Below are 115,001 nucleotides of genomic sequence, written 5' to 3' on the forward strand. Positions count from 1 at the left end.
CCGGCCCTGACCGCTCATGCGGTGTTCGTTTGTCGCCTGAGCGGGGTCCTGCGTGGTTACGCTTCGCTGCCGCCTCCGGCCCTGACCGCTCATGCGGTGTTCGTTTGTCGCCTGAGCGGGGTCCTGCGTGGTTACGCTTCGCTGCCGCCTCCGGCCCTGACCGCTCATGCGTTGACCGTCCGCTCGACCTTGTCATTGGACCCGATCCGGCCGTCGCGCAGCGTGATCACCCGGTCGCAGTAGCTCACCGCGCCCATGTCGTGGGTCACCATCACCACCGAACTGCCGGCTGCGGCGATCTCCCCGAGCAATTCGAGGATGGCGGCGCCGGTCTTGGAGTCGAGGTTGCCGGTGGGCTCGTCGGCCAGGATCAGCGGCGGGTCCATGATCAGCGCCCGCGCCACCGCCACTCGCTGCATCTGCCCGCCGGACAATTCGGCGGGGCGGTGTTCGGCCCGCTCGGCGAGCCCGACCCGGTCGAGCAATTCCAGAGCGCGCGGCTTGGCCTTACGCAAACCCGTGCCGTCCAGCAATTTCGGTATCGCCACGTTCTCCCACGCCGAGAGCGTGGGCAGCAAATTGAAGAACTGGAACACGAAACCGACCTGGTGGCGCCGGAATGCCGACTGCTGTTCCTCGTCCAGCGCGCCGATCTCCTCGCCCCGGAACCGGATCGAGCCCGCGTCGGGACTGTCCAGCGCGCCGAGCAAATGCAACAGCGTGCTCTTGCCGGAACCGGAGGGCCCGATGATCGAGGTGAATTCCCCCGTCTCGATACGCAATCCGACGTCGTCGAGCGCACGGACCGCCTGGCCGCCGACCCGATACTCCTTCGTCACTCCCGATAGTTCCAGCATCGCCGGTTCCGGCATCGTTGTCCCCCGCTCCGTACGGTCGATCAATTCTTCGTTCCTCATCGCGCGTTACCGCGCCATGGCCTCCGACGCGAGTTTGCGGCGACGATACTGCGCGTCGAGCACCGCGCGCAGCACCGGCTGCTCGGCCGACAGTTCCAGGTAGGCCTCCATCGCCGTCAGCCCTTGGTCTAGTTTCGCGGCGAAATGCAGGTTCCACCGGTAGCGCAGCGTGAGCAGGAGCCCCTCCGCGCCACCGAACAGCCGATCCAGGTCATCGAACCCCTCGAACAGGTCGGGATCGGCCGGATCGAGCGCCGCGCGGGTGAGCACGGTGTGCACGATGTCGGTTCGAGCGTGCTGATCCGTCCAGGACATGGCCATCGCCTTCCTCTGTGAACTCTCGCCCACGCTACGGACGCGACGGTCTTGTTGTCGTCGTGCCAGGGACCCGAATGCGTCTCCGCCCACGGTAGGAGCGTCGGCCCGTTCGCGGGACGATGTACCGGCCCGGATGCGGCGGCTAGCCTTACAGAATGGGTTCGACCGGCGTAGCCGAAGCACCGCCCGGTACGCCTCGCGCGGGCCGCGTGCGGGCCTCGATGCGGCGTGGCCGGGAGCGGTGCGCCGAGTTCGCGCGCGATCCGATCGCGGCGTTCCGGCGCAGCGTCGAGGAGCTGCCCTACGACTATCCGCCGTCGGTCATCGTCAGCGTCGATATCGCGGTCTTCGCCGTGGCGGTCGCGGCGGCGGTGCAGCGGCACAGCTACTTCCCGACCCCGCTCCCGATCATCGCGGTCCTGTTGACCTGTGCCTTCGGTCCGTTGCACGCGTTGCTCGGCGTGCTGCCGCGCCCGCTGCTGCTCGGCGGGCTGGCCATGGCGGCCGAGGCGCTGTTCCTCGCCCAACCGGTCGCGGCCGACTTCGCTCCGTTCGTCCTGGTGGCCGCCGCGGGGGAGATCGCGGCGATCGCGCCGAAACGGGTGAGCATCCCGGTCACGGTCGCGATGATGCTGCAACTGGTCGCCTTCGATGCGATCGGCCACGTCCCGGAGGGGTTGCCCACCTACCTGGTCGGCATCGCGTTCGGCTGGATGGCCGGGCTGATGCTGCAATATCAGCGCCGCTTCCTCTACCAGGAACGCGGCTACCAGGACATCCGCGCGGTGCAGGCCGCCGACGAGGAGCGCCACCGGATCGCCAGGGAAGTGCACGACGTGATCGCGCACTCGCTCAGCGTCACGCTGCTGCATCTCACCGCAGCCCGGCACGCGTTGCAGACCGACCGCGACGTGGACGAAGCCGTGGAAGCGCTGACCGATGCCGAGCGGCTCGGGCGGCAGGCGATGGCCGACATCCGCCGCACCGTGGGCCTGCTCGACGCGCGACCTTGGAAGCAGGTCCCGGAGCCGGGCGTGGAGGACATCGTGGACTTGGTCGGCGATTTCGTGCGGGCGGGCCTGGACGTGCGTTACGACCGCGACGGCGATGTGGGCGCGGTGTCACCCGCGGTCGGGCTCGCGCTGTACCGGATCTGCCAGGAGTCGCTGGCGAACGTCGTCAAGCACGCGCACGGCGCGTCCGCCAGGGTCCTGCTCGCGGTGGACGCGACGATGGTGACCCTCACGGTGGACAACACGGTGCCCGGCGGACTACCCGCCCACCGCGGCGCGGGCATGGGGCTTTCCGGCATGCGCCAGCGCGCCGAACTGCTCGGCGGCCGCATGACCGCCGGCCCGTCGGACCGCGGCTGGTCGGTGCGCGCCGGTATTCCGCTCGCGCCCGGCCGGGGCGGCCCGTCGTGTCCGGTGCTGCCCGGGTCCACGACGAACGGACGGGAGGGTTCGTGAGCGAGCGTCAGCGAGTGGTCCGGGAATACGGCGTGTCGTCGTCGCCAACGACAGAGCCGGGCTTCGGTGCGGTGGTTGTGAGTGAGCGTCGGCGGGTGAGCCGAGGATGCGGTGTGCCGTCGCGCAGGGCGGAGCCGGGCGTCGGCGAGGTCCGGCCGTGAGCCTGACCTCGGCCGCGAGTGGCGAAGAAGCCGTGACGGTGCTGGTGGTGGACGACCAGGAACTCGTGCGCGGCGGGCTGCGGCGAATCCTGCGCAGGCGGGACGGATTCGTGGTCAGCGAGTGCGCCGACGGCGACGAGGTCCCGGCCGCCGTGGCGCAGGCCCGCCCCGACGTGGTGCTGATGGACCTGCGGATGAAACGGGTCGGCGGCATCGACGCGACCAGGATGCTGCGGGCGCGCGACGGTGCTCCGCCGGTTCTCGTGCTCACCACCTTCGACGACGATCAGCTGCTGTCCGGGGCGCTGCGCGCGGGCGCGGCCGGATTCATCCTGAAGGACTCGCCCGCCGAGGACCTCATCCGCGCGGTGCGGATGGTCGCGGGCGGCGGAGCCTGGCTCGACCCCGCGGTGACCGGCCGCGTGCTGTCGGCCTATCGCACGGTGCGCCCGGTGCGCACCGACACCGATGCCCGCCTGTCCGACCTGACCGCCCGCGAGTACGAGGTGCTCGAACTGATCGGGCGCGGCCGGGTGAACGCGGAGATCGCTCGCGAGCTCGGCATCTCGGAAGTGACCGTGAAAAGTCATGTGGGACATATCTTCGGTAAGCTCGAACTCCGGGATCGCGCCGCGGCGATCGTGTTCGCGTTTGACCACGGGGTGGTGACACCCGGAGAATCCACTCTGTGACGGGTGGGCTCCGGTCGCGTACCGCGTGATCTCGGTGTGCGATCCCCGCCCGGGATGCGGAGGATGACGGGTGCAGGAACCTGGGCCGAGAACCGGCACGCGTTTCGGGCCGTACGAACTGCGGTCGCTGCTGGGCAAGGGGGGAATGGGGGAGGTCTACGAGGCATACGACACGGTCAAGGAGCGCGCGGTCGCGGTCAAGCTGCTGTCGGAAGAACTCGCCAAAGACCCGATGTACCAGTTGCGATTCCGGCGCGAATCGCAGGCCGCCGCCCGGCTGGCCGAACCGCATGTCATCCCGATCCACGACTGGGGCGTGATCGACGGCGTGCTGTTCATCGACATGCGGCTGGTCCGGGGCGCCGACCTGCGCACCATGTTGCGCGGTCAGGGCGCGCTGAGCCCCGCCCGCGCGGTCGGCATCATCGAGCAGATCGCCTCCGCCCTGGATGCCGCGCACGCGAGCAATCTGGTGCACCGCGACGTGAAACCGGCGAACATTCTGGTCACCGACGCGGATTTCGCGTATCTCGCCGATTTCGGCATCGCGCACACCGAGGGCGACAGCGCGGTGACCTTGGTCGGCATGGCGGTCGGCTCCTATATCTACATGGCCCCGGAACGCTTCGACGTCGGACCGGTGACCGGCCGCGCCGACGTCTACTCGCTGGCCTGCGTGCTGCACGAATGCCTGACCGGAGCGACGCCGTTCCCGTCGGCCAGCATGAACGTGCTGATCAAGGCGCACATGTCCGATCCGCCGCCGCGGCCGAGCGCACAGGCCGCCGGTATTCCCGCCGCGTTGGACGGGGTGGTGAGCCGCGGTATGGCCAAGGACCCGGCCGACCGCTTCCCGACCGCGACCGCGTTGGCCAGGGCGGCGCGCGCCGCGCTCACCTCGGCGCCTGCCACCGGGCCGATGCTGGTGGTGCGGGCACCCGACCGGTCCCAGCGCCCCGGTGCGGCGGCCGCGCCGGAATCGACGGGCGAACTCTCGCTTCCCGCGGTGATCCATCCGAGCGCGCCGACGGTGATCCGGCCGGCGGAATTCCAGTTCACGCCGCTTCCGCCTGCGGAAACGACTCCACCCTCCCCGGGGCCGCGAGCGCCGTCGACGCCGGAGGTGGAATTGCCTCCGATGCGACCCTTCCCGGACGCGCACCTTTACCCGGAAACCCAGGCATATCTGGAATCCGCGGGATTCCCGCAGGCACCCGAGCATCCGGCCCCGCCGACGCAGGTGTATCCGCAGAATTTCGCCGATCCGGCCGCACAGGACTACTTCGATCCCGGGCAGGCCTACCCGGGACAGCCGGACGGCTTCGCGCAGGCCGATCCCGACGCCACGCGAAGCTATGCGGAACCGACTGGCGATCGGGCGTATTCCGCTGTGCGCCCGCAGCCGTACGCGGGACAGGCGGGCGACGCGCAGGCCGAGTTCGACGCCACACGGAGATTCGCGGAACCGACTGCGATTCGGGCGCATTCCGATGTGCCGCCGCAGCCGTACGCGGCACAGGCGGGCGACGCGCAGGCCGACCTAGATGCCACGCGCAGCTATGCGGAGCCGACCGAGGTTCGGGCGTATTCCGATATGCCGCCGCAGGCCTACTCCCAGTCGCCTAATTACGCCTTCGCCGATGGGCCGCATCCGGGAGTCGAGAACTACCCGGAGACGGCGCCCTACCCGGATCGAGGACCCGGCTCGGTCGCCCCGCAGGGCACGTCCGGTTACCTTCCCGCACCGGACGCGGCGCCGACCCAGTATCTGGAAACGGCAGGCTACGCGGCGCGTACCGACTATCCACCGCGCGGTGACTACCCCGCGCGCACCGGCTATCCGGTGGGCCGCGACGAGCCGGAGTACGGCTACGACGATTACGACGAGTCCGATTACTCCTCGTCGCGTGCGGGTCGCTCGATAGCGCTGCCCATCATGGTGGCCGTCTTCGCCATCGTCGCGCTGACCGTCGGCGGCGCGATCGCCTGGCAGTCGTTCGGCTCCGGCGAGGTCGAGCCGACCTCCGCCGCCGCCCTTTCCGAGGCGCCCGCGCCAGCCGCGCGGCCCAGCGCCCAGGCGCCGACCCGCACGTCGTCCTCGCCCGCGACGTCCACCTCGGCGAAGACGACTCCGGTGACGCTGCCCCCGGGCGCGAAACCGTGCGGCCAGGGGCAAGCCGCCTCCGGGACGTTCACCCAGTCGGCGACGGGTACCCCGGTGACCAGTTGCGCGTTCGCGGAAGCGGTGCGCAGCGCCTATGCCGCGAACGGCGCGGCGCAGAACGCGACTCGCGACGCACCGCGCACGGTCGTCGCGACCAGCCCGGTCACCGGCCGGTCCTACACCATGAACTGCCTGACCGAGGGGCCGCTCGTCACTTGCAGCGGCGGTGAGAACGCGGTCGTCTACGTCTACTGACGGCTGCCCGAATGATGCCCGCGTCGCCCGGAATGGGGACCGGCTAGGGCACGGCCGGGGTTCCGCCCGCGACCACCGGCAGGCCCGCCGCCTTCCACGCGCGGAAACCGCCCACGAGGTCGGTCACCCGCCGCAGCCCGAGGCGCAACCCGTCGGCCGCCGCGAGACTCGAGGCGTAGCCCTCGTTGCACACGATCACCACGGGAGTGTCCGAGGTGAGGCTCGGTAGCCGGTGATCGCCGTTCGGATCCAAGCGCCACTCCAGGACGATCCGTTCGACCACCACCGCGCCGGGTATCTCGCCCTCGGCGATCCGGTTCGCGTGCGGCCGGATGTCCACGATCAGTCCACCTCGGGACTGCACCGCGGCGGCCTGCTCCGGTGTCACCCGCTCCAGTCGCGCCCTGGCGCGCGCGACCATGTCCTCGGCGCCTGTATTCATCGTGCTCCCACTCCGCTCACCGACGTTCCTGCGAAGTCCGCCAGCGTACGGTATTCGCGGACCGGCCGGAGCGGCGGCGAGTACGCGTGGACCGACGCGGCCGGCCACAGCTTGTCGTTGCGCAGCTGGTGCGCTCGATCGGGGCCGAAGCCGACCGTGTCGCCCGCTCGCCGTTCCGCCTTCCGGATCGAACCGCCGAGATGCAGATACTCCTCGCTGAGTTCCCCCACGGTCATGGTGAACGCCCCGGAGGCGCCGCCGTGGTCGTGCGGTTCGGTGCCCTGTCCCGGCGCCCAGGACAGCAGCCACAACTCGACGCCCATGGTCAAGGCCAGGCGGGTCCACCAGCGCTGATCGGCATCGAATCGCACGATGTCCAGCAGCGGCGTCGCCAATTCTTCGGCCACCAGGCTGGTCAGCCGGTGTAGTTCCGCAGCCGACCACAGCGCCCGCTCCGGGTGGATGGCGTCTCGAACCAGCGGCACGTCGATGTCGGGATGGATGTCGCGCGCGTGCTTGAGGTTCACCGGAAGGGAAGTGGTCACATGTGCTCCTGACGGGATCGGTCGGATGAGCGCTTCGCGGCTGCCGCGTGGATTCTGCGCCGTCGCGGCGCGTTTGGCACCAATCACGATCAGCGCGAACAAAATTCGATCGATCGCGGTCGGAGCGTGGTCGTACGGCCCTTGGGCGGCCGCCGCGGCGCCCGGCGAGCGCGGTTCGTTACCCGAACGTGGGCATCGGCGGGGATTCGGGGAACACGACGGGCAACGACACGAGGGCCCGGTGGAACGGACCCGGTCGCCAGGTCAGCTCCTCTGCCGGGACCGCGAGCCGTATCTCGGGCAGCGCGTCGAGGAGCTGGTCGATGGCGTCCTGCGCGATCAGGTAGGCCATCGATCGGGCGGGGCAGGCGTGCGGCCCGGCTCCCCAGGCGAGGTGTGCACGACTGTCGGTGTACTCGCCGGTGTGGATCGCCGGGTCGTGGTTGCAACCGGCCATGCTGATCACGACCGGCTGGTGCGCGGGCAACCAGACGTCGTCGATCAGGATCGGCTGCTTCGGGTAGCTGAAGCAGTAGTTGGCCCCCGGCGGGTCGTCGAACAGCACCTCGTCGAGCGCGTCGCGGGTGGAAAGACTGCCGCCGAATATCCCGCCCGCGAACCGGCGGTCGGTGAGCATCAATCGCAACGTGTTGGCGATCAGGTTCTGCTGGGGTTCGATGCCCGCCCCGTACAGTGTGACCAGCTGGTGGATCATCTCCATGTCGTCGAGCCCGGCGGGGTGGCGCAGCAGTCGCGAGGTGATGTCGTCGGCCGGACTGCTCCGCTTCATCTGCACCAGGTCGTACAGCGCGTCGGCGAGCATCGCGTTGCCCTTGTCCGCGTTGACGCCTTCGAAGATGGCGGCCATGCCCGTCGCGACTTGCTGCCCGATCTCCGGCGGGCAGCCGAGCGCCGAGTTGAGCACCGCGAACGTCAGCGGAAACGAGTACTGGCTGATCAGGTCCGCAGCGCCGTCCTGGCAGAAGGCATTGATCAGCGGGCCCGCGATCTGCTCGGTCGTCGAATGCAACGCGTGCAGATCCACTTCGCCGATACTCGCGACATTCACCTGCCGGTAGCGCTGGTGCTCGAAACCGGTGCTGCGCAACGCGTTCGGTCGCCACTCCATCATCGGCAGGATCGGGCAACCCGCGGGAATGCCCTGCTGCCAAGTCCGCGGGTCCGCGGGAAAATGCACGGGGTCGTTGAGGATTCGCAACGCCGTGTAATAGCCGATCACCAACGTGGCGGGCACGTTCGGCGCCAGTTCGATCGGCACGAGCGAGCCGTATCGGTGGCGCATCTCTCGGTAGGCGCGATGGGGATCGGCGGCGAATGCCTCCGTATACAGCGGGAACCGGGGCCCGTCGGAGTCGAGTGGCGAACCGTGCTGTACGGGACAGCTTTTCGTGCTCTCGGAGGCGGATTGTGGGGACTGTGGCGTGGACAAAGGGCGTGACTCCAGGGGGAAGGCGCTTCACCGACGCGTGCTGTCACGCGGGTCGGCTACGCGCCGAGCAGGTGCATGTTTCGCGATGTGCTACGGGATCGTAAGCAGTTCCCACCCGGTGGCGGGGTCGTTTGAGCCGCTCGATCCGTGAATGCGGAGCTATCCGCTGGGCACGCGGCGCGATGATCGAGCCGCGGCTGCCGAATCCGGCCAGGGCGCGCCCACCGGATCGCTTTGCCGAGAATGCCCCGGGCCGCGCGAATCTCCGTTCGTCCGAGACGGAATCGCGGGCCGGTGACAGCGGGTTCGCAGTTGGAGGTTCAGGCGGTGGGCCTGCTCATTCGCGGAGGTCCGCGCATCGTCCGGCCGTGACACCGGCCGGGAACCAAACGGCATTTCGCTCAGGTCGCTGATCGCACGCCACACCTTCTCCGGGGGCCGGCCTGCGTTCGAACCGTGCGGCTGTGATCAGGGCTGCGGCCACGACCGCAGGGCGATGTCCACGGTGCGGCGCAGATGAGTCGGCTTCGCGCCCGCGGCCGCCTGGACGGCGATTCCGTCGGAGATCGTAAGGAGATAGCGGGCGAGATCGGCCGGTTTGCTGTCCCGTGGCAGGTCGCCGTCGGCGCGTGCCCGCTCCAAGCGCCGTCGCAGCGCTGCCTCGCCCGCGAGCCGGACCGCGATCGCGGCCTTACGGCTGTGCTCCGCCTCCGGCCCGCATGCTTGCACGCTGCGCACCGAAAGGCAGCCGGGGCTGTCATGCCCGGTGGTGAGCCCGATCGCGCCTTGGAGGAAAGCGGTGGCGACCGCTCGAGCGGTCGGACGTGCGAGGGCTTCGGCGACGTAGTGCCCGGGACCGTCGGCGTAGCGTTGGAGGACGCGGTCGAACAGCTCGGCTTTGCTGCCGAAAGCGGCATAGAGGCTCGGACGGTTGATGCCCATCGCCGCGGTGAGATCCGACAGCGCGGCGCCCTCGTAGCCGTACCTCCAGAACACCTCCAGCGCTCGATCCAACGCGCTGTCGATGTCGAAGCCGCGCGGCCGGCCTCCGGGCATGGACACCTCCCAGTTTCTTACCTGCCGGTACTGTACTGGGTGCCGCCGTGGAGTCTCCGCGGTTGCCGGGGGCGGCAGGCGGCTCGCGCCACGGTCCCGCTTCGATGACGCGGACTCACAGCATTGTGACCTGCTGACGCAAGCCGGTTTCCGCCGCCGCGGTGACGGCGTCGAGCAGGCGGCGCTGGCGCAGGCCGACGGTGAAGTCGGGGCGGGCGGACCTGCCTTCGACGATGGCGGTGGCGGTCTCGCGGTAGACGCCCGCCACGTGCGCGATCGGGCCCGCGGGCAGTGTGGAGGGCAGTGGGCGGTAGTGATCAGGGATCTGGAGGTCGCTGACCGCTCCGTCGTTGCCGCGAAGTTCGACGCGCCAATCCGCCCAGTGCGGATACATCCCGGACTGGACCGGAGTGATGGTCAGGGTTCCCCGCGTGCCGCGGATGTAGAGCGCGAATCCGTGCGGTGCGTCCGCGTGTCCGCCGTGCACGGTCACCGCGACGACGGCGCCGCCTGCCAGGCGGCCGACCACGGCCAATTGCCCGGGCTGCCGATTCGGGACCGTGCGGCCGGTCCCCAGCACGGTCAGCTCGTCGTGCAGTGTGGCGAGGACGGCGGATACTTCGGTGAGTTCACCGGCCAGGTGTTCGAGCACGCCGAGCACATGTCCGGCCATGATGGTCAGCAGGCCACTGCCCTTGCCGGGATCGGTGGTCCAGGCGAGTTCGGGCCGAATCGAGCTGCCGCCGAACGGATCTCCGGCGGCGATGAGGGTGATCGCGGAAACGGCGCCGATCCGGTCCGCCGCGAGCAGGTCCCTGACGAAGTTCACCGAAGGCGAGTGGTAGCCCTGGAGCACCACGGCGTGCACCACGCCCGCCGCCACCGCCGCGCTGGTCAGTTCGGTGGCCTCGGCGGCACTCGTGCCCATCGGCCACTCGCAGAGGACGTGTTTTCCGGCGGCGAGCGCCGCGCGCACCACATCCCCGTGCCCCGGCGACTTGACCGCCGCCACAACCAGATCCACCTCCGGATGTGCCGCCAGCTGCGCCGCGTCGGTGAACGCGTGCCGTGCGCCGGTGGCCTCGGCCGCCGCGTCGGCCGAGACGCGATTCGTCGTCGCCACCGCCGTGACGCGGAACTCGGGCAGTTGTGCCAGCGCGGGTAGATGAGCTGCGGCTGCCCAGCTACCGGTGGGATTCGCGCCGACGATGCCGACGCCGAGCGGGGCGGTGATGCGAGCGGTCATGCACACTCCTAGTTCTATACCGTTTGGTAATAAACTAGGCGGCGCACGACCTCTTGGGCAATAGGTAAAGTACCGTTCGGTAAGAAACTCGCGGCCGCTGTGAGCGACCGATCCGGCGTGGGTCGGGGTAGCGCAGAGGTTGCTACGCGATTGCGCGTCCGACGGCGTGGAGTTCGGGCGGCATGGTGACAGCACGTCCTCGGACGGTGTCGCCGCCGAGTTGGGCCCGCCCGTCGTCATCGGCGCGATGTCGACCGTCGCCGAAGCCGTTCGAGCGGTGTCGCCGCCGAGCCGGACTCGCCCGTCGTCATCGGCGGTTCGGTGTGTGTCGGCCGAGCGCTCTCGGGTTCGCGGGTGCGTGCCGGTAGTAGCGCGGGCTCGCGGATGGGTCCGAGGCATCTCGTCGTGACCTCCGAACGCGCTCCCCGAAAGTCGGACCATCGAATACCGTGTCGCGGCACCCGATAAATCCTGCGGTAATACTCCGATGCTATTGAGCGGGACCGGCGTGCGGCGCTCGGTCCGGCAGTGCGGGTGGCGGTCAGAGGTTTTCGGCGAACTGGGGCGTAATCAATTCATCTAGTACGTTCTCCGGGATAACGAGAAGCAGTTCTCGGGTGAGGTCGCGGCGAGCAGCGCCGCTGCCGACCCCGGCCGCTCGGCGACATCGGGCGGGTAGGTGGAGGTGTCCATGCTTGTTGACCACGCCGTCGTCACCTGGCGGGGCCACAAGGATCAGCCGACCCGTGGCCGCGCCCCCGCCGTCGCGGCCGACGGCCGGCGAGCCGGGCAAGTACGGTATCGGGACGCTGAACCAGCGGCGCAGCCCGGCGGAGCTCGCGAACAGAATGTGTCGAGAATGTCTATTGATCTATTCCGCAGAACTCGAACCGTCCTGGGTTGTGCGGCGCTTGTCGTATCTCTGGTAGCCGGATGCGGAACCAACCGCGCGGAAGATCCGGCGTCGACCGAACCCAGCATCACCGAGGCCGCGGCGCGTACCGACCAGAAGGGCTTGTCGCTCATCGTGCCGGGCACCCTGGCCGCGAGCTACGCCGAACTGGCGGCGGGTGTGCGCGGGAAGCTCGGCATGGCCATCATGCCGGTCGGCGGCGAGCAGGCGGTCACCTTCGGCGAATGGACCAGCGGCCCTGCCTGGTCGACGATGAAGGTCCCGCTGACCATCGCCGCGCTCCGGCGCTCTTCGAGCAGCTCCAGTTACGCCGCGTCGGCGGCGATCACGCAGTCCGACAACGCCGCCGCCGACGCGCTCTGGCAGTCGCTGGGCACCGCGCAGGAGGCGGCGCAGGCCGTGCAGGCGGTGTTGCGCGAGGGCGGTGACAACAGGACCGTCGTACCCGCGACCCGTGCCCGCGCCGAGCATTCGGCCTTCGGGCAGGCGGAATGGTCGCTGACCGACCAGGTGCGGTTCGCCTCGCGGCTGCCCTGCCTGCCCCAGGCCGAGCGCGTGACCTCGCTGATGGAGCAGGTCATAGCAAGCCAGCGCTGGGGTCTCGGCGAGTTCGGTGGCGCCGAGTTCAAGGGCGGCTGGGGGCCGGACACCTCGGGCGCCTATCTCGTACGCCAGTTCGGGGTCATCGACCTCCCCTCGGGCAAGATCGCGATCGCGATCGCGGTGCAGCCCGAGTCCGGATCGTTCAGCGACGGCATGAACATCCTGGACAAACTGGCCACGGTCGTCTCCGAGCATCTCGACGAGCTGGCAGGGGGGCGCTGCCCGGCCGCATGAGGCCATCCGTCCAGGTCAGTGTTACACGCCGTTCACGGGGGCGGGGCTGCCGAGATCGGACATGAAGGGCAAGATAGCGGCCATGCGCATCGGAGTTCTGACCGGAGGCGGAGACTGCCCAGGACTGAACGCGGTCATCCGCGCCATCGTTCGTACCGCGAACGGCCGCTACGGAGACGCGATCGTCGGCTTCGAGGACGGTTGGCGCGGTCTATTGGAGGATCGCAAGATCCAGATCCGCAATGACGACCGCACCGACCGGATCCTCACCAAGGGCGGCACCATCCTCGGCACCGCTCGCACCAACCCCGACGTGCTGCGCGCAGGCCTGGGCCGGATCAAACAGACCCTGGACGACAACGGCATCGAAGCGCTGATCCCGATCGGCGGCGAGGGCACGCTGACGGCCGCGAGCTGGCTGTCCGACGAGGGCGTGCCGGTGGTCGGCGTGCCGAAGACCATCGACAACGACATCGACTGCACCGACGTCACTTTCGGCCACGACACCGCGCTGAACATCGCGACCGAGGCGATCGACCGGCTGCACACCACCGCCGAGTCGCACCAGCGCGTCATGCTCATCGAGGTGATGGGCCGGCACGCGGGCTGGATCGCGATCGGCGCCGGCATGGCGGCGGGCGCGCACCTGACTCTGGTGCCCGAGGTCCCGTTCGAGGTGGACGAGGTGTGCGCGATGATCAAGCGTCGCTTCCAGCGCGGCGACAAACACTTCATCTGTGTGGTCGCCGAGGGGTCGCACCCGGCGCCGGACTCCGGATTCACCCTGCGCGAGGGCGGTATCGACGAGTTCGGCCACGAGCGGTTCACTGGCGTCGCCCAGCAACTGGGCGTGGAGATCGAGCGGCGCATCGGCAAAGAGGTACGCACCACCGTGCTCGGCCACGTGCAGCGCGGCGGCAGCCCCACGCCCTACGACCGGGTGCTGGCCACCCGCTTCGGCCTGCACGCGGCCGAGGCGGTGCACGCGGGCAAGTTCGGTCAGATGGTCGCGCTGCACGGCACCAGCATCGACCTGGTTCCGCTGTCGGAGGCCACCAAGCAGCTCAAGCGAGTGCCGCCGGAACGCCACCGTGAGGCGGAGGCGTTCTTCGGGTAGGTGCGGTACGCGCGCGGCGAATAGCCGGGGACGGTCCGGATCGTCGGTACTGTGAGTCGCATGCGCAGTGGGCGACTGATCGCGTTGGCTCTGTTGGTCATCGCGGCGTTGGTGGCAGGGTGTTCGGAGTCGAATCCGCCCGAGCCGACCACCGGAGACTGGCACGGCGCCATCGAGGTCCCCGGTCAGCCCCTGCAAGTCGGAGTGAGCTTCCGCGACGACGGTACGGCCACCATCGACATTCCCTTGCAGGGCGTGAGCGGCGCGCAGCTGAAGGACGTCAGCACCGACCGCAACGGCGTGTCGTTCGCGATCCCCGATATCCCGGGCGACCCGGTGTTCCGTGGCGAGTACGAGTCCGGAAGCGACCGGATCGCCGGCGATTTCACCCAGGCGGGTCAGAGCTTCCGGCTCACGCTGAGCCGAGGCAAGGTGACGCCGCCCGCCCGCCCCCAGGAACCGAAGCCGCCGTTCCCGTACAAGGCCGAGGACGTCACCTACCGCGCCGGCGACATCACCATCGCGGGCACACTGACCGAACCGCAGGGGCCGGGCCCGTTCCCCGCCATCCTCATGATCTCCGGAAGCGGCCCCCAGGACCGCAACGAAGACCTCATGGGCCACAAGCCGTTCCTGCTGCTGGCCGACACCTTCACCCGCGCGGGTTACGCCGTGCTGCGCACCGACGACCGGGGCGTCGGCGGCACCGGCGGCAAACTGGACGACGCGAACTACGCCGACCTGGCCGAGGACGCCGCCGCGGGTGTCCGCTTCCTGCGCGCCCGCCCCGAGGTCGATCCGGCCCGGGTCGGGCTCTTCGGGCACAGCGAAGGCGGCTACCTCGCACCGCTGGTCGCCGCGCGCCCCGACAGCGGCGTCGCGTTCGCAATCCTGATGGCCGGGCCCGGTGTCCCCGGCGCGGATGTGCTCATCGAGCAGACCCGCTTGCTCGCCGCCGCGAACGGCACTCCTCCGGACCAGGTGGAGACCCGGGCACGCGACACCACCGAACTGGCCGCCCTGCTGAAAGCGGGTGACCTGGACGGCGCTCGGCAATTGGCCATCCGGCAGAACCAGTCGCTGCCCGCCGACCAGCGCGTGCCCGAGGACCAGGCGGCCGCGCAGATCACGCCGTATCTGGCCGCCCTGGTCGCTTACGATCCGGCGCCCGCCCTGGCCGCCCTGCGCGTTCCGGTGCTCGCGTTCTTCGGCGGCAAGGATCTCCAGGTGCCCCCGGCGCAGAGCGAGCAGCCGATGCGCGACCATCTCGCCGCCGATCCCGATGCGACCGTCCACGTCTTCCCGGGGCTCAACCACCTGATGCAGCCCACCGAGACCGGCCGTCCCAGCGAGTACAGCACCATCGAGACGACCATCGCACCCGAGGTGCTCGACTACGTCACCGGCTGGCTGCGTCAGCGGGTCCCGGTGAAGTAGCGCGCCGCCGCACGACGCGAGAGCCGCTGCGCTGCGGCGGGAGCGTTTACCTAAACTGATGGCCATGAGCGCACCCACGGTCGACCTGATGGATTACTCGGATGTCCTCGCCCGGTTCGAGCCGGTGCTCGGCATGGAGGTCCACGTCGAGCTGAACACCGCGACGAAGATGTTCTGCGGTTGCCCGACCGAGTTCGGCGCCGAGCCGAACACCCAGGTGTGCCCGGTGTGCCTCGGTCTGCCGGGCTCGCTGCCGGTGGTGAACCAGAAGGCCGTCGAGTCCGCGATCCGGATCGGGCTGGCGCTGAACTGTTCGATCACCCCGTGGGGCCGGTTCGCGCGCAAGAACTACTTCTACCCGGATCAGCCCAAGAACTATCAGATCAGCCAGTACGACGAGCCGATCGCCACGAACGGGCACCTGGACGTGCTGCTCGACGACGGCAGCACCTTCCGCGTGGACATCGAGCGCGCGCACATGGAGGAGGACACCGGCAAATCGGTGCACGTGGGCGGCGCGACCGGTCGCATCCACGGCGCCAGCCACTCCCTGCTGGACTACAACCGGGCGGGCGTGCCGTTGATCGAGATCGTCACCAAGCCGATCACCGGCGCGGGGGAGCGGGCGCCGGAGGTGGCGCGGGCCTACGTGACGGCGCTGCGGGATCTGCTGAAGTCGCTCGGCGTCTCCGACGTGAAGATGGAGCAGGGCTCGCTGCGCTGCGACGCGAACGTCTCCCTGATGCCGGTCGGCGCAACCGAATTCGGCACCCGCACCGAGACCAAGAACGTCAACTCGCTGCGCAGCGTCGAGGTCGCGGTGCGCTACGAGATGCGCAGGCAGGCGGCCGTGCTGGCGAGCGGCGGCACGATCGTGCAGGAGACCCGCCACTTCCACGAGACCGACGGCACCACCTCGCCCGGCCGCCGCAAGGAGACCGCCGAGGACTACCGCTACTTCCCCGAGCCAGACCTCGAGCCGGTCGCGCCCGACGCGCAGTGGGTGGAGCGGTTGCGCGACACCATCCCCGAGTACCCCTGGCTGCGCCGCGCGCGCATCCAGTCCGACTGGGGCCTGTCCGACGAGGTGATGCGCGACCTGGTCAACGCGGGTGCGCTGGACCTGATCATCGCCACCGTCGACGCAGGCGCCCCGGCCAACGAGGCGCGCTCCTGGTGGGTCGCCTACCTCACCGAGAAGGCCAAGGAGCGCGAGGTCGCGCTGGACGAGCTGCCGATCACCCCGGCCCAGGTCGCCGAGGTGATCAAGCTGGTCGACGCGAAGACGATCAACAACAAGGTGGCCAAGCAGGTCGTCGACCACGTGCTGGCCGGCGAGGGCGACCCGGCGCAGATCGTCGAAGCCAAGGGCCTCGGCATGGTCAGCGACGACAGCGCCTTGCAGTCGGAGGTGGAGAAGGCCCTGGCCGCCAACCCCGACATCGCCGACAAGATCCGCTCCGGCAAGGTGCAGGCGGCGGGCAAGATCGTCGGCGACGTCATGAAGGCGACCCGGGGGCAGGCCGACGCGGCGCGCGTCCGGGAACTCGTGCTCGCTGCTTGCAGCTGACTCTCTATCGGGGTCGATCGATCCGGATAGAGGTGTAGAGCGTGCTCGAGCTCGGCGGCGCGGTGTAGCGGGCGTTCGGCAGGTAAAGGTGTTCGCCGAACGCGGCCACGGTCGTCGGTACGTCGAAACGCGGGTCGGTGACGCGCCGTTGGATCGTGCCCGTCGTTCCCGCGGGATCGAGCGCGACCACGGCGATCGCGTTGGACCGGTTCTGGACGACGAACAATGTGTTGCCGCACAACAGCAGTCCGTCGCCGTCGGGCAGCGACTCGGCGCCGAGATCGATCCGCCGCGTCGTACCGGTCGCCGGGTCGACACGGAACAGCCGGCCGGTCACCGACTGCATGATGATCAGCCCGGTACCGTCCGGCGTGCGCACGATCCCGTTGGCGTTGATCGCTCCGAGCTGGTAGCGGATGTCGCCGGTCAGCGGGCGACGCACCACCGCCGTGGGTGGCGGCAAGGCAGCGTCGTCGCCGATGGGCAGGTGGTACAGCACGGGTGTCCGCGAGTCGGTGAACCACGCGCCCGCGGGCGTGAGTACCACGTCGTTGACGAACGTGTCCGGCGGCGTCCCCAGCCGGTAGTTCGCCTGCACCGCGCCGGTGCGGGTGTCGATGACGCGGGCGTCGCCTCCGGTGCCTCCGGCGACGAACAGCCGGTCGCGATGGTCGAGCCGCATCCCCAGTGCCGGGGTGCCCGGCCCGGGGCTCAAGATGTCGCCTCGACCGGTCACCAGGTCGGCGCGGTAGATGGAGCCGTCTGTCCGCGAACCGAAGTAGGCCACCGGTCGCGACCCGATCGCGATGCCCTCCGGCTGGAACCCGGCGGGCAGGTCGATCGCGGTGCGGACCGGGCGGTGTGCCGCTGTTCGGTCGGTGGACACCAGCGCGGTAGCGCCGAGGCAGGCCAGTGCGGCCGAGATCACGAGGACTCGCCTCATCCCGTCGTCCCTCCGTCCCCGGGGCCGCCGATCACGGATGACGTCCGGCCGTCCCGGTGTCCGCGCTCAGTAGCCGACAGTGAAATGCCTGTTCTCACCTGGGTTCTCGAGTTCGTCCAGGACGGCCACGGCGAAGTCTTCCACCGAGATCCAGGACGCGCCGTCGGCGCCGGTGATCAGGGTGGTGGTGCCGCGTCGATACTTGCCGGTGCGCTGTCCGGGTTCGAGGAGGGCGGGCGGGCTGAGATAGACCCAGTCGGCCGGATGCGCTCGGCAGGTTTCCCATTGCGTGACGCTGGCGGCGGCGATCGGGCGGATCGCGGGCGGTACGTACTCCGGACTGTCGAGCACCAGCCGATCGGGACGCTCCGGATTCCGGAGCGGGGCGGCGCCGCCGACCACGAGGATGCGGGTCCGGGTGGCCGTGGCCGCGTCCAGCAGGGCGGTCGTCGTCGCCGCGACGGTGTGTTCCTGGCCGGAGCCCGGGCGGGTCGCGGCCACGATCGCATCGGTGCCGTGGAACAGGTCACTCATCCGGGCGGGGTCGTTCGCGTCGCCCTCGACCGCGGTCACCCCGGGAGGCAGGACGGTCGGCGGCTGTTTCCGGAACACGGCGACAACCTCATGGCCCCGGCTCGAGGCTTCGCCGACGACGCGGGAGCCGACCATGCCGTTTGCTCCGATGACGGTGATCTTCATTTCAGTACCCCTTCGGGTGTCGAGACAATGCGGGATGAGCGGCTGGGCGCGGGGAGCTGTCCCGCGACGATCGCGGCCAGCGCGAGCCCGAACCCGGCGAGCTGGATCGGGCCGAGCGTCTGGCCGAGCAGGATCGCGCCGAGAACCGCGGCGACCAGCGGCGATAGCAGGACGAGAACCGCGACCGAGGTGACCGGCAGTGTCCCGATCCCGCGGAACCAGAGGACATAGGCGAGCAGACCGCCGACCAGACCCAGCCAGAGGTAGCCGAGGGCAGCGGGCGGGTCGATCGCGGGAGGAGAACCCTCGACGAGGAACGTGAGGGGCAGCAGGAACACCCCTCCCGCGGTGAGCTGCCAGCCGGCGAAAGCGGTGGGGCTGGCCTCGGCGGGCCGTCCCCACTTCTTCGTCAGCGTCAGGCCCAGCGCCATCGACGCCGCGGCGGCGAGGCCCGCCACGATCCCCGCGAGGTCGAGGGTCGCATGCGGCCCGATCACCACCATGCCGACGCCGACGACGCCTACCGCGCCCCAGACCAGGCGCCACGCCGACGGGCTCTCGTGCAGGACCACCACGGCCAGGACGGCCACGACGAGCGGCTGGGCCGCCGCCAACGTCGCGGCCACCCCGCCCGGTAGGCGTTCGGCGGCGAGGAACAACAGCGGGAACAGCAGCCCGATGTTGAGCACGCCCAGCACCGCGGCTTTGCCCCACCAGGCTCCCCTCGGCAGGGTCCGTGTGAACGCCAGCGCGAGCACACCCGCGGGCAACGCGCGCAGGAGCCCTGCGAAAAGCGGGTGTCCCGGGGGAAGGAGTTCGGTGGTGACGACATATGTCGTGCCCCAGGACACGGGAGCGAGCGCCGTGAGGACGGTGCGAGGGAGACTTCCGTCTCGGCCGGAAACCCTTTGTGCTGCTGAACTTACCACATTCGCAGTCTCGCCCGCCAGGATCAATGAGTCCAACACATGTTTGTCACTTGATCGATCTCGATACACGATTGATCCATGGAGCTTCAGCAGATGCGGTACGTCCTCGCCGTCGCCGAGACGAACAGCTTCACCCGGGCCGCCGAGCGATGCCTGGTCGTCCAGTCCGCGCTGAGTCACCAGATCGCGCGCTTGGAGCGGGAATTGGGCGCGAGACTCTTCGAGCGCACCAGCCGCCGGGTGCGATTGACTCCGGCCGGTGCGGCGTTCCTCCCGGCAGCCCGCCAATGCCTGGACGCCGCCGAGCGCGCGGCCGCCGAGGTCGCCGCGGCGGTCGGCGAGGTACGCGGAAGGCTCGCCGTCGGCCTGATCCCCACCGTCGCGGCGGTCGACATCCCGGAGGCGCTGCGTGATTTCCGGCAGCGGTACCCGCACGTGCGCATCAGCCTGCGGGTGGGCGCGAGCGAGGAACTCATCGAGCGAGTCACGCAGGGAGCCCTCGACGTGGCCTTTCTCGGATTGCCGACCACGGCCCGGCCACGGGGGGTCGCCGCCCACGAACTCGCCCGTGACCGGCTCGTCGCCGTGGTCGCACCCGACCATCCCCTCGCCGGTGCGCCCACGGTCGATCTGCGCAGACTCTCCAACGAGGTTTTCGTCGACCTTCCGGCCGGAACCGCCGGACGCCTCCAATCCGACCAGGCCTTCGCGGCCGCCGGCCTGGACCGCGACGTCGCCTTCGAAGTGACCAGCGCCGACTACATCGCTCGCCTCGTCCGCCCCGGCCTCGCCGTAGCCATGCTGCCGTCGGCCTACGCGCCGCAACTCGAGGGCGTGGTCACCATCGAGGTCTCCGACGCCCCGGCCCGCGTCGAATACATCATCTGGAGCCGCAGCCGCCCACCAGCGGCCACCGCCTTCCTCACCGTCCTCGGCGTCCCGGTAGATCGTGACGAATCGTGAGGATCGCCGAGTAATCGGGCTGCGTCCGATGGCCCGGACCGGCAGCACGGCAGAGTCCCGGGCGAACTGGCGTCACGCCGACGGATACACGGCGAGCCCATGGACACATGCTCCGCACGCGACGCCACCCGGCAACGGTCCGGTTGCGGCCGAACGCGCCGTCGGTGGCGGCCTAGCCCCTGTCCACCCCGGCAAGGCGAGCCGTAGGCCGCGCCATCACCGCCTCACGCGCCCCACCAGCTCAACCACCGAATCCGAGCGAAGCGAGACCGAGCATGCGCCGTTCGCGGCCCGGTTCGAGTCCGAGTGGCCGCCGCGTCCGCGACGAAGTCGCCAGCGGCGGTCGCTCGGACGCGAACCATGAAGGGGCCGCGAACCGGCCGCGCCCGCGCGGCCGATAACTCAGTCCGGTCCGCCGCCGCCGGCCTGCGGTGGCGGGATGCGGACGACGCGGTCGTCGAACGGGCCGGGCTGGCCGTCGGTCTTGTTCACCGTGGTCACCCAGATGGTGCCGTCGGCGCCGACCGCCGCGCCGCCGAGCTGCCCGTACTTGTCCTGCGCCATCAGGGTCGGCGCCGCGGTGACCGCGTGGGTGTTGGGGTCGGCGGCGGCGATGGCGAGGGCCTTCGCGCGGGTCAGCGAGATCGCGACACCGTCGGTCGCCGCGGCGCAGCCCGCGACGCCGGGCCGGTCCGGCCAGGTCCACGTGGTCGTGAGCACGCCGTCGTCGCCGAGCCGTTGCAGCCGGTCCTCGGCGGGGGTGCGGTCGGTGATCCAGATGCTGTCCTTGCTGTCCCGGCACACGTCCCCCGCGGTGCCGATGCCCGAGACGGCGATTTCCGGCGCGGGCGTACGGCCGGGCACCGGAGACTTCACGCGCAGCAGTTTGCCCGCGAGCGAGCCCGCCGAGGCCGCCGCGCCGGGGTTGCCCGCGTCGCCGGTCAGCACCAGCATCTGATCGGGCGCGGCGAAGTCGATCGCGCCGTGATTCCCGGTGGCGCCCTTCGGGATACCGGTGAGGACGTCCTTGGGGGAGCCGCCTTCGGCGATGCGGACCACCCGGTTGTCGCTGCCGGTGGTGATGTAGGCGTACATCAGGCCGTCTTCGTGGTAGGTGGGCGACAGCGCGATGTCGCTGAGGCCGCCGTCGCCGGAGCCGTCCACGTCCAGCTTGGCGATCTCTACCGGCGGCTGCTCCGGAGCCACCTTCATGATCCGCCCGGTCCTGCGCTCGGCCACCAGCGCGCCGTCGGCGAGCGTGACCAGGCCGCCGGTGGTGTCCAGGCAGGTGGCGACCACCGCCGGGTCCGGATCGATGCACGGGCCGCTCGGCCGGGTGGTCGAGGTGGGCGACTGGCTCGGTTTCTTCGGGTCGATGTTGGCTCCGCGCAGGGTCGGTTCCGGGGTGAACGGACTGGACGCCGAATCGTCGAACCGGGCGCACCCGACCAGCAGGACGGAGCCGAGCGCCAAGCTCGCCGCGACGCGGCCCACGACAACCAAACTCATAGCTCAGACGTTACGGAAATACCGTTGCCCGCGCCCCCTCCGGGTGCGTGTTGCGCGCACACTGACACGCCGTGCGGTACTTGCCCGCCGTGGCAGGGTGCGGCATAGGGTATTGGCCGTGACCGACAAGCCGAAAGACACGCCGGAATCCAAGGCCGGGGAGGCCACTGCCGCTACGGCCGAGCAGTCGGCGGTGTCGTCCACCGGTCGAGGGGTGACCAGCCCGTACGACTCGCCGACCGAGCAATTCGCGCGGGTGGATGAGGCCAAGCGTCCGCAGATGTCCAAGGACGTCCCGCGCACCGATGACGAACTCGGGCTCGACCCGGAGGTGCCGACCACCGCCGAGCGCAAAGCCGCCGGGGGCAAGGGGTCCACCTACGAGTACGCCAGCATCCCGCCCGCCCCCACTCCGCCGAACGACACCGGTCGCCTGCGCAGGCGCACCGGCGAGACCAGGCGCGGCACACTCGATCTCGGTTTGTTGCTGTTGCGCTGGGTGGTCGGCGGCACCTTCCTCTACCACGGTCTGCAGAAGCTCACCGGTTGGTTCCACGGTCCCGGCCTGGACGGCACCCGCGACATGATGGAGCGCGGCGGCTGGGATCACCCGAGCGTGTCCGCCATGCTGGTCACGGCGGGCGAGGTGGGCGGCGGCGCGCTGCTGATCCTCGGGCTGGCCACGCCGCTGGCCGCGGGCGCGGTGCTCGCGGTGATCCTGGACGCCTGGGCCTGGAAGCAGGGGATGGCCCCGGGGTTCCAGTACAAAGCCGGGCCGGGCGCTGTGGAGTTGGAAAGCATCCTCGCCGGCGCCGCCGCCGCGATCATCCTGACCGGCCCGGGGCGCTTGTCCTTCGACCGCAACCGGGGTTGGGCCGTTCGCCCCGCCGCAGGGTCCTTCGTCGTCCTTCTCCTCGCCGTAGCGGCCGCGGTCGGCGCCTACTGGTACCTGCACGGCGGCAATCCGCTCACCGGCATCGGCCCCTTCGACTGAGTCCGGACGGACGAAAGGCCCCTCGCCCCGCAATGGGACGAGGGGCCTTCGCGTTCGGTCGGCCGCGAGACGCGGGAGCTACGGCACGTGCCGCACGGCGCCCTTGTCCGCCGAGGTGGCCATGGCGGCGTACGCGCGCAGCGCGGTCGTCACCGGACGATCGCGGTTGACCGGCTGCCAGGGCCGTTCGGAGGCTTCCATCTTCGCGCGGCGCTCGGCGAGGACGGCGTCGTCGACGAGGACCTCGAGCGTGCGGGTGGCCACGTCGATGCGGATCTGGTCGCCGTTCTCCACCAGGCCGATGACACCGCCGCTGGCCGCCTCGGGCGAGATGTGCCCGATCGACAGGCCCGAGGTGCCGCCGGAGAACCGGCCGTCGGTGATCAGCGCGCACTGCTTGCCGAGCCCGGAACCCTTCAGGAACGCGGTCGGGTGCAGCATCTCCTGCATGCCCGGGCCGCCCGCGGGACCTTCGTAGCGGACCACGATCACGTCGCCGGGCTTGATCTTCTTGCCGAGGATGACCGACACGGCCTCCTCCTGCGAGTCCACCACCACCGCGGGGCCCTGGAAGGTGAACAGTTCCTCGTCGATGCCCGCGGTCTTGAGCACCGCGCCGTCGGGCGCGATGTTGCCGCGCAGTACGACGAGGCCGCCTTCGGCGGTGTAGGCGTGCTCGAGGTCGCGGATGCAGCCGCCCTCGGCGTCGGTGTCCAGCGACGACCAGCGGTTGTCGGTGGAGAACGGCTCGGTGGTGCGCACCCCGCCCGGCGCGGCGTGGAAGAGTTCGATGGCTTCCTGGGAAGCCTTGCCGGAACGAATGTCCCAGGTGTCGAGCCACTCGTCGAAGCTCGCGGTGTGCACGGTGGTGACGTCGGTCTCCAGCAGGCCCGCGCGGCGCAATTCGCCGAGGATGGCGGGGATGCCGCCCGCGCGGTGCACGTCCTCCATGTGGTAGTCGGAGTTCGGCGACACCTTCGACAGGGTGGGCACCCGGCGGCTGGTCTCCTCGATGGTGTGCAGATCGAAGTCGATCTCACCTTCCTGCGCGGCGGCCAGGGTGTGCAGCACGGTGTTGGTCGAGCCGCCCATCGCGACGTCCAGCGCCATCGCGTTGCGGAAAGCCTTGGCGTTGGCGACGTTGCGCGGCAGCACGGACGCGTCGTCCTCGCGGTACCAGCGGTTGGCGATGTCGACCACGACGGTGCCGGCCCGCTCGAACAGCGCCCGGCGCGCGGCATGCGTGGCGAGCGTGGAGCCGTTGCCGGGCAGCGCGAGACCGAGCGCCTCGGTGAGGCAGTTCATCGAGTTCGCGGTGAACATGCCCGAGCACGAGCCGCAGGTCGGGCACGCCGACCGCTCCACCTCCGACAGCCCCTCCTCCGACACCGCCTGGTTCGCGCTCGCGGAGATCGCCGTGATCAGGTCGGTGGGAGCCTGCGCGACGCCGCCGACGACCACCGCCTTGCCCGCCTCCATCGGCCCGCCGGAGACGAACACCGCCGGAATGTTCAGCCGCATGGCCGCATTGAGCATGCCCGGGGTGATCTTGTCGCAGTTGGAGATGCAGACCAGCGCGTCGGCGGTGTGCGCGTTCACCATGTACTCGACGGAGTCGGCGATGATCTCGCGCGAGGGCAGCGAGTAGAGCATGCCGCCGTGGCCCATGGCGATGCCGTCGTCGACGGCGATGGTGTGGAATTCGCGCGGCACGCCGCCGGCGGCGCGCACCGCGTCGGCCACGATGTCACCGACGTTCTTCAGGTGCACGTGACCGGGCACGAACTGGGTGTAGGAGTTCGCGATGGCGACGATCGGCTTGCCGAAGTCGGTGTCGGTCATGCCGGTGGCGCGCCAGAGTGCGCGTGCGCCTGCGGCATTGCGGCCGATGGTCGTGGTTCGTGAACGAAGCGGTGGCATGTGGATGGTCCTCGGGTCGCGGGGGCTGACGTGCGACGGCGCAGAGCCTGCTCGGCGGTCCACCACGTTACTCCCGGTGGGCGTGTCCACCGGTCGGTGGTGCGCCGGGCGCGGCGGCCATGACTGTCAGCCGGATCGGGTTTGTCGCTGTGCGTGGTGTCGCAGGCGACGACGGGTCGCCGGAGGTGCCGGACCGTCGAGGGGTGGGGACGAGAAGGAGGATCACTGCTCCGGAGAAATCATCCCATCACTCGGCCGTAACAACCTAACCGCGGTGGATGTTCCGCGCATTGCTCGAGCCGGTCGGGGACGCGACCGACTGCTAGCGCGTGTCTTCGCCGGTGGCGTCCTCGCCCGACTTCGCGACCCCATCGGTCGGCGCGCTGTCCTCGCCGCTCGGGTTCGCGTCGTGCCCGCTCGTTTCGGTGGGGGACTCTTCGGTCGCGGGCTCCGCGAACGGGTCCGGAATCCGTCCGCCGGAGAACGCCGCCAGATCGCGCAGCCGGTCGTAGCTCACCGCGGGCAACTTCACCTCGGTGCCATCGGTCAGGTCGGCGCGCACGTATCCGCGCTTGGGGATCCGTACACCCTTCACCTGCGCCCAATCGAGATGGCGCGAACCGAACAGCGTCCGCAGCTCCAGCCCCGCGTCCGAGACGGCGGTCTGCGTGCGCAGCACCCACGCCAGCACCACGACCGGGATGAGCAGCAGCCACCACAGTCCGGCGGGCCAGCCCACGAACGGGAAGAACACGCACATCAGCAGGATGAACACGCCCAGGAAGGCCAGCCGTGGGATGCGGATCACACGGGCGTCGGAGGCGCTACCCGTATCCGTTGCCGCCGCGGGCGTGTGGGACGATTCAGAAGGTGGCACGGACTGATGCGGTGATGACACACCACCATCCTCGCATCCTGGTGAACGGACACAAGCAACCGCACTGTCCCACATAATGGGACGCACGGGGTCATCTGTTTGACTCTTCGGTTCACACCCGCTTAACGTCGTGCGCGTGAATCGAAACGAGTTGCTCGTAATCGGCCGGCGCGTCCAGCGTTGAGCCTGACACACTGAGTCGAATACGTCAGCTCGCGTTGCGACGCGCCACCCTCGATCAGCCCTGTGCTGTCGGGGGCTTTTTTATGTTCGGACTAACCTCCAGCATGGCGAAGCGCAAGACACCGCTGGCACAAAAATCCGGGGTCAGAACGACAACCAGTAAGGAACGAAGACGGTGAGCGCACCTACCGCACGGCCCGGGCCTTCCGCCCGTAGGCCAGCGCCTTCGGCGAATCAGCAGGCCACGCCCGCTGCCAACGCGATCTCCGCGGCCAACCGCCGTCCGGTCCCGCCCGAGCGGGTCACCGGCGCGCAGTCGGTCGTCCGGTCGCTCGAGGAGCTGGGCGTCGACACCGTATTCGGCATTCCGGGTGGCGCGATTCTCCCGGTGTACGACCCGCTGTTCGATTCCACCAAGGTGCGCCACGTCCTGGTCCGGCACGAGCAGGGGGCCGGTCACGCGGCCACCGGTTACGCGCAAGCGACCGGCAAGGTCGGTGTGTGTATGGCCACATCCGGTCCCGGCGCCACCAACCTGGTGACCCCGATCGCCGACGCGCAGATGGACTCGGTCCCGATCGTGGCCATCACCGGCCAGGTCGGCCGGAGCCTGATCGGCACCGACGCGTTCCAGGAAGCCGACATCTCCGGCATCACCATGCCGATCACCAAGCACAACTTCCTGATCACCGACGGCATCGACATCCCGCGCATCATCGCCGAGGCGTTCTACCTCGCCGCGTCCGGCCGCCCGGGCGCCGTGCTCGTCGACATCCCCAAGGACGTGTTGCAGGCGCAGACCACCTTCAGCTGGCCGCCCGAGATGCGGCTGCCCGGCTACCGTCCGGTCACCAAGCCGCACGGCAAGCAGGTGCGCGAGGCCGCGCGGATGATCATGGAGGCCAAGGCCCCCGTGCTCTACGTCGGCGGCGGTGTGATCAAGGCCGACGCCTCGGCCGAGCTGCTGCAACTGGCCGAGCTGACCGGCATCCCCGTGGTCACCACGCTGATGGCGCGCGGCGCGTTCCCCGACAGCCACACACTGAACATGGGCATGCCCGGCATGCACGGCACCGTGGGCGCCGTCGCCGCGTTGCAGCGCTCGGACCTGCTGATCACGCTCGGCGCGCGGTTCGACGACCGCGTCACCGGCCAGCTGGACTCCTTCGCGCCGGGCGCCAAGGTCATCCACGCCGACATCGACCCTGCCGAGATCGGCAAGAACCGGCACGCCGACGTCCCGATCGTGGGCGACTGCCGCGAGGTGATCGTCGAGCTCATCGAGACGCTGAAGGCGGATCCCGCCGCGGGTGACGCTCTGCCGCTGGCGCTGACCGACTGGTGGACCTACCTCGACGGCGTGCGCGACTCCTACCCGCTGGGCTGGACCCCGCCCGCCGACGGGTCGCTGTCGCCGGAGTTCGTCATCGAGGCGCTCGGCCGTCTGGCCGGGCCGGACGCGATCTACTGCGCGGGCGTCGGCCAGCACCAGATGTGGGCCGCCCAGTTCATCAAGTACGAGAAGCCGCGCACCTGGCTGAACTCCGGTGGTCTCGGCACCATGGGCTACGCCGTCCCGGCGGCCATGGGCGCCAAGATGGGCGCGCCGGACAAAGAGGTGTGGGCGGTCGACGGTGACGGCTGCTTCCAGATGACCAACCAGGAGCTGGCGACCTGCGCCGTCGAGGGCGTCCCGATCAAGGTCGCGCTGATCAACAACGGCAACCTCGGCATGGTGCGCCAGTGGCAGACGCTCTTCTACCAGGAGCGCTATTCCAACACCGACCTGGGCACGCACTCGCTGCGCATCCCCGACTTCGTGAAGCTCGCCGAAGCCCTCGGCTGCCACGGCATCCGGGTGGAGCGCGAGGAGGACGTGGAGGCCGCCATCCGCGAGGCGCAGTCCATCACCGACCGCCCCGTGGTGATCGACTTCATCGTCGGCAAGGACGCCCAGGTGTGGCCGATGGTCGCGGCGGGCACCAGCAACGACGAGATCATGGCCGCGCGCGGCATCCGCCCGCTGTTCGACGAGGACGAGCAGGCCGCCGAGCCGGCGGTCATCCACGCGGCGATGTCGCAGGAACAGAACAGGGTGAACAACGGATGAGTACCACGCATACCCTCAGCGTTCTCGTCGAGGACAAACCGGGCGTGCTGGCCAGGGTCGCGGCGCTGTTCTCCCGCCGCGGCTTCAATATCGAATCCCTGGCGGTCGGCGGCACCGAACTGCCCGAGATCTCGCGCATGACCATCGTGGTCACCGTCGAGGACCTGCCGCTCGAGCAGGTCACCAAGCAGCTCAACAAGCTGGTGAACGTTATCAAGATCGTGGAGCAGGACTCCGACAGCTCGGTGGCCCGCGAACTGATCCTGGTGAAGGTGCGCGCCGACGCCAGTGTGCGGACCCAGGTGATCGAGGCGGTCGGGCTGTTCCGCGCGAAGGTCATCGACGTGTCGCCGGACGCGCTCACCGTCGAGGCGACCGGAACCCGGTCCAAGCTCGACGCGCTGTTGCGGATGCTCGAACCGTATGGCATCCGCGAGATCGTGCAGTCCGGGGTCGTCGCGGTGGGACGTGGACCGAAGTCCATCACCGCCACTCGATGAGGTAGCGAGCGGCACACCGATGGGGCCGACCGGCCGACGGCGGCCACGCGCTAGTCTTTCTGCGATCGACGGTTGGCGTGCCGCCCTCCCCGCCTACGCGGGAATGATCCCCTCCCGCTGCTGCGGGGGTTGATCCGATCCAGAACAACGAAAATCAACACCGGCGCAAGCACGGTGTGCCCCGCCTCGCGCGGGGATGATCCCGGAAGGAACCACAGTGGCAGTCGAGATGTTCTACGACGACGATGCCGACCTGTCGATCATCCAGGGCCGCAAGGTCGCTGTCATCGGCTACGGCAGCCAGGGTCACGCGCACTCGCTGAGCCTGCGCGACTCGGGCGTCGAGGTCCGCGTCGGTCTGGCCGAGGGTTCGAAGTCGCGTCCGAAGGCCGAGGAGGCCGGCCTGACCGTCGGCACGCCCGCGGAGGTCTCGGAGTGGGCGGACCTCATCATGGTGCTGGCGCCGGACACCGCGCAGGCGTCGATCTTCACCAACGACATCGAGCCGAACCTGAAAGACGGCGACGCGCTGTTCTTCGGCCACGGCCTCAACATCCACTTCGGCCTGATCAAGCCGCCCGCCAACGTCACCATCGGCATGGTGGCGCCGAAGGGCCCCGGTCACCTGGTGCGTCGTCAGTTCGTCGACGGCAAGGGCGTTCCGGCTCTGATCGCGATCGACCAGGACCCGAAGGGCGAGGGCCAGGCGCTGGCGCTGTCCTACGCCAAGGGCATCGGCGGCACCCGCGCGGGCGTCATCAAGACCACCTTCAAGGAAGAGACCGAGACCGACCTGTTCGGTGAGCAGGCCGTGCTGTGCGGTGGCACCGAGGAACTGGTCAAGACCGGTTTCGAGGTCATGGTCGAGGCCGGTTACGCGCCGGAGATGGCCTACTTCGAGGTGCTGCACGAGCTGAAGCTGATCGTCGACCTGATGTACGAGGGCGGCATCGCGCGGATGAACTACTCGGTGTCCGACACCGCCGAGTTCGGTGGTTACCTGTCGGGCCCGCGGGTCATCGACGCCGACACCAAGAAGCGCATGCAGGACATCCTCAAGGACATCCAGGACGGCAGCTTCGTCAAGCGTCTGGTCGCCAACGTCGAGGGCGGCAACAAGGAGCTCGAGGCGCTGCGCAAGCAGAACGCCGAGCACCCCATCGAGGTCACCGGCGCCAAGCTGCGCGGCCTGATGAGCTGGGTGGATCGTCCGATCACCGAGACCGCCTGATACTCGGGCTCATTCGCGCGGTGGCCCGCTCCGGACTATCGGAGCGGGCCACCGGCGTCTTTCGCGGAGTTTCTAACTGCTGCCGAATGAGCCTGTGCCCGGACCGAAGTTCTGGCCCCAACCTCCGCCCCAGCCCTGGTCCCAGCCTCCGCCGCCCCAGCCCTGGTCCCAGCCAGGACCGCGGCCATAAGGTGGTGCGCCGTAGTGGGGTTTGTCGACCAAGACGTTGTTGTTGCAACTCCAGCCGGGGAACGGGCCGAAGGCGCACTGGTCGTTGTAAGCCGGAGTGACCCCGGGTGCGCTCGGTGCGGCGGACGCGGGCATCGCCACCGCGGTCAACGGGATCGCGGCGATCGCACCGGCGACGGCCACGCGGAAGATACGGCGTGCGCTGATTGACGAGAACAACGTAAATCCTTTCGCTCTGCGACGAGCGTCTCCGCCCGCCGTCCCCCGTTGGGGTCTGCCCACGGCCTCCCCCCGCAGACAGATCTGGATCTACGGTCACTGCTTCGCGGTCGCGCTTACCGACGGGGCAGCGACTGCACGATTTCACTCTTGCGCACTTGCCGCGAAACGTCACGGGTGTTCTCTCCCTTGCGGACCAAATCGAACCGCGATGTCAGGGGCGCCCTCTATCGGCGTTGCTCATCGATCGCGGAAAGCTGCCGATCACGCCGTCCGGTGTGGTTGCGCGTCGTTACTCGCTCGTACCGACGCCTGGGCTCTATGGTTCTCCCGGACAACGGGGTCAGGTAGCCGAACATTCTCTGCCCGAACGGATGGTGGACCTTGACCAACTCGACCGATAGCGAACCGACCGCGTACGAACCGGCCACGGCCGGTCGGCGCTCCGAGGCGATCCACCGCTTCCTCGTCCAGCCCGCCGACGCGGGCATCGTGGGCTCGGTCGACGGCGGCAAACTCCTCGAATGGATCGACAAAGTCGCCTACGCGGCAGCGGCCCAATGGAGCGGCCGCTACTGCGTCACCGCCTACGTCGGGAACATCCATCTCGATCGGCCGATCGCGGTCGGCGAGCTGGTCGAATTGCACGCCGACCTGGTGCACACCGGGCGCACCAGCATGCACATCCTGGTGACGGTCTATTCCACCGATCCCACGCGGGTGAAGCCGGTGCAGTCGGCGCAGTGCCTGACGATCTTCGTCGCGGTGGACGACGCCAAGCGCAGCGTCGAGGTGCCGCAATGGAATCCGACGACGCTGCTGGAACTGCAGCGGCACCGGCAGGCCCGCGCCCGGATCTCGGTGCGCAAGCAGATCGAGGAGGCGATGGCCGCCCAGCGGTACACCTCCGCGGGTACCGCGCCGAGCGCCACCCTGCGGTTTCTGGCAGCGCCTTCGGACATCAACTGGGGTGGCAAGGTGCACGGCGGTCGGACGATGCGGTGGATCGACGAGGCGGCGTACGTATGCGGCGCGGACTGGGCCGGACAGCGGGTCATCACTTCCTACTTCGGCGGTATCCGTTTCTACCGCCCGATCGTGATCGGCCACGTCGTGGAGGTCACCGCGCGGCTGATCCACACCGGCCCGCGCAGCATGCACGTGAGCGTGCACGTGACGTCCACCGACGCGCACTCCGACGAACCGGCGCTGGCGGCGCACGGCCTGGCCGTGGTCGTCGCGGTCGACGACGAGGGGAAGGCGCGCAACGTGCGGCAATGGCGGCCGGTGTCCGAGGAGGATCTGGCGCTGGACGCGCACGCCCGGCACCTGATCGAACTGCGGTCGCTGGTCGAGCCGTTCACCACGGCGAGCGCAGTGCCCTCGGATGCCGAGCCGAGTCATTTCCGGATCCCGGCCCCGAATTGAGGCCGTCTACACTAGTTACCGATGAGTAAGTTCTTCGCGTCGGTGGACGAGGTGACCGGGCGCCTCAGCGAGGCCGGGTATCTCCCGTCCCTCGATATCGCCACCGCCGTGTTCCTCGCGGGCCACCTCGGCAAGCCGCTGCTGATCGAGGGCCCCGCGGGCGTCGGCAAGACCGAGCTGGCCAAGGCCGTAGCCGCCGCGACCACCTCCGACCTCGTGCGCCTGCAGTGCTACGAGGGCATCGACGAGGCCCGCGCTCTCTACGAGTGGAACCACGCCAAGCAGCTGCTGCGCATCACCGCCACCGACGACGAAGGCTGGGACAGCACCCGCGACCACGTCTTCACCGAAGAATTCCTCCTCGCGCGCCCGTTGCTGGCCGCCATCCGCAACCCGCGCTCGACGGTGCTGCTCATCGATGAACTCGACAAGGCCGACGTGGAGCTGGAAGGACTGCTGCTCGAGGTGCTCGGCGACTACCAGGTGAGCATCCCCGAACTCGGCACCGTCACCGCGGTCCGTAAGCCGTTCGTCATCGTGACCTCCAACGCCAACCGTGAGCTGTCCGAGGCGCTCGAGCGGCGCTGTCTGTATCTGCATATCGATTACCCGACGGCGGAACTGGAGCGGGCGATCGTGCGGATGAAGGTTCCGGAATTGGACGAGACGCTGGCGGAGCCGGTGGTCCAGGTGGTCGGGGCCTTGCGTCAACTCTCGTTGCGCAAGGCTCCATCGATCGCCGAAACCGTCGACTGGGCGAAGACGTTGGTCGCCCTCGGCGTGCGCAATATATCCGGCGGTGTCGTTCGCTCGACACTCGGAGTGCTGTTGAAACACCAATCCGACCACCGCCTGGCGGTAGAGCGGCTCGGGCTCGAGATGGATACCGAGCCAGGAGGGTGAGATGAACTCCGGGCTCCGTCGACTCGCTTCGTACTCACCCGTAGGGCTGCCGCGCAATCCGGCCGCGCATGCGCCCACCGGCTGCTCCGGCGTTGCGAGGCATTCGCTGAGAAGCACCGTCAGGCCGACGCGCCCCCGCACGCCGCCGCTTCCGGCATCCGCCCTCCGACTGCCGTTCGGGCCGGTCACCGTGCCGACTACGAGGCGGAGTCGGGCATGAGTCTCGCCGAAGACCACGCCGGTGAGGCGGGTCGCGACCGCTCCGGCTCGATGACCGATCGGCTGGTGGCATTCGTCGGCCTGCTCCGCGATCACGGCATCAACGCGGGGCCGAGCGAGACCATCGATGCGGCGGAGGCGATGGTTGCCCTCGGAATCGACGATCGCGATCGCCTGCGCTCCGGCATGGCTGCCTGCCTCCTTCGCCGCAATGGTCAACGCTCCGTGTTCGACCAGCTCTTCGATCTGTACTTCCTGACCGCCCGGCAGCCACAGCCGGTCGATCGGTCGACACCCGAGTCCATCGAAGCCTTGCGGGATCGCCTTGTCTCCGCGCTGGCACAAGATGATTCGGAGTCCGTCGCCGAACTCGCCCGCCGGGCGCTCAGCGAACTCGGCGGCTACGGCGGCGCGGGCGCCGGGCAGTCCACGCCGGTCACCACCGCGTCCGGCGCGGGCTGGTCCTCATACCTGACCATGAAAGCCTTACGCCCGGAAGAACTAATCGATCGCATCGTCGCGGGCATGAACGGCGCCTCCCGGCTCGACACCACCGTCCACACCATCGAAGCCAACCGCCGCCTCGCCGCGTTTCGCACCGCCGTCCAGACCGAGGCCCGGCTGCGTTCGGCGCAACTGCGCGGCACCGAATACATCGCCCGCCGCGGCGTCGAATCCAGCACCGACCGGATCGATTTCCTGGGCGCCCGCGAACAAGACCTCGCCGAAATGCGCCGCCTCGTGCACCCTTTGGCCCGCAAACTCGCCACCCGCCTAGCCGTCCGCCGCCGCAAAGCCGTCCGCGGCCAGATCGACCTGCGCCGCACCCTGCGCCGCTCCATGGCCACCGGCGGCGTCCCCATCGACCCGGTCCTGCGCGCCCGCAAACACGGCCGCCCCGACCTGGTCGTCCTCGCCGACATCTCCGGCTCGGTCACCGGCTTCGCCGAATTCACCCTGCACCTCATCCAGGCCCTGCAAGACCAGTTCAGCAGGGTCCGCAGCTTCGGCTTCGTCGACACCTGCGACGAGATCACCCACTTCTTCACCCCCGGCGAACCACCGACCCCCGGCACCGCCGCCCGAATCATCCGCTCCACCAGAGTCGCCCGCTTCGGTAGCTCCAACTACGGCGAAGCGTTCCAAGGATTCCTCGACAACTACGCCGACGCCCTCGGGCCGCGCACATCCGTGCTCATCCTCGGCGACGGGCGAACCAACCGCACGGATCCGAATCTCGCTGCGGTGCAAACCATTGTCGACCGCGCGAAACACACCTACTGGCTGAATCCGGAACCGTCGCGCTCCTGGTCGACGGGGGATTCCGCCGCCCACGTGTACGCGGACTGTGTGACGATGCACGAGTGCCGGAACGTCAAGCAGTTGGCCGAGGTCATCGCGCGGCTGCTGCCGGCCTGACTCGGCCGCCGGAATGGCGCCTCAGCGGGATGCCCGCTCACTGACCGCCGGACGCAACTTGTGGACCACGGCGGCCGTCGCGGTGGCGATGACCTCATCGACCCAGTCCGGAATGGGCGCCGCGCCCGCGATGTACTCGCGAACGAGCCCGTAGGGAATAGCTTTGACGGCAGCCATCGCGATCGCCATGCGATGCTCGTCGGCTTCGCCGAACTCCGTCGCGACGGCAGCGCGTAGCGCGTCGTTCATGCGGTCGTTGACCGCGGCGATGTCGGCGCGCAACTCGGCGGAGCCCACCTCGAGCAGTTCCTCACGCCGGAACATCTTCATCGCACGAGCTTCGGTGGGATGTGCGCGGCAGTATCGCGGCAGGTGCATCGCGGCGGCGAGCAGCGGGTCGGCTCCCGACAGCGCGGCGACGAATCCGGTGTGGAAGCGCTGGATCGAGCGCAGCCACAGTCGTGCGAGCAACTCGTCGCGGGAGGCGAAGCGCACGTAGATCGATCCGGTGTGGACGCCGGAGGCAGCGCTGATCGCGGCGATGGTCGGCCTGGTCGTCGCCGGATCGGCGAGCAAGTCGCGCGCGGCATCCAGGATCTGGTCATCGGTGAATCGCCGGGGTCTTGCCATGGGGGAGAGCTTAGGGCAAAGTTTAGGAATATGGATTCAAAAACTCCGTTCCCGGTGACGGGCAGTCTGCTCGCGTTCATCGGATCGGCGCATACCGCACTCGGCGTCGTCATCTGGGCGACCGGCCGAGAGCAGACCGAACTCGCCTTCTGGTTCACCGCGTTCGGAGTCGCCGCCGTCGGCTTCGGTATCGCCGTGATCGAGACGGAGCGAACGCGCGGCTACGTTCCAGCGCCGATCCTCGCCGCGATCGCTGTGCTCACCGCGTTCGGCCTCGCGTTCGAGCCGGTCTCCGGGTTTCTCACCGTCCTGGTGCCGCTGGCCATCGGCGTCCGCGGATGGTTACGCCATCGCCGCATCGCCGCGGTTCCGGCAGGGTAATTCCGGCCCCGCTCAGCGGAGGTGAGCCGACTCCGTATCCGCCGCCGCGAGCTCGACCGAAATCGCTGTCGCGACCGGCTACAGGTCGACTACGAGCCGACGCCGCCGATGTCGGGTCGACCTCGGCCGAGCACGCCGCGCTGGATTGTGCCGCCCGTGGTCGGAACGCCTCGGTCGTGGACTTCGGTTCCGCTCGGGCGCAGGAAGGTCCCGGCGGCGAGGGCCACCGCAGCGCCGACCGCCGGGTATATGAGGGCATCGGCGTGCCGGTACCAGAAGGTGGCGTAGCGGCTGTCGGTGGTGTCGCACAGGTCATCGATCGACCGGGTATTCGTTGTCTGGTCGACACAGATCCCGACGTAGATCGGTTGCGCGGTGTCGGTGGTCGGCGTAGTCGAGGGGATCCGAGAAGTGGTCGTCACCGGTGGGGTAGTAGTGGTGGTCACCGGCGTAGTCGTGCGAACCGGAGGCTTCGAGGTGGTGGTGTAGACCGTGGTGACGATCGGGCGGGGAGCGGCGGTGCCACCAGCTCCGCACCCACTCGACACAAGGGTCATAGCCACCAGGGCGGGAAGTGTGTACGAGACACGGCGCGACGCCATGACCCGCTTCTGCCGACGATCCCGGCCCGATGTGCCGCTCATGTATCCCCTCCCGGGTCCGTACGAACCACTGTCACGAACCGCCCGATGCTAGCAACGCGCCAGCGCGCGCACCGTCGATCCGCGGTTCGTGAAATGCCAATTGCCAGAATGTTTTTCCCCCTTGATCCCCGATTCGTTCCAATATCGATATACGCGCTGAACAACCGGGAGAACTCGTCAACGCGGAGTGCGTGACGATGCGCGCGTGCTGCATCGCTAATGCAGTTGACCGAGGTCATCGCGCGGTTGCGGCCGACGTAGAGCCGCAGAAACTTCGCACGGTAATTCGCGAATTCCTCTGGCCGGTCTTCACCGCCACCCGCGACCCATGCGGTCAGACGGCTTACTCCTTGTCGGCGATCAGTCGGTTGCGTCGCTCTGAGCTCGCTCGAGACCACGCATCAGCACATCGAATCGCGGGGCCTCGGGCCAGCCCGGCCGCAAGGTGCCGACTCGGTACCACCCCCACCGGCGATAGTTGTCATACGCCCGCTGATTATCCGGGCGGACCAGCAGTGTCGCGCGCTCCTCGGGCCGTCCCGCGAGCAGTTCGTCGTGCAGGGCCCGCGCGATACCCCTCCCGGTGAATTGCTTGCGCACCATGATCTCGCTGAAGGCGAATGTGCGCGAACCGTTCTCGGCGGTGAACGCCGGGTGGTCGCCTTCGTCGAGCCGCAACCCGTCCCACCATGCGGTCTCGGCGGTGAGCGGCCAACCCCACGCCTGCCCACAGAGTTCGCCGTCGAGACGAGCGATCACCAACTCGAACGCGCCGGCGCGGGAGGGGTCGGTGTAGGCATCGAATCGGTGCATGAACGCCTCGGGCGACTCGAATTCCTCACCCGACTCGATCGCATCGACGTAGGAGTCTCGGAAGATAAGCTCGACTTCGTCGCGGAGGTCGCGAGCCTGTGCGGCGGTGTAGTGCTGAAAGCCGATGCCGTCTATCGAGCCGGACTGCTCAGGACTCACGCGGTAACCACCCGTCTTGCCAGTTCATCGCCTCTTTGCCGTGGTGCTGTACGAGCTGATCGTCAGTGCGCGCGGCGTTGCCGGCCCTGATGCGGGCCGGTTGTACGCCGCGCCGATCCTTGATCCGATTATCGAAGGTGTCACGATCGCGCACGAGGTATCACCGTTGGACCTGCTGATACCGGCACTCCTCATCTACCGGGCCCCGCCGGAAGGCAGCGGTCGCGCTGGGCCTGCCGTGGAGGACCACCAGAAACTGCGGTGCGCTGCTGTCGGTGTGACCGCATCGGTGAAAGGACCTGAGACTATGAGAGCTCATCTCTACTCACCGAATACACGCTCTGCGCGGCTGCCGGCTTCCTTGACCGACATCCGGCCGCCTGCGGACAGTACACCGATCACGGTTTCCCTCGCGATCTCTACGAGTTCCTCGTCCAACGCTGCTTCGTCCAGTGCCTCGAAGACGACGAACGGTGCCAAGCGCAGCAGTCGCTTGAGGAAGTCCCGCAATATTTCTCGCTCTGTCAGACCTCGGAGATCCATGCGTCGCCAGACTCGCAGGATCGACTTGATCAAGTGTGGACTGCCACCCAAGGCCGCGCGCCGCGCGTAGATCTGATCGAAAGCCGCTTCACCTAGGACATGCAGCGCCGCATACGGGTCGGAATCGGCCGGGGAATACACCAGATGCGCTCGCCACCACATCCGGCCGAAGACATGACGAGTGAGATCGGAACCGACGACGCGGTCGGCCGGCGGTTTCGGGTAGCGCCAGTGAGCGACGTCGGGGAGAACGATCAAGGCGAAAAAAGCCCAGACGTCGCCGGCGGCAGCTTCTGCCGGGGCGATGCGCATCTCCTTGTGCCACGCAACGGCGAGGTTGAGATCGAAGGAAACCTTCTGGCGCGCGTCAGGTGGCTCCGGAAAGCCGGATTCCTTGGCCAGGTCGATGACCACGTCGCGAAGGAACTGCAATTTGTCACGGTCGACACGGGTACCGCCGGTCGCGACGAACACCGCGGATTCGTCAGCGATGGCCCAACGGTTGTGCAGGTCGAGCGGGCTGAGCTCCTTGTATTCGGCTGCCAGTAGTTTCGCACGGTGGCGCAGCAACCGAGGGTACAGAAGTGTCACGCGACCCCCTCGAAGATTTTCACGGCCGCCTGCAGTTCGGACGCGAACAAGTTCGGGGATTCCTGTGCTGCCAGTCGGATATCCGTGATGGACCGGCCCGGGAAGAGTCGGCCGAACAGTTCCTGCAGCGTGGCACCTAGAGTTTCATCGACGTAGTGCGAGTCGTCATCGAACTCACTCAGGCGCAGGGCGTGGTCCACCATAGTGCGGGCTACGTCCGCGTAGAGCGCCGACAGTGCGATCTTGTCTTCTATACGCGGACTGCTCGCGCGTTGGAGGGCTTCGGTGACGACCGTCTTCTTCTCATTGACGAGCAGGAGGAGAGAGCCCATCGTCGCCGCGTCGAGGTTCGTGCCGATCTCCAAGTGCCACGCCGCGTCACCGGGATAGTCGGTTCGGTCGAAATCGACTATGGCGATCGGGAATTGCGGAGCGTCACCTTGTAAGCGAATCTGCCTTCGATCACTCCACAGGACCGAGCCACCACGACGGGGGGCTACCGGACGACCACTGCCGTGTCGGCGCCGCGCGAGTACCAGGGCGGTGTCCAACAGCACGACACCACCGAGATCCGCACCCGGAAGATCGGCGCGCAATTCGACTTCGCCGCTGCCGGGGACCACCGCGCGCATCACTGTTCCCCTGAGTTTCGATCCCGTCGATGTCCAGATCGCGGCCAGAGTGAGTTCGGCACCCGGGTCCAGTGTCGATTCCGCAAGGGCGCGGCGCAGATCGATCTTGATAGTGCGGCGCAGACTCAGTGTTGTCTGATAGTCCCAATGGGGGTAGGACTCCGGCAGCGGCATTTCGTTGCCGTCGACCGACAACAGCCACTCACCTGCCTGTATGGCGGCTGGCGACGGCTTCTTGTAGGGAAGAACGCGATGGGCCATCAGCCGACCGCCTCGGTGTAGAGCATGATGTCGGTCATAGTGTCGGATGCAGGCTTCACCACGGCCTTCCAGATCTGGCCGTCGCCACCTTCGATGACATACGACGGTACCTGGTGGATCTCGCCGTGCGGATCCTGCCAACCGACGAGGCCAGGCATATCGGCACCGGCGGGGGGATCCATCTCTAGGCCGCCGTCACTGTTCAGGGCAACGGCCAGATCGACGGTGACTCGTTGCGGAATGCCGACCGGCACACGGAAGCGCTGCACCACCACGGCATTCCCCCACAATTCCTCTGGCTCTGGATCCCCGATGTATTCGATCTTCGGGCGTCGCCGTCGCTGTTTGACCGGCTTCACTGCCTCGGCATACGGATCGGTGTCGGTCGAGTTCGTATCCTGCCCATACTCGAGCGATCCGGGAAGCTCGTGCCCCGCTGTGCCCGCAGTGTCGGGAATTTCCACCTCTTCTATTTCATCGATCTCTTGTCGTCGACCACTCGGGCGACGTGCGGGTGTCGGCCGAGCGGGCGGTGCTGTGTCGCCTGGCTTGCCGTAGTCTGTGGCCGCACCGATACCCCACGCGCCGCCCACGAGAGGCGAAAGGCGTTCGCTGGCTGCCCCGAGCGATACTTGTGCAACCTCGACCCCACTGCTGCCACGCGGGCCGAACATCTGCTCGATGGCCTCCTTCATGCGTACGAAGGTCATCTTGACGAAGGAGTAGTCAGGATAGTCCAGCGACTGGTAGTTCCAATTGTCGTGGGTCGGCGGCTCGGCCGCCGCATAAGCTTCGTCCATCGCAGTATCGGCTCGGAAGACACCTGCATACGCGGAGTACTCGCTCGCGGGCTTGGGTCCGGGCCAATACGTCACCACGAGTTCGGCCGGGCGCATCAGGCAGACATGATGCACCATTCCATGTTCGAACCCGGCCATTCGCTCGGCGTCGGTAGGCTCGAACCGCTGCGCCATCGACTGGTGCACGGCAAACCGCCCGAGTAGCTTCTTCGGCCTGCGGCAGTGCAGTTCCTGTGCCTCGCTGCCTACCATTTTGCGGTAGGCAGAGACGAACAAGCGCAGAGACTTCATCTCGGCGGGTTGCGGCACCTTGTATTCGATACCGTCGCAGGTCACGGAGAATCGCATGGGAACAACGCCGTTGCCGTCGGGCATCATCTTCGGCCACAACTGGCATGTGATCGTCTCGGCGAGATATCGGGCTACGGCGGCAGGCTCTGCCCCTTCCAAATCGGGGTCGAGGATGACGATCGTCGTCCCCGTTTCGGTGTCTTCGAACGGTCGCAGCCCGAGTTTCCGCGCCATCGCATCGGCCTCGGCGCCGACGAGCGGCTCGATCACGTCGCCGGAAGTATCTCCCCACCAGTGCCTGCCGGTATAGCGGCGATCGCGGTCGGACTCTCTCGCGTCATAGCTCTTCCACAGCGCCGCCCCCATCAATCGGGTCTCGTAGCGCCCCTCGTACTGGCACCGGGTGTGCACCAGGATCGTTCCCGGTCTCGAGACGAGATAAAGAATGCCTTTGCCGAAACCGTAGGTGCCTCCGCCCAACGCTTGGTCACGTGGTTCACCGATATTGCGAAGGAAAGCAACGAAGTCGCGACGATTCTCGGTGACCGCATCGGCTCGGGTCGGTCCGCCCAGCCCCCGAGTGCCCCGGTCCGAGATCGACAACACCCGGATAGTGGGCTGCACCAATGAGTCGCGGAGGGGAAGAACCTGCTTGGCAGGAGCCCGACGCAGCAGATTGTCCCTCCATGCCGGCGCGTCGGCGGCGCTGACCGTCTGCAGATCGATGCGGTAGTCCACCGAAACGCCGTCACTGCTACGAGCATCCCAGCTGTTCTGCGCCGATTCGCGGACCAGGATGGTCAGATGATCGAGTTCGGGCTTGCCGAGTTGATTTCTTATTCCCTCCGCAGCGCTGGCGCCTTCCGGAGGAAAGGGCTGGGAAACCCAAGCAGGCGCAGTCACACGTGCTCCTCGATCATCATCCGAATATGTCGCTCCACTTGGCTGTCCTCCATCGGGCCTGGCGTGTCTCCCGACAGGTCGATCGTGTAGTCGACCTCGCGCACGTTCGAGGAGATCGCGGCCGCTACCAGGTCGACGGTGGTTAGTCGCGGAAACGCGACATCGACGTTGTACCAGCGTTGTTCGTCGACTGCGTACCGGGCGTGGCGGTAATGGTCGTCGTCGGCTTTGCGGTAGCCGATCGATGCCAGCTTGTTGAGTACGGCCGTCTCGTCGTCGGAAAGCTCGAGTACGCGATCGATAAGGTCGAGGAAGCCGACGCCCTCGCGCACGGTCGGTTCCAGCCGAAGCCAGACCAGCCCCAGTACACCGTTGATCGGCGGCTCCAACTGATCAAGGCCGTGGATGCGAATCCGGCGACCGTTAGGACTTGTCGAGGTTTTCACCTCGAGAGCTCCCGCGTCGGTCGCGAAATCATGACGATAGCCTGACGGCCCTCGCCACAACAGATGAGCGCTGCTGTCCTGCTCGAGTAGCCGCGCCAACACGATCAGTTCACCGAAAAGTCCGGCTCGTTGCTCCGGGCCCAGCGGCGGACCGGGATTTTGAAACAGCGCCTTCCACCGATCGAGTACTCGGTTGAGAACCTTCAGCGGATTTTCGGGGGCTGCTTCGGTTGCGATAAGGACATCAGCGCACAACGTCGTGAAGATATCGCTGAGGTCGGATCGAAGACAGGCCAGATCGGCGTAGTCGTGCCTGGTCCTGTCGTCATCGAGGGTCCGCTTGTTCAACATCAGGACCGGGCCGTTGAGCCCCTTGCGTACATTCTGATGCGCACCGACCGGCACCAGCAGGTGCCGATTCCGCCCGCTGTCGATCGCGACTGCCAGCGATCCATTCGGTGTGGGCACGGGTAGCTCGGAGACGGCAACGACTGACGACATCGACGGTGGACGATGTTCGAGGCGTCGCCAGTGATCGTCCAGGACATCTCTGATCTCTGTCGACATCAGACGTCCTCTGCTTCGAGGGCGCTGAAGTCCTCCTCCTCTATCTCGACGCCGGACAGGTCTGCCGAGATGTAGTTGGCTTCCCATGCGACGGTGCTGTCGTCGTGCTTGGGCTTCGGGAACACCAGACCTACGCCGATGACATGCTCCGGTGCGTTCAGCGGTTGACGCTTGTCTTTCGAAGGCTGGGGCTCCGAAACCTTGTCGATCGGGTACAGCACCAACAGTCCGGCGTCGGCTTGTTGTGCAGCACGAGCCTTCTGGATATCTCCTTCGGTCGTGCTGGTCGTGATGCCCGCGAGGTCCAAACCTGCGTCACGACGGCTCATCAACGTCTTGATGTCGGAATAATCTGATCCAGAGGAGAACTGCGATCGAACGATTGTTCCGACGCGAATCCCTGGCGCGAAGTCGAACTGCTCCGGACTGTTCTCGGCTGGTTTCCCGACCACCGCGACGTTCCAACGCCGCAGTGTCCCCGCATTTCGGATACGCTTCTCGATGTATCCCGCCATCAGTTTAGCGTCGCACTCCTGCGACCGCTCGTGAAACTGGTAATTTCGCAGGAACTCCAGTACGGCATCACTAAGGACATCTCGAATGAGGAAGCGTCCATCTGTAGGGCTTCCCTCGACGCTACCGATCCGGATAGCCTCGTTCACGAGCTTGCGTGCTGCCGATTGATTCTGCCGCAGCCACTCGGATTCCAAACGGAAGTATCTGGTCTGGACGCGTTGTCCACCATAGGACGACGACGCCGACACCGCGTCCTTCATTTTCGCGGCTGCCGTCACGCGCAGCGCGGGGTGTGTTCGAAGGCGTACCGCGAAGTTCATCGGTGTCTTACCTTCGGTCATATAGACATCGATGTCGCGCCGCATCTCGGTCTCGACCGTCGCCAGGTGGCGGAACCAGTCCTCGAGTTCCTTGGTCATCCAGATGCGCGGCAGGTCGGCGTAGCCCTTGCGATAGCCGAACCAGCGGCCCATCTGTAGCAACGTGTCATACGTCGAGACCGAACGCACGAAGTAACTGACAGACAGACCTTCGAGCGTCAGACCGCGCGACAACGTGTTGCCACCCACCGCGATAGCGACCACAGGGCCATTCTCGTAGTCGAGGCGGTCGGTGCTCTCCGAGTTGTCCATCACCACACGGCAATCACGCAGTACGCCGGGCAGTTCTGCCTGGAGTTCCTGGAAGGAGACGAACTCCTCATGGAACTCGGCAGCAGGCACGCGAGAGGTCTCCTCGGCCCAGAGCGCACGCAACTCGCTCTGTAGCGCGATATCCCCCAGGTTGCGGCCGACCTTGGCTCGTAACGACAGCAGGGGGTCCCGGAAACTATTGTGCACGGCGGTGCGAACGCTGGTGTGGATCAGCATCGTGCAGTGCGGATTTCCCCCGCCGCGCACGCGCCGCGCAGCAGTCGTCAGCCAGAAGTACAGCACCGCTCGACGCAGGGTCTCCGTAATAGTCGGGTAGAAGCCTTCGGCGTCCGCCCTCGTCTTCGGTCGAACGAGTTCCACATCGTCGTCGGGCACGGTGCGGATCATGTCGTAACCGTCATCGACGTCGTTGGGATCTTCGCCATCCAACGCGTACCGGCCGAACAGCACCTCCGTACCGAAATGGCCTTGCGGCTGAGGAAGGTTCACAATGAAGTGTTCGGGATACAGATCCTCAGCGGCAGGATTGATCAGCAAGTTGGCGAACGGGGACGCCGTGTAGCCGACATAGGCCGACTTCGGCAGTGTATTGAGGATCTGGCGGATCAACGGGTTGATAGACTTCGTCGCGACAGTCGCTTGGTCGGCCTCGTCATCGATGATCAGCGCCGGGCAATCTGCCAGGTACTCCGAAGCGTCCCCGAGCCACTTCACCAGTTTGCGCAGCACGGTGGCGTTCTTCTTGACGACACAAAGGACGTGGGTCTTATTCGACTTGCCGAAGAAGCTGGCGGGGTTCGCGGTCGGTCGGAAATCATGATCCAGGTCGGTGATCTGGGACCACAGTGTGGGATTCGGCTCTACGAGCTGCTGAACCAAGCGGGTTTGGGTCTGCCTGCGGAGACCGTTGTGAATTCCCGCGAGCACGATGAACAGCTTGTAGCCGCGGTCGGCCGCCTTGGCCATCACGGCCGTGAAGTTGGTGGTTTTGCCGGACTGCACGTAACCGACGACGAGACCACGCGTCGAGAAGGAGCTCTGCCTCGGATGCTGTAGGAGTGAGACGACTCGCGTCGAGGATCCGTCCAAGCTATCGAGGGATGTCTGCGGCCAGCCATCCTTGGCCAGTCCGGCGGTGATGGACGGCCACAGCTTGTCATCGGGGTGAGGCCCGGCGTACCAGGTCTCGTAGTTGTCGATCACGACAGACGGAGGCTCACGCATCTCCTTGATGCGCACCACTTCCCGCTCGTGACGGTCCACAATCCGCTTGATGACGTCATCGGGGGTGGAGAACAGTCGGAGCTTTTTGATCGCCTCGGCCGGCGTGTACGTATCGAGCAACAACCTGAATACATCGAACAGCTCGTCTTGCTCGTCAATCACATCGCTCACCGGCATCTCCCACTGCGTGCTACCCCTACCTCGACGATGGGAGGTTTGGCTCCCCCGCGCTGCGGGTAACAGTATCGGCTCGATCCGATGATTTTTGGGTAAGTGGATGAAGTGTTACCCCGCTGATGTCAGGTATCGGACTCTGACGCGGGTTCGCTACAGGCCCCGGTGGACCCGATGGGTTCGACACAGAAGGTGCGGCGACGACGCCAGGTTCACCTGCGAGGACGGTCAGACGAACAGTTGGCCGACTCGCGCGAAGTGGTCAAGGGGCGCTGAGTCACGCGTGTCGATCCATGGACGATCGACAACCTTTCGCGCATCCTCATGACTCACTTGCTTCCCGAGGGCAGCCGACAGCACGTGCAGAGCCAGTACGGGCGGAATCGCGTTGCCGATCTGCTGGGCGATGTCGTTGCCCGACCATGGATAGTCGAGCGGGAATGTTTGGAGTCGGCCGGCCTCCGCCAGGCTGAACCGCGGACTTTCGATCCCCGCGCCGTCGACGATTTTATTTCGCGACACTTTGCCGGTGATAGTCGCCGACGGTTCTCGAGAACCGCGACGCCCTCGTAGTTTGGGATCGCCACCGGTGCCGTAGTTCGAGATGACGTGGAAGTCGTAGCCGCGATTGAGCGCGCTGCCCATCGTCTCCCAGGGAAGGAGATCGGAATCGCCCACCGCGCGTTCGACGCCCTTGCGATAAGGGCGGTGCGTTGGTGCCGGGAGTTCGCGCGCACCATCGAGGCTGGCGATCAGGATCGCACGGCGACGGGTTTGCGGGACGCCGAACTGTTCGGTACGAAGGATGCCGCAGCGGACGTGATACCCGATCTCCTCTAGGACGGTGCGTATCTCTTGCCAGATAGGCAGAACTGCTGGAACCTGCTCCAGCACAATCACTTTGAAGGGGTCGTCGCGTCGGTGTGCGGCCAACGCCCATCGCAGGGGCTCCAGAACGAGGCCGGTTCGCTCGTCCTTCAGCGTAGCGAGGTCTTCAGAGACGTCCTCGCCCTGACCCATCCGGGCGACGTACCGCAAAACCTCATCGAGGGCCTTGCGGCCGGCTCCCGAACCAGCGACAGTAAACGTCTGGCAGGGCGGCCCACCGGCTAGTATCCAGGCGCTCGGTGCTGTCCCAGGTCCGAAATCACGTACATCGTGCGGGCGATCGTTCAGGCCGGCAGCCGACCTTGTCGCGCATGCGTTCCGGTCCCACTCGAATCCATAGACGCTCAACCCCAACCACCGCGCGGCCACATCGAGCCCACCGGGCCCGGCGAACAGGTCGATCATGTCGACTTGGCGCGGTCGGGGTTGCTCGTGCGGATCGGAGGGCATGACTCGCGATCTTAGCGGCGGGCCACCGCGTCGCTATAGTGCGTTCAACAGCCGGTCAACGCTGCCCGCAGGGCAAGGCCGACCGCGCACGCGGCGGGTGGCGGGGTCGCATTTCCTACCTGGCGATATCGCGCGGTTTTGCGGCCTTCGATACGCCAGTGCGCAGGAAACCCCTGCAATACGGCGACCTGTTCGATGGTGAGTTTCACCATGTGTTCCGGCCCGAGAGCGGGGTTCCACACGAAGTCGACGGCTGGTAGCTCGTCGTTGATCGACCGAGCGTTGACGCCGATTCTCGCCCAAGCTTTGACAGAACCCTTCGGCCCGAGGTCCCCACCGCCGCGGTCCCATGAACCACCGACGATCGTGGGCGCGATCTCGTTGGCCTGTGCCGCCCACTCGTCGGCCTGAGGCCAGCCGCGTGCACCCATGGAAGGCTGCAACACCGTGCCGACTGTCAGGGCCAGGCTGGGCGGCAGAGCCGTCAAGTTCATCTCGAAGCGTGTGATATCGCCGCCGCGCAAGGCGACGAGGATGCCCAGAAGTCGGTGCTGCGGTACCCCGAAGTCGCGCGCATCGATCACCAGCCATCGGTACTCGTAGCCAGCACTATCGAGGTACTTCTCGACCCGGGACCGGCTGTCCCTGTACTCGGGTCGAGTGACCATGTCGGGCACGTTCTCGATCAGCAAGGCACGGGGTCGCAGTTCCGACGCCAACCGGCCTGTGGTCTCGAGCAACTCCAACTCCCAGCCGCTGCCACGTCGTCTCGATGCCGTTGCCGCAGACTTCACTCTCGGGAGGCCTGCGGCTAAGAGATCGATATCGATCGACTGTGGTAGATCCCACCGCGGTTCGAACTTCAGCAGGTCTGTGTTGAGCACATTCCAGTGAGGCCGGTTCGTCCGTAGCGTCGCGCACGCGACGTCGCGATTGTCGAGGAGCAGGATGGGATCGAATCCCGCCTGCTCGAGACCGAGAGCGAGTCCACCGGCACCTGCGCAGAGTTCCACAGAACGCATTCGCCGACCTGTCGGCACCACTCGCCGGTCAGTGTGTTCTGGGCTGGACAATTCCTACCTCCCCACCTGGTAGACGTTCTTATTCATGATAGTGCGCGGCTTTTCACGTATGGCGCTGCTCGTCCAAGGGTCACCTTCCGCTGATTTGGCGGACGACCCAGGTGTCCAACCGACAGCGCGGCCAGGGTGTGTGCGGCACTGCTGACCATCGCTTCGTGATGTGGTTGGGAGCGGACCTCGCCGCCGTGGCTCGGTGGCGATGAGGATGGAATCTCCGCAACGATAGGTTGGTGTTCAGGCCGACGGTGCGTTCAACGCGCAGTACGCAGCCGGACCGTCACCGGTAGATGGTTCACTTCCAGCGTGGCCCGCGCGACCTCGTGCACTCCGGCTCCCGGAGCGAGTTCCAAACGCGCCCGTGCGACGACCGTGGCCAGGATGGTGACCGCTTCGTACCACGCGAATGGCTCGCCGATGCAGTTTCGGTTGCCGATCCCGAATGGCTGATATATCCCGGACCGGGTGACGGTCTTGCGGTATTCGGGCGTCCACCGGTCCGGGTCGAACCGTGCCGGATCGTCGAAGTACTTCGGGTTGTTGTGCAGCGTGTACGGCGAGTAGAAGAGCGTGGTGCCCGGGGGCAGCGTGACTCCGGCGAGGTCGATCTCCTCGATCGTCTCGCGCGTACCGAGCCAGGTGGGAGCGTACCGGCGCAGCGTTTCCGCCATCACTCGCTCGGTGTACTCGAGACGCTGGATGTTGTCGGCGGTGACCGGACCGCCGCGTAACACCTCGGCGACTTCCTCTTCGACGCGCTCCCGCACATCCGCGCGCCGCGCCAACTCGTAGAAGGCGAAAGCCAAGGTATTGGCGGTGGTTGCGAACCCTGCGGCATAGAGCGTCATCACCTCGTCGTGGAGTTCGCGGTCGGTGAGCCCGGTACCGTCGTCGAAGCGCGCCGCGAGCAGCATCGACACCAGGTCGCCGTAATCGGCGTCGCTCGTCCGGTATTCGGCGATGATGCGGTCGATCGCGTCGGAGAGCCTGCGCACCGCGGCGTCGAACGTGCGGTTGCGCAGCGGTATGTGCGCCAGCCAAGGCATCATGGTGCGTTTCGGTAGCTCGTCGACGATGATCGGGAACGAACGCAGCGACTCGGCGACGACCTCTTCGCCGAGTTCACTGGCGAACAACGCCTTTGCGACGATTCGCATGGCCAGCACCCGCAACCGGTCGTCCAGTTGCAATCGGGCGCCGTCGCTCCAACTGTCGACCATGGCATCGGCTTCCTGCTGCATGATTCGCACGTAGCCGGCGATCTTCTCGTAATGAAAGGCTGGTGCCATCAGGCGGCGATGGCGCAAATGCTTGGGTTCGGCCGACACCGACAGACCGTCGCCCAGCAGCACCCGCATGGCTTCGAAGAACGCCCCCTTCTCGACGCTGTGCGCCGCCTTGCCGCGCAGCACCGAATCGATCAGCTCCGGGTCCGTCAGCAGGTATGCGTCTCTACTGCCCAATCGGATCAGCGCCAAGGGTTCCGGCGTCCGGTGCAATTCCGCGAAGCACTCCAGTGGCCTACGGCGGAGGGCTGGTCCGTGACCGACGACCGGCCATGCTCGCTGGACAGGGCGGGCAACAGCCGTATGCGTACTCATGGAGGCCCCTCGTAAGTTCCTGTGCCATTTTCGCTTAGCTGTTCGTGTTTGTCGTGCTCGTCGGCGAATGTCGATCGGCGATATCGGATAGGTTCGGCATCGAGGTGCCAGCCGCTTCTCGGACCGAGAACAAGAAACACGGTTGCGCACCTTGGTTTCGACGATCTCGGCGACTCCTCAGCGTCGAACCTCGGCTATCTCGACAGCCCGGCCCTCCCGCCGCGACAGCTCGCACGCCTCGGCGACATAGAACGCCTCCAGCGCTTCGTCCGGCGTGCAGGGACTGTCGAGCTCTCCCGTGGCGACCTCGACGAACGCCGCCAGTTCATCGGCATACGCCGCACGGAACCGCTCCATGAATCCCGCGTAGGGCGGATAGGGAGAGGGGCTGTGGTCGGGCTCGACGGAAGTCAGGGGCGCGCGGTCGTCCAGTCCGGCGACCGCGTTCCCTTCAGAGCCCAACGCCTCCAACCGCACGTCGTACCCCGCCCCGTTGTAGCGGGTCAGCGACACGGTCGCGAGGGTTCCATCGTCCAGGCGTAGCAGCACCGCCGCGGTGTCGACGTCGCCCGCTTCGGCGAAGAACGACGCGCCCCGGTTCGCCCCGGTCGCGTAGACGGAGGTGATCTCGCGCCCGGTGACCCACCGGATGATGTCGAAATCATGCACTCCGCAGTCGCGGAAGATGCCGCCGGAGCGGGCGATGTATTCGGCGGGCGGGGGAGCCGGGTCGAGGGTCGTCGCGCGCACGGTGTGCAGCCGGCCGAGGCTGCCGGAGCGGATCGCTTCGCGGGCCGCGCGGTAGCCGGCGTCGAAGCGGCGTTGGAAGCCGATCTGGACGGGGACGCGGGAGTGGCGGGTGCGGTCGATGACGGCGAGGGTGCCGGTGATGTCGGCGGCGACGGGCTTTTCGCAGAAGACGGGGATGCGCGCGTCGACGGCGCGGATGATGAGGTCGGGGTGGGAGGCGGTGGTGGTGGCGATGATCAGGCCGTCGAGGTCGGCGGCGAAGAGGGTATCGAGGTCGGGGGCGAATTCGACGCCGAGGTCGGTGGCGGTGGCGCGGGCGCGGGCGGGGTCGGCGTCGGCGACCAGGACGGTGGCCACGTTCGGGAGTTTGCTCAGGATTTCGGCGTGTGCGGTGCCGATGCGGCCGGTTCCGGCGAGGCCCAGGGTGACGGCTCGGTGGGAGGACATCGGCTCTCCTTCGTAAGGAACCGCGACGAGGCTCAGCGCCCCGGTGCGGTCGTGGTCGAGCGGACGACGAGCGTGGGTTCCAACCGGCGGCGGACCGGTCTCGTGCGGCCGTCGCGAAGTCGTTCGGCGATGGCCTCTATCGCGAGGCTGCCCATTCGAATACGCGGTTGATCGATGGTGGTCAGCGCGACGTGACGCAGGGCGGCCAGCGAGGTGTTGTCGTAGCCGATCACCGAGACGTCCTCCGGCACCCGCAATCCCGCTTCCTCGAGCGCGGACATCGCCCCGACGGCGTTGAAGTCGTTGCCGCACACCAGTGCGGTGGGAAAGGCGTCGCGGGAGAAGAGGTTCAGCAGTTTGCGCACCGCGGCCATGCCCGCGGAATCGGTGTGCTCGCTCGGCACGACCATCGGTTCCAGGCCGTGGCGTCGCATGGCGGCCCGGTAGCCCTTGCGTCGCGGCGCGGAGGTGAACGCGCCGCCGCCGTCGAGGTGGACGATGCGCCGGTGCCCGAGCGAGACCAGATGATCGACGGCGAGGGTGGCGCCCGCCTCGCCGTCGTCGTTGACCGTGTCGATGCCTGCGACGGTGGAGGTTCGCGACACCAGCACCAGCGGAGCCTGTTGCGACGCCGCGCGGATGGCGGCGGCGGGCAGGATGGGAGACAGCAGGATGACCCCTCCCGGCCGGAACGAGAGCAGGCTCTCCAACGCGGTGTGTTCACGTGCGGCGCTGCGCCGGCCGGTATTGAGGATCAGTTCGAGGCCGGACTCCTGCGCGGCGGCGTCCATGCCTTCGACGACGTCGGCGAAGAAGGCGTTGCGCAGGTCGGAGACGAGGACACCGACGATGTTGGAGGTCCGGCTGGCCAGCGAGCGGGCGAGGATGTGCGGTTGGTAGCCGAGGTCTTCGGCCGCGTCCAGCACGGCGCGGCGGCGGTGCTCGCTGACCTTCGGGGAGTCGCGCATGACCAGCGAGACGAGGGCGCGGGAAACGCCCGCGCGCGCGGCGACGTCTTCCATGGTCGGTCGTGCCACGGCGCCTCCGTTCCGCGTTCACCAGCCCTGCCGGGACGGACGATACGCGGTGCGCCAGAAGGGATCAATAGAGCGCTCCAATCTGACTTCGGCGCGCAGGAGTCTTCCATGAGAGACCGAATAATCGCTGGTAGAGCCGCTTTGACCGGCACACCGCAAGCCCTTGACACGATATAACCCGCGTTACATAGTTGGAGCGCTCCAACTCCAGCGGCGTCAACTCGATATCGAAGGTCGGAGAAGTGCCGATGCCCGAATCCCTCCACCCGCTGCGCCTCGCGGCCGCGCCGATCTCCTGGGGAGTCTGTGAGGTCCCCGGCTGGGGTCACGTGCTCGGCGTACGCACCGTTCTGTCGGAGATGGCCGCGCTCGGCCTGTCCGCCACCGAACTCGGGCCGCCCGGCTATCTGCCGCGCGACCCGAGCGAACTGCGACGCCTGCTCGCGGCCTTCGACATCACCGCGGTCGGCGGCTTCCTCGCCGTCGTGTTGCATCGCGACCGGCACGCCGCCCTCGCGCGGGCGGAGGAGACCGCCGCGCTGCTGGCCGCCACGGGCGCGGAAGTGCTCGTGCTCGCCGCCGCGACCGGACTCGGCGGATACGACGAGCGCCCGCCGCTCGACGACGCGCACTGGCGCGCCGTGATCGACACCGCTGCCGAGATCCGCGATATCGCCGCCGCGTACGGCCTGCGCACGGTGCTGCATCCGCATGTCGGCACGCAGGTGGAGAGCGAGGCCGAGGTCGAGCGGTTCCTCGCCGATTCCGATCTCGACATCTGCTTGGACACCGGGCATCTGCTCGTCGGCGGCACCGACCCGGTTCGGCTCGCCCGGCGGCACGCCGAGCGGATCGGGCACGTTCATCTCAAGGACGTCCGAGGCTCGCTGGCCGATCAGGTCCGTGGCGGGAAGCTCGAGTACAGCGAGGCGGTGCGCCGTGGGCTGTACGTCCCGCTGGGCGTGGGGGACGTCGACATCGCGGCACTCGTGCACACCATGCGCGGCGCGGGATATCGGGGCTGGTACGTCCTGGAGCAGGACGCCGCGCTGGGACCGTCCGACTCGGCGGAGAAGCCGAGCGGCGACACCGCGCGCAGTCTCCGGTTCCTCAGCGACATCGCGCTCGCCGCGGCCGGAATCTAGGCGATGCGGATGCTTCTGCGAGCACGACGCGGCGCGACCGCGCGGCACCGAACCCGCCTGCTGCCGTGGATCGCCACCGCGGCTCTCCTGGCGGCATGCAGCGGCCCTGGCGCCGACGCGCCCGCTCCCTCACAGGCGCCGACCGAGGTCGGCACGGTGCGATCGGTAGCGGTGGTGACCCACGGCAGCCCCGGTGACGCGTTCTGGAACGTCGTCAAGAACGGCGCGGAGGCCGCGGGCAAGGATTTGGGAATCCGTGTGGAGTACAACGCCTCCGGTGATCCCGGTCAGCAGGCGAAGCTGATCGACAACGCCGTGGCGCAAGGCGTCGACGGCATCGTCGTGTCCATGGCCGATCCCGAGGCGCTTCGGCGCTCGGTCGAAAAGGCTGTCGCCGCGGGCATTCCGGTGGTGACGATCAATTCGGGGGAGTCGGAGAGCGCGCGGTTCGGCGCGTTCGTCCATGTGGGGCAGAGTGAATCGCTGGCCGGGCAGGCCGCGGGCAGACGGCTCGCGGAGGCCGGGCGCGGGAAGATGCTGTGCGTCATCCATGAGGCGGGCAATATCGGCGCGAACGAGCGTTGCGCCGGCGCGACGAAGGCGTTCGGCACCGCGACCACGCTTCAGGTGGACATCAACAATCCGACCGACGCGCAATCGAGGATCAAGGGCGCGCTGCAGGCCGACCGGTCCATCGACGCGGTCCTGACGCTCAACTCCCAGGTCGCCGCACGCGCTGTCGACGCCGTCCAGGAGGCCGGGTCGCCCGCCACCGTCGCGACCTTCGACCTGAATGCCGATGTGGTGGAGGCGATCAGGGCTGGAAAGCTGCTTTTCGCGGTCGATCAGCAACAGTACGAGCAGGGTTATCTTCCGATCGTGTTGCTGAAGCTGTACCGGACGAACCTGAACACCGTCGGAGGCGGCGCGCCGGTGCAGACCGGACCCGGTTTCGTAGACAAGAACAATGTGGACGCCGTCGCCGCGCTCGTCGCGCAGGGCACGCGCTGAGGTGGATGAAATGACCGTTGCCACACAAGCATCCGACTCGACGCAGGACCGTCCGGGACTCTCGCCGCTGCAACGTCTGGCCGTGCGGCCGGAGATCGGCGCTGCGCTCGGCGCGTTGCTGGTGTTCGTGTTCTTCTCGCTGGTCACCGACCGGTTCCTGAGCCCACTCGGTGTCGCGACCTGGCTCGACGACGCCTCCACGCTTGGCATCATGGCGGTGGCCGTGGCGATACTGATGATCGGCGGCGAGTTCGATCTGTCGGCAGGCGTGATGACGGCCTCCACGGCGCTGGTCACCGCGTTGCTGGCGGTGCACGCCGGATGGAACGTCTGGCTCGCGCTGCTGGCATCGCTGGTCTTCGCGCTGGCCGTCGGCGCGTTCAACGGCTGGGTGGTGATGCGCACCGGCCTGCCGAGTTTCATCGTCACGCTGGGCAGCTTCCTCGCCCTACAAGGGTTGAACCTCGGCGTGACGCGCCTGGTGACCGACACGGTGCAGGTGTCGGGCGTGCGGAGCGCGGGCGGCTACCCATCGGCGGGCTGGGTCTTCGCCTCCACCCTCGACATCGGCGAAGCGCACATCCAGGCTTCGGTGGTCTGGTGGATCGTGCTCACCGCCATCGCCGCGACGCTCCTGGTCCGCACGAGGTTCGGCAACTGGATCTTCGCCGTCGGCGGTGCGCTGCCGAGCGCCCGCGCGGTCGGTGTGCCCGCCGACCGCACCAAGATCCTGCTGTTCATGGGCACCGCGTTCGCGGGCTGGGTGGTGGGTTCCTGCAACATACTGCGGTTCGCCAGCGTGCAGGCCAACCAGGGCATCGGGCTCGAATTGCACTACATCATCGCCGCCGTGGTCGGTGGGTGCCTGCTCACCGGCGGCTTCGGCTCGGCGGTCGGCGCCGCCATCGGTGCGCTGATCTTCGGCATGGCACGCCAGGGCATCGTGTTCGCCCGCTGGGACAGCGACTGGTTCATGCTGTTCCTCGGTGTGCTGCTGCTGGCGGCGGTGCTGGTCAACAATAGATTCCAGAAACGAGCCGAAAGGGTGCGCCGGTGACTTCCCTCATCGAGGCGGTCGACCTCGGCAAGAGCTACGGCGGCGTCGTCGCCCTGCGTGAAGTGTCCACGGTGGTGAACGCCGGCGAGGTGACCTGCGTGCTCGGCGACAACGGCGCGGGCAAATCGACGCTGATCAAGATCCTGGCCGGGGTGCACCGGCACGATCGCGGCGAACTGCGTGTGGAGGGCGAAGCGGTCCGGTTCGCCTCGCCGCGGGCGGCGCTCGATCGCGGCATCGCCACCGTCTACCAGGATCTCGCGGTGGTTGGGCTGATGAGCGTGTGGCGCAACTTCGTGCTCGGGTCCGAGCCCACCTTCGGATACGGTCCCTTCCGGCTGCTGGACCGCAAGAAGGGCTGTGAGATCGCGCGGACGGCGTTGGCCGACATGGGTATCGAGATCCGGGATATGGAACAGCCGGTCGGCACGCTGTCGGGCGGCCAGCGGCAGTGCGTCGCTATCGCGCGGGCCGTGCACTACGGCGCTAAAGTGCTGATCCTCGACGAGCCGACCGCGGCGCTGGGCGTCAAACAGGCCGGGGTGGTGCTGAAGTACGTCGTGCAGGCGCGTGAACGCGGGCTCGGCGTCGTGCTCATCACGCACAACCCGCACCACGCCTATCCGGTGGGCGACCGATTCCTGCTGCTGAAGCGGGGCGCGATGCTCGGCGCGTACGAGAAATCGGAGATCGACCTGCCGGAGCTGACCCGCCAGATGGCAGGCGGGGCGGAACTGGAGGCATTGCAGCACGAATTGCAGCGTGTGGTGACGCCGTGAACAAGCGGGCAGGCGAGCTGGAGGCGTTGACGATCGGTCGTGTCGGGGTGGACCTGTATCCCGAACAGAGCGGCGTCGCCCTGGCGCAGGTGCGCAGTTTCGCCAAGTTCCTCGGCGGCACCGCCACCAATGTCGCCGTGGCCGCCGCCCGGCTCGGCCGTCGTTCCGCGGTGCTGACCAAGGTGGGCCCCGACGGCTTCGGCGACTTCGTGCGCACGGCGCTGGAGGACTTCGGCGTCTCATCCCGCTACGTGACGACCGCGCCGTACCTCCAGACACCCGTCGTCTTCTGCGAGTTGACGCCGCCGTCGGATCCGCCGCTGTTGTTCTACCGTGCGCCGATCGCGCCGGACCTCACCCTCACCCCGGACGAAGTGCCCTGGGATGTCGTGGATGCCGTGCCGCTGCTGTGGGTCACGGGCACCGGAGTGAGCGCGGAACCCGGCCGCAGTACCCAGCGGGAGGTTTTGCTGCGCCGCGCACGACGTGGGCACACGGTGCTGGATCTGGATTACCGGCCGATGTTCTGGCCCGACGTGGACACCGCGCGGGCCGAGATCGGGTGGTTGGTCGACCACGTGAACGTGGTGGTCGGCAACCGTTCGGAGGTCGAGGTGGCGGTGGGCACCGCCGATCCGGACGCGGCGGCCGATCGCCTGCTCGCGCGTGGGGTGCGCCTGGCGGTGATCAAACAGGGCGCCGACGGCGTGTTGGTGGCGACCACCGAGGAGCGCTGGACGGTACCTCCGTGCCGCGTAGAAGTGGTGTGCGGGCTGGGCGCGGGTGACGGTTTCGGCGGCGCGCTGATCCACGGCCTGCTCTCGGACTGGGACCCTCGCCGCGTCGCCACCTTCGCCAACGCAGCGGGCGCGCTGGTGGCTTCGCGTCTCGCCTGCGCCGACGCGATGCCGACACGCGCCGAGATCGAGGAATTGCTGTGCCGCTGAATCGACGCGTGCCTCGAGGAATTGCCGTGCGGCTGGGTCGGCGCAGAGGTCGAGGAGCTGGGATGCCGCAGAACGGGCGTGGCGCTGGAGGAGTTGCCGTGCGGTCGAGCCGGGGCGGCGTTCGATGAACTGTTGTGGCGCAGCTGGGCGGAGAGGAGCAGTGGTTCGGACGCACCGGGTGCGGTCTGGCGGAGTCGCTGCGCTGGACCGGGCACTGAGGGGAAGAACCGTTGTGCGGCCGAGCCGTGAGCGTGGAACGGAGGCCCCTGTGTGCATCTGACCGACGAACGCTGGCGCGAGCTGCTGCACGTACGGGCCACGGACTCCGCCGCGGTCGAGCGGGCCTACGCGAAACGGCTGCGCCGTGCCGACCTGCTGGCGGGTAAGCGAACCTTGTTCCTGGTCGCCGCCGATCACCCCGCTCGCGGCGCGCTCGGTGTCGGCGAGGACCGTACCGCCATGGCGGATCGGCGCGCGTTGCTGGAACGGTTGCTGATCGCGCTGGCCGACCCGGACGTCGACGGTGTGCTCGGCTCGCCGGACGTGGTGGAGGAATTGCTGCTGCTGGACGCCCTGGACGACAAGGTCGTGATCGGGTCGATGAACCGGGGCGGATTGGCGGGCGCGGAGTGGGAGATCGACGACCGCTTCACCGGATACGACGCGGACTCTCTGGCGCGGTTCCGGCTCGACGGCGGCAAGATGCTGCTGCGTTTGGTCGATTCCGACGCGGGCACCGTCCCGACGCTGCAAGCCTGCGCGCGGGCGGTCTCGGAGCTGGCGGCGCACGAGCTGATGGCGATGGTCGAACCGTTGCCGTACCACCGGGACGAATCCGGTGCGCTGGTGATGAGTAAGGACGCCGTCTCGCTGTCGCGGGCGATCACGGTGGCCTCCGGGCTCGGCGTCACCTCGGCCTATACCTGGCTGAAGATCCCCGCACCACAGGACATCTCGGTGCTGGACGCCACCACGCTGCCGGTTCTCGTGCTGGGCGGAGCGCCGTCCGGAGACTCGGCGGTGGATCGCGCGCTGTGGGGCGGGGCGCTCGGCCACGACGTGGTCCGCGGTCTCGTCGTCGGGCGCACCCTGCTCTACCCGCCGGATGGCGATGTCGCCCGGGCGGTCGAGAGCGCCGCCCGCCTGTTGAAGGAAGCCCGATGACGCGCGGCAACCCCGTCGGGTACGTCTGGGCGTCGGCGCCTCTGGAACGCCGCGGTCGCCGCTGCGGCTCTGGTGGGCGCCTTCCGCGCACATGGCGGTCGAATTCGTCTACCGACGGAGCGATCGGATCGAAGGTATCCGGGGAATCTGTATCGAGGAGGTGTGATGACCCTGCATCGTCCCGAAGGAACATTGCGCCATGACGGTGACCCGATCCTGCTGACCCCCGAGGACGCCGGATGGACCTACGCGGGCCTGCGGGTGCTGCGGATCGGCGCGGGCGAATCGCGGATCGTTCGGACGGGCGAGTTCGAGGCGTTCGTCCTGCCGCTGGCCGGTGCGTGCACGGTGCGCGTGGACGGCGCGACATTCACGCTGGCCGGGCGGGATTCGGTCTTCACCCGGGTCACGGATTTCGCCTACGTCCCGCGAGACGCCGTGGTGCGGCTGGCGGCCGAGGGTGTCGACCTGGAGGTGGCGCTTCCGATGGCCCGTTGCACGAAACGGCTGGAGCCGCGATACGGCCCCGCCGAGCAGGTGCCGGTCGAAGTCCGCGGGGCTGGACGCGCGACGCGCCAGGTCACCAACTTCGGGATACCCGGCGTCTGGGAGCACGCGGACAAACTCAACGCCTGCGAGTTGATCACCCCGGACGGCAACTGGTCGTCCTACCCGCCGCACAAGCACGACTCGGCCGGTGCCTGCGAAGTCGTCAACGAGGAGATCTACTACTTCCGCATCGCCGGACGGGACGGGATCACGCCATCGCGCGAGGGATTCGGCCTGCATCGCACCTACACGGCCGACGGCACGGTCGACGAGAACGTGGCGGTCCGTGACGGTGACGTCTTCCTGATCCCGCGCGGCTATCACGGCCCGTGCGTCGCGGCGCCCGGTTACCCCATGTACTACCTCAACGTACTGGCCGGTCCCGCGCCGGAGCGATCGATGGCGTTCTGCGACGACCCCGCCCACAGCTGGGTGCGGGCGCGCTGGGACGCCGAGCCGCTCGATCCGCGCTGCCCGGTCACCTCGCACGAAGGACGGACGGGATGCGACTGACCACGGCGCAGGCGCTGGTGGCCTGGCTGATCGCCCAGCGCTCCGAGACGCTCGACGGCCGCGAGGCGCCATTGTTCCCCGCCGCGTTCGCGATCTTCGGCCACGGCAACGTGCTCGGCCTCGGCACCGCGCTACACGAGCGGCGCGCCGAACTCCCGGTCTGGCGCGGGCACACCGAAGAGGGGATGGCGCTCGCGGCCGTCGGCTACGCGAAGGCCGCCCACCGGCGTCAGGTGGGCGTCGTGACCTCATCGATCGGTCCCGGCGCGCTCAACATGGTGACGGCGGCGGGCGTCGCGCACGCGAATCGGCTGCCGGTGCTGCTGCTGCCCGGCGACACCTTCGCCGGTCGGGCGCCGGACCCGGTCTTGCAACAGGTCGAGCACTTCGGCGACCCGACCGTCACGGTGAACGACGCGTTCCGGCCGGTGAGCAGGTACTTCGACCGAATCACCCGCCCGGAGCAGCTGATCTCGACCCTGCCGCAGGCGGTCGGTGTTCTCACCGATCCGGCCGATGCCGGTCCGGTCGTCCTCGCGCTCCCGCAGGACGTCCAGGCCGAGAGCTACGACTTCCCCGACGCGCTCTTCGAGCCGGTGATGCACCGTCTCGCGCGGCCGCGTCCCGATCGGCGAGCGCTCGCCGACGCCGTGGCCGCACTGCGCGCGGCGCGACGTCCGCTGCTGGTGCTCGGTGGCGGCGTCCGTTATTCGGGCGCGGGGCCCACCGTGCTCGAATTCGCCGAGCGCCACGGCCTCCCGGTCGTGGAGACCACCGCGGGCCGCACCCTCGTGCCGCACGAGCATCCGCTGTTCGCGGGACCGCTCGGCATCACCGGCTCGGCGTCGGCGAACGCGATGGCGGCCGAAGCCGACCTGATCGTCGCGGTCGGAACCCGGTTACAGGACTTCACCACCGCGTCCTGGACGGTCTTCGCGCCGGACGTTCGCCTGGTCACGATCAACGTGGCGCGCTTCGACGCGGTCAAGCACGGCGCCCGCGCGGTGGTCGGTGACGCCGAGGCCACCGTGCGCGAGCTGGCCGCGCAGGTGGGGCAATGGCGAGTCGACCCCGACTGGACCGCGCGAGCCGCCGAACTGCGCTGCTCTTGGGACGCGCGCATCGACGAATTGCGCGCACCGACCCCGGGCGCGCCGAGCTATGCGCAGGTGGTGGGCGCGGTGAACGACCTGAGCGAGCCGAGCGATTACGTGATGACGGCCTCCGGCGGCTTGCCCGGTGAACTCGTCGGCGGCTGGCGGGCGACCGGCGGCGCACCGACGATGGACGTGGAGTACGGCTTCTCCTGCATGGGCTACGAGCTCGCGGGCGCGTGGGGCGCGGCCATGGCGCGGGACGAAGGCGTGGTGACGACCCTGCTCGGCGACGGCTCGTATCTGATGCTGAACTCGGAACTGTTCTCCGCGGCGTTCGCCGGGCATCCGTTCGTCGCCGTGGTCTGCGACAACGACGGGTACGCCGTGATCGCCCGGCTGCAAGAGGGGCAAGGCGGCGAGCCGTTCAACAATTTCTACGCCGACTGCCGCACCGCGCACGAACATCCGCCCCGTGTCGATTTCGCCGCCCACGCCGCCGCGCTGGGATGTTCGGTTTTCGCTGCCTCCGGCCTGGACGAATTCCGTGCCGCCTACCCGCGGGTGCGGGCGGCGGCGAGGGCCGAGCGCCGGCCGGCGGTGCTCGTCGTGCGGACGCAGCCGTCGGCGTGGACCGACGCGGGCGCCTGGTGGGAGGTCGGAGTGCCGGAGCATCTGCCCGGCCGCGCCGCATACGAGGAGGCGAAACCGCGCCAGGTGCGCTACCTCCGGCCGTGAACAGAACTTAAAGAACGGTGTGGCCGGTGCGCCCCGGACGTAGGCTGACTTGTCGTAGTCTGCGTCCGGTACACTGAAATCAGTTGTGGCACAACACAATTGGTAGCCAATGTGCATCGGTGCCGAGCCGCGTCGAAGAAGGAGTCCCATGATGCCGGGCGCGGTGGCTCCTCCGCGTGGGGTGTGCTCGACCGGGCGCGACGGCGGACGTTATTCGAGGCGAAGTGCGGGTATCCGCCTGATGGGCCCGGCGAAATCGCACGGACCGGGACCCGACCGAACATGGGAGGTGACAGACCCAGCCCCCTGGGCGAGCGTCGCGCACGACGGAGCCGAGCGTCGTCGTGAGCGTTAGCTCACAGTTGGTGGTGCGGAACGTGAGTAATTCATCGGATCATGGCATCGTTGATCTACGAGGCCAGGGAATCTCATAACACCTCCTGGCTCGTCTACAGAAAGTATGAAATGGCTCAAGGCATTGTGAAGTGGTTCAACAGCGAGAAGGGCTTCGGCTTCATCGCACAGGACGGCGGGGGGCCCGACGTCTTCGTGCATTACTCGGCTGTGAGCGGCTCGGGTTTCCGGTCCCTCGATGAGGGGCAGCGCGTGGAGTTCGAGATCGGCCAGGGACAGAAGGGTCCGCAGGCCCAGGACGTCCGCGTTCTCTGATCGCGACTTTAGCTTCGAAAGGCCCCGCACCGGGATGGGTGCGGGGCCTTTCCCCTGTTCAGGACGTTTTCACGCTGCGGAGCGGGTGAAGGTCACGTGGGTGACGGCGGGGGAGTGCGCCACCGTCGCGACTTCGTACCCCGGCAGCCCGGCGAGCCCGTCGTAGAGGCGCTCGCCCGACCCGAGCAGGATCGGAACGACGGCCAGGTGTAGCTCGTCGACCAGACCCGCGCGCAAGTACTCGCGTACCGTGGCAGCGCCGCCGCCCAGGCGCACGTCCAGCCCGTTCGCCGCTTCGAACGCCCGGCCCAGCACGGCTTCGGGCGTGTCGTCCACGAAGTGGAACGTCGTGCCGCCGTCCATGGAGAACGACGGGCGCGGGTGGTGGGTCAGCACGAAGACCTCGTGGTGGTACGGCGGATTGTCGCCCCACCAGCCCTTCCATTCGTGGTCCCGCCATTCGCCGCGGATCGGGCCGAACATATTGCGGCCCATGATGGTCGCGCCGATGCCGCGATCGCCGGCGGCCAGGTAGTCGTCGTCGACGCCCGGTTCGATGGTCGCCTCCGGGTTGGCGTGAGGCGTCGCGAAGACCCACTCGTGCAGGCGCATGCCGCCTTCGCCCAGCGGGTGGTCCGGCCCCTGGTTCGGGCCGGCGACGTAGCCGTCCAGTGAGATCGCGAGGTTGTGTACGCGCAGCTTCGGCATCGGTTCGCTCATTCCACTAAGTGATTGCAATTCGCAACTGGTTGTGTGCAGCGTACGACTTACCGGTTGTATATTGCAAGCAGTAGTTGTCGGACCGAGAGGAGTGCCGGGTGCGCGAGGACGGACGTTCGGGGTGTCCGATCAACGCGACGATCGAGGTGATCGGCGATCGGTGGACGCTGCTCGTGCTGCGCGACGTGATGTTCGGCGACCGGCGGCACTTCCGCGAGTTGCTGGCCGGCTCGGAGGAGGGCATCGCCTCCAACATCCTGTCCGATCGGCTCAAGCGCCTGGTGGCGGCGGGACTGCTCAGCCGCGCGGACACCCGGCCCGGTCAGAAAGCCGAATACCGGCTCACCGAACCGGCCATCCAATTGGTGCCGATCATGGCGCAGCTCGGCGCGTGGGGATTGCGGCACCGCCCGACCACCCGGACTCTTCGGGTGCGGGCCGAATTGCTCGAGGCGGGCGGTCCGCGGCTGTGGGCGGACTTCATGGACGAGCTACGGGAGAGTCACCTCGGCATCCCGCGCCCGGACCCGGATCGTCCGACCGCGACGCGACGACTCGCCCAGGCCTACGCCGACGCGGTCGCCGAGTCGAACGGAGCCGACGAGCGGAAAGCGGCCTCGTAGACCTCTTCGGGCCGCTCAGCCCGCCAGCGCCTCGGAGCGGAAGAACTCCGCGGTGATCGCGCGGGCCCGCGTGTGGTCGCGGGCCCCGGACCTGCGGAACACTTCGGCGGCGCAGGCGAATTCGGCGGCGATGAACCCGCTGATCGGCGCGGGCACCGTCCTGCTGCCCATCTCCCTGGTCCGCGACTTCAGGTCGGTCAGCTCGGTCACCGCCGCCGTCAGCTCGGCAGGCAGCTCGCACTGCCGCAACAGCGTCGGCAGATGCATCGGCGCCACCGCCGCCGCGGGATGCTCGCGCAGCCACCGCAGCGCCATCGCAGGCCGCAGCGCGTAGAACACCTTCTTCAACGATCCGGTGCGCTCATACAGTGCCCACTGCTTGGCGCCCAGGTGCAGATAGTGCCGCGCGACCTTGTCCCGGTCGGCGACCTCGTCGGCCACCGCGCGCAATCGGGCGCGGAAATCCTCGTCGCCGCGATAGACGATCGGCGACATCAGCCACTCGATGAGCACCGCGTTGCCCTGCACCAGCAGCCGCAGCGCCTTGGCCAGATCCCAGCCGTTCACGTCGAGCAAGTCCGTCAGCGGCGTCTCGACCACGTCGCGGGTGCGCCACGGGGACAGGTAGGTCTCCAGTGTCGCGACATAGACGAACCGGCAGTCGTAGTCCGAATCCGGAGACGGGAATCCCCAAGCGCGACTGCCGCTCTCGATCGCCAACCGGATCGACACCCGGTGCTCCCGCTCGACCCGGTCCAGCTCACGATCGATGGACCCGACCACCGCCGGGTCCATCGAAGCCGGAATCGCGCGCAACGACATGAACGTGATGGTAGGTGCCGAAAAGGGTTGTCGCAGCTGCTTTTCGCCGCCGATCACAGGCGAGGCGCGACGGTCCCCAACGAAGCGACGAGCACGGCGACGACGGCCAGCGCGCCACCCAGCCACAGGGCGGCGGCGAGGCCGATCCCGTCCGCGGCCAGGCCTCCGATCAGCGACCCCAGTGCGATGGCGCCATTGAAAACTCCGGCGAACAGAGCGGACGCACCTTCCCTGTGCTGGGGAGACGCGGCGAAGACCCAGCTCTGTCTGCTCACCGAGACGCCACCGTAGGACAGCCCCCACACGATCATCAGCGCGACGGCCTGCGGCGGCGAGGCGCCCAGCACGGGCAAGGCGATCGCCGCCCCGGCCAGGATCGATCCGATCACGATCAGCGTCTTCCGCGGTGTGCGCGCCGCCGCCGCTCCCGCCGCGAAATTGCCTCCGACTCCGGCGATCCCGTAGACCAGCAGCAGCGTGCCGATCGTCCGCGCGCCGACGCCGGTCACCTCCTCGAGCACCGGCCGCACGTAGGTGTAGGCGGCGAAGTGGCCGGTGACCAGGAACGCGACCACGAGCAGGGCGACGCGCAAGCCCGGCTGCCGGGTCAGCCGCAACACGCCACCCAGCGCCATGGCCTCGATCGCGGGTAACGGCGGGAGCAAGGCCGCCATGGCCACGAGCACCAGCAGCGCCACAGCGGCGGAGGCCACAAACGTGATCCGCCACCCGGCCAGCGCGCCCAGGAACGTTCCCGCGGGGATGCCGAGCACCGAGGCGACCGCGACGCCGGAGAAGACCAGCGACGTCGCGGCGGTGACCGATCGCGCGGGCACCAGCCGCGCCGCCAGGCTCGCCGCGATCGCCCACACACCCCCCATGCCGACGCCGACCAGCACCCGCGCCCCGATCAGCACACCGAACGTGGGTGCCGCCGCCGCACCGAGATTGCCCAGCGCGAGCACCGCCATCAACCCGCACAGCACCAGCTTGCGCTCGAGCCGGCCCAGCGCCGCGGTGACCACGGGCGCCGACACCGCGGCGACCAGGCCGGTCACCGTCAACGCGAGACCGGCGCGGCCCTCGCTCACCCGCAGCGCCGAGCCGATCGGAGTGAGCAGACCGACCGGCAGCATCTCGGAGGTGACCACCGTGAACGTGCCCGCTGTCACCCCGCCGACGCCCAGCCAGCCGCGCAGTACCGAAACCGGCCGCGACGCAACGATTTCCCGAACCTCTGTCATGTCCTCCAGCCAAGGGTTCGCGGCCGGAGGAAACAACGGCGAAGGTCTCATAGTTCTATGAGCGGGACTCATCGACCGTGGAAGGGAGTCCGATGGGCGGGTTGGAGATCCGTGAACTGGAGGCGTTTCTCGCGCTCGCCGAGGAGCTGCATTTCGGGCGGGCCGGTGCGCGGCTGTATGTGTCGCAGAGCCGGGTGAGCCAGCTGCTGCGTGCGCTGGAGCGGCGCGTCGGCGGGGCGCTGGTGGAACGGACCAGCCGCACCGTCCGGTTGACCCCGCTCGGAGCGGACTTTCTCGCCGAGTTGCGGCCTGCCTATGCCGCGTTACGCGCGACAGTCGACGCCGCTCGCGCGGCCGCCCGGGGTATGGACGGGATCCTGCGCATCGGGTTCCAGGGCGCGGGCAACGATCACCTGATGGCCGCGGTCGAGTTCTTTCAGCGGCGGCACCCGGACTGCTCGGTCGAGTTGACCGAGATACCGCTCGCCGATCCGTTCGGCGCGGTGCGACGCTCCGAGGTCGACGCCGCGGTGGTGCTGCTCCCGATGGGTGAGCGTGATCTGGTGCTCGGATCGGTGTTCGCGGGGCAGCCGCAGACGCTCGCGGTGTCCAGTTCCCACCCGTTCGCGGGACGCGCCGAACTGTCGGTCGAGGACATCGCCGAGGTCCCCTTGGTGGGAGTGCGCGACCCCGCGCCGGAGTACTGGCGCAGGGCGCAGACGCTGGATGTGACGCCGGAGGGCCGGACGGTGCGCCCCGGCCCGGAGGTCGGCACGTTGGAGGAGGGCCTCGCCGCGGTGGCGGCCGGGCGCGGCGCGATGCTGCTGTGCCATCCGACCGCGGAATCGCACCGCAGGCGGCCGGTGACCTTCGTGCCGGTGACCGGGATCCCCGAGTCCCGGCTGGGGTTGGTGTGGCACCGCTACCGGGAGACCCCGGGAGTGCGTGCGTTCTCCCGCGCCGTGGCCGCCACAAAGGGGACCGAGGGTGTGCCGTTGGTCACCGTGGACGCTTCCTGACCGACCCCGCGATCGGGATCGCGTCGGTCAACGAATCCCCGTGCCGACGTGGCGCGGCTGATTTTCGGAGCCGCCGAACAGGGATACGGAGAGTTATTCGGAAGCTCTATCGGTCAGCTCGAAAGGCGTGCCGGATAGTTGTTCGTGCACCCCCTATTGCTGGGGTGGCGAAAACTCGTTTCGACTTTGTTTCGAGTTTCGTCTACGCGTCCGTTAGCGAGGGAAATTAGCGGGCAAGATTAAGCTCCCAACCTGGACGTATGACTAGAACAGCAGCTCAAGGCTGGTATCTGGTGTGTCGTAGACCACTATCATACGTATGTGTGGTCTGCATCTCCATATTATCGAAATTTGTAACCGCCACCGAGTCGCCGCCGATGTCTCCCGTGTCAGCCAGTTCGACTGGATAATGTTTCGAGGAAGAGGTATTTCCATGATCCCCGTTATCATCGACACCGGCAGCGCTGCTCTGAACGGTCTTTTCGACACGCTCGGCGCCGCACTGCACGGCCTCGTCGACACCCTGTGGACGGGTTCCTTCGGCGGCCGCTGACCGACGTGACGGTCGAGCAGATCGACCGGGTTCCACGCCGACCCGAGGCGTGACCGAGCGGGCCCCCGCACCGAATGGTGTGGGGGCCCGCCGCTGTGTGGGACCGCTCGCGCGGCGGAACGACTGCCCGGCCCCCGATAACGCAGGCGACCTCGGGCATGCCATCGCGTCGGCGACGCCGTTGCAGTCCGGCCCTCGGTAGCGCAGACGACCTCCGGTGCGGGCCCTGATCAGTGCAGCGTCCCGACGGCGCGGACTCGGTCGATCTCGGCCGCGAGCCGCTCGGGATGGGTCAACTGCGGGTAGTGGCCGGTGTCCGGTATCGCGATCGAGTCGCGTTCGGTCGCGACCGTCAGCGGATCGGCCGAACCGGTGACGATCCGCACCGGCGCCTCGATCCGCGTGAGCAGGGCGCGCAACTCCTCGCGCCGCGCGGGGGCGCTCGCGCGGCGCAGCGCGGCGACGGTGCGGGCGGCGACGCCCGGCCTGCGCAGGTTCGCCGCGGCGCTCGCGAGCGCCGCGCTCTCCGGCACGCCGAGCCGATCGGCGAGGGAACCGGCCGACATCCGGCGCATCGCCACCGCGGCCAATGGTGAGCGCAGCAGCGGGCCGGACCGCGGTTGCAGGAACGCGGGAGCCACCAGCGCCACCCCGGAGACCCGCTCGGGATGCCGCGCCGCGTACCGCAGTACCGGACCGCAGCCGAGCGAATGGCCGACCAGCACGGGACGACTACGGACGGAGGCGAGCAATTTCGGCAACACCGCATCGGTATCGCCGGGCGCCGAGCGCCCCAAGCCCGGCAGGTCGACGACCAGACTCGGCCCGTCCAACTCGGCGCGCACCTCGTTCCACGACTCACCATCGAGCGGAAGGCCGTGCACCAGAACATAGTCCGGACGGCTCCGTTCGCCACTCACCCAGACGCCGTCGACGAATCCGGCGGTCGGATCGTCGGCCACCGCGCCGAACCGGCTGGCCACCAGATGGTCGGCCCACGTCAGCAAGGTCGCCTCGGTCGGAGGCATGGTGAGCCCGGCACGGCGGGCCACGTCCTGCGCCGCCGACGTGTCGTAGCGGTCCTCGGCGATGAACGTCATCGTTTCCGGATCGGCGCCGGTCAGCGCGCGTGGAAGTTTTGCGATGAGGCCGACCGGAATGGACAAGCGCGGCGCGCGGACGCCGAGGTGCCCGGCCAGCAGCCGAATCAGCTTCGGCAGCTCGGGTGTTCGATCATCCAGAACCGTGTAGGAGCGGCCCGCGGTATCCGGCAGGGCGGGCAGGCTGATCAAGAAATCGGTGAAGTAGTCCAGGTCGACGATCGGCACGAAGGTCGCGGGGCCGCCGGGGACGGCAGGGAGCCGCCCGTTCCACAGGTCCTCGACGACGCTCGACAGCCCGACGTACTGACCGGGTCCGATCACGCTGCTCGGATTCGCGATGGTCAGCGCGACGCCGAGCTCCGCCGCCCGGCTGCGCAGCAGCGGGTCCGATTCGAACTTCGAAGCGCCGTAGGCGCCCCGCTCGTAATACTGCTCCTCGGATTCCTCGATGGTGATCCGATATCCGGTGATGTGCACGACGCGTCGAAGCTCGGGCAGCGCGGCGGCCCACTCCAGCACCCGCAGCGCACCGGTGACATTGACCGCGTACGCGTCCTCACGAGCGAGTCCGAAGGCGAAGCGGGCGGCGCAGTTGTACACGTCGCGAATGCCGGAGGGGTCGAATGCCGCGGGCAGGCCGAGGCCGGGGGAGGTGACATCGCACGCGACGATCTCCAGCCCGCTCGCGTCGACGCCTCGGCGGTGCAACCACCCGGTGAGCCGCTCCTCGCTGCCCGGCCGCAAGGCGGCGGTGACGGAATGCCCCTGCTCGAGTAAACGGGCGACCGCGTTGCGGCCGAGGAACCCGGCGGCTCCGAACACGATGCTGTCGGACATGATTTCTCCTTACTAGACCGGTCTACATATTTTGTCGACACGTGGAAAGGCTCAGCGAGACATCCGCCGTCAGATCAGAGTGCGCAGCGTGCGTTCCACCCGTTCCAGGGGTTCACGACTGCGTTGGGCGCGGGCCAGCAACAGCGCGCCCTCGACCATCGCCAGCACCGTGGCGGCCAAATCGTCGGCGTCCGCGCGGCCGTCGGCGCGCAGCCGCAACCGCAGCGCCTGTTCCCATGCGGTGTACGCGGCTGCGCACGCGGTTTGGATCGGGTCGTTCCCGGCCGCGACGTCCAAGGCCACCGTGGCGACCGGGCAGCCCTGTTGCCAGCCGGACGCTTCCAGCCGGTCGCCGAACGCGCGCAGCAGCCTGCTCGCGGCCGCGCCGGCGTCGCCGGGCTCGATCGTGTCGATCAACGCCGTGATCTCCTTGCCCGCCTGGGCGATCGCGGCCGCGACCAGTTCGTCCTTGCCGCCGGGGAAGTGGAAGTACAACGATCCACGCGGTGCGCCGCTGGCCGCCAAGATCTGGTTGAGCCCCGCACCGTAATAGCCGTGCCGCTCCACCAGCGTGCGGGCCGCGTCGACGAGTTTGCTGCGGGTTTCGGTGCCTTTGACGCCCATGCGTCGACTGTAGACCGGTCTTCATATTTTTACCAGGCGGGTGACTGAGGACGCCCGCCTACCAGGTGGTAGCGGGGATGGAAATCGCGCGCACTAAGCTGTTCGGCGGTAATTGCCGACCCCATTCCCCAGGAGTACTCCACGTGAGCCAAGCAGGCCGTCCTGTAGTTCTGATCGCCGACAAGCTCGCCCAGTCGACCGTCGACGCGCTCGGTGACGGTGTCGAGGTCCGGTGGGTCGACGGACCCGACCGCCCGGCCCTGCTGGCCGCGGTGCCCGAGGCCGACGCGCTGCTCGTGCGCTCGGCGACCACGGTCGACGCCGAGGTCCTGGAAGCCGGGAAGAACCTGAAGATCGTCGCCCGCGCGGGCGTCGGCCTGGACAACGTCGACGTGCCCGCCGCCACCGAGCGCGGTGTCATGGTCGTGAACGCGCCCACCTCGAACATCCACACCGCCGCCGAGCACGCGGTCACCCTGCTGCTGGCCGCCGCCCGCCAGGTTCCCGCCGCCGACGCCACCCTGCGCGAGCGCACCTGGCAGCGCAGCAAGTTCAACGGTGTCGAGATCTTCGACAAGACCGTCGGCGTCATCGGTCTGGGCCGCATCGGCCAGCTGTTCGCCGCGCGCCTGGCCGCCTTCGAGACCAAGATCGTCGCCTACGACCCGTACGTGTCGCCCGCGCGCGCCGCGCAGCTCGGCATCGAGCTGCTGACCCTCGACGAGCTGCTCGAGCGCGCCGACCTGATCTCGATCCACCTGCCGAAGACCCCGGAGACCAAGGGTCTCATCGGCAAGGAGGCCATCGCCAAGACCAAGCCGGGCGTGATCATCGTCAACGCCGCCCGCGGTGGCCTGGTCGACGAGGCCGCGCTGGCCGAGGCGATCAAGTCCGGCCACGTGCGCGCCGCCGGCCTGGACGTGTTCGAGACCGAGCCGTGCACCGACAGCCCGCTGTTCGATCTGCCGCAGGTCGTGGTGACCCCGCACCTGGGCGCCTCCACCTCCGAGGCCCAGGACCGCGCGGGCACCGACGTGGCCAAGTCGGTGCTGCTGGCGCTGGCGGGTGAGTTCGTGCCCGGCGCGGTGAACGTCACCGGCGGCACCGTCGGCGAAGAGGTCGCCCCCTGGCTGGACATCGTCCGCAAGCAGGGCGCCCTGCTCGGCGCGCTGTCCAACGAACTGCCGGTCAGCGTGGAGATCCAGGTGCGCGGCGAGCTGGCCGCCCAGGAGGTCGGCGTGCTGGAGCTGTCCGCGCTGCGCGGCATCTTCTCCGCGCTGGTCGAAGACCAGGTCACCTTCGTCAACGCGCCCGCGCTGGCCAAGGACCGCGGGATCACCGCCGAGGTCACCACGGCCTCGGAGAGCCCGAGCCACCGCAGCGTCGTCGACCTGCGCGCCGTGTTCGGCGACGGCAGCACCCTGAACGTGGCGGGCACGCTGACCGAGCCGCAGCTGGTGGAGAAGATCGTCAACATCAACGGCCGCAACTACGACATGCGCGCCGAGGGCCTCAACCTGGCCATCCTGAACTACGAGGACCGGCCGGGCGCGCTGGGCCGGATCGGCACCAAGCTCGGCGAGGCCGAGGTCGACATCCTGGCCGCGCAGCTGACCCAGGACGTCGACAAGGAAGGCGCCACCGTCGTGCTGCGTGTGGCCCGCGAGGTGCCCGCCGACGTGCAGGCCGCGATCGCCGAGTCCGTCGGCGCGGCCAAGGTCGTCCAGGTCGACCTGTCCTGATCCCACCGGGGCGCGATGCCCCGGCCGAAGCGGAATCGGCGCCGCGCGCGAAGCACTCGTGCGCGGCGCCGGTCGCTCGGCCGGCGCGCCATCGGCACGCGGATCGGGGCGAGTTCGCGGTGCACCGCGTCCTCGCGCCCGGTGCTCGGCGATCCGGTCGTGCCGAGTACCGTGACGGTGCTGCGGTCACCCGGCCGGAATGTCGTGCGCACCCGACGGTCGCCTCTGGGCCGCATGATGCGGCGGCCGCGACCGGCAATATCGAACGGAGCATTTGTCATGAAGCTTGCTGTCATCCCGGGTGACGGGATCGGGCCCGAGGTCATCGCCGAGGCGCTCAAGGTGCTCGACGTGGTCGTGCCCGGCGTCGAGAAGACCGAGTACGACCTCGGTGCGCGCCGCTACCACGCGACCGGCGAGATCCTGCCGGACTCGGTGCTGCCCGAACTGAAGCAGCACGACGCCATCCTGCTCGGCGCGATCGGCGACCCGTCGGTGCCCAGCGGCGTGCTCGAACGCGGTCTGCTGCTGCGCACCCGGTTCGCGCTGGACCACCACGTGAACCTGCGGCCGTCCAAGCTGTTCCCCGGCGTGACCAGCCCGCTGGCGGGCAACCCCGACATCGACTTCGTGGTCGTGCGCGAGGGCACCGAGGGGCCCTACACCGGCACCGGCGGCGCGATCCGCGTGGACACCCCGCACGAGGTGGCGACCGAGGTCAGCACCAACACCCGCTTCGGCATCGAGCGCGTGGTGCGCTACGCCTTCGCCAAGGCGCAGGCCCGGCGCAAGCACCTGACGCTGGTGCACAAGAACAACGTGCTCACCTTCGCGGGCTCGCTCTGGCAGCGCACCGTGGACGAGGTCGCGGCCGAATTCCCCGAGGTGACAACGGCTTACCAGCACATCGACGCCGCCACCATCCACATGGTCAACGACCCGAGCCGGTTCGATGTGATCGTCACCGACAACCTCTTCGGCGACATCATCACCGACCTCGCCGCGGCCGTGAGCGGCGGCATCGGGCTGGCCGCCAGCGGCAACATCGACGCGTCCGGGACGAACCCCAGCATGTTCGAGCCGGTGCACGGCAGCGCCCCCGACATCGCGGGCCAGTCCAAGGCCGACCCCACCGCCGCGATCCTCTCGGTCTCCCTGCTGCTCAACCACCTGGGCGACACCGAGGCGGCCACGCGCATCGAGTCGGCGGTCGCCAAGGACCTCGAGTCGCGCTCGGGAGCCGCGTCGACCGTGGAAATCGGCGACCGGATCGCCGCCACCCTCTGACCGTTCCTCAGAAGGTCCCGTTCCCCATCGGAACGGGGCCTTCCTGCATTCGGCCTCTGTACGCACCCGCGCCTCGACCGCCGTCTCGGACATCAGCGTCGCCAGTGTGAGACCGATCGCCGCACGAAGCGGCCCCCGGTCGGGCCACGACATCGCGGGAGTCCGCCTGCTACGTCCTCCGGCGCGGCTCGGCCTTGTCTGCTGTTCGACTTCGGCCGCGCGACGGAGCTCCTGGTAGATCAATGGCGCCGACGTCGAGACCGGAATATGACCGCACTACCGGGAACTTGGGGACTGCTCGTCCGCCCTTGCGGTTCGCCTACTGCTGTGTCGTCGAGTTCCGGCGGATCGGTGGGCCGAGGCCGACGCGCGGTGCGGGCCCTCGACAGGAGAATCCGGCGCGGTTCGGCCAGGCTTGCGGCTCGGTCGCGGCCGGGCCGTCGAGTTCCGGTAGATCGGTGGTGCCGAGGTCGAGAGCGTCTCGTGCCCATGGACGCCCTTCGGCTGCGGCGGGCGAGAGTTCGGGGCGCGGGCCTAGTCGGCGTCTCGCGGGACGAGGGGGACTGCCGCGACAGCCGTGACGGCGGCCAGCAGGAAGGCGGCGGGGAAGCCGCTCGCGGTGATCAGAGCGCCGAACACCGGCGGGACGGCGGCCATGGCCAGGTTCTGGCCGGTGTTCTGGATGCCGAGGCCCCGGCCGCTCCAGTACGGGCCCGCGATCTCGGCGACCGCGGTGAAGGCCAAACCGTTGTCGGAGACGGTGATCACGGACGCGGCGATCAGCAGCGGGATGGCCGCCCACCACCACTCGGTCCACGCGGTCAGCGCCAGCGCGGCCATCGAGAGCACGGCGGCCACGGCGACGGTGCGCAGCGGCCCCATCCGGCTGCCGACCCGATCCGACCACGCACCCGCGCCGATGCGGCCCAGCGCGCCGAGAATCTGGGTGACCGTCACCAGCGCGCCGGCGGCGGCCAGGGACCAGCCGATGTCGCGGTGCAGCCACAGCAGCGCGAAGGTCCACACCGTGCCCTGCGGGACGACAAGCAGCACCGAGACCAGATGGATGCGCCACAGCGCGGCGTCGTCGCGATAGGGATTGGCGCGCAACGCCGGATCGGCGGCGGAACCGGCGGGGCGCGGCGGATCGACGATGCCTGCCAGGCAGCCCACGGCCGCCACGCCCGCCATGAGCGCGGGAACGAGGATGGCCGCGGGCACGCCGTGGGCGGCGGCGACGGCCGGAATCGCCAGCGCGCCGACACCCACGCCCAGCGGCTGCGCGGTCTGCCGGATCCCCATCGCCAGCCCGCGCCGGTGCGGCGGGAACCAGCCGACGATCACCCGGCCGCTGGCGCCATTGGTGCTCGCCGCCCCGACGCCGCCGAGGAACAGCAGCGCACCCAACGCGATGTCGGCGGTCGTGGTGGCCGCGGCGCACCCGGCCGCCAGCATCAGCAGCGGACCGCCGATCAGCACTTTGCGTTCGCCGATCCGGTCGACCAGATAACCCCACGCGATCAGGGTGCACACCAGGCCGACGGTGGGCATGGCCACGAGCAGGCCTGCCGTCGCCAGCGGCATGCCGCGATCGGTCAGCGCGGGCAGCAGGAACGGGACGCCGTGGATGAAGACCGCGCTGGAGGCCTGGGCGAACACGCCGAGACCGAGCATCGACCAGCGCCGAACCTCGTCGATCTGCGTGACGGTCGCCACCGGCCCACCTCGAATCTCATTATTTGGGATTTTCTTCCCACTTTATGAACTGCTTCGCTCACGGTACACCCCGGTGGCCGCTCGATTCGACGGCAGCGGCTGTCGGACTCCTCACAGCGCGGGCACGGCCGGGTTCGCAGGGGATCCGACCACTCGGTCGGGCGCGTTCGGGCTGGTGACGGCGGGTCGATAGACTCCGGGCATGCGTCTAGGTCGAGTTGCCAGTCCCGATGGGGTCGCCTTCGTCAGCATCGAGGGTGACGGAAGCGACAGCGTGGCCAAGGAGATCGCGGAACACCCGTTCGGCACACCGACGTTCACCGGCCGGAGCTGGCCGCTGGCCGATGTGCGACTGCTCGCGCCGATCCTGGCCAGCAAGGTGGTCTGCATCGGCAAGAACTACGCCGCCCACGCCGCCGAGATGGGCGGGCCCGCCCCCGCCGACCCGGTGATCTTCCTCAAGCCGAATACCGCGATCGTGGGTCCGAACGCCCCGATCATCCTGCCGCCCAGTTCATCTCAGGTCGAATACGAAGGGGAGCTGGCGATCGTCATCGGCCGCCCCTGCAAGGATGTGCCCGCCGCCCGCGCGCTGGACGTGGTGCTGGGTTACACCGCCGCCAACGACGTGACCGCCCGCGACCAGCAGCGCCACGACGGTCAATGGACCAGGGGCAAGGGCTATGACACGTTCTGCCCGCTCGGCCCCTGGATCGAAACGTCCTTGGACCCTTCGGATCTGGAGATCGTCACCGAACTCGACGGCGAGGTGCGCCAGCGCAGCCGTACTTCGCTTCTGCTGCACGACATTCCGAAGCTCATCGAGTGGGTCACCACCGTGATGACGCTGCTGCCCGGTGACGTCATCCTCACCGGCACTCCCGAGGGCGTCGGCCCGATGCGCGAGGGCCAGCAGGTGTCGGTGACCGTCGAGGGCATCGGAACCCTCACCAATCCCGTTGCCGCCAAACGCTGATCGAAAGAGAGCCATGACTGAAGTACGGGTCCGATTCTGCCCGTCACCGACCGGAACGCCGCATGTCGGCCTGATCCGGACGGCGCTGTTCAACTGGGCCTACGCCCGCCACCACGGTGGCACATTCGTCTTTCGGATCGAAGACACCGATGCCGCACGCGATTCCGAGGAATCCTACCGCGCGATTATCGACGCGCTGCGCTGGCTCGGGCTCACCTGGGACGAGGGGCCGGAGGTCGGCGGCCCTTACGAACCATATCGCCAGTCGTTGCGAAAAGATCTGCACCTGGACGTGGTTCGGCGTTTGCTGGAGGCCGGTGAGGCGTATGAATCGTTCTCCACTCCGGAGGAAGTCGAGGCTCGCCATCGTGCCGCCGGACGTGATCCGAAGCTCGGTTACGACAACTACGATCGCGATCTGACGCCCGAGCGGATCGAGGCGTACCGGGCCGAGGGCCGCCCTGCCGTTATCCGGCTGCGGATGCCCGACGAGGACTTGTCCTGGAACGATCTGGTGCGCGGCGAGACCACCTTCAAGGCGGGCAGCGTCCCGGACTTCGCGCTCACCCGGGGCAACGGCGATCCGCTGTACACCCTGGTCAACCCGGTCGATGACGCGCTGATGCGGATCACCCACGTGCTGCGCGGCGAGGACCTCCTCTCCTCGACGCCGCGCCAGCTCGCGCTGTACGCCGCGTTGCGCCGGATCGGGGTCGCCGAATTCACTCCCGAGTTCGGTCACCTGCCCTTCGTCATGGGCCAGGGCAACAAGAAGTTGTCCAAGCGTGATCCGGAGTCGAATCTGTTCGCCCACCGCGACCGCGGCTTCGTTCCTGAAGGTTTGCTGAATTATCTCGCGCTACTGGGCTGGGGACTGTCGGAGGACCGCGATGTTTTCTCCATGGCGGAGATGGTCGAGGCCTTCGATATCTCGAAAGTAAATTCGAATCCGGCCCGTTTCGACCAGAAGAAGGCGGACGCGCTCAACGCCGAGCACATCCGATTGCTGGCGCCGGGTGATTTCGCTCACCGGCTGCGGGAGTATCTCACCGAACACGGGCATATCGGCGCGGAAATCGACGAGAAGGTGTTCGCCGAGGCGGCGGAACTCGTACAGACCAGGATCGTCGTGTTGTCCGACGCCTGGGAACTGTTGCGTTTCCTGTTCGCGCCCGCGGATGAGTTCGCCATCGACCCCGCCGCGGGCGCCAAGAATCTCGGTTCCGGCGCCGCCGAGGTATTGCAGTCCGCTATTACCGTGTTGGAGCCGTTGACCGACTGGACCGCCGAGGCGATCGAAGAGGCGCTGAAGAAGGCGCTGATCGATGATCTGGGTCTGAAACCGCGCAAAGCCTTCGCGCCGGTGCGGGTCGCGGTCACCGGGTCGCATATCAGCCCGCCGCTGTACGAATCGCTGGAATTGCTCGGCCGCGGCGTCACCCTGGACCGGTTGCGCTCGGCGTTGCACTGGAAGGAAGCGGGCCCGGACTCGTCCGAAGGCTGAAAACATGGCTTTGACCAGGCGATTTGTAGTTCACCCTCACCCGTTTGGTACTCTTCTTCTCGGCCCGGAACACGGTCTCGAGTCATCCAGACGCGAGGCTGAACGCCTGGTCATTGGGGTATGGTGTAATTGGCAACACAGCTGATTCTGGTTCAGCCATTCTAGGTTCGAGTCCTGGTACCCCAGCGGAGTGGGTTGTTCGACTTCGGTTCGCGGCCGAAATCAATCAACACCTGGCGATTTGGTCGCCGGGCCTCGGCCGGTTAAGCTAGCCGAGCCTCCTGATCGAAAGATCACCACGGCGCTCCTCGCGACAGCGAGAAGCAGTCCTGGCCCCGTCGTCTAGCGGCCTAGGACGCCGCCCTCTCAAGGCGGTAGCGCGGGTTCGAATCCCGTCGGGGCTACGCGAGTGAAAGGTCCATGCTCATAGAGCATGGACCTTTCTCGTTTCGCTATGTTCTGTGTGGGGTGCAACCCCTACGCCCCGCCCGGAGGGCTTCGCCCACGGACCCCCGGCGAGGGCTGCGTCCCGCCCGGCCGGTGGTGGCCCCGGGGGTTGGTGAGCTTCGGACTGAACCGCACCTGAGGCCCAAGGGCACGCCGGTGGTGGTGCCGGTGCGACCGACCGGCCGGGGCCATGTCCGTCTCGTCTCCGTCTGGTGGGCCCCTGTGCAGGCCGGGTTCGCGAGGGTGTGGAACTTCGCGAGCCAATCCCTGCGGCCTCGACTCGGACTCGCTCGGGGGACGCCGACCTGCTCGTCGAAGACGCTCGGGCCCGGCCCGGCTCGACCGCTTTCGCATCGCGCTCGGCGGTATGCGGCCGGAGCCACAGCGTGCGGCGCCCATTCGCGCGGCTGGATCGGTGGCCCCATCCGTACGACTCACGGACTTCCGCGATCGAGACGGATCGTCTGTTCGCCATGGTCCTTCGACTGTGCTCGGGTATGCGAGCGCCGCACGGCGCGGCGTGGACATCGCTGACGACGAGGACGGCGCGAGGTTTCCGGGATGGCATCGCACCCGGACAGGGGCCCGGGCTTGGCGCGGTGCTGTGCCGCGCCACGGCTCTTCACGCCGTCCGGAGACCTGGCTGATGGGGCCGCATCGGTCGCACGAGATCTTCCGCAAAAGAAAGGCCCTCCAGCGCTCTTGCCGGAGGGCCTTCGCCGTCTGCGCGGACTATCCGCTCTTACGCCGGAATTCCCGCTTGTGGCCGACCGCGGTGTGCGCCGCGGACGCCTTGGACCGTCCGTCGAGGTGGTCTGCCGCGCGGGCGTTCTGCTGGTTCTTGCGCTCCAGTGCCTCCCGGAACTTGCGCTTCACCTCGTCGGCGCCATTGGACTTACCCGAATCCGCCATCGCTGCTCCTCGTCGTCGCGGTCGCGCAGCGCGTCCTCGCGGGCGGCGCTGCCCGGCCGATTCCTGTCGAACACCCCGACGCTAGCCCGTGCGGGGCGGTTGTGTCAGTTGGATTTCGGGCGCGTCGCACGACCCGGGCGCGTGCGGGTCAGTCCAGCGCCCGCGCGGTGCTGCCGCCGAGGGGCATGGCGGGGAGGCCGAGCTTGCGGTGATCCCAGCTGCGCGTGCGCTCGGGCACGACGCGCACGGCGACCCGCTTGTGCAGCATGGTCTCGACCATCGGCCGCACCTCCTCGCTGTAGGGGCCGGTGTAGCGCTCCCAGACGCTCACACCGACGGCGAAGAGTTTTTCGGCGTCCTCGATGATCTCGGCGCGGCCCTCGATGGCCACGCCCCTGAGCTGGTCGTAGGTGTCGCCCGCCTCGACCATGCAGGTGACCCGGGGATCGCGGCGCAGGTTCACCGCCTTCTGCGACTTGGCCTTGGTCTCGAACCAGATCTCCCCGTCGATGAGCGCGTACCACATCGCGGTGAGGTGCGGCGTGCCCTTCGCGCCGATGGTCGCCAGCGTCGCGATCCGGCTGCGCTGCAAGAAATCGGTGATCTCGGTGTCGGACATCACGATCTGTGCCCGTTGGTTGACTCCCATGGGCCCACTGTAGAGAGCCCGATGTGAAACGGGTTACAGGCGCTTGTGCAGGGCCTCGGCCGCCGCCACCAGATCCGCCGCCCACCGGGCGCCCGGCCTGCGGCCCATCCGATCGATCGGCCCCGACACCGACACGGCCGCGACCACGGTGCCGCCGGCGTCCCGCACCGGCGCGGAAACGCTGGCCACGCCGGCCGCGCGCTCGGCCGCGCTCTGCGCCCACCCGCGCTTGCGCACCTCGGCCAGCGCACGCTCGCCGAACACCGCGTCCGTCAGGATGGTGCGTTGCAGCTCCGGGTCGGCCCACGCCAGCAGTACTTTGGCCGCCGAACCAGCGGTGAGCGGCAGTCGGGCCCCGATCGGCACGGTGTCGCGCAGTCCGACGGGGGGTTCCAGCGCCGCGACGCAGACGCGGGCGTTGCCGTCGCGGCAGTAGAGCTGGACGCTCTCGCCGGTGATCTCGCGCAACCGCGGCAGGATGGCCGAGGCGGCCTCGAGCAGCGGGTCATCGGCGCTGGTCGCGAGCTCGGCAAGCGCCGGGCCCGGCCGCCAGGTGCCGTTGCTGTCGCGAGCGAGCAGGCGATGTACCTCCAGGCCGACGGCCAATCGGTGTGCGGTGGCGCGGGGCAGGCCGGTGCGCGCGCAGAGCTCGTTGAGACCCGAGGGGTGCTCGGCTACGGCGTACAGGACCGCCACTGCTTTGTCGAGGACGCCGATGCCGCTATGCTGTCTCATAGAACGATACTAGCGTCTCGAATGTTGAGAAATCCACCTTCACCGGTACGTGCCCTCAGCGTTCGGACCAGGCGCAGCTATCCCAACTCGTGCAACCGTCGCCGCGTCGGAGTCCAGATCGCGGAACGGCTGCTTCGTCCGAAAGGTGATCGACAATGGCCGAACCGCGCACGCTGGCCGAGAAGGTATGGGACCAGCATGTCGTCGCTCGCGGGGAGGGTGCGGGTGCCTCGCGCGAACCGGACCTGATCTACATCGACCTGCATCTCGTCCACGAGGTGACCAGTCCGCAGGCCTTCGACGGGCTGCGCGCCGCGGGCCGGCCGGTGCGGCGGCCGGATCTCACGATCGCGACCGAGGACCACAATGTCCCGACGATCGATATCGACAAGCCGATCGCCGACCCGGTTTCGCGCACCCAGGTGGAGACGCTGCGGCGCAACTGCGCGGAATTCGGTGTGCGGCTGCACCCGATGGGCGACCTCGATCAGGGCATCGTGCACGTGGTCGGGCCGCAATTGGGCCTGACCCAGCCGGGCATGACCGTGGTCTGCGGCGACAGCCACACCTCGACGCACGGCGCGTTCGGGGCGCTGGCGATGGGCATCGGGACCTCCGAGGTCGAGCATGTGCTTGCCACCCAGACCCTCTCGCTGCGCCCGTTCAAGACGATGGCGATCACGGTGGACGGCGCCATGCCCCCCGGTGTGACGAGCAAGGACCTGATCCTGGCCGTCATCGCGAAGATCGGCACCGGCGGCGGCCAGGGCTATGTCCTGGAGTACCGCGGCGAGGCGATCCGGGCCTTGTCGATGGAGGCCCGAATGACGATCTGCAACATGTCCATCGAGGCGGGCGCGCGGGCCGGCATGATCGCGCCGGACGAAACGACCTATGAATTCCTCAAAGGACGGCCGCACGCCCCGCAGGGAGCCGATTGGGACGCGGCGGTGGCCGCCTGGGAGGCGCTGAAGACCGACGAGGGCGCCGTTTTCGATGCCGAGGTGCACATCGACGCCACCGAGCTGACCCCGTTCGTCACCTGGGGCACCAACCCGGGCCAGGGCGCCCCGCTGGGCGAGACGGTGCCCGACCCCACCGCCTTCGCCGACGAGGTGGCCCGCGAGTCCGCGGAGAAAGCTCTGCGTTACATGGACTTGGAGCCGGGTACTCCGCTTCGACAAGTACCGATCGACACCGTATTCGTCGGTTCGTGCACCAACGGACGCATTGAGGATTTGCGTGCGGTGGCCGGGATTTTGAAGGGACGCCATGTCGCCGACGGCGTGCGAATGCTGGTTGTACCGGGGTCGATGCGGGTTCGCGCACAGGCGGAAAAAGAAGGACTCGGCGAGATTTTCACCGCGGCGGGCGCCGAATGGCGGCAAGCGGGCTGCTCAATGTGCCTGGGAATGAATCCGGACCAGCTCGAGCCCGGCCAGCGTTGCGCGTCCACCTCGAACCGCAACTTCGAGGGCAGGCAGGGTAAAGGCGGCCGTACGCACCTCGTTTCCCCCCTCGTAGCGGCCGCGACAGCGGTCCGCGGAACACTGTCGTCGCCTGCGGATCTGGACTGACCGGCCCCGATTCCCTCGAACAAACCCAGGAGATTCGTAATGGAAGCCTTCACCGTGCACAAGGGCATCGGAGTGCCGCTGCGCCGCTCCAATGTCGATACCGATCAGATCATCCCGGCGGTCTACCTCAAGCGGGTCACGCGGACCGGATTCGAAGACGGCTTGTTCGCCGCATGGCGGTCGGATCCGGACTTCATTCTGAACATCGCGCCTTACAACAGCGGTAGTGTGCTGGTGGCGGGTCCGGATTTCGGTACCGGGTCGTCTCGTGAGCACGCTGTTTGGGCGCTGGCGGACTACGGCTTTCGGGTGGTCATCTCATCCCGGTTCGCCGACATCTTCCGCGGCAATGCGGGCAAGGGCGGTGTGCTCGCCGCTCAGATGTCACAGAACGATGTCGAAATGCTCTGGAAGTTGCTCGAGGAACAGCCCGGCTTGGAATTGGTTGTGGATCTCGGGGCGCGCACGGTGACGGCCGGAACCGTCGTGTTGCCGTTCGATATTGATGACTACACCAGGTGGCGTCTGCTGGAGGGATTGGATGACATCGGGCTGACGCTGCGCCAGGAGGACGCGATCACCCGGTTCGAAAAGGCAAGGCCAACATGGAAACCCACTACCCTCCCAGCACATATTTCGCAGACGTAATCACCCCGGTCGGTTAGCTGGACACCCGGAGTTGCGGTAGCTGGACGTGTGCTAAACCACATGAATTTTGGCGTGGCACATAGACTCTTGCCCAAAGTGGGTTTACCGTGGTACCTAGTCGGTCCGACGACGGGCCATTAGTCTGCGGAGGATTCAATGAACAAGGCGGAACTGATCGACGTTCTGACCGAAAAGTTGGGTACGGACAGGCGCACGGCCACCGCGGCAGTCGAGCATGTGGTCGACACCATCGTGCGCGCGGTGCACAAGGGTCAGAGCGTCACTATCACCGGTTTCGGTGTGTTCGAACAGCGTAAGCGCGCGGCTCGCGTCGCACGGAACCCGCGCACCGGCGAAACCGTCAAGGTCAAGCCCACTTCGGTGCCCGCGTTCCGCCCCGGCGCTCAGTTCAAGGCGGTGATCGCGGGTAAGCAGAAACTGGCCGCGACCGGGCCCGCCGTCAAGCGTGGGGTGAATGCGCCGGTGGCCGCGAAGAAGGCGGCGGCGAAGAAGACGGCGGCGAAGAAGACCGCCGCCAAGAAGTCGACGCCGACCAAGGCTCCGGCCAAGAGCACGGCCCGTAAGGCCGCCGCCAAGGCCCCGGCGAAGACCACCGCGCGCAAGACGACCGCTACCAAGACCGCTGCGAAGAAGGCGCCCGCGAAGAAGACCGCGGTCGCGAAGAAGGCTCCGGCCAAGAAGACGGCCACCAAGGCCACGGCGGCCAAGAAGACCACCACCGCCGCCAAGAAGACCCCAGCGAAGAAGACCGCGGCCAAGAAGGCCTCGGCTCGCGGAACCCGCTGATCTCGAGCCACCGCCGGATCGGCGCTGAATGCGCGGCCCCACCACCGGGCCCATTCGCCTCAACGTCGAGACGGCCCCGGGAGACACCCGGGGCCGTTTTCGGCTGTCCGCCTACCGTGGCCTCATCCTCGCGGCGCCGTTGTCGTCATCGGCGCCCGCCGACCCGCGCGGTGACGGGGAAGTTGCCGTCGTATCAGGACTCCGCGTCGTAGGCTGACAGCGATCGATCCAGATGGTCGGCGGCCACCAAGCGGTGGCCGACGAACGACAGCACCCACACACTGCCCTTGCGATTGCGCGCCGACGGCAGCGCGATTCCGTCGCGTTCGGCCAACCAGCCCAGCAGATCCGGGATCACCTTGCCCTGACTGCAGACGACGCGAACGGCCTTGTCCGACACCAGGGCTCGAAGACATTCCCGGGCCTCATCCGGGTGTTCGGCGTACCCGGTCTCGGAAAACACCGGCTCCTCGATGATTTCGGCGCCGAGCTTCTCCGCCAGCGGCGCCACGGTCTGCACGCAGCGCAGCGGAGGAGCCGAATAGACCTGAGATGCGCCGAATGCCAAGAGATTCGGCGTGAGCGCCCGCGCCTGCGTCTCACCCTCGCGGTCGAGCGGACGCTGCTCGTCGGGACCGTTGTAGCGGTCCCTGCGGCCGGCTTTGGCATGCCGGACCAGAAGGAGGGTGTCGGTGCGTGCGGGCAGCCGGGTGAAGGCGCGCACCACTTGCCGATCCATCGGATACGACAACTGGTGCATCACCCGATCCAGCGGGTGCCAGCTGAGCACGTCCACTTCGGAGTTGGCGGTGAACTCCCCGCCCGCCTGCTCGGCGGCCCAATAGTCGACCCGCTTGAGCTTGCGATGGCCCGGAATCGGATAGGTCACGTGGCCGAGGTAGCGGCCGAGCCTGCACTCCAGCCCGGTCTCCTCGCGGACCTCGCGAACCGCGGCCAGCACCGGGGTCTCACCCGGATCGAGCTTGCCCTTCGGCAGCGACCAATCCTCGTACTTGGGGCGGTGGACGAGCGCGATCTCGATCGTCCCCGCCGACGATTCACGCCACAGCACCGCACCGGCGGCGTAGATATTGGCAGTCACCCGGGGATCCCAGATCGGGCCCCCCTCCTGCTCGAACCCCGTCTTGGCGTTCACTGCTGTTCTGGCCTCCGCAGCCGCATCAAGAACTCCTGATGATCTCTGATCTTGTCCCCGTCGCCGGACGCCCCCGGCGATGCCCGCCAGGTGCCGTCCGGTTGCAACACCCAGCAGCGCGTGGTCGGCGACAGCGCGGAGTCGAACACCCCGTGCAGTTGCTCGGTCAACCGCGGATCCTTCACCTGCGCCATCACCTCGACCCGCCGATCCAGGTTGCGGTGCATCATGTCGGCGCTGCCGATCCAGTACTCGTCCTGCGCCTGGAAGTGCAGAACGCGGGAATGCTCCAGGAACCGGCCGAGGATGGAGCGGACTTCGATGTTCTCGCTCATACCGGCCACGCCGGGGCGCAGCCCGCAGATGCCGCGCACCACGATCCGCACCGGCACGCCCGCCTGCGAGGCCCGGTACAGCGCGTCGATGATCTCCTCGTCGACGATCGCGTTGGCCTTGATCAGGATCCGGGCGTCCTCGCCCTGACTCGCCAGCTCGGTCTCGCGCTGGATGCGCTCGATGATGCCGGAGCGCACGCCGTGCGGTGCGACCAGCAGATTGCGGTAATTCTCTTTTCGCGAGTAACCGGTCAGCGAATTGAACAGGTCGGTCAGGTCGGCGCCGATTTCCGGTGCCGCGGTGAGCAATCCGACGTCCTCGTAGAGGCGCGCGGTCTTCGGGTTGTAGTTGCCGGTCCCGATGTGGCAGTACCGGCGGATGGTCGCGCCCTCGCGGCGCACCACCAGGCAGGTCTTGCAGTGCGTCTTCAGGCCGATCAGGCCGTACACCACGTGCACGCCGGCCTGTTCCAGCGCGCGGGCCCATTTGATGTTGGCCTGCTCGTCGAAGCGCGCCTTGATCTCCACCAGGGCGACCACCTGCTTGCCCGCCTCGGCCGCGTCGATGAGCGCGTTGACGATCGGGGAGTCGCCGGAGGTGCGGTAGAGGGTCTGCTTGATGGCCAGCACCTGCGGGTCGGCGGCGGCCTGTTCGATGAAACGCTGCACGCTGGTGGAGAACGAGTCGTACGGATGGTGCACGAGCACGTCGCCCTCGCGCAGCGCGGCGAAGACGTTGCGCGGCGTCTCGCGCTCGCCGAACGCGGGCGGTGTCGCGGGGACGTAGGGGGTGTCCTTCAGATTCGGCCGGTCCACGCCGTACACCTGCCAGAGGCAGGACAGGTCGAGCAGGCCGGGCACCTCGATGACGTCGCCGGGGTCCACGTCCAACTCCCGCAGGAGCAGATCGAGCATGTGCTCGGTCATGTCGTCGGACACCTCCAGTCGCACCGGCGAACCGAACCGCCGCCGGGCCAGCTCGCGCTCCAGCGCCTGCAGCAGGTCCTCGTCGCGATCCTCGTCGACCTCGAAGTCGGCGTTGCGGGTGATCCGGAACGAGTGGTGCTCGACCACCTCCATGCCGGGGAACAGCAGATCCAGGTGCGCGGCGATGAGCGCTTCCATCGGCAGGAAAGCGGCGATCGGGGAGCCGGGTTCGGTGCGGCGCACGCGGACGAACCGGTCGACGTTGTCGGGCACCTTGACGCGGGCGAAGTGCTCGCCGCCGGTCGAGTAATCCTTCACCGTCACCGCGAGGTTGAGACTCAGCCCGCTGATATAGGGGAAGGGATGGGCGGGGTCCACCGCGAGCGGGGTGAGGACCGGGAACACCTGATCCTGAAAGTAACCCGAGAGGCGCTGGCGCTCGCCGTCGTCCAGGTCGCTCCAGTCGATGATCGCGATGCCCTCGGCCGTCAGCGCGGGCAGCACGCTGTCGAGGAAGACGCGGGCATGCCGCACCGCGATCTCCTGCGTACGCGCGGCGATCAGTTCCAACTGCTCGCCGGGAGACCGGCCGTCGGCCGAGCGCACCAGCAGGCCGGTCTCGGCGCGGCGTTTCAGTCCCGCGACCCGCACCATGTAGAACTCGTCGAGATTCGACGCGAAGATCGCCAGGAACTTCGCACGCTCCAGCAACGGGAGCGACGCGTCCTCGGCGAGGGCGAGCACGCGGGCGTTGAAGTCCAGCCAGCTCAATTCACGATTGAGGTAGCGATCGCGTGGCAACCGCGCAGCCGACTCGTCGGCGGACAGGGGTGTCGCCGCCGGGGGTGGCGTGGGAAGCAACGGCTGCTGCTTGACGGTTTCCGTATCGCTCACGCCAACGATCATCCCCTACCGGAGAGCACCCGCGCATCCCGCGAGCGCGATCGACGTGTGTCTCACACCACCACGGCGACCGGCTAGCACACGTGTGGAACGGGTTCGTGAACGCCGCCCGGCCAGCCGATGTCGTGTAGGACAGCACGGGTCGCGTTTCCGGCTCCGAGCGCCACCGCGCGATCCAAGTCGGCGGCGGTGTCGACGTCCAGGCGCAGCCCCGGCCAGTCCCCGGTGAGATCGACCGCCCCCGCCTCGATGTGGCTGCGCGCCGAACCGGGGCCGAAGCGGGGGTCGAGCGCGGCGACCGGGTCGCGAACCACGAGCGCGGCGGTGCCGCTGCCCTCGTGGTCGACCACGATCGAGCGCAGTCCGCGCGGGGCGGCGGCGAGCATGTCCGAGAGCTCTTCCGGGCGCAGCGCAGGCAGATCGGCTTGCAGCGCGAGCAGATCGATCGGCCCGTGCGCACCGCGCAACGCGGCGGCGGTGGCGGCCAGCGCGGTGTTCAGCCCGCCGGCGTGCGGTTCGCGCGGTTCCGGATGGACGTCGGCGCCCAGCGCGCGGGCCAGGTCCGCCACCTCGGGATCCGGCGTGACCACGGTGACCGACACGACCTCCCCGACCGCCGCGGTGGCGGTCACGGTGTCGGCGAGCATGGCCAGCACAAGGCGTGCCCGGTGCTCCGGGCGCAGCCGGTCGGCCAGTCGGCTCTTGGCCTGATCGAGGCTCTTGACCGCGATCACGGCATGCACGGCGTGCGGGCGCATGCGAGCAATCCTTCCATGGCATATTGGGCTGATGACGAGGGTGGCAGTGCTGGGCGCGGGATCGTGGGGCACCGCGTTCGCGAAGGTGTTGGCGGACGCGGGAACCGAGGTCACGATCTGGGCCAGGCGCCCCGAGGTCGCCGCGGCGCTGGCCTCCGAACATCGCAATCCCGATTACCTGTCGGATATTCCGCTGCCGCCGATCGCGGCGACCCACGACCCGGCGGTGGCGCTGGACGGAGCCGACATCGTCGTGCTGGCGGTGCCGTCGCAGTCGCTGCGCGCGAACCTCGCGGCGTGGAAGGGACTGATCGGGGCCGACGCCACCCTGCTGAGCCTGGCGAAAGGGATCGAGACCGGCACGCTGCTGCGGATGAGTCAGGTGATCGAGGAGGTCACCGAGGCGGATCCGAGCCGGATCGCGGTGCTGTCCGGGCCGAACCTGGCGCGCGAGATCGCGGTGGGCCAGCCCGCCGCGACCGTGATCGCCTGCTCGGACAACGACCGCGCCGTGGCGGTGCAGCACGCCTGCGCGACCGGATACTTCCGGCCCTACACCAACACCGACGTGGTCGGTTGCGAGATCGGCGGCGCCTGCAAGAACGTCATCGCTCTGGCCTGCGGTATCGCGTCCGGAATGGGCCTGGGCGACAACTCGATCGCCAGCCTGATCACCCGTGGTCTTGCCGAGATCATCCGGCTCGGGGTGGCCCTCGGCGCCGAGCCGGTGACGCTGGCGGGCCTGGCCGGAGTCGGTGACCTCGTCGCCACCTGCACCTCCCCGCTGTCGCGCAACCGGTCGTTCGGTCATGTGCTCGGCGCGGGCGGGTCCATGGAGGCCGCGCAGTCGGCGACTCATGGCCAAGTCGCCGAGGGTGTGAAGTCCTGCACATCGGTGCGCGCGCTGGCCGAGCGGCAGGGTGTGGAGATGCCGCTGACCACCGCCGTGCATCAGGTCTGCCATGAAGGACTCTCCGTGCGCGAAGCGGTCGGCAACCTGCTCGGGCGGCGGATGAAGCCGGAGTGATTCCGGCTGCGCCCCGCGTGAACGGAGGCCGGAGTGTCCAGGGCGGTCAGCGGTGGGAGCGCGTACCGAAACGGGTACGGTTCGGAGCATGACGAACCGGATCAGGGTGGCAGTGGTCTTCGGCGGGCGCAGCAACGAGCACGCCGTGTCCTGCGTATCGGCCGGTAGCGTCCTGCGTCATCTGGATCCGGAGAAGTACGAGGCCGTGCCGATCGGCATCACCACCGAGGGCCGCTGGGTGCTCGGCGGTGCGGAGGTGGCCGCGCTCGGCATCCACGATCGCGCCCTGCCCTCGGTGGACGCCGCGGGCACGGCACTCACGCTGGCCGCGGACCCGAGCCGCCCGGGGGCGCTGATCGCGCTCGACGATCCGAGCGCCGCGCTCGGCGCGGTTGACGTGGTCTTCCCGATCCTGCATGGACCGTTCGGCGAGGACGGCACATTGCAAGGAATGCTGGAACTCGCCGGAGTTCCCTATGTCGGCCCCGGTGTGCTGGCCAGCGCGGCGGGTATGGACAAAGAGTTCACCAAGAAACTGCTCGCGGCCGAGGGACTGCCCGTCGGCACCCAGGTGGTGCTGCGGCCCGGCACCGCGACGGTCGCCGAGGAGGACCGGCTGCGCCTCGGCCTGCCGGTGTTCGTCAAGCCCGCCCGCGGCGGTTCGTCGATCGGCATCACCCGGGTCGGCGACTGGAACGACCTCGATGCCGCCATCGCGGCGGCGCGCCGGCACGACCCGAAGGTGATCGTCGAAGCGGGCATCGTCGGGCGCGAAGTGGAGTGCGGGGTCCTGGAATTCCCGGACGGCCGGGTCGCGGCGAGCGTGGTCGCGGAGATCCGGATGCCGGAGACCGGCACCATCACCGACGCGCCCGCCTTCTACGACTTCGACACCAAGTACCTCGACGACGTCTGCGAATTCGACGTCCCCGCCAAGCTGGACGACGAGGTCTCCGACCAGATCCGGGAACTGGCCGTGCGAGCCTTCCGAGCACTCGACTGCCAGGGCCTGGCGCGGGTCGATTTCTTCGTCACCGAGCAGGGACCGGTGATCAACGAGATCAACACGATGCCGGGATTCACCGCCATCTCCATGTACCCGCGCATGTGGGAGGCCACCGGCGTCGACTTCGCCGCACTGATCTCCTCGCTCATCGACACCGCGCTCGTCCGCGGCACCGGCCTGCGTTGAGCCCGCTGCCCTCGCAACTCGGTTCCACTCCGGTTCGCGGTCGGCTCTGATCGCTCGTCGGCTTCGCCTCGATGTGTGCGCCACGGGACGAGTGGCCCGCTCGAGCCTTCGCGGACGGATCGGCGCACCTTCCTCGCCGTCAGTTGGGCAGCGGTCCCGGGTCGATGGGCTGCGCCGGGAGGTGGGCGGCGATGGTATCGGAGACTTCTTGCAGCGGCGTGGGGCCGGATCCGTCGGGGACGGTGAGAGCGACGTAGGTCCCCCGGTCGACGGCGAACCAGGTGCTCGCCGCGGCGGCCTGGTCGCGGACCTCGAACCACTGCACGCCGTCGACGATCTGCAGCGGCGAGGCGCGGTTGAATTCCAGTGGGCGATCCAACCCGCAGCGCAGGACGATGGCGTCGCCGCCTTCGGTGCGCTGCCAGGCGCGGGTGGCGGGCGGGGCGGGCTCCACCAGGGTCGATTTGGTGAACTCGCCCAGGTTCGCGGGCAGGGCGGGCAGCAGCTCGGCGCAGGCCGGACCCTCCGCCGCCGGGGCCGGGACGGGGCCGAGCACCAGCGGTTCCCGCTCGACGGGCGCGCGGCGCGCGAGCACGGCGGCCACGATCACGGCGACGACCAGCACGACCGGAAGCGCCACGGCGGTGGCGATGAGCGCGGGCGAGTACTGGTGCGCGGGGGCCTGCGCGGGAGGGTTGTCCGGTGTCGCGGCGTCGGCGCTACCCACCGCATCGTCCGTATGCCCGGACTCGCGGGATTCGGTAGCGGCTTCCGGGTGTTCGTCCCGCTGCTCGGAATCGCGGTCCGGCGAATCCGCCGCCATGGTCACCGATCCTTTCTGGTGCGCGTCGCCCTGGTCGGCAGCCGCGCAGCGGTGGACCGGGCCGGAAGTACTCGAATGCCTCCGAAAGGGTACCGTCGGGCTCGTTCCAGCAAGCACCGCGCCGGAGAGGATCGGTCATCAGCGCCAGCAAGGCCCCGAGGACAGTGCGTGAACTGGGGGAGTTCGCGCTGATCGACCGCATCAACGCGGGCCGGGTGCAGGCGCCGGGTGTGCTGCTCGGCCCCGGCGACGACGCGGCGCTGATCGCGGCTCCCGACGGCCGGTTCGTGGTGACCACCGACATGCTCGTGCAGGACCGGCATTTCCGGCTGGACTGGTCCAGCCCCGAGGATGTGGGCCGCAAGGCGATCGCGCAGAACGCCGCCGACGTGGTCGCCATGGGCGCCACGCCGACCGCGTTCGTCGTCGCGCTCGGCTGCCCCGCCGATACCCCGCTCGAGGTGGTCGACGGACTCGCCGACGGCATGTGGGCCGAGGCGGCCAGGGCGGGGGCGTCCATCGCGGGCGGCGACCTGGTCCGCAGCCGGGAACTGGTCGTCTCCGTCACCGCCTTCGGCGATCCGGGTGGTGGCGCGCCGATCACCAGAGCGGGTGCGCGCGTGGGGGATGTCGTCGCGGTGGCCGGCCGGCTCGGCTGGTCGGCCGCGGGCCTGGCCGCCTTCACCGCCGGGGTGACCGGCCCCGCGGTCGCCGAAGCGCTTGCCGCGCACCGGGTCCCGCAGCCGCCGTACGCCCTCGTCCTGGACGCACTGCGCGGTGGTTCTCCCGGAGGATCGGAACTCGCTGCGGCTGAGCCGTTTTCGGCTCGCGTCGCATCCGGTGTGGCCGCGCGGGATGCCGCGCCTTTCTCGCTCGAAGCCCGAAACCCGGAATCGTCGTCCCGGCCCGCGCCGTCCGGTGCCGAACCGGAAACGCGCACCGCGTCGGGAGGTCCAGCGCCGGGAGCGCCCGGCCTCGGGCTGCACGCGTTGACCGACGTGTCCGACGGGTTGCTCGCGGATCTGGGGCACATCGCATCTGCCTCTGGCGTGGCCATCGACCTGGATTCGGCCGCCCTGCGCGACCCGGCGCTGGAGCTTGTCGCCGCTCGGCTGGACGCCGATGCGGCGCAATGGATCCTGACCGGTGGCGAGGATCATGCCTTCGCGGGCGCGTGGGCGCCGGGCCGCGCGCTCCCACCCGGATGGGTCGTGATGGGGCGAGTCGTGGCCGGTCGCGGGCTTACCGTCGACGGCGTCGCGCAGACCGGCGGCGGTGGGTGGGAATCGTTCCGTGGGGCGGAATCGCCGTCCGGCGGCGAGCCACGCTAAGTTGTGCGGTCATGGGCGCGAAACCACTGTCGGAAATCATGGATCCGGGCTGGGCGAAGGCACTCGAGCCGGTGGCGGATCGGATTTCCGCCATGGGCGAATTCCTTCGTGCCGAGAACGCCGCGGGCCGTGGCTACCTACCGTCCGGTGAGAACGTCCTGCGCGCCTTCCAGCGTCCGTTCGACGCGGTGCGCGTGCTCGTGGTCGGCCAGGATCCCTACCCGACGCCCGGCCACCCGATGGGGCTGAGTTTCTCCGTGGCGCCGGATGTTTCGCCGATCCCGCGCAGCCTGGCCAATATCTTCGCCGAATACAGCAAGGATCTCGGCCACCCCACGCCCTCCTGCGGCGATCTGAGCCCATGGTCGGACCAGGGTGTGCTGATGCTGAACCGCGTGCTCACCGTATCGCCGGGTAAGCCCGCTTCGCACCGGGGCAAGGGCTGGGAGGAGGTCACCGATCAGGCGATCCGCTCCCTGGTCGCCAGGGACGAGCCGTTGGTGGCGATCCTGTGGGGCCGCGACGCGGCGACGCTGAAGCCGCTGCTGGCCGAAGCAGAGGTCCCGTACATCGAGTCCGCGCATCCGTCGCCACTGTCGGCGTCGCGTGGGTTCTTCGGTTCCCGCCCCTTCTCGCGAGTGAACGAACTACTCGACGAACTGGGCGCCGAACCGGTTGACTGGCGCCTGCCCTGAATCGGGCGTCTGTGTGTGATCGACCGAGAGTTAACGAGTGAGGAGCTGTTCCATGCACAACACCACCGTTCGCGGCGCGCTGCGCGGCACCACCGCGACCTTGGCCTTCTGTGCCGCTTTGACCAGCGGCGCGGCCGTCGCGGGAGCGGCCCCCCTGCGGCTCGAACCCGCCACGGAGACCACGACGGCTCCGGTCGCCGAGGAATACACCTCCAGCGGCTCCTCCACCCTGTCCGCGTCGGTGAACGCCAAGATCGCGTGCCTGTTCTTCGTGGGCAATCTCGGCTGCTGAACCCTCGATTCGCCGGGTTCGCGCCGGCGCGGAACAGCGTTGTGCGATCCTACAGATCGTGAGTAATGCGAACAATCTTCTCGAACCGCTCCGGCTCCGGCTGCGCGGTTCGGGCGGAATCGAGCTGGCCGCCGATCAGTTCGGCCCGGTCGACGGCCCGCTCGTCGTCTTCTTGCACGGTGGCGGGCAAACCCGGCATTCGTGGAAGAAGACCGGCGCCCGGCTGGGCGCGTCGGGGATGCGGGTCGTCACGCTCGACGCCCGCGGCCACGGCGACAGCCAATGGGCGCCGGATCGCGACTACCGGCGCCAGACCATGGTCGACGACCTGTTGCTGGTGCTGGAACAGCTGGGCGCCCCCGCGGTGGTCGTCGGGGCCAGCATGGGCGGAATCACCGGGCTGCTCACCACCGCGCGGCCCGGCGGAGCGGCGATCAGCGCCCTGGTGCTCGTCGACATCGTGACCAGGCCCGAGCCGGAAGGGGTCGCCCGGGTGATCGACTTCCTCGGCAAGCATCGCGATGGCTTCGACAGCATCGAACAGGCGGCCGACGCGGTCGCCGAGTACCTGCCGCACCGCCCGCGGCCGAAGAGCACCGAAGGCCTGCTGCGCAACCTGCGCGAGCGCGACGGTCGCTGGTACTGGCATTGGGATCCCGAGATGCTCGGCGACCGGCCGGAGGACCCGTCCGCGATGATCGAGCCGATGGAGGACGCGGCGCGGGCGCTGCGCATCCCGGTGCTGCTGGTCCGCGGCATGCGCTCGGACGTGGTGAGCGCCGAAGGAGCCGAGGCGTTCCAGCGGCTGGTGCCGCACGCCCAGCTCGTGGAGATCGGCGGCGCCGCGCACACCGCGGCCGGTGACGACAACGACTCGTTCACCGACGCGGTGGCGAAATTCGTCCTCTCGACCCTCGAGTGACGACCGATCAGGCCCTTCCGGCGTAGTCGGGCTTGCGCTTGGCGACGAAGGCGTCGACGCCCTCCCGTCCGGCGGGGGAACTCGCGGCCGCGGCGATTCCGTCGCGCTCGCTGTCGAGCTGATCGCTCAGCGTCGCGGTATCCGACTGCCGCAGCAGCGTTTTGATGCTCGCGTGGGTGGAACGCGGTCCGGCGGCGATGGTGCGCGCGAGGCGCTGCGCCTCCTCGGCGATCTCGCCGTCGGGGACCAGCCTGCTCAGTACGCCGATGCGCACCGCCTCGTCGGCGTCCAAGACGGCGTCGGTGAGCAGGATCTCCCGGGCGCGCGCTCGCCCGACGACGCGCGGCAGCGTCCAGGACATGCCGCCATCGGGGCTCAGGCCGATGCCCGGATACGCCGGGCGCAGCTTGGTGCCGGGTCCGCCGAGGGCTATGTCGGCCACGCAGACCAGGCTCATGCCCGCCCCGGCCGCCCAACCCTGGACCGCGGCCACCACCGGGACCGTGACCGCGTCCAGCGCGCGGACGAATTCGTGCAGGTCGGTGGCCAGACCGTGGATGTGCGCGGAGCGATCCCGCGCGGCGGCGAAGCCGCGCACGTCGCCGCCCGCGCAGAAGTTGGCGCCGGAGCCCCGCAGCAGCACCGCGCCCACCTCGGAACCGAGCGAGTGCAGGGCGGCGGTACCCGCGTTGATGCCCGCGAAGTCCATGGACGTGCCGTTGGCGGAGGTGGCGATGGTGATCTGGAGGACGCCGTCGACGGTCGTCACGTACCCTGCTTGCTCGCTGGAGGTCATGATCTGCACCCTAACGGGCACGGTAGGACACGACCGTGGGTGGCCGACGCCGAGATGGGGTGCGCACCATGCGCACCTCCATCGCGGCGGTGAACGGCTCGACCTTGCGCGTGCCGTCGAGCACGAAACCGTGCTTGCGGTAGAACGCCTGGGCCCGCGCATTCCGCTCGAACACCCACAGCGAGCACGGCGCGGCCGGATCGAGGGCGGCGCGGATCAGGTCGTCGGCGACTCCGCTGCCGTGCAGGCGGGACCGCACGTAGAGGGCGTGCAGCTCGAGCGGCGTCACCGCGTCCGCGTCGCCGGGCGGGCCCGCGCTGGAGAATCCGATGACCAGGTCCTCGACGACCGCGACGTGGGTGCGGCCCGGATACCGCACCCGGTCGCGCTCCCACAGCTCGGCCCGGCGCTCGATGTCGAACGCGTCGAGCACGTGCGCGGGCACCAGCCCCTGATACGCCTCGCGCCAACAGGCGATGTGGCATTCGGCCAGGCTGTAGACGTATTCGGCGGCCAGCGGCTGGACCCGCCACGGATGCTCGGTCACCGCTGCCACGCTCGTCGGCACACCGCAGTCACGACAACGCCCCGGACCACCCGATACGGGTGCCGGGGCGTGTGCCGACGGTATTGGTCAGCCGGGAAGCGGATCAGCCGCGGACGACCTTGCCCGCCTTCAGGCAGGAGGTGCACACGTTCATGCGGCGGGTGTTGCCCGGAGCGACCTGTGCGCGCACGGTCTGGATGTTCGGGTTCCAACGACGGTTGGTGCGCCGGTGCGAGTGCGAGACCGACTTCCCGAAGCCGGGGCCCTTGGCGCAGACGTCGCAGACGGCAGCCATAGTCGCGAACTCCTTCATGTCAATGGTGGGGACCGCCGCCTTCGCGGTGCGACGCGTCCTCGTTGCAATGTCGAGTGTGCCCTGCCGACGGAGAGCCGACCAGCGCAGACCGGCGACGGCCACGCGAGGCAACCCTGCAAGGGTAGCTGTGCAGGCGCCGATCCACCAAACCGGTCCTCACGGACGAGTGCCGGATCCGTTGCCGGGCATCCCCAGTGTAGGAGCGCGGTCTTGCCGGTCGCCTGTCGGGACCGCCCGCTAACCTGGCGGGCGGCGAGGGTGGGCAGGTGGCGGAAGGGAGTGAGGTGACGGTGTCCGGAGTGCGGGATGTAGTGGACGGCACGGCATTGCTGCGCTGGGGCCGTACCTGTCTCGCCGGCCTGGAACACCGGCGCGAGGAGATCAACGCACTCAATGTCTTTCCGGTCCCGGACGCGGATACCGGTACGAATCTGCTGGCCACCATGCGCGCCGCGGTGGAGGCGGGGGAGGCGGCGGCGAACGCGGACGGGAGCGCGGCCCGCGCCGTCGCCGTCGCGATGGCGCACGGCGCGACGGTCGGCGCCAGGGGCAACTCCGGGATCATCTTGTCCCAGGTGCTGCGCGGCGTCGCGGACGCGGTGGACGGTGGCCCGTTCACGGCCGACAGCCTGCGCGCCGCGCTGGCGAGGGCCTCCGAACTGGTCCGCGAAGCGCTGAGCGTGCCGATCGAAGGGACCATTCTCACCGTGCTGGACCGCGCGGCCGCGGCGGCCGCGCAGTGCCCGGACCGGGAGCTGGCCAACGTGGCGCTGGCGGCGGCCGACGGCGCGGCCAAGGCGCTCGGCGACACGCCGTTCCAATTGGGTGTGCTGCGGCGGGCCGGTGTCGTCGACGCGGGAGCCCGCGGATTGGTGGTGCTGCTGGACAGCTTGGTCACCGTGACCCGGGGTGAGGCGCCCGCGCGACCGGAGTACCCACGGCCCGCGGCGGTGCGATCGGCGCCCGCGGACGACGCCGAGCCGCAGTACGAGGTGATGTACCTGCTGGCAGGCTCCGACGAGCGGAAGGTGGCCGCGCTGCGCGCCCGGCTCGGCGAACTCGGCGACTCGGTCGTGGTGGTCGGTGACGGCGGCGGGTCCTGGTCGGCGCATGTGCACTGCGCCGACGCCGGAGCGGCGGTGGAGGCGGGCATCGCGGCGGGCGAACTCAGCCGGATCCGTATCGAGAATGTCGTTCGCACGCCGCACCGAGACGCCCCGGCCGGGTCCGGCGAACGCGTGGAAGCGGCGAATCCCCTCGCCGGTGACGGTATCTCGGACTCGCGGCCCCGGCCCGTCCGAACCGGGGGTATCGCGCCGGCTGCCGATTCGACTCAGGTGGTGGCCGGTGGGCTCGGCTCGAGCGCGGGGGCGACGCCCGAACTTCCGGCCGATCGGGGGATTCTGGCGGTGGTCGCTGGTGCAGGCGCCGCGACGCTGTTCGAGGATGCGGGCGCCGTGGTGCTGGCGAGCGACGAGCCGGTCACGGCGACGACGCTGCTGACCGCGATCCGGCGGATGCCGAACCGTGAGGTACTGGTGCTGCCCAACGGCGCCCTGCCCGCGCACGAACTGGTCGCGGTCGGTGTCGCCGCGCGTGACGCCCATCGGGACGTGCTGCTGCTGCCGAGTGCGTCGATGGTGCAGGGTCTGGCCGCCCTGGCCGTGCACGACCGAGGACGATTCGCGGTGGACGACGCCTTCGCCATGTCGGAAGCGGCCGCCACGACGCGGTGGGGCTCGCTGCGCCCGGCGACCGAGCGCGCGCTCACCATGGTCGGCACCTGCGAGCCGGGCGACGGTCTCGGACTGGCCGGGCACGATGTCGTCGTGATCGAGCCCGACGTACGCGCGGCGGGGCGGACGCTGCTGGACCGGCTGCTCGCCTTCGGCGGCGAGTTGGTCACCCTGCTGATGGGAGCGGCGGCGCCGGACGGTCTCGGCGCCGAACTCGCCGCTCATATCGCACAGAACTTTCCCGGGGTCGAGGTGATCGTGTATTCCGGTGGGCAGCAAGGTGATTCGGTGCAGATCGGAGTGGAGTAGCGCATGGCGGCACTGAGCGATCGGCTCGACCACATTCTCGGCGCGAAGGCCGCGGACTCGCTGGCGGACGCGTTCGACATGCGGACCGTCGAGGATCTGCTGCGGCACTACCCCCTGCGGTACGCGACGCAGGGTCAGCCGCTCACCGAGGAGGCGCCCGAGGACGGTTCGCACATCACCGTCATCGGGCGGATCACCAAGGCCGAACTGCGGCCGATGCGCAACCGCCGCGGATCGCTGCTGAAGGTGGTTCTCGACACCGGTTCCGGGCGCGGCGTCGACGTCACCTTCTTCAATGGCGACAAGGTGAAATACGTGGTCCGCGAAGGTCTGCGCGCGATGATGTCGGGCACGGTGAACTACTGGCGCCCCGGCCAGTGGAACCTCAGTCATCCCGGCTACCTGATCCTGCCGGAGGCCGAGGGCGACGACGATTCGGTCGGCGCGCTGACGAAGGTGCGCGGCGGCGGAGACCTGCGGGGTCTGGCGCAGAGCGCCGCGGGCGCGGGGGGAGTGGACACGTCGTTCATGGAGCGCGAGTTCATCCCGGTCTACCCGGCGACCGCCAAGGTGCAGAGCTGGGATGTGCTCGCCTGCGTGCGGCAGGTGCTCGACCAGCTCGATCCGCTCGATGATCCGCTGCCGGAGGACTTGCGCGCCGAACGGGCGCTGCCGAACCTGTCGGACGCGCTGCGCCTGATCCACCTGCCCGAACACAAGTCCGATATCGATCAGGCCAAGGATCGGCTGCGCTTCGACGAGGCGCTGGCCCTGCAATTGGTGCTGGCCGAGCGCAGGCACGAGGTGTCCGGCCGCCGGGCGCGCGCCTGCGCGTCGCGCGCCGACGGCATCGCCGCCGCGTTCGACCAGCGGCTGCCCTTCGAACTCACGGCGGGGCAGAAGCAGGTCGTGGCGGAGATCTCCGCCGATCTGGGCCGCGAGCAACCGATGCACCGGTTGCTGCAAGGCGAGGTGGGCTCCGGCAAGACGATCGTCGCCCTGCACGCCATGTTGCAGGTGGTGGACGCGGGTCTGCAGTGCGCGCTGCTCGCCCCGACGGAGGTGCTGGCCGCGCAGCACTATCGGTCGCTGCGCGGCATGCTCGGTGAGCTGGGGGCCGCGGGCGAACTGGGCGCGTCCGACCACGCCACCCGCGTGGTGCTGGTAACCGGGTCGATGTCGGCCGCGGCCAAGAAGGCCGCGCTGCTGGAAGCGGTGACCGGCGAGGCGGGCATCGTGATCGGCACGCATGCGCTGATCCAGGACAACGTCGAGTTCTTCGATCTCGGCATGGTGGTGGTCGACGAGCAGCATCGTTTCGGCGTGGAGCAGCGAGACGCCCTGCGTGCCAAGGCCAAAACCGGTGTCAGCCCGCATCTGCTGGTGATGACCGCGACGCCGATCCCGCGCACCATCGCCATGACCACGCTAGGCGATCTGGAGACCTCCACGCTGACCGAACTGCCGAAAGGGCGCTCGCCGATCGTCTCCAAGGTGGTGCCGCGCAGGCAGCATCCGAACTGGGTGGATCGCGCGTGGGAGCGGATCGTGGAGGAGGTCGCCGCCGGGCGTCAGGCGTACGTGGTGTGTTCGCGCATCGGCGACGACGAGGAGACGGCGGGCAAGTCCCGCAACGGGCGTTCGAAGTCCGGCGACGGCGAGAAGGAGGGCCCGACCACCCAGGCCGCGCTCGACGTCTACGAGATGCTGCGCGTCGGCCCGCTGGCCGGCGTACGGGTCGGCCTGTTGCACGGCAGGCTGCCCGCTGACGAAAAAGACCAGGTGATGCGCGCGTTCAATGACGGATCGGTGGACGTACTGGTGTGCACCACCGTGGTCGAGGTCGGCGTGGACGTGCCCAACGCGACGGTGATGGTCATCGTCGACGCCGACCGGTTCGGCGTCAGTCAGTTGCATCAGCTGCGCGGCCGGATCGGCCGGGGACGGCACCCCGGGTTGTGCCTGCTGGTCACCGATGCCGCGCCGGGCGGGTCGGCGATGGCGCGGCTGGACGCCGTCGCCGCCACCACCGACGGTTTCGAACTCGCGGTGCTCGACCTGCGTACCCGCCGCGAGGGCGACGTGCTCGGCGCAGCCCAGTCCGGCACGGCCCGCTCGTTGCGTCTGCTGTCCCTGCTGGACGACCTCGAGGTCATCACCGCCGCCCAGGAATTCGCCCGCGCCGTGGTGGCGTCCGACCCTGGCTTGCGCAAACATCCCGGTCTTGCGGGAATGATGGACGCGGCCGTCGATTCCGAGCGGCTGGAGTACCTGGCCAAGTCCTGATGTCCCGGGCCCGGCGAGGTCAGCGCCCCAGCCGCGGGTAGGGCAGGTCGGTGCTGGTGTGCTCGGCGACCGCCAATGGACTGCCGATGTGCGGGAAGGCGCGCTGCGGGCACGCGGGGCGCTCGCACACTTTGCAGCCCGCACCGATCGGCACCGAGGCCGCCGGGTCGTCCAGTTGCAACCCGGCCGAATACACCAGACGGTCGGCGTATTCCACATCGCAGCCGAGGCCGATCGCGAAATTCTTCGCCGCGGTACCGAACCCGTGCGGGGCGATCGCGGCGGTGCGCGCGACCCACAGATAGCGGCGGCCGTCGGGCATCTCGGCCACCTGGGTCAGGATGCGGCCGGGGTTGGAGAAGGCCTCGTGCACCACCCACAGCGGGCAACTGCCGCCCACCCGGGAGAAATGGAAGGCGGTGGCGGACTGCCGTTTGGAGATGTTGCCCGCTCGGTCGGTGCGCACGAAGAAGAACGGAACGCCACGCTGGCCCTGACGTTGCAGGGTGCTGAGCCGATGGCAGATGGTCTCGAAGCCGACCTCGAACCGCAGACCGAGCAGATCGATGTCGTAGTGCAGTTCCTCGGCCGACCGCAGGAATCGGCCGTACGGCAGCACCAGCGCGCCGGCGAAGTAATTGGCCAGCCCGATCCGCGCCAGTGTGCGGGATTCGCCGTTGAGTGCCGGGCTCTCGGCCAAGACGGCGTCCAGCTCGGCTCCGTAGAGCAGAAGGCCGAGCGTGGTGGCGATCTGGAAGGCGCGCTGGCCGGGCCGCAACCGGCGAGCCAGCGTGAGCGTCCGGGTCTCCGGGTCGTAGTGGCGCTTGGGGACGGTGGGGTCGGCGCCGTCGCCACGCACCAGAACGGTGACTCCGGCGCGTTCCTCGGCGATGCGGGCGAGCTGACGATCGAGCGAGCCGATGGTGAGCCCGGAGTTCTCGAACAGCTGCTCGGCGGCGATGTCGAGCTGTGCGATGTGGTTGTGATGGTCGTAGAAGAAGTCGCGCACGTCCTCGTAGGGCATGGGCACGCCCGGCGCGCCCGCGGGCGCGGACACCCGCGCGGAGAGCAGGTCCAGCTGATCGGTGGCGGCGCGTAGTCGGCGATGCATCGCGACGACGATCCTGGCGACCTCCGGCTGGCGGGTTGCCAGTTCCTCCACCTCGGTCAGCGGCGCGGTGTGCCCGCCCGCGGCGTCGATGAGCACCTCGTGCAGGTCCGACACGAGCCGCGCGTCGGAATCGGCGGCGAAGAACTGGACGTCGAGATCGAAGGTGGAATTGAGTTTCAGCAGTACGGGAATGGTGAGTGGGCGCTGGTCGCGCTCGAGCTGATTGAGATAACTCGGCGACAGATCCAGCGATTTCGCCAGAGCCGCCTGAGTCATCCTCCGTTCTTCACGCAATCGCCGAAGCCGGGCGCCCGCATACATCTTGCGCACGTGCACGATGGTAGCTGCGATGATTCGCAATCATCGCAAAAACACGCGTTCTTACCCGCAGGAATATGCTTTTGCGAGGTATCCGGCGATGCCTTCGATCTGCGTAGCGTGCGAAGGGAGGTTTGCCGTCGCCTTGTGGATCGGGCATGAAAATGCCCACCGATCCCCTTCCCTACCGAGCGATTGCTTGGTTGAATCGAGGGGTCCGGCACCCGCCTTCCGGCAGCAGGAAAGTGAGCAGAACGAATGCCCGATCCCGACGAACTCGTGCGTGCGATGTGCCGAAGCTGGTCCGACCCCGATCCGGAGCGGATCAGCGCGTATTTCGCCGAGGACGCCGTCTACCACAACATCCCGATGGAACCCATCGTCGGCCGCACCGCCATCCGCGACTTCATCGCGGGTTTCCTGACCACCTTCGAGGCCATCGATTTCGACATCCATCACCAGATCGCCTCCGGCAACGTGGTGATGAACGAGCGCACCGATACCCTCCGCTCCGCGGGCCGCGAGACACCGCTGCCGGTCATGGGCTTCTTCGAGGTCGCCGACGGCGAAATCACCACGTGGCGAGACTACTTCGACATGGCCGCCATCAACCGGGCCTTCGGGCTGTAGAGCGGGACTCGGTCGAACAGGTCGTCCTCGAATTCGGCTGTGGGCGATCGAGTTCGACCGGCCTCGGTGGTGGCGATTGATTTCCGGATCGGATGGAACCGAATCGGGGGGCGGGCACGTCGAAGTAGGTAGGAGGGGAACCATTGTCCGGGGGTCGACATGCGAGGAGGGGTAGCCGATGGAGCGTTGTTCCGGGTGTCATACGGCGTGGCGGCGGGGGATGCGGGCGCGGGCGCGGGAGCTGCCGGTGACGCGGCGGGAGGAACCGTGCGATCGGTACACGCTGCGCCGTCGGCAACCACCGCGGCCGGAGCCGGAAACGGACTGCGGCTCTTGACGATTCGGTGCCCCCCTCGGGCGGCGAAGGGGGCACCGAACGCCGATGGGCGGGAGAAGGTTACCGGACGGCAGCCGCCGCGGCGACCATGTTGCGCAGTGAGGCTTCCACCTCGGCGCGTCCCCTGGTCTTCAGCCCGCAGTCGGGATTAACCCAGAGCCGTTCGACCGGAACAGCTTTCAGTGCGGCGTGCAGCGAAGTGGTGATCTCGTCCACGCTGGGCACCCGCGGAGAGTGGATGTCGTACACGCCGGGGCCGACGCCGAGGTCGAATCCCGCCGCGTTCAAGTCGTCGAGCACCTCCATGTGGGAGCGCGCCGCCTCGATCGACGTGACGTCGGCGTCCAGCCCGGCGATCGCATCGATCACCTCGCCGAATTCCGAGTAGCACAGGTGCGTGTGGATCTGCGTCGCATCGGACACTCCGGAGGTCGCGATCCGGAACGATTGCACCGACCACTCCAGGTACCCGGGCTGGTCGGCCGCGCGCAGCGGAAGCAGTTCACGCAGGGCAGGCTCGTCGACCTGGATGATCCGGATGCCCGCCGACTCGAGGTCGACGGTCTCGCCGCGGATCGCCAGCGCCACTTGGCGGGCCGAGTCGCCCAACGGCTGGTCGTCGCGTACGAACGACCACGCCAGAATGGTGACCGGTCCGGTCAGCATGCCTTTCACGGGCTTGTCGGTGAGCGACTGCGCGTACGCGATCCACTCGACGGTCATCGGCTCCCGTCGCGCGACGTCACCGAACAGGATCGGCGGCCGCACGCAGCGGGTCCCGTAGGACTGCACCCATCCCTGCTCGGTCGCCGCGAACCCGTCGAGTTGCTCGGCGAAGTACTGCACCATGTCGTTGCGCTCCGGCTCGCCGTGTACCAGCACGTCGAGCCCCAATCGCTCCTGTAGCGCGATGACCTCCGCGATCTCGGCGCGCATCCGGCGGACGTACTCCGCCTGGTCGATCTCGCTCTTGCGCAGCGCGGCGCGCGCAAGCCGGATGGCCGAGGTCTGCGGGTAGGAACCGATCGTCGTGGTCGGCAGCGCGGGTAGCCGCAAACGGTCCCGTTGCAGTTCTCGGCGTTGTTCGGCGGGTGCGCGGCGGACGGCGTCGGGCCCGAGCGCGGCCAGTGCGGCCCGCACCCGCGGATCGTTCAGCCGCGGATCAGACCTCCGCGACGCCAGCGCCGCACGCACCTCGGCCAACTCGGCGTCGATCGCTTGCGCACCGTCGCTCAGCGCGGTCGCGAGCAGGCGGACCTCGGTCACCTTCTCCGCGCCGAACGCCAGCCAGGAGCGCAGCCGCTCGTCCAAACCCGTCTCCGCGGCCAGCGTGTAGGGCACGTGCAGCAGCGAGCACGAGCTCGAAACGGCCACCTGCGCAGCGGATCCCCGCAACGGACCGAGGGTGGCCACTGCGCGGTCGAGATCGGTGCGCCAGACGTTGCGACCGTCCACGACCCCCGCGACGATCAGCTTCCCGGTCAGCGCGGGCACGTCGGCCACCGCGGCGACATCGGCGCCGGAGGTGAAGTCGAGGGCCACTCCTTCTATACCGGTGCTCGCCAGCGCAGGCAGCGCGGCGTTCGGCTGCCCGAAGTAGGTCGCGACGAGGATCGCCGGACGCTCGGCGGCGTCGGCGAGTTCCGCGTAGGTGACCTGCACCAGGCCGATCTCCTCCGCCGTGAGGTCGGTGACCAGCACCGGCTCGTCGATCTGCACCCACTGGGCACCGGCGACGGCGAGCCTGCGCAGCAGTTCCCGATACAGCGGCAGCAGTTCGATCAGCCGGGCCAGGGCCGAGCCGCCGCTCGCCTTGGCCAGCTTCAGGAAGGTGATCGGGCCGATCACCACCGGTCGCGCAGGCACGCCCAGCTCGAGCGCCTCCCGCAGTTGCGCCAGCAGCTTCTCCGGGTGCAGCGAGAAGGCGGTCTCGGGGCCGATTTCCGGCACCAGGTAGTGGTAGTTGGTGTCGAACCACTTGGTCATCTCCAAGGGCTCCACCGTTTCGGTGCCGCGCGCGGCGGCGAAATACCGATCCAGCGGGTCGGCTATCCCGGCGACCCGGGGCGGCAGCGCGCCCAGCAGTTCGGCGGTGTCGAGCATCTGGTCGTAGTAGGAAAAGGTGCCGACCGGAATCGAGTCCAGGCCCGCGGCTCGCAAATCGGTGAGCTGGGCCCGCCGCAGGTCGCGCGCCACGGCGTGCAACCGGCCCGCGTCGATCTCGCCTGCCCAATAGGCTTCGGTGGCCCGCTTCAGTTCACGCCGGGGCCCTACTCGCGGAAGCCCGAGAACCGTCGCGGTGAACGGCTTCTGCTGTGCAACAGTCACGATGTCTCTCCATTGCTGTGGACGAAAGCCATCGCCTTACGGGCAGGCGGAGAACCTTATGACATGCCGGTGATTTCCCGGCCGAGGAGCCCGACACGTCAGCTGGTGATCCGCGCGCCCAATCCACGAGGCGGTGGCCGCCGGGTACGGCGTACCCGGCACGACTGGCAGGTCTTCGGACTCGCGGGCACCGGCCGTGCGGGCCGGCGTACGCCGGAGTGCTCCCGATGGCCGACCTACTGGCCGTCGCTTCCCGGGTCGCGGAGCCTTCCGGCTCGGTGAAACCCAGTGCCTGGTGACGGCGGTCGTTCCTGCATACCGCTGCGGGACAGTCCCGGATTCCCACCGGGTTCCCTCTCGCCCGCCGTAACGTCGCCGCACGGGCGGGCTCGACTCCGTCGCGCGACGTCGGGGCTCCATCTCGTCGTGCTGCGGTGAACCAGCTGCACTCTCAGCATAGGACGCGGTGCGGCCGCCAGGAACGACCGACCCGGGATCGGGAGCCGCTGCCGCGGCCACCTGCGGTCGGATAGGAGCCGCACGGCGGAAGCCCACCGGTGTCGGCCCCGCGGACGCGAAGTCGTCCGGTGGCGCGCCGCGAGCGACCTCACATCGGATATTTGCCCGAGACGATCGCCGCGGACCGATTCGGCGCCGGCTTGCGTTCCGGCTATCGGCAGGACCGGGCACGCCGATTCGCATCGACCGTTCCCGGAATTCCCGGGTCGTGCGCGGAATCGGATCGGCTCTTCGCCGATACCTGGCGGCGGCTACCGGAGATCCGCACTCCCGAACTCGTCGTGGGCGTGGTTCGCCCGTGTGCGGCCGCGGCCGCGGCGGCGTGCCGAGGTATCGAGGCCGAGCCCGGCCGTCGGTCGACCGCGCGGCGGCCACCGGTACCCCACCTCGGACCGGCTCCGGCCGCCGGGCAGCACACCGGTTGCTGCGGCGCCGCCCATGTGTCGGCGCTGTGAACGCAACTTCGCAACGGTGCTAGGCGGTCTTGTGAAGAGGTTTGCGAAGGGGGATTCCATGTCGGTGCGGTTCACGCGGCCGGGTACCTTAGGTCAATGTTCTCGAAAGTCTTGGTTGCCAACCGTGGCGAGATCGCCATCCGAGCCTTCCGCGCGGCTTACGAACTCGGCATCGGGACGGTCGCCGTGTTTCCCTACGAGGACCGCAATTCGGTCCATCGGTTGAAGGCGGCGGAGTCGTACCAGATCGGCGAGCCGGGTCATCCGGTGCGGGCCTACCTGTCGATCGAGGCGATCATCGAGGCGGCCAAGTCGGCGGGCGCGGACGCGATATACCCGGGATACGGGTTCTTGTCGGAGAACCCCGATCTGGCTGCGGCGTGCGCCCGCGAGGGCATCACGTTCATCGGCCCGTCGGCCGAAGTGCTCGAACTCGCTGGTAACAAGGCGCGCGCCATCGAGGCGGCCAAGGCGGCCGGTCTGCCGGTGCTGCGTTCGAGCGCACCGTCGTCGGACGTGGAAGAGTTGCTGGCCGCGTCGCGCGAGCTGGAGTACCCGATCTTCGTCAAGGCGGTCGCCGGTGGTGGCGGTCGCGGGATGCGCCGGGTCGCCGCGCCGGAGCAATTGCGCGAGTCGATCGAGGCGGCCTCCAGGGAGGCGGAGTCGGCGTTCGGTGACCCGACGGTGTTCCTCGAGCAGGCGGTGGTGAACCCTCGCCATATCGAGGTGCAGATCCTGGCTGATCAGCACGGCAATGTGATGCACCTGTTCGAGCGGGACTGCTCGGTGCAGCGTCGGCATCAGAAGGTGATCGAGCTGGCGCCCGCGCCGAATCTGGACCCCGCGCTGCGTGAACGGATCTGCGCCGACGCGGTCGCCTTCGCCAGGCAGATCGACTACTCGTGTGCGGGCACCGTGGAGTTCCTGCTGGACGAGCGCGGCAACCACGTCTTCATCGAGATGAACCCGCGCATCCAGGTGGAGCACACGGTGACCGAGGAGATCACCGACGTGGACCTGGTGCAGTCGCAGCTGCGCATCGCGGGCGGGGAGACGCTCGAGCAGTTGGGCTTGAGCCAGGACGCGGTGACGATCAGGGGCGCGGCCCTGCAGTGCCGGATCACCACAGAGGACCCGGCCAACGGGTTCCGTCCCGACACCGGCCGCATCACCGCCTACCGCACCCCCGGCGGCGCGGGCATCCGCCTGGACGGCGGTGCGAACCTGGGCGCCGAGATCGGCGCCTACTTCGACTCGATGCTGGTCAAGCTCACCTGCCGCGGTCGCGACTTCGGCGCGGCGGTGGCGCGGGCGAGCCGGGCGCTGGCGGAATTCCGCATCCGCGGTGTGGCCACCAACATCCCGTTCCTGCTCGCGGTGCTGGACGATCCCGACTTCAAGGCGGGCCTGGTCACCACCTCCTTCATCGAGGAGCGTCCGCAGCTGCTGACCCTGCGTCAATCCGCCGACCGGGGCACCAAGATCCTCGACTACCTGGCCGACGTCACGGTGAACAAGCCGCACGGCGAGCGGCCGACCACGGTGTACCCGCACGACAAGCTGCCCGCGATCGATCTGAGCGTGCCGCCGCCGGACGGCTCGCGCCAGCGGCTGCTGCGGCTGGGGCCGGAGGGCTTCGCGCAGGCGCTGCGGGCGCAGAAGGCGGTCGGCGTCACCGACACCACCTTCCGCGACGCGCACCAGTCGCTGCTGGCCACCCGCGTGCGCACCAACGGCCTGCTGGGAGTGGCGGGGCATGTGGCGCGGTTGACGCCGGAGCTGCTGTCGGTGGAGTGCTGGGGCGGCGCGACCTACGACGTGGGCTTGCGATTCCTGTACGAGGATCCCTGGGAGCGGCTGGCGGCCTTGCGGGAGGCGATCCCGAATATCTGCTTGCAGATGCTGCTGCGTGGCCGCAACACCGTCGGCTACACCCCGTATCCGGAAGCGGTGACCCGCGCGTTCGTCTCCGAGGCGACTGCCACCGGTATCGACATCTTCCGTATCTTCGACGCCCTCAACAACGTCGACCAGATGCGCCCTGCCATCGACGCGGTCCGCGAGACCGGCACCGCGGTCGCCGAAGTCGCGATCAGCTACACCGGCGATCTGGCGAATCCGGACGAGACGCTCTACACCCTGGACTACTACCTGAAGCTGGCCGAGCAGATCGTGGACGCGGGCGCGCACGTGCTCGCGATCAAGGACATGGCCGGACTGTTGCGCGCTCCGGCCGCGACCAAGCTGGTCACCGCGTTGCGCGGCAATTTCGATCTGCCGGTGCACGTGCACACCCACGACACCCCCGGCGGGCAGTTGGCCACCTACCTGGCCGCCTGGCAGGCCGGCGCGGACGCCGTCGACGGCGCGAGTGCCGCGATGGCCGGTACCACGAGCCAGCCCGCGCTCTCGGCGATCGTCGCCGCGGCGGCGCACAGTGAGTACGACACCGGGCTGAACCTGCAGAACGTCTGCGACATGGAACCGTACTGGGAGGCGCTGCGGAAGGTGTACGCGCCGTTCGAGTCCGGGCTACCCGCGCCGACGGGTCGCGTCTACACCCACGAAATCCCCGGCGGGCAGTTGTCGAACCTGCGTCAGCAGGCCATCGCGCTCGGGTTGGGTGACCGGTTCGAGGAGGTCGAGGCGAAATACGCCGCCGCCGACCGGCTGCTCGGGCGTCTGGTGAAGGTCACCCCGTCCTCGAAGGTCGTCGGCGACCTGGCGCTGGCGCTGGTGGGCACCGGCGTCGAGGTCGAGGACTTCGCCGCCGACCCCGGCCGCTACGACATCCCGGACTCGGTGATCGGGTTCCTGCGCGGCGAACTGGGCACCCCCGCCGGTGGCTGGCCCGAACCGTTCCGCAGCAAGGCACTCGCCGGGCGCGGCGCGGCCAAACCCGAGACACCGTTGACGCCCGCGGAGGAGAAGGCCCTGGCCGGTAGCTCCGAGGAGCGTCGGGCGACGTTGAACCGGCTGCTGTTCCCCGGCCCCACCGCCGAATTCCTCGCCCACCGCGAGAAGTACGGCGACACCTCCGGGTTGTCGGCCAACCAGTTCTTCTACGGCCTGCGTCGCGGCGATGAACACCGGGTGCAACTGGAGAAGGGCGTCACCCTCCTCATCGGCCTGGAAGCCATCTCCGAACCCGACGAGCGCGGCATGCGCACGGTGATGTGCATCCTCAACGGGCAGTTGCGGCCCATCTCGGTGCGCGACCGGTCGATCGCCAGCGAGATCCCTGCGGCGGAGAAGGCCGACAAGACCAATCCCGGCCACGTCGCGGCGCCGTTCGCCGGTGTCGTCACTCTCGCGGTGTCCGAAGGCGATTCGGTGACGGCGGGGGACACCATCGGCACCATCGAGGCCATGAAGATGGAAGCCGCGATCACCGCGCCCCGTGCGGGCACCGTCGGCCGCGTCGCCATCGGCGCCGTGCAGCAGGTCGAAGGCGGTGACCTGCTCATCGAACTGGCGGTCCGGGAGTCGTCGGCCGGATGACGCGGATCGTCGCGGGAACGGCGGGTGGGCGGCGCCTGCGGGTGCCGCCGTCGGGCACCCGCCCGACCTCCGACCGCGTGCGGGAGGCGCTGTTCAGCGCGTTGGACGCCCGGCTGGATTTCGCGGGCGCGCGCGTGCTGGACCTGTACGCGGGTTCCGGCGCGCTCGGGCTGGAGGCGCTGTCGCGTGGCGCCGAGCACGCGCTGCTCGTCGAGTCCGACCGCAAGGCCGCGGCCGTGGTCCGCGGCAACATCGCCGACCTCGGGCTGCCCGGCGCCGAACTGCGGGTCGCGACCGTGGCCGGCGTACTGCGTCAGGGCGGGGCGGGCCGCTTCGACGTGGTCTTCTCCGACCCGCCCTACGCGGTGGACAACGCCGCGGTGCTGGCCGATCTGCGGGCGCTGACCGAGCACGGTTGGCTGCGTCCCGGGGCGTCGGTGGTGCTGGAGCGTTCGGCGCGTTCGCCCGAAACAGCCTGGCCCGCAGGCTTCGTCCCGGCCAAATCGCGACGGTACGGCGAAACACGCATCGATCTCGCGGAGTTCGAGCCGGACGGGTAGGCGCGGTCCGGCCGCACGTGCCCGCCGACGGTCGCCCTGCTAGCGTCGCCTCATGGCAGGAGCACTGTGCCCCGGGTCGTTCGACCCCGTGACCTACGGACACCTCGACGTCTTCACCCGGGCCGCGGCCCAGTTCGACGAGGTCGTCGTCACCGTCTTGATCAACCCGAAGAAGCAGGGCATGTTCACCGTCGAGGAGCGCATCGAGCTGCTGCGTGAGTCGACCGCGCACCTGGGCAACGTGCGTGTGGAGTCGTGGCAGGGCCTGCTGGTCGACTTCGCCCGCGAGCAGGGCGTCACCGCGATCGTGAAGGGCCTGCGCGACGCGGGCGACTTCGGCTACGAACTGCAGATGGCGCAGATGAACAAGAAGCTCTCCGGGGTGGACACCTTCTTCATCGCCACCAACCCGTCGCTCAGTTTCCTGTCCAGCTCACTGGTCAAGGAGGTCGCGGCGTACGGCGGCGACGTCGCCGACATGCTGCCGCCTTCGGTGCACAAGCGCCTCCTCGACCGCCTGGCCGAGCGCGAGAACTGACGGAGCGACAAGCCCTGAACCTGGCCGGGTCCCGCCGCACCGGTACGCCCTGAGTGCTGCGAAGAGGCGGAACCGGCTCAGAACACCAGGCCGCGCAGTGCCAGGAAACGCATGCCGCCGACGGCGGCGGTGATGGCGAGGATTCCGGCGGCCTGGGCGATGCCCCCGAGGCCGGGGGCCCACACGCCGAGTGCGGCAAGCGCGGCGGTCGTGACGCCGAGGCCGACCATCGCCAGCCCGCCGCCTTCCCACTGTGCCGTGAACCAGCCGACCCGTCCCGCCGCGTGGAAGGTGAGCTGACGGTGCAGCTCGTTGGCGATCATGGTGCTGACGACGGAGCCGACGACATTGGCGAGCAGCGGCCCGGCGCCGTGCATGGCGAAGAACAGCAGGACATAGGCGATATTGCTGGACCCGCCGACCAGCGCGAACCGGATCAGCTGAGCAAAGGCGCGATCGCCGCGCAGATACTGGGCGAGCTGTCCGAACCTGCTCGCGACCGCGGTGGCAGGCAACGCGGGGTATGGGCCGCCCCACGGCACGAAGAAGCTGGTGGCGCTCACTCCCGCCGGTCGCGGTAGTTCCAGAACAGTCATCGTCTTTCCGATCGAACACAAGCCATCGGCTGGGACAACGGCGAGGGTGATCGCTCACCTGTTCCGTCGACTCTGGACAGGTTCCGTTCGTAGCTCATGGTCAGGAATCGCTGACACATCGGAGCCTGTCGACATTCGACGGCGGGTTGCCCATACCTCCGGCTTTTTCGTCCGCGATCCGGGGGGAACGCGGTAGGTGTCGAAGGTCTTGGTCGACCTTCCAGAAAAATGTAACACGAAGCGGAGAGGAGGTCTCCACTTGATTCTGTGGCGTGCGAGACACTGGCACGACACACCGGAAAGTGACTCGGCACGAGCCGTGACGAGGGGCACACTGGGCTGGGCGGAGAGTTTCGCCGTGAGTCCGCAGGAGGGTAGTGAGCATGTATCGCGTATTCGAAGCGCTCGACGAACTTGTCGCCATCGTCGAAGAGGCGCGTGGCATCCCCCCGACCCGAAGCTGCATCGTGCCGCGTGGCGATGTGCTCGAACTACTCGACGACGTCCGGGACGCGCTGCCCGGCGAACTCGACGACGCCCAGGACGTGCTCGACCATCGGGACAAGATCGTGTCCGATGCCAGGACCGCGGCCGAGACCGCCGTGACCGGAGCGAACGAGCAGGCCGAGCACACCATCACTTCGGCGCGCGAGGAAGCCGATCGCATCCTGGCCGACGCCAAGGCGCACGCCGACCGGATGGTCGCCGAGGCGAGTGCGCACGCCGATCACCTGGTCGCCTCCGCTCAGGAGGAGGCCGCTCGGGTGGTGGCCGACGGCAACGCCGAGTACGAGGCGGTGACCGGCCGGGCGCGCGTCGAGTCGGACCGGATGATCGAGGCGGGCAAGGCCGCCTACGACCGCTCCGTCGCCGAAGGCCTCGCCGAGCAGGAGCGGCTGGTCACGCAGACCGAGGTGGTCCGGGCCGCGCACGCCGAGTCGGCCAGGGTGATCGACGCCGCGCACGCCGAAGCCGATCGCCTGCGCGAGGAATGCGATCACTACGTCGACTCCCGGCTGGCCGACTTCGAGGAGACGCTGACCAGCACGCTGCGCACGGTCGGGCGGGGGCGTCATCAGCTGCGCAGTGGCACGGGCGTACCCGACTACGCCAGCGAATTCCGCAGGTAGCGGCGCCGAGCGCGAGGGGCTGCGTTTGGGAGCGCACCGCCTGTTCGCGTATTGTGGACTGGTTGCCCATACCCCCTCGAGCGTGAGTGAGTTCGTGATGTCCGCCGGTTCCGGTTCCGCGTCGCGTCCCAAGTCGGCCAAGCGCCGGTTGCCGGACGCCGGTTTCGTGCTGGACGCCCGCAGCCTCGGCCGCAGGCCGGGGACCATGCGCGAGCTGCGCCGCACCGTCACCACGGAGAATCGGATCGGTCTGGATCTGATCGCCGTTCCCGTGGGCGCGCAGGTGGAGCTCGACCTGCAGTTGCAGGCGGTATCCGAAGGTGTGCTGGTCACCGGCGCCGTCACCGCGCCGATCGAAGGGGGGTGCTCGCGCTGCCTGGAGCCGTTCGGCGACGAGGTCACCCTGCGGGTGACCGAGTTGTTCGCCTACCCGGACAGCGCCACCGAGCAGACTACCGAGGACGACGAGGTCCACCGCCTGATCGACGACACCATCGATCTGGAGCCCGTGGTGATCGACGCCGTCGGTCTCGAGCTGCCGCTGCAGCCGCTGTGCTCGCCGGATTGCGCGGGACTGTGCCCGGAATGCGGCGTACGGATGGCGATTGCGGGATCCGACCACGGGCATGAGATACTTGACCCTCGCTGGGCCGGACTGGCTAAGTTCGCCTCCGGATCGCCCGGCACAGGCAGCCCCGACGAGGGTGCGGCCGACCGAGACCACTGAGCAAGACCGATCAGCCGAACCGGCAGAGCAATTAGACAGAGGAGAAGTAGTCGTGGCCGTTCCCAAGCGCCGGATGTCCCGTTCCAACACCAGGTCGCGGCGCAGCCAGTGGAAGGCCACCGCGCCGACCCTGATCACCTGCCCGAACCGCGCCTGCGGCGAGAAGACCCTGCCGCACATCGCCTGCCCGTCCTGCGGCACCTACAAGGGCCGCCAGGTCACCGCCGCGGTCTGATCGTTAGACCTGTCGTAGCGACGTGACCGACGAACCCGACTCGTCCGGTGAACACGCGAGCCTGCTCGCCGCCCTAGGCGTCGATCTGCAGCCGGATCTTCTGCGTCTCGCGCTGACCCATCGGTCGTACGCGTATGAGAACGGCGGTCTGCCGACGAACGAGCGTCTCGAGTTCCTCGGCGACTCCGTGCTCGGGCTGAGCATCACCGAACGGCTGTATCACGAGCATCCCTCGAAGTCCGAGGGTGAACTGGCCAAGCTGCGCGCGAGCGTGGTGAACATGCGCGCGCTCGCGGAGGTAGCCCGTGGGCTCGGCGATGGCGGCCTCGGTGTGCACCTATTACTGGGCAAAGGCGAAGAACTCACCGGCGGCCGGGACAAAGAGAGCATCCTCGCCGATGGCATGGAGTCACTGCTCGGCGCCGTGCACTTGGAGCACGGCATCGAGGTGGCTCGTGCCGTGGTGTTGCGGCTGTTCGCCGAGCTGCTCGAGCGCGGACCGCGAATGGGCGCCGGACTGGACTGGAAGACGAGCCTGCAGGAACTCACCGCCGAGCGTGGTCTCGGTGTGCCCAGCTACGAGATCACCTCGACCGGGCCCGACCACGACAAGGAATTCACCGCCACCACGGTGATCGGTGGCCGGGCCTACGGGCAGGGTGTCGGCCGGTCCAAGAAGGAAGCCGAGCAGAAGGCCGCGGGGGCCGCCTACGAGGCGCTGACCGCCGAAACCTGACGTGCCCGAACTACCCGAGGTCGAGGTCGTGCGACGCGGCCTCGCCGAGCATGTGGTCGGCCGGGTCGTGGAATCGGTGGCGATCACCCATCCTCGCTCGGTGCGCCGCCATCTCGAAGGCGCCGCCGATCTCGCCGCGCGGTTGACCGGCCTGCGGGTCGAGTCGGCCGAGCGGCGCGGCAAATTCCTCTGGCTCACCTTCGACGACCCGGAAGCCGCCTTGGTCGTGCATCTGGGCATGAGCGGTCAGATGCTCGTCCAGCCCGCCGACGCGCCGCTGGAGAAGCACGCCCATATCCGCGCCACCTTCGGCGATGGTACCCAGCTGCGTTTCGTCGACCAGCGCACCTTCGGTGGCTGGGCGCTCGCGCCGCTGGTCGAGGTGGACGGCACCCTGGTACCGCAGCCGGTCGCGCACATCGCCCGCGACCCGCTGGATCCGCGTTTCGACCCCGATTCCGTGGTCGCCGTCGTCCGGGGCAAGCAGAGTGAGATCAAGCGCGTCCTGCTCGATCAGGGCGTCGTCTCCGGGATCGGCAACATCTACGCCGACGAGGCGCTGTGGCGCGCGAAGATCCACGGTGGCAGGCTCGCCTCAGGACTGTCCAGGCCCGCGGTGCGCGGATTGCTCGCCGATGTGGCCACGGTGATGGGCGAAGCGCTCGCCGCGGGCGGTACCTCGTTCGACGCACTCTATGTGAACGTCAACGGCCAGTCGGGCTACTTCGAACGCGCCCTGGCCGTATACGGTCGGGAGAACGAGCCGTGTCGCCGGTGTGGTGCGCCTATCATCCGGGAGCGGTTCATGAACCGCTCGTCCTACTCCTGCCCGCGCTGCCAGCCGAAGCCTCGCCGTCGCTAGCGCGGGCGGGCTACCGTTTCCTCAGGGCGGTTCGGAATGTCAGCCGGCCGTGAGGAAGGGAAGCATGCGCAAGCTCACCTATTACGTCGCGTCGACGATCGATGGATTCATCGCCACCGAGGATGGCTCGGTCGACTTCTTCCCGGTCGGCGGCGACCACGGTCCGTCGATCAACGCGCAGTACCCCGAGACGCTGCCCACCAAGGTCCGCGAGGCGCTCGGGGTGGAGGAGCACAATCGCTATTTCGACACCGTCCTGATGGGGCGCAAGACGCACGACTTCGGCGTCCGTACCGGCACCTCCACGCCGTACGCGCACCTGCGGCAGTTCGTGGTCTCGACCACGCTGCCCGAGAGCCCCGATCCGGCCGTCGAGCTGATCTCGGAGAACCCGGTCGAGAAGGTTCGTGAACTCAAACGGGAGAGCGGGCTGGGCATCTGGCTGTGCGGCGGCGGCGAACTGGCGCAGGTGCTGCTGCCGGAGATCGACCAGATCTTCCTCAAGCTCTACCCGATCGTGCTCGGCCGCGGCCGCCCGCTGTTCGGCGCCGGGTCGCGGCTGCCCGAACCCGCCAAGTTCCGGGTGATCACCAGCACCGTGTTCGAGGACGGCGTGGCCTTCGTCAAATACAGCCGGGTGCGCTAGCACGGTGCCCGACCAGGATCCGAGCGGAATGCCGGACCGGGCCGCGGCGCCCGGTCCGGAGGCGGCGCTGCGGGAGATCGGCTTCTGGCTGGAGCGCTCCCGTGCGGAGACCCACCGCGTGAAGGCCTACCGGCGCGCCGCCGACGTCGTCGCGGGATTGCCCGCCGACGAGCGCGCGGTGCGCCGATCGGCAGGCAGCTGGACCGAACTGGCAGGCATCGGGCCCAAGACCGCCGCCGTCATAGAGCAGGCGTACGCCGGTGTGGTGCCGCGATACCTGGCCGAGTTGCGCGCGGCCGCCCAGCCGATCGGGGCGCCGGGCAAACCGTTGCGGGAACAGTTGCGCGGCGATCTGCACACGCACTCGAACTGGTCCGACGGTGGCAGCCCGATCGAGGAGATGATGCGCGTCGCGGCGGCGCTCGGGCACGAATACTGCGCCCTGACCGACCATTCGCCGCGACTGACCGTGGCCAACGGCCTGTCCGCCGACCGACTGCGCAAGCAACTCGACGTAGTCGCCGAACTCAACGACCGGATGGCGCCGTTCCGCATCCTCACCGGCATCGAAGTGGACATCCTCGACGACGGCACGCTCGACCAGCAGGCGGATCTGCTCGCCCGCCTGGACATCGTCGTGGCCAGCGTGCATTCGCACCTGCGCGACGACAGCGCGACCATGACCAAGCGCATGGCGTACGCGGTCGCCGACCCCAACGTCGACGTGCTCGGCCACTGCACCGGCCGCCTGGTCGCGGGTGGACGCGGCACCAGACCGGAGTCGACGTTCGACGCCGAGGTGGTGTTCGAGGCGTGCCGCACCTACGGCACCGCCGTGGAGATCAACAGCAGGCCCGAACGACTCGATCCGCCTTCGCGATTGCTGCGACTGGCCGCCGAGATGGGGTGCTACTTCTCGATCGACACCGACGCGCACGCCCCGGGACAGCTCGACTGGCAGGGCTACGGTTGCGAGCGCGCGCTCGCGAACGGTGTCGCGCCGGAACGGGTGATCAACACCTGGCCGTTGGCGGATCTCTCGGCCTGGACTCGCGCGCGAGCGTGACCGCCGGGTTAACTGTTGCCGAACACTTCGACTTCGCCTCGGTCGGTAGGCGATCGCCGCCGAGAATGAGGGCCACACGGATTGCTGGGGGGATCGACTGGTGGGCGACTTTCCGCTCGAAATCGTACTGGCGCTCATCGGTATCGCGGTGCCGATCGGCGCGTTCCTGTGGGAGTTCGTCTTCGCCGGCCGCAGGCGGCTCGGCTATCGAGTACAGATGGACACGCCGGTCACCGGCGAGATCGAGTCGGTGTTCCCCGGTGTGCTTCCGCAGCTGCGCCCCTCGGCCGACGGCGCCAGCCCGGACCTGAAGGACATCTCGGTCGTGCTGGTGCGCATCGAGAACAGCGGCGTCACGACCATCGACAGTCATGACTACAAGGCGCCGGAAGCCGCGCGGATCGGTTTGCACCTGCGCTTTCCGCAGCGCCGCGTGATCGGCATGGCGGTCAACGAACTCAGCGATCCCGCGTTGGCCGACAACCTCGACGCCGACTCCGGCATCGCGGTACGCGAGGACACCGACGGGCACATCGGCGTGATCGACCTGCCGAAGGTGCCGCTCGGCCCCGGCGATCACTACAAGATCCTGGCGATCCTGCAGCGTTCCGAAGGTGTGGGCGAATACCCGCAACCGGTGCTGCGCGGCGGCATCAAAGCCGGCCGGATCATCGAGACCCGCAGCCGCACCGGAATTCCGCTGATGATGGTCGCGCTCACGATATTCCTGGTGCTGGTGATCGTCGTCCAATTGGTGGTGGCCGCGCTGGAGCCGTCGCCGACGCCACTGGAATGCGCCTCGGGCAAACTGACCGTGACCGGGTCGTCGGCGTTCGGCCCGGTGGTCAGGGAAGCCGCCGAGCAGTATCGGAAGCATTGCACCGGTGCGGAATTCGCGTTCGGCTTCGAGGGCACCGAGCGTGGATTGGACCGGCTCGCCGAGGAGGGCGCGGGCAACTCCGGATTGCTCGCCATCACCGACGGTGCGAAGGGCAGCGGTTATCCGTCGTTGGTGCACCGTCCGCTCGCCTTGTCGCTGTTCACCATGATCGTGCATCCCGGCGTCGGCGTCCGGGATCTCACCGTCGCCCAGATCCGGGATCTGTACCGGGGCGGCATCGGCAACTGGCGCGAGGTGGGCGGACCCGACCTGCCGGTGGTGCTGGTCAACCGCACCCCGGGTTCCGGTTCGCGCAACACCTTCGAACGCAGGCTGCTCGACGGCACTCAGCCGGATCGCCCACACGTGAGCTGCACGGCGCTGAAGGGCACCGTCACCACCGCGCCCGCGCACTGCGAGGTCCAGGTCACGGCCGACATGCGCAAGGCGGTGGCCGAGATCCCCGGAGCCATCGGCTATACGGAGTTCTCCGAGGCCGTCGACGCGAGCCTGCCGACCCTGGTGATCGACGGCGTCGGCGCAGGCCGCGAGGCCGCAGTGCGCCGCGCCTACCCCTTCTGGGGAGTCGAGTACGCCTACACCCACGGCGAGTTGCCCGGCGACTCGCTCGCCGCGAGCTTTCTGCACTTCCTGACCGATCAGACCGGCAAGGAGGTGCTGCGCGCGCACGGCAACGCGCCGTGCGCCGACTTGCCCGATCCCGGCCGCTGCTTACCGGATCAATGAACACCGGACGCCGTCGCGGGCACCCGTGGCACGGTGCGCACGCTTCGCGGGGAGCGTCGAGATGTCGGTGGGCTCGGCGAGGATGGGCGCATGACGGAACTATCACTGCGCGAGCTGAATCGGACGCTGCTGGTGCGCCAGAAGCTGGTGGAGCGGGTCGCCCTGCCCCCGCTCGAACTGGTCCGGCATCTGGTCGCGGTGCAGGGCCAGGAG

Annotated in this window: 101 protein-coding genes, 2 tRNA genes, 1 pseudogene and 1 riboswitch (1 of these 105 only partly in view); of the genes and pseudogenes, 58 read left to right on the forward strand and 46 right to left on the reverse strand. The window is 68.6% G+C overall.

The window, feature by feature from the left end:
* Window positions 1-164: 164 nt before the first annotated feature.
* Window positions 165-872 (reverse strand): ABC transporter ATP-binding protein, encoded by a 708-nt coding sequence (locus ACZ6DL_RS01625; RefSeq protein ID WP_466049506.1) that lies wholly within the window; start codon window positions 870-872, stop codon window positions 165-167.
* Window positions 873-923: 51 nt separating this feature from the next.
* Complete coding sequence (locus tag ACZ6DL_RS01630) at window positions 924-1,232, reverse strand: hypothetical protein (protein ID WP_062969959.1); 309 nt, start codon at window positions 1,230-1,232, stop codon at window positions 924-926.
* Window positions 1,233-1,390: 158 nt separating this feature from the next.
* On the opposite strand from ACZ6DL_RS01630, the gene ACZ6DL_RS01635 reads away from it, so the two are divergent.
* The 3 genes and pseudogenes from ACZ6DL_RS01635 to ACZ6DL_RS01645 form a co-directional block, all read left to right on the forward strand.
* Window positions 1,391-2,704 (forward strand): sensor histidine kinase, encoded by a 1,314-nt coding sequence (locus ACZ6DL_RS01635; protein ID WP_466048342.1) that lies wholly within the window; start codon window positions 1,391-1,393, stop codon window positions 2,702-2,704.
* Window positions 2,705-2,903: 199 nt separating this feature from the next.
* Window positions 2,904-3,557, forward strand: a complete 654-nt coding sequence (locus tag ACZ6DL_RS01640; protein WP_393230854.1) for a response regulator — start codon at window positions 2,904-2,906, stop codon at window positions 3,555-3,557.
* A 70-nt stretch (window positions 3,558-3,627) separates the two neighbouring features.
* Window positions 3,628-4,701: pseudogene (locus tag ACZ6DL_RS01645) on the forward strand (serine/threonine-protein kinase); the annotation flags it as partial.
* 1,318 nt (window positions 4,702-6,019) lie between these two features.
* Here ACZ6DL_RS01645 and ACZ6DL_RS01650 read toward each other — a convergent pair.
* The 5 genes from ACZ6DL_RS01650 to ACZ6DL_RS01670 form a co-directional block, all read right to left on the reverse strand.
* Window positions 6,020-6,418: a rhodanese-like domain-containing protein gene (locus ACZ6DL_RS01650; RefSeq protein ID WP_466048344.1), complete on the reverse strand. Its 399-nt coding sequence runs from the start codon at window positions 6,416-6,418 to the stop codon at window positions 6,020-6,022.
* Window positions 6,415-6,963: a cysteine dioxygenase gene (locus tag ACZ6DL_RS01655; RefSeq protein WP_357116513.1), complete on the reverse strand. Its 549-nt coding sequence runs from the start codon at window positions 6,961-6,963 to the stop codon at window positions 6,415-6,417. The genes ACZ6DL_RS01650 and ACZ6DL_RS01655 overlap by 4 nt, the downstream gene beginning before the upstream one ends.
* Before the next feature lie 178 nt (window positions 6,964-7,141).
* A complete protein-coding gene (locus tag ACZ6DL_RS01660) occupies window positions 7,142-8,242 on the reverse strand; it encodes a cytochrome P450 (protein WP_466048346.1) in 1,101 nt (366 codons plus the stop codon).
* 639 nt (window positions 8,243-8,881) lie between these two features.
* Window positions 8,882-9,469 carry a TetR/AcrR family transcriptional regulator gene (locus ACZ6DL_RS01665; RefSeq protein WP_393228249.1) on the reverse strand — a complete coding sequence of 196 codons (588 nt, stop codon included), beginning with the start codon at window positions 9,467-9,469 and terminating at the stop codon, window positions 8,882-8,884.
* Between the two features lie 115 nt (window positions 9,470-9,584).
* The gene (locus ACZ6DL_RS01670) at window positions 9,585-10,715 is read right to left on the reverse strand and encodes a Gfo/Idh/MocA family protein (protein ID WP_466048348.1); all 1,131 of its coding nucleotides are present in this window, start codon (window positions 10,713-10,715) and stop codon (window positions 9,585-9,587) included.
* A gap of 859 nt (window positions 10,716-11,574) precedes the next feature.
* Here ACZ6DL_RS01670 and ACZ6DL_RS01675 point away from each other — a divergent pair.
* The 4 genes from ACZ6DL_RS01675 to gatB all read left to right on the forward strand — a co-directional run bounded on the left by ACZ6DL_RS01675 (window position 11,575) and on the right by gatB (window position 16,589).
* Window positions 11,575-12,465: a hypothetical protein gene (locus ACZ6DL_RS01675; protein ID WP_466048350.1), complete on the forward strand. Its 891-nt coding sequence runs from the start codon at window positions 11,575-11,577 to the stop codon at window positions 12,463-12,465.
* Window positions 12,466-12,547: 82 nt separating this feature from the next.
* Window positions 12,548-13,582, forward strand: a complete 1,035-nt coding sequence (locus ACZ6DL_RS01680) for an ATP-dependent 6-phosphofructokinase (RefSeq protein WP_062969957.1) — start codon at window positions 12,548-12,550, stop codon at window positions 13,580-13,582.
* 60 nt (window positions 13,583-13,642) lie between these two features.
* Entirely contained in the window at window positions 13,643-15,019 is a 1,377-nt protein-coding gene (locus tag ACZ6DL_RS01685; protein ID WP_466048352.1) for an alpha/beta hydrolase family protein, read from the forward strand.
* A gap of 64 nt (window positions 15,020-15,083) precedes the next feature.
* A complete protein-coding gene (gene gatB, locus ACZ6DL_RS01690; RefSeq protein WP_466048353.1) occupies window positions 15,084-16,589 on the forward strand; it encodes an Asp-tRNA(Asn)/Glu-tRNA(Gln) amidotransferase subunit GatB in 1,506 nt (501 codons plus the stop codon).
* 4 nt (window positions 16,590-16,593) lie between these two features.
* Here gatB and ACZ6DL_RS01695 read toward each other — a convergent pair whose 3' ends face one another.
* The 3 genes from ACZ6DL_RS01695 to ACZ6DL_RS01705 all read right to left on the reverse strand — a co-directional run bounded on the left by ACZ6DL_RS01695 (window position 16,594) and on the right by ACZ6DL_RS01705 (window position 19,199).
* Window positions 16,594-17,532 (reverse strand): SMP-30/gluconolactonase/LRE family protein, encoded by a 939-nt coding sequence (locus tag ACZ6DL_RS01695; RefSeq protein ID WP_466048355.1) that lies wholly within the window; start codon window positions 17,530-17,532, stop codon window positions 16,594-16,596.
* 66 nt (window positions 17,533-17,598) lie between these two features.
* The gene (locus ACZ6DL_RS01700; RefSeq protein WP_466048356.1) at window positions 17,599-18,231 is read right to left on the reverse strand and encodes an NAD(P)-dependent oxidoreductase; all 633 of its coding nucleotides are present in this window, start codon (window positions 18,229-18,231) and stop codon (window positions 17,599-17,601) included.
* Window positions 18,228-19,199 (reverse strand): EamA family transporter, encoded by a 972-nt coding sequence (locus tag ACZ6DL_RS01705; RefSeq protein ID WP_466048358.1) that lies wholly within the window; start codon window positions 19,197-19,199, stop codon window positions 18,228-18,230. The genes ACZ6DL_RS01700 and ACZ6DL_RS01705 overlap by 4 nt, the downstream gene beginning before the upstream one ends.
* 39 nt (window positions 19,200-19,238) lie before the next feature.
* Between ACZ6DL_RS01705 and ACZ6DL_RS01710 the strand changes: the two genes are divergently transcribed.
* Window positions 19,239-20,123, forward strand: coding sequence for a LysR family transcriptional regulator (locus tag ACZ6DL_RS01710; protein WP_466048360.1), 885 nt, complete (start codon window positions 19,239-19,241; stop codon window positions 20,121-20,123).
* Window positions 20,124-20,525: 402 nt separating this feature from the next.
* Here ACZ6DL_RS01710 and ACZ6DL_RS01715 read toward each other — a convergent pair whose 3' ends face one another.
* The gene (locus ACZ6DL_RS01715; RefSeq protein WP_466048362.1) at window positions 20,526-21,632 is read right to left on the reverse strand and encodes a PQQ-dependent sugar dehydrogenase; all 1,107 of its coding nucleotides are present in this window, start codon (window positions 21,630-21,632) and stop codon (window positions 20,526-20,528) included.
* Window positions 21,633-21,750: 118 nt separating this feature from the next.
* Between ACZ6DL_RS01715 and ACZ6DL_RS01720 the strand changes: the two genes are divergently transcribed.
* Complete coding sequence (locus tag ACZ6DL_RS01720; protein WP_466048363.1) at window positions 21,751-22,626, forward strand: DoxX family protein; 876 nt, start codon at window positions 21,751-21,753, stop codon at window positions 22,624-22,626.
* 78 nt (window positions 22,627-22,704) lie between these two features.
* Here ACZ6DL_RS01720 and ilvD read toward each other — a convergent pair whose 3' ends face one another.
* Window positions 22,705-24,546, reverse strand: a complete 1,842-nt coding sequence (gene ilvD / locus ACZ6DL_RS01725) for a dihydroxy-acid dehydratase (RefSeq protein WP_466048365.1) — start codon at window positions 24,544-24,546, stop codon at window positions 22,705-22,707.
* Between the two features lie 322 nt (window positions 24,547-24,868).
* Window positions 24,869-25,444, reverse strand: coding sequence for a PH domain-containing protein (locus ACZ6DL_RS01730; protein WP_466048367.1), 576 nt, complete (start codon window positions 25,442-25,444; stop codon window positions 24,869-24,871).
* Window positions 25,445-25,781: 337 nt separating this feature from the next.
* On the opposite strand from ACZ6DL_RS01730, the gene ACZ6DL_RS01735 reads away from it, so the two are divergent.
* From ACZ6DL_RS01735 to ilvC, 3 genes are all read left to right on the forward strand, one after another.
* Complete coding sequence (locus ACZ6DL_RS01735) at window positions 25,782-27,716, forward strand: acetolactate synthase large subunit (protein ID WP_393228270.1); 1,935 nt, start codon at window positions 25,782-25,784, stop codon at window positions 27,714-27,716.
* Window positions 27,713-28,216, forward strand: coding sequence for an acetolactate synthase small subunit (ilvN, locus tag ACZ6DL_RS01740; RefSeq protein WP_039799659.1), 504 nt, complete (start codon window positions 27,713-27,715; stop codon window positions 28,214-28,216). Before ACZ6DL_RS01735 ends, ilvN begins: the two co-directional genes overlap by 4 nt.
* A gap of 229 nt (window positions 28,217-28,445) precedes the next feature.
* Window positions 28,446-29,447: a ketol-acid reductoisomerase gene (gene ilvC, locus ACZ6DL_RS01745; protein ID WP_174550026.1), complete on the forward strand. Its 1,002-nt coding sequence runs from the start codon at window positions 28,446-28,448 to the stop codon at window positions 29,445-29,447.
* A gap of 72 nt (window positions 29,448-29,519) precedes the next feature.
* Here ilvC and ACZ6DL_RS01750 read toward each other — a convergent pair whose 3' ends face one another.
* Window positions 29,520-29,855, reverse strand: a complete 336-nt coding sequence (locus ACZ6DL_RS01750; RefSeq protein WP_466048369.1) for a hypothetical protein — start codon at window positions 29,853-29,855, stop codon at window positions 29,520-29,522.
* Between the two features lie 384 nt (window positions 29,856-30,239).
* On the opposite strand from ACZ6DL_RS01750, the gene ACZ6DL_RS01755 reads away from it, so the two are divergent.
* The 3 genes from ACZ6DL_RS01755 (at window position 30,240) to ACZ6DL_RS01765 (ending at window position 33,824) form a co-directional block, all read left to right on the forward strand.
* A complete protein-coding gene (locus tag ACZ6DL_RS01755) occupies window positions 30,240-31,283 on the forward strand; it encodes an acyl-CoA thioesterase (protein ID WP_466048371.1) in 1,044 nt (347 codons plus the stop codon).
* A gap of 21 nt (window positions 31,284-31,304) precedes the next feature.
* Window positions 31,305-32,186: an AAA family ATPase gene (locus ACZ6DL_RS01760; protein WP_466048373.1), complete on the forward strand. Its 882-nt coding sequence runs from the start codon at window positions 31,305-31,307 to the stop codon at window positions 32,184-32,186.
* A 216-nt stretch (window positions 32,187-32,402) separates the two neighbouring features.
* A complete protein-coding gene (locus tag ACZ6DL_RS01765; RefSeq protein ID WP_466048375.1) occupies window positions 32,403-33,824 on the forward strand; it encodes a vWA domain-containing protein in 1,422 nt (473 codons plus the stop codon).
* Between the two features lie 21 nt (window positions 33,825-33,845).
* On the opposite strand, the gene ACZ6DL_RS01770 is transcribed toward ACZ6DL_RS01765, so the two are convergent.
* Window positions 33,846-34,454, reverse strand: a complete 609-nt coding sequence (locus tag ACZ6DL_RS01770; RefSeq protein ID WP_466048377.1) for a TetR/AcrR family transcriptional regulator — start codon at window positions 34,452-34,454, stop codon at window positions 33,846-33,848.
* Window positions 34,455-34,484: 30 nt separating this feature from the next.
* Between ACZ6DL_RS01770 and ACZ6DL_RS01775 the strand changes: the two genes are divergently transcribed.
* Window positions 34,485-34,835, forward strand: a complete 351-nt coding sequence (locus tag ACZ6DL_RS01775) for a DUF6463 family protein (protein WP_466048379.1) — start codon at window positions 34,485-34,487, stop codon at window positions 34,833-34,835.
* A gap of 89 nt (window positions 34,836-34,924) precedes the next feature.
* Here the strand turns inward: ACZ6DL_RS01775 and ACZ6DL_RS01780 are convergent, their stop codons facing one another.
* The 12 genes from ACZ6DL_RS01780 to ACZ6DL_RS01835 form a co-directional block, all read right to left on the reverse strand.
* Entirely contained in the window at window positions 34,925-35,257 is a 333-nt protein-coding gene (locus ACZ6DL_RS01780; RefSeq protein ID WP_357955331.1) for a hypothetical protein, read from the reverse strand.
* A gap of 582 nt (window positions 35,258-35,839) precedes the next feature.
* A complete protein-coding gene (locus ACZ6DL_RS01785; protein WP_466048381.1) occupies window positions 35,840-36,451 on the reverse strand; it encodes a GNAT family N-acetyltransferase in 612 nt (203 codons plus the stop codon).
* A gap of 321 nt (window positions 36,452-36,772) precedes the next feature.
* Window positions 36,773-37,564, reverse strand: coding sequence for a DUF6339 family protein (locus ACZ6DL_RS01790; protein WP_466048383.1), 792 nt, complete (start codon window positions 37,562-37,564; stop codon window positions 36,773-36,775).
* Between the two features lie 17 nt (window positions 37,565-37,581).
* Window positions 37,582-38,478, reverse strand: a complete 897-nt coding sequence (locus tag ACZ6DL_RS01795) for a hypothetical protein (protein WP_466048385.1) — start codon at window positions 38,476-38,478, stop codon at window positions 37,582-37,584.
* The gene (locus ACZ6DL_RS01800; RefSeq protein WP_466048387.1) at window positions 38,478-40,472 is read right to left on the reverse strand and encodes a hypothetical protein; all 1,995 of its coding nucleotides are present in this window, start codon (window positions 40,470-40,472) and stop codon (window positions 38,478-38,480) included. Before ACZ6DL_RS01800 ends, ACZ6DL_RS01795 begins: the two co-directional genes overlap by 1 nt.
* Window positions 40,469-41,572: a PD-(D/E)XK motif protein gene (locus ACZ6DL_RS01805; RefSeq protein ID WP_466048388.1), complete on the reverse strand. Its 1,104-nt coding sequence runs from the start codon at window positions 41,570-41,572 to the stop codon at window positions 40,469-40,471. Before ACZ6DL_RS01805 ends, ACZ6DL_RS01800 begins: the two co-directional genes overlap by 4 nt.
* Window positions 41,485-44,049 (reverse strand): Z1 domain-containing protein, encoded by a 2,565-nt coding sequence (locus ACZ6DL_RS01810; RefSeq protein ID WP_466048389.1) that lies wholly within the window; start codon window positions 44,047-44,049, stop codon window positions 41,485-41,487. The genes ACZ6DL_RS01805 and ACZ6DL_RS01810 overlap by 88 nt, the downstream gene beginning before the upstream one ends.
* 231 nt (window positions 44,050-44,280) lie before the next feature.
* Complete coding sequence (locus ACZ6DL_RS01815; protein WP_466048391.1) at window positions 44,281-45,390, reverse strand: DNA cytosine methyltransferase; 1,110 nt, start codon at window positions 45,388-45,390, stop codon at window positions 44,281-44,283.
* Window positions 45,391-45,434: 44 nt separating this feature from the next.
* Entirely contained in the window at window positions 45,435-46,412 is a 978-nt protein-coding gene (locus ACZ6DL_RS01820; protein WP_466048392.1) for a DNA cytosine methyltransferase, read from the reverse strand.
* A gap of 311 nt (window positions 46,413-46,723) precedes the next feature.
* The gene (locus ACZ6DL_RS01825) at window positions 46,724-48,070 is read right to left on the reverse strand and encodes a cytochrome P450 (protein ID WP_466048394.1); all 1,347 of its coding nucleotides are present in this window, start codon (window positions 48,068-48,070) and stop codon (window positions 46,724-46,726) included.
* Between the two features lie 177 nt (window positions 48,071-48,247).
* On the reverse strand, window positions 48,248-49,267 hold the full coding sequence (locus tag ACZ6DL_RS01830) for a Gfo/Idh/MocA family protein (RefSeq protein WP_466048395.1): 1,020 nt from the start codon (window positions 49,265-49,267) through the stop codon (window positions 48,248-48,250).
* Window positions 49,268-49,299: 32 nt separating this feature from the next.
* Window positions 49,300-50,304 carry a LacI family DNA-binding transcriptional regulator gene (locus ACZ6DL_RS01835; RefSeq protein WP_466048397.1) on the reverse strand — a complete coding sequence of 335 codons (1,005 nt, stop codon included), beginning with the start codon at window positions 50,302-50,304 and terminating at the stop codon, window positions 49,300-49,302.
* A 248-nt stretch (window positions 50,305-50,552) separates the two neighbouring features.
* Here ACZ6DL_RS01835 and ACZ6DL_RS01840 point away from each other — a divergent pair, with 248 nt between their 5' ends.
* The 9 genes from ACZ6DL_RS01840 to ACZ6DL_RS01880 all read left to right on the forward strand — a co-directional run bounded on the left by ACZ6DL_RS01840 (window position 50,553) and on the right by ACZ6DL_RS01880 (window position 59,970).
* Window positions 50,553-51,449: a TIM barrel protein gene (locus ACZ6DL_RS01840; protein WP_466048398.1), complete on the forward strand. Its 897-nt coding sequence runs from the start codon at window positions 50,553-50,555 to the stop codon at window positions 51,447-51,449.
* Window positions 51,450-51,458: 9 nt separating this feature from the next.
* The gene (locus ACZ6DL_RS01845; protein WP_466048400.1) at window positions 51,459-52,460 is read left to right on the forward strand and encodes a sugar ABC transporter substrate-binding protein; all 1,002 of its coding nucleotides are present in this window, start codon (window positions 51,459-51,461) and stop codon (window positions 52,458-52,460) included.
* 10 nt (window positions 52,461-52,470) lie between these two features.
* Entirely contained in the window at window positions 52,471-53,517 is a 1,047-nt protein-coding gene (locus ACZ6DL_RS01850) for an ABC transporter permease (protein WP_466048401.1), read from the forward strand.
* The gene (locus ACZ6DL_RS01855; protein ID WP_466048403.1) at window positions 53,514-54,296 is read left to right on the forward strand and encodes an ATP-binding cassette domain-containing protein; all 783 of its coding nucleotides are present in this window, start codon (window positions 53,514-53,516) and stop codon (window positions 54,294-54,296) included. The genes ACZ6DL_RS01850 and ACZ6DL_RS01855 overlap by 4 nt, the downstream gene beginning before the upstream one ends.
* On the forward strand, window positions 54,293-55,243 hold the full coding sequence (gene iolC, locus ACZ6DL_RS01860) for a 5-dehydro-2-deoxygluconokinase (protein WP_466048404.1): 951 nt from the start codon (window positions 54,293-54,295) through the stop codon (window positions 55,241-55,243). The genes ACZ6DL_RS01855 and iolC overlap by 4 nt, the downstream gene beginning before the upstream one ends.
* A 270-nt stretch (window positions 55,244-55,513) precedes the next feature.
* Window positions 55,514-56,407, forward strand: coding sequence for a Cgl0159 family (beta/alpha)8-fold protein (locus ACZ6DL_RS01865; RefSeq protein WP_466048406.1), 894 nt, complete (start codon window positions 55,514-55,516; stop codon window positions 56,405-56,407).
* Between the two features lie 165 nt (window positions 56,408-56,572).
* On the forward strand, window positions 56,573-57,469 hold the full coding sequence (gene iolB, locus ACZ6DL_RS01870; protein ID WP_466048407.1) for a 5-deoxy-glucuronate isomerase: 897 nt from the start codon (window positions 56,573-56,575) through the stop codon (window positions 57,467-57,469).
* A complete protein-coding gene (gene iolD / locus ACZ6DL_RS01875; RefSeq protein WP_466048409.1) occupies window positions 57,460-59,301 on the forward strand; it encodes a 3D-(3,5/4)-trihydroxycyclohexane-1,2-dione acylhydrolase (decyclizing) in 1,842 nt (613 codons plus the stop codon). The genes iolB and iolD overlap by 10 nt, the downstream gene beginning before the upstream one ends.
* Window positions 59,302-59,766: 465 nt before the next feature.
* On the forward strand, window positions 59,767-59,970 hold the full coding sequence (locus ACZ6DL_RS01880) for a cold-shock protein (RefSeq protein ID WP_014987157.1): 204 nt from the start codon (window positions 59,767-59,769) through the stop codon (window positions 59,968-59,970).
* A gap of 69 nt (window positions 59,971-60,039) precedes the next feature.
* Here ACZ6DL_RS01880 and ACZ6DL_RS01885 read toward each other — a convergent pair whose 3' ends face one another.
* Window positions 60,040-60,678, reverse strand: a complete 639-nt coding sequence (locus ACZ6DL_RS01885) for a dihydrofolate reductase family protein (RefSeq protein ID WP_466048410.1) — start codon at window positions 60,676-60,678, stop codon at window positions 60,040-60,042.
* 110 nt (window positions 60,679-60,788) lie between these two features.
* Between ACZ6DL_RS01885 and ACZ6DL_RS01890 the strand changes: the two genes are divergently transcribed.
* A complete protein-coding gene (locus ACZ6DL_RS01890; protein WP_466048412.1) occupies window positions 60,789-61,313 on the forward strand; it encodes a winged helix-turn-helix transcriptional regulator in 525 nt (174 codons plus the stop codon).
* A gap of 15 nt (window positions 61,314-61,328) precedes the next feature.
* Here the strand turns inward: ACZ6DL_RS01890 and ACZ6DL_RS01895 are convergent, their stop codons facing one another.
* Complete coding sequence (locus ACZ6DL_RS01895) at window positions 61,329-62,135, reverse strand: nucleotidyltransferase domain-containing protein (RefSeq protein WP_466048414.1); 807 nt, start codon at window positions 62,133-62,135, stop codon at window positions 61,329-61,331.
* Between the two features lie 53 nt (window positions 62,136-62,188).
* Window positions 62,189-63,379, reverse strand: a complete 1,191-nt coding sequence (locus ACZ6DL_RS01900; RefSeq protein ID WP_466048416.1) for an MFS transporter — start codon at window positions 63,377-63,379, stop codon at window positions 62,189-62,191.
* A gap of 92 nt (window positions 63,380-63,471) precedes the next feature.
* On the opposite strand from ACZ6DL_RS01900, the gene ACZ6DL_RS01905 reads away from it, so the two are divergent.
* Together ACZ6DL_RS01905 and ACZ6DL_RS01910 are read left to right on the forward strand one after the other, a co-directional pair.
* Complete coding sequence (locus ACZ6DL_RS01905) at window positions 63,472-64,398, forward strand: LysR family transcriptional regulator (RefSeq protein ID WP_466048418.1); 927 nt, start codon at window positions 63,472-63,474, stop codon at window positions 64,396-64,398.
* Between the two features lie 319 nt (window positions 64,399-64,717).
* Window positions 64,718-64,951, forward strand: coding sequence for a hypothetical protein (locus tag ACZ6DL_RS01910; RefSeq protein ID WP_466048420.1), 234 nt, complete (start codon window positions 64,718-64,720; stop codon window positions 64,949-64,951).
* A 230-nt stretch (window positions 64,952-65,181) separates the two neighbouring features.
* Here ACZ6DL_RS01910 and ACZ6DL_RS01915 read toward each other — a convergent pair whose 3' ends face one another.
* Both ACZ6DL_RS01915 and ACZ6DL_RS01920 read right to left on the reverse strand, forming a co-directional pair.
* Window positions 65,182-66,891, reverse strand: coding sequence for an alpha/beta fold hydrolase (locus ACZ6DL_RS01915; RefSeq protein WP_466048422.1), 1,710 nt, complete (start codon window positions 66,889-66,891; stop codon window positions 65,182-65,184).
* A gap of 69 nt (window positions 66,892-66,960) precedes the next feature.
* On the reverse strand, window positions 66,961-67,515 hold the full coding sequence (locus ACZ6DL_RS01920) for a TetR/AcrR family transcriptional regulator (protein WP_466048424.1): 555 nt from the start codon (window positions 67,513-67,515) through the stop codon (window positions 66,961-66,963).
* Window positions 67,516-67,658: 143 nt separating this feature from the next.
* Here ACZ6DL_RS01920 and serA point away from each other — a divergent pair, with 143 nt between their 5' ends.
* Complete coding sequence (gene serA, locus ACZ6DL_RS01925) at window positions 67,659-69,257, forward strand: phosphoglycerate dehydrogenase (protein ID WP_357116385.1); 1,599 nt, start codon at window positions 67,659-67,661, stop codon at window positions 69,255-69,257.
* Window positions 69,258-69,536: 279 nt separating this feature from the next.
* A complete protein-coding gene (locus ACZ6DL_RS01930) occupies window positions 69,537-70,544 on the forward strand; it encodes a 3-isopropylmalate dehydrogenase (RefSeq protein WP_466048426.1) in 1,008 nt (335 codons plus the stop codon).
* A gap of 534 nt (window positions 70,545-71,078) precedes the next feature.
* On the opposite strand, the gene ACZ6DL_RS01935 is transcribed toward ACZ6DL_RS01930, so the two are convergent.
* Window positions 71,079-72,218 (reverse strand): MFS transporter, encoded by a 1,140-nt coding sequence (locus ACZ6DL_RS01935; protein ID WP_466049508.1) that lies wholly within the window; start codon window positions 72,216-72,218, stop codon window positions 71,079-71,081.
* 244 nt (window positions 72,219-72,462) lie between these two features.
* Between ACZ6DL_RS01935 and ACZ6DL_RS01940 the strand changes: the two genes are divergently transcribed.
* The 4 genes from ACZ6DL_RS01940 (at window position 72,463) to ACZ6DL_RS01955 (ending at window position 75,144) form a co-directional block, all read left to right on the forward strand.
* Window positions 72,463-73,236, forward strand: coding sequence for a fumarylacetoacetate hydrolase family protein (locus tag ACZ6DL_RS01940; protein WP_466048428.1), 774 nt, complete (start codon window positions 72,463-72,465; stop codon window positions 73,234-73,236).
* Between the two features lie 13 nt (window positions 73,237-73,249).
* On the forward strand, window positions 73,250-74,740 hold the full coding sequence (gltX, locus tag ACZ6DL_RS01945) for a glutamate--tRNA ligase (protein WP_466048430.1): 1,491 nt from the start codon (window positions 73,250-73,252) through the stop codon (window positions 74,738-74,740).
* Window positions 74,741-74,854: 114 nt separating this feature from the next.
* Window positions 74,855-74,926: transfer RNA gene (locus ACZ6DL_RS01950), tRNA-Gln, on the forward strand.
* A 145-nt stretch (window positions 74,927-75,071) separates the two neighbouring features.
* Window positions 75,072-75,144, forward strand: a tRNA-Glu gene (locus ACZ6DL_RS01955).
* Window positions 75,145-75,919: 775 nt separating this feature from the next.
* On the opposite strand, the gene ACZ6DL_RS01960 is transcribed toward ACZ6DL_RS01955, so the two are convergent.
* From ACZ6DL_RS01960 to ACZ6DL_RS01970, 3 genes are all read right to left on the reverse strand, one after another.
* On the reverse strand, window positions 75,920-76,099 hold the full coding sequence (locus ACZ6DL_RS01960) for a DUF5302 domain-containing protein (RefSeq protein WP_062969883.1): 180 nt from the start codon (window positions 76,097-76,099) through the stop codon (window positions 75,920-75,922).
* 148 nt (window positions 76,100-76,247) lie between these two features.
* Window positions 76,248-76,748 carry a PPOX class F420-dependent oxidoreductase gene (locus ACZ6DL_RS01965; RefSeq protein ID WP_466048432.1) on the reverse strand — a complete coding sequence of 167 codons (501 nt, stop codon included), beginning with the start codon at window positions 76,746-76,748 and terminating at the stop codon, window positions 76,248-76,250.
* 33 nt (window positions 76,749-76,781) lie between these two features.
* Window positions 76,782-77,483, reverse strand: coding sequence for an IclR family transcriptional regulator (locus ACZ6DL_RS01970; protein WP_040868418.1), 702 nt, complete (start codon window positions 77,481-77,483; stop codon window positions 76,782-76,784).
* A gap of 155 nt (window positions 77,484-77,638) precedes the next feature.
* Here ACZ6DL_RS01970 and leuC point away from each other — a divergent pair, with 155 nt between their 5' ends.
* The 3 genes from leuC (at window position 77,639) to ACZ6DL_RS01985 (ending at window position 80,515) form a co-directional block, all read left to right on the forward strand.
* The gene (gene leuC, locus ACZ6DL_RS01975; RefSeq protein ID WP_466048434.1) at window positions 77,639-79,060 is read left to right on the forward strand and encodes a 3-isopropylmalate dehydratase large subunit; all 1,422 of its coding nucleotides are present in this window, start codon (window positions 77,639-77,641) and stop codon (window positions 79,058-79,060) included.
* A gap of 39 nt (window positions 79,061-79,099) precedes the next feature.
* Complete coding sequence (leuD, locus tag ACZ6DL_RS01980) at window positions 79,100-79,708, forward strand: 3-isopropylmalate dehydratase small subunit (RefSeq protein ID WP_040868414.1); 609 nt, start codon at window positions 79,100-79,102, stop codon at window positions 79,706-79,708.
* Window positions 79,709-79,864: 156 nt separating this feature from the next.
* The gene (locus ACZ6DL_RS01985; RefSeq protein ID WP_062969880.1) at window positions 79,865-80,515 is read left to right on the forward strand and encodes an HU family DNA-binding protein; all 651 of its coding nucleotides are present in this window, start codon (window positions 79,865-79,867) and stop codon (window positions 80,513-80,515) included.
* Between the two features lie 193 nt (window positions 80,516-80,708).
* On the opposite strand, the gene ACZ6DL_RS01990 is transcribed toward ACZ6DL_RS01985, so the two are convergent.
* The 3 genes from ACZ6DL_RS01990 to cofC all read right to left on the reverse strand — a co-directional run bounded on the left by ACZ6DL_RS01990 (window position 80,709) and on the right by cofC (window position 84,594).
* The gene (locus tag ACZ6DL_RS01990) at window positions 80,709-81,617 is read right to left on the reverse strand and encodes an NUDIX hydrolase (RefSeq protein WP_466048435.1); all 909 of its coding nucleotides are present in this window, start codon (window positions 81,615-81,617) and stop codon (window positions 80,709-80,711) included.
* Window positions 81,618-81,667: 50 nt separating this feature from the next.
* Window positions 81,668-83,839 carry an RNA degradosome polyphosphate kinase gene (locus ACZ6DL_RS01995; RefSeq protein WP_466048437.1) on the reverse strand — a complete coding sequence of 724 codons (2,172 nt, stop codon included), beginning with the start codon at window positions 83,837-83,839 and terminating at the stop codon, window positions 81,668-81,670.
* A gap of 71 nt (window positions 83,840-83,910) precedes the next feature.
* Window positions 83,911-84,594, reverse strand: coding sequence for a 2-phospho-L-lactate guanylyltransferase (gene cofC / locus ACZ6DL_RS02000; protein WP_466048438.1), 684 nt, complete (start codon window positions 84,592-84,594; stop codon window positions 83,911-83,913).
* Window positions 84,595-84,625: 31 nt separating this feature from the next.
* Between cofC and ACZ6DL_RS02005 the strand changes: the two genes are divergently transcribed.
* Both ACZ6DL_RS02005 and ACZ6DL_RS02010 read left to right on the forward strand, forming a co-directional pair.
* Window positions 84,626-85,621, forward strand: a complete 996-nt coding sequence (locus ACZ6DL_RS02005) for an NAD(P)H-dependent glycerol-3-phosphate dehydrogenase (protein WP_466048439.1) — start codon at window positions 84,626-84,628, stop codon at window positions 85,619-85,621.
* Window positions 85,622-85,709: 88 nt separating this feature from the next.
* Window positions 85,710-86,813, forward strand: coding sequence for a D-alanine--D-alanine ligase family protein (locus ACZ6DL_RS02010; protein WP_466048440.1), 1,104 nt, complete (start codon window positions 85,710-85,712; stop codon window positions 86,811-86,813).
* 139 nt (window positions 86,814-86,952) lie between these two features.
* Here the strand turns inward: ACZ6DL_RS02010 and ACZ6DL_RS02015 are convergent, their stop codons facing one another.
* On the reverse strand, window positions 86,953-87,636 hold the full coding sequence (locus ACZ6DL_RS02015) for a DUF3515 domain-containing protein (RefSeq protein ID WP_466048442.1): 684 nt from the start codon (window positions 87,634-87,636) through the stop codon (window positions 86,953-86,955).
* Window positions 87,637-87,800: 164 nt separating this feature from the next.
* Between ACZ6DL_RS02015 and thiL the strand changes: the two genes are divergently transcribed.
* Genes thiL through ACZ6DL_RS02035 form a run of 4 tightly spaced genes read left to right on the forward strand, consistent with a single transcriptional unit; the run spans window position 87,801 to window position 90,876 of the window.
* A complete protein-coding gene (gene thiL / locus ACZ6DL_RS02020) occupies window positions 87,801-88,967 on the forward strand; it encodes a thiamine-phosphate kinase (RefSeq protein WP_466048444.1) in 1,167 nt (388 codons plus the stop codon).
* Window positions 88,968-88,978: 11 nt separating this feature from the next.
* Window positions 88,979-89,662: a uracil-DNA glycosylase gene (locus ACZ6DL_RS02025; RefSeq protein ID WP_040868400.1), complete on the forward strand. Its 684-nt coding sequence runs from the start codon at window positions 88,979-88,981 to the stop codon at window positions 89,660-89,662.
* A gap of 52 nt (window positions 89,663-89,714) precedes the next feature.
* Window positions 89,715-89,954 (forward strand): hypothetical protein, encoded by a 240-nt coding sequence (locus tag ACZ6DL_RS02030; protein ID WP_062969872.1) that lies wholly within the window; start codon window positions 89,715-89,717, stop codon window positions 89,952-89,954.
* A 58-nt stretch (window positions 89,955-90,012) separates the two neighbouring features.
* A complete protein-coding gene (locus tag ACZ6DL_RS02035) occupies window positions 90,013-90,876 on the forward strand; it encodes an alpha/beta fold hydrolase (RefSeq protein ID WP_466048445.1) in 864 nt (287 codons plus the stop codon).
* Between the two features lie 7 nt (window positions 90,877-90,883).
* Here the strand turns inward: ACZ6DL_RS02035 and ACZ6DL_RS02040 are convergent, their stop codons facing one another.
* From ACZ6DL_RS02040 to rpmB, 3 genes are all read right to left on the reverse strand, one after another.
* A complete protein-coding gene (locus ACZ6DL_RS02040; RefSeq protein ID WP_466048447.1) occupies window positions 90,884-91,672 on the reverse strand; it encodes an enoyl-CoA hydratase-related protein in 789 nt (262 codons plus the stop codon).
* 10 nt (window positions 91,673-91,682) lie between these two features.
* Complete coding sequence (locus ACZ6DL_RS02045) at window positions 91,683-92,219, reverse strand: GNAT family N-acetyltransferase (RefSeq protein WP_466048448.1); 537 nt, start codon at window positions 92,217-92,219, stop codon at window positions 91,683-91,685.
* Window positions 92,220-92,322: 103 nt separating this feature from the next.
* Complete coding sequence (gene rpmB / locus ACZ6DL_RS02050) at window positions 92,323-92,514, reverse strand: 50S ribosomal protein L28 (protein WP_011210730.1); 192 nt, start codon at window positions 92,512-92,514, stop codon at window positions 92,323-92,325.
* A 287-nt stretch (window positions 92,515-92,801) separates the two neighbouring features.
* On the opposite strand from rpmB, the gene ACZ6DL_RS02055 reads away from it, so the two are divergent.
* Window positions 92,802-94,580, forward strand: coding sequence for a DAK2 domain-containing protein (locus tag ACZ6DL_RS02055; RefSeq protein ID WP_466048450.1), 1,779 nt, complete (start codon window positions 92,802-92,804; stop codon window positions 94,578-94,580).
* A gap of 3 nt (window positions 94,581-94,583) precedes the next feature.
* Window positions 94,584-96,866 (forward strand): ATP-dependent DNA helicase RecG, encoded by a 2,283-nt coding sequence (gene recG / locus ACZ6DL_RS02060; RefSeq protein ID WP_466048451.1) that lies wholly within the window; start codon window positions 94,584-94,586, stop codon window positions 96,864-96,866.
* Between the two features lie 19 nt (window positions 96,867-96,885).
* On the opposite strand, the gene ACZ6DL_RS02065 is transcribed toward recG, so the two are convergent.
* Window positions 96,886-98,307: a short-chain fatty acyl-CoA regulator family protein gene (locus ACZ6DL_RS02065; protein ID WP_040868396.1), complete on the reverse strand. Its 1,422-nt coding sequence runs from the start codon at window positions 98,305-98,307 to the stop codon at window positions 96,886-96,888.
* 246 nt (window positions 98,308-98,553) lie between these two features.
* Here ACZ6DL_RS02065 and ACZ6DL_RS02070 point away from each other — a divergent pair, with 246 nt between their 5' ends.
* A complete protein-coding gene (locus ACZ6DL_RS02070) occupies window positions 98,554-98,925 on the forward strand; it encodes a nuclear transport factor 2 family protein (protein ID WP_466048452.1) in 372 nt (123 codons plus the stop codon).
* A gap of 397 nt (window positions 98,926-99,322) precedes the next feature.
* On the opposite strand, the gene metE is transcribed toward ACZ6DL_RS02070, so the two are convergent.
* Window positions 99,323-101,593: a 5-methyltetrahydropteroyltriglutamate--homocysteine S-methyltransferase gene (gene metE / locus ACZ6DL_RS02075; RefSeq protein WP_466049510.1), complete on the reverse strand. Its 2,271-nt coding sequence runs from the start codon at window positions 101,591-101,593 to the stop codon at window positions 99,323-99,325.
* A 146-nt stretch (window positions 101,594-101,739) separates the two neighbouring features.
* Window positions 101,740-101,970, reverse strand: a riboswitch (cobalamin riboswitch).
* A 690-nt stretch (window positions 101,971-102,660) separates the two neighbouring features.
* Between metE and ACZ6DL_RS02080 the strand changes: the two genes are divergently transcribed.
* Genes ACZ6DL_RS02080 through coaD form a run of 3 tightly spaced genes read left to right on the forward strand, consistent with a single transcriptional unit; the run spans window position 102,661 to window position 107,163 of the window.
* Window positions 102,661-106,065 (forward strand): pyruvate carboxylase, encoded by a 3,405-nt coding sequence (locus ACZ6DL_RS02080; protein ID WP_466048454.1) that lies wholly within the window; start codon window positions 102,661-102,663, stop codon window positions 106,063-106,065.
* A complete protein-coding gene (rsmD, locus tag ACZ6DL_RS02085) occupies window positions 106,062-106,625 on the forward strand; it encodes a 16S rRNA (guanine(966)-N(2))-methyltransferase RsmD (protein ID WP_357955405.1) in 564 nt (187 codons plus the stop codon). Before ACZ6DL_RS02080 ends, rsmD begins: the two co-directional genes overlap by 4 nt.
* Window positions 106,626-106,677: 52 nt before the next feature.
* The gene (coaD, locus tag ACZ6DL_RS02090) at window positions 106,678-107,163 is read left to right on the forward strand and encodes a pantetheine-phosphate adenylyltransferase (protein ID WP_040868389.1); all 486 of its coding nucleotides are present in this window, start codon (window positions 106,678-106,680) and stop codon (window positions 107,161-107,163) included.
* 77 nt (window positions 107,164-107,240) lie between these two features.
* Here coaD and ACZ6DL_RS02095 read toward each other — a convergent pair whose 3' ends face one another.
* Window positions 107,241-107,759: a GtrA family protein gene (locus tag ACZ6DL_RS02095; RefSeq protein ID WP_466048455.1), complete on the reverse strand. Its 519-nt coding sequence runs from the start codon at window positions 107,757-107,759 to the stop codon at window positions 107,241-107,243.
* Between the two features lie 383 nt (window positions 107,760-108,142).
* On the opposite strand from ACZ6DL_RS02095, the gene ACZ6DL_RS02100 reads away from it, so the two are divergent.
* The 9 genes from ACZ6DL_RS02100 to ACZ6DL_RS02140 all read left to right on the forward strand — a co-directional run.
* Window positions 108,143-108,889 (forward strand): DivIVA domain-containing protein, encoded by a 747-nt coding sequence (locus tag ACZ6DL_RS02100; RefSeq protein ID WP_393230862.1) that lies wholly within the window; start codon window positions 108,143-108,145, stop codon window positions 108,887-108,889.
* 97 nt (window positions 108,890-108,986) lie between these two features.
* Window positions 108,987-109,616: a YceD family protein gene (locus ACZ6DL_RS02105; protein WP_466049512.1), complete on the forward strand. Its 630-nt coding sequence runs from the start codon at window positions 108,987-108,989 to the stop codon at window positions 109,614-109,616.
* Between the two features lie 52 nt (window positions 109,617-109,668).
* The gene (gene rpmF, locus ACZ6DL_RS02110; protein ID WP_014987105.1) at window positions 109,669-109,851 is read left to right on the forward strand and encodes a 50S ribosomal protein L32; all 183 of its coding nucleotides are present in this window, start codon (window positions 109,669-109,671) and stop codon (window positions 109,849-109,851) included.
* A gap of 22 nt (window positions 109,852-109,873) precedes the next feature.
* Window positions 109,874-110,587, forward strand: a complete 714-nt coding sequence (gene rnc, locus ACZ6DL_RS02115) for a ribonuclease III (RefSeq protein WP_357033723.1) — start codon at window positions 109,874-109,876, stop codon at window positions 110,585-110,587.
* A 1-nt stretch (window position 110,588) separates the two neighbouring features.
* Window positions 110,589-111,449, forward strand: coding sequence for a bifunctional DNA-formamidopyrimidine glycosylase/DNA-(apurinic or apyrimidinic site) lyase (mutM, locus tag ACZ6DL_RS02120; protein ID WP_466048457.1), 861 nt, complete (start codon window positions 110,589-110,591; stop codon window positions 111,447-111,449).
* Between the two features lie 64 nt (window positions 111,450-111,513).
* Window positions 111,514-112,095, forward strand: coding sequence for a dihydrofolate reductase family protein (locus ACZ6DL_RS02125; protein WP_040868378.1), 582 nt, complete (start codon window positions 111,514-111,516; stop codon window positions 112,093-112,095).
* A 28-nt stretch (window positions 112,096-112,123) separates the two neighbouring features.
* Window positions 112,124-113,161 (forward strand): PHP domain-containing protein, encoded by a 1,038-nt coding sequence (locus ACZ6DL_RS02130; RefSeq protein ID WP_466049513.1) that lies wholly within the window; start codon window positions 112,124-112,126, stop codon window positions 113,159-113,161.
* Window positions 113,162-113,261: 100 nt separating this feature from the next.
* A complete protein-coding gene (locus ACZ6DL_RS02135) occupies window positions 113,262-114,788 on the forward strand; it encodes a PstS family phosphate ABC transporter substrate-binding protein (protein WP_466048458.1) in 1,527 nt (508 codons plus the stop codon).
* 90 nt (window positions 114,789-114,878) lie between these two features.
* A protein-coding gene (locus ACZ6DL_RS02140; protein ID WP_466048460.1) for a winged helix DNA-binding domain-containing protein crosses the window boundary here: on the forward strand, window positions 114,879-115,001 show its 5' portion. 987 nt of this gene lie beyond the right edge of the window; only the first 123 of its 1,110 coding nucleotides appear in the window; the start codon lies at window positions 114,879-114,881; its stop codon lies beyond the right edge, outside the window.

Source organism: Nocardia sp. NPDC041819, from assembly GCF_055590505.1.

Coding starts and splice junctions, on each gene's coding strand:
- ACZ6DL_RS01845 (WP_466048400.1), top strand. CDS start 51,459: ATGCTTCTGCGAGCACGACGCGGCGCGACCGCGCGGCACCGAACCCGC.
- ACZ6DL_RS01765 (WP_466048375.1), top strand. CDS start 32,403: ATGAGTCTCGCCGAAGACCACGCCGGTGAGGCGGGTCGCGACCGCTCC.
- ACZ6DL_RS01920 (WP_466048424.1), bottom strand. CDS start 67,515: ATGGGCGTCAAAGGCACCGAAACCCGCAGCAAACTCGTCGACGCGGCC.
- ACZ6DL_RS02130 (WP_466049513.1), top strand. CDS start 112,124: ATGCCGGACCGGGCCGCGGCGCCCGGTCCGGAGGCGGCGCTGCGGGAG.
- ACZ6DL_RS01695 (WP_466048355.1), bottom strand. CDS start 17,532: ATGAGGCGAGTCCTCGTGATCTCGGCCGCACTGGCCTGCCTCGGCGCT.
- ACZ6DL_RS01665 (WP_393228249.1), bottom strand. CDS start 9,469: ATGCCCGGAGGCCGGCCGCGCGGCTTCGACATCGACAGCGCGTTGGAT.
- ACZ6DL_RS01995 (WP_466048437.1), bottom strand. CDS start 83,839: ATGATCGTTGGCGTGAGCGATACGGAAACCGTCAAGCAGCAGCCGTTG.
- ACZ6DL_RS01960 (WP_062969883.1), bottom strand. CDS start 76,099: ATGGCGGATTCGGGTAAGTCCAATGGCGCCGACGAGGTGAAGCGCAAG.
- ACZ6DL_RS01710 (WP_466048360.1), top strand. CDS start 19,239: ATGGAGCTTCAGCAGATGCGGTACGTCCTCGCCGTCGCCGAGACGAAC.
- ACZ6DL_RS01930 (WP_466048426.1), top strand. CDS start 69,537: ATGAAGCTTGCTGTCATCCCGGGTGACGGGATCGGGCCCGAGGTCATC.
- ACZ6DL_RS01715 (WP_466048362.1), bottom strand. CDS start 21,632: ATGAGTTTGGTTGTCGTGGGCCGCGTCGCGGCGAGCTTGGCGCTCGGC.
- ACZ6DL_RS01940 (WP_466048428.1), top strand. CDS start 72,463: ATGCGTCTAGGTCGAGTTGCCAGTCCCGATGGGGTCGCCTTCGTCAGC.
- ACZ6DL_RS01625 (WP_466049506.1), bottom strand. CDS start 872: ATGCCGGAACCGGCGATGCTGGAACTATCGGGAGTGACGAAGGAGTAT.
- ACZ6DL_RS02095 (WP_466048455.1), bottom strand. CDS start 107,759: ATGACTGTTCTGGAACTACCGCGACCGGCGGGAGTGAGCGCCACCAGC.
- ACZ6DL_RS02005 (WP_466048439.1), top strand. CDS start 84,626: ATGACGAGGGTGGCAGTGCTGGGCGCGGGATCGTGGGGCACCGCGTTC.
- ACZ6DL_RS01850 (WP_466048401.1), top strand. CDS start 52,471: ATGACCGTTGCCACACAAGCATCCGACTCGACGCAGGACCGTCCGGGA.
- ACZ6DL_RS01985 (WP_062969880.1), top strand. CDS start 79,865: ATGAACAAGGCGGAACTGATCGACGTTCTGACCGAAAAGTTGGGTACG.
- cofC (WP_466048438.1), bottom strand. CDS start 84,594: ATGCGCCCGCACGCCGTGCATGCCGTGATCGCGGTCAAGAGCCTCGAT.
- ACZ6DL_RS01820 (WP_466048392.1), bottom strand. CDS start 46,412: ATGCGTTCTGTGGAACTCTGCGCAGGTGCCGGTGGACTCGCTCTCGGT.
- ACZ6DL_RS01630 (WP_062969959.1), bottom strand. CDS start 1,232: ATGTCCTGGACGGATCAGCACGCTCGAACCGACATCGTGCACACCGTG.
- ACZ6DL_RS01770 (WP_466048377.1), bottom strand. CDS start 34,454: ATGGCAAGACCCCGGCGATTCACCGATGACCAGATCCTGGATGCCGCG.
- ACZ6DL_RS02100 (WP_393230862.1), top strand. CDS start 108,143: ATGTATCGCGTATTCGAAGCGCTCGACGAACTTGTCGCCATCGTCGAA.
- ACZ6DL_RS01700 (WP_466048356.1), bottom strand. CDS start 18,231: ATGAAGATCACCGTCATCGGAGCAAACGGCATGGTCGGCTCCCGCGTC.
- ilvN (WP_039799659.1), top strand. CDS start 27,713: ATGAGTACCACGCATACCCTCAGCGTTCTCGTCGAGGACAAACCGGGC.
- ACZ6DL_RS01675 (WP_466048350.1), top strand. CDS start 11,575: ATGTCTATTGATCTATTCCGCAGAACTCGAACCGTCCTGGGTTGTGCG.
- ACZ6DL_RS02125 (WP_040868378.1), top strand. CDS start 111,514: ATGCGCAAGCTCACCTATTACGTCGCGTCGACGATCGATGGATTCATC.
- ACZ6DL_RS01815 (WP_466048391.1), bottom strand. CDS start 45,390: ATGCCCTCCGATCCGCACGAGCAACCCCGACCGCGCCAAGTCGACATG.
- ilvC (WP_174550026.1), top strand. CDS start 28,446: ATGTTCTACGACGACGATGCCGACCTGTCGATCATCCAGGGCCGCAAG.
- ACZ6DL_RS01935 (WP_466049508.1), bottom strand. CDS start 72,218: ATGCTCGGTCTCGGCGTGTTCGCCCAGGCCTCCAGCGCGGTCTTCATC.
- ACZ6DL_RS01840 (WP_466048398.1), top strand. CDS start 50,553: ATGCCCGAATCCCTCCACCCGCTGCGCCTCGCGGCCGCGCCGATCTCC.
- gltX (WP_466048430.1), top strand. CDS start 73,250: ATGACTGAAGTACGGGTCCGATTCTGCCCGTCACCGACCGGAACGCCG.
- rpmB (WP_011210730.1), bottom strand. CDS start 92,514: ATGGCTGCCGTCTGCGACGTCTGCGCCAAGGGCCCCGGCTTCGGGAAG.
- ACZ6DL_RS02025 (WP_040868400.1), top strand. CDS start 88,979: ATGGGCGCGAAACCACTGTCGGAAATCATGGATCCGGGCTGGGCGAAG.
- ACZ6DL_RS01670 (WP_466048348.1), bottom strand. CDS start 10,715: ATGACCGCTCGCATCACCGCCCCGCTCGGCGTCGGCATCGTCGGCGCG.
- coaD (WP_040868389.1), top strand. CDS start 106,678: ATGGCAGGAGCACTGTGCCCCGGGTCGTTCGACCCCGTGACCTACGGA.
- leuC (WP_466048434.1), top strand. CDS start 77,639: ATGGCCGAACCGCGCACGCTGGCCGAGAAGGTATGGGACCAGCATGTC.
- ACZ6DL_RS02010 (WP_466048440.1), top strand. CDS start 85,710: ATGACGAACCGGATCAGGGTGGCAGTGGTCTTCGGCGGGCGCAGCAAC.
- ACZ6DL_RS01885 (WP_466048410.1), bottom strand. CDS start 60,678: ATGCCGAAGCTGCGCGTACACAACCTCGCGATCTCACTGGACGGCTAC.
- recG (WP_466048451.1), top strand. CDS start 94,584: ATGGCGGCACTGAGCGATCGGCTCGACCACATTCTCGGCGCGAAGGCC.
- ACZ6DL_RS01965 (WP_466048432.1), bottom strand. CDS start 76,748: ATGGGAGTCAACCAACGGGCACAGATCGTGATGTCCGACACCGAGATC.
- ACZ6DL_RS01775 (WP_466048379.1), top strand. CDS start 34,485: ATGGATTCAAAAACTCCGTTCCCGGTGACGGGCAGTCTGCTCGCGTTC.
- ACZ6DL_RS01915 (WP_466048422.1), bottom strand. CDS start 66,891: ATGTCCGACAGCATCGTGTTCGGAGCCGCCGGGTTCCTCGGCCGCAAC.
- ACZ6DL_RS01680 (WP_062969957.1), top strand. CDS start 12,548: ATGCGCATCGGAGTTCTGACCGGAGGCGGAGACTGCCCAGGACTGAAC.
- ACZ6DL_RS01970 (WP_040868418.1), bottom strand. CDS start 77,483: ATGAGACAGCATAGCGGCATCGGCGTCCTCGACAAAGCAGTGGCGGTC.
- ACZ6DL_RS01795 (WP_466048385.1), bottom strand. CDS start 38,478: ATGGCCCATCGCGTTCTTCCCTACAAGAAGCCGTCGCCAGCCGCCATA.
- ACZ6DL_RS02105 (WP_466049512.1), top strand. CDS start 108,987: ATGTCCGCCGGTTCCGGTTCCGCGTCGCGTCCCAAGTCGGCCAAGCGC.
- ACZ6DL_RS02040 (WP_466048447.1), bottom strand. CDS start 91,672: ATGACCTCCAGCGAGCAAGCAGGGTACGTGACGACCGTCGACGGCGTC.
- ACZ6DL_RS01905 (WP_466048418.1), top strand. CDS start 63,472: ATGGGCGGGTTGGAGATCCGTGAACTGGAGGCGTTTCTCGCGCTCGCC.
- leuD (WP_040868414.1), top strand. CDS start 79,100: ATGGAAGCCTTCACCGTGCACAAGGGCATCGGAGTGCCGCTGCGCCGC.
- ACZ6DL_RS01760 (WP_466048373.1), top strand. CDS start 31,305: ATGAGTAAGTTCTTCGCGTCGGTGGACGAGGTGACCGGGCGCCTCAGC.
- ACZ6DL_RS01650 (WP_466048344.1), bottom strand. CDS start 6,418: ATGAATACAGGCGCCGAGGACATGGTCGCGCGCGCCAGGGCGCGACTG.
- ACZ6DL_RS01910 (WP_466048420.1), top strand. CDS start 64,718: ATGTGTGGTCTGCATCTCCATATTATCGAAATTTGTAACCGCCACCGA.
- ACZ6DL_RS02030 (WP_062969872.1), top strand. CDS start 89,715: ATGCACAACACCACCGTTCGCGGCGCGCTGCGCGGCACCACCGCGACC.
- ACZ6DL_RS01880 (WP_014987157.1), top strand. CDS start 59,767: ATGGCTCAAGGCATTGTGAAGTGGTTCAACAGCGAGAAGGGCTTCGGC.
- ACZ6DL_RS01895 (WP_466048414.1), bottom strand. CDS start 62,135: ATGTCGTTGCGCGCGATTCCGGCTTCGATGGACCCGGCGGTGGTCGGG.
- ACZ6DL_RS01635 (WP_466048342.1), top strand. CDS start 1,391: ATGGGTTCGACCGGCGTAGCCGAAGCACCGCCCGGTACGCCTCGCGCG.
- ACZ6DL_RS01900 (WP_466048416.1), bottom strand. CDS start 63,379: ATGACAGAGGTTCGGGAAATCGTTGCGTCGCGGCCGGTTTCGGTACTG.
- ACZ6DL_RS01805 (WP_466048388.1), bottom strand. CDS start 41,572: ATGGGAAGCCAACTACATCTCGGCAGACCTGTCCGGCGTCGAGATAGA.
- ACZ6DL_RS02015 (WP_466048442.1), bottom strand. CDS start 87,636: ATGGCGGCGGATTCGCCGGACCGCGATTCCGAGCAGCGGGACGAACAC.
- ilvD (WP_466048365.1), bottom strand. CDS start 24,546: ATGCCACCGCTTCGTTCACGAACCACGACCATCGGCCGCAATGCCGCA.
- ACZ6DL_RS02070 (WP_466048452.1), top strand. CDS start 98,554: ATGCCCGATCCCGACGAACTCGTGCGTGCGATGTGCCGAAGCTGGTCC.
- rsmD (WP_357955405.1), top strand. CDS start 106,062: ATGACGCGGATCGTCGCGGGAACGGCGGGTGGGCGGCGCCTGCGGGTG.
- iolD (WP_466048409.1), top strand. CDS start 57,460: ATGCGACTGACCACGGCGCAGGCGCTGGTGGCCTGGCTGATCGCCCAG.
- ACZ6DL_RS01685 (WP_466048352.1), top strand. CDS start 13,643: ATGCGCAGTGGGCGACTGATCGCGTTGGCTCTGTTGGTCATCGCGGCG.
- iolB (WP_466048407.1), top strand. CDS start 56,573: ATGACCCTGCATCGTCCCGAAGGAACATTGCGCCATGACGGTGACCCG.
- ACZ6DL_RS01825 (WP_466048394.1), bottom strand. CDS start 48,070: ATGAGTACGCATACGGCTGTTGCCCGCCCTGTCCAGCGAGCATGGCCG.
- ACZ6DL_RS01830 (WP_466048395.1), bottom strand. CDS start 49,267: ATGTCCTCCCACCGAGCCGTCACCCTGGGCCTCGCCGGAACCGGCCGC.
- gatB (WP_466048353.1), top strand. CDS start 15,084: ATGAGCGCACCCACGGTCGACCTGATGGATTACTCGGATGTCCTCGCC.
- ACZ6DL_RS02080 (WP_466048454.1), top strand. CDS start 102,661: ATGTTCTCGAAAGTCTTGGTTGCCAACCGTGGCGAGATCGCCATCCGA.